Origin of the sequence: Shimia litoralis (assembly GCF_005518135.1) — a bacterium.
In the GTDB taxonomy this organism is placed as follows: Bacteria; Pseudomonadota; Alphaproteobacteria; order Rhodobacterales; family Rhodobacteraceae; genus Shimia_E; species Shimia_E litoralis.
The window spans coordinates 111305-226647 of the sequence record NZ_SULI01000002.1 but is presented as its reverse complement, the minus strand read 5'-3'; the positions used below and the strand labels follow the sequence as shown (position 1 = coordinate 226647).

The 115343-nt window shown below is 54.8% G+C and carries 114 protein-coding genes, 1 tRNA gene and 1 other RNA gene (2 of these 116 running past the window's edge); 54 read left to right on the top strand and 62 right to left on the bottom strand.

The genetic code is table 11. The features are described 5' to 3' along the window. Together FAP39_RS03115 and FAP39_RS03110 are read right to left on the bottom strand one after the other, a co-directional pair. Positions 1-641 carry the 5' portion of an RluA family pseudouridine synthase gene (locus tag FAP39_RS03115; protein ID WP_138014917.1) on the bottom strand. It extends 13 nt beyond the left edge of the window, so the window shows 641 of its 654 coding nt (coding positions 1-641); the start codon lies at positions 639-641; its stop codon lies off the left edge, out of view. Positions 642-690: 49 nt separating this feature from the next. After that, the gene (locus FAP39_RS03110) at positions 691-2973 is read right to left on the bottom strand and encodes an adenosylcobalamin-dependent ribonucleoside-diphosphate reductase (protein ID WP_138014916.1); all 2283 of its coding nucleotides are present in this window, start codon (positions 2971-2973) and stop codon (positions 691-693) included. 200 nt (positions 2974-3173) lie between these two features. On the opposite strand from FAP39_RS03110, the gene FAP39_RS03105 reads away from it, so the two are divergent. After that, positions 3174-3608 (top strand): DUF1489 family protein, encoded by a 435-nt coding sequence (locus FAP39_RS03105; protein WP_138014915.1) that lies wholly within the window; start codon positions 3174-3176, stop codon positions 3606-3608. On the opposite strand, the gene hisG is transcribed toward FAP39_RS03105, so the two are convergent. The 5 genes from hisG to FAP39_RS03080 form a co-directional block, all read right to left on the bottom strand. After that, the gene (gene hisG / locus FAP39_RS03100) at positions 3605-4303 is read right to left on the bottom strand and encodes an ATP phosphoribosyltransferase (protein ID WP_138014914.1); all 699 of its coding nucleotides are present in this window, start codon (positions 4301-4303) and stop codon (positions 3605-3607) included. The two genes, FAP39_RS03105 and hisG, sit on opposite strands and share 4 nt — an antisense overlap. Beyond that, a complete protein-coding gene (locus tag FAP39_RS03095) occupies positions 4300-5385 on the bottom strand; it encodes an ATP phosphoribosyltransferase regulatory subunit (protein WP_138014913.1) in 1086 nt (361 codons plus the stop codon). Before FAP39_RS03095 ends, hisG begins: the two co-directional genes overlap by 4 nt. Further along, positions 5385-6875 (bottom strand): histidine--tRNA ligase, encoded by a 1491-nt coding sequence (gene hisS / locus FAP39_RS03090; RefSeq protein ID WP_138014912.1) that lies wholly within the window; start codon positions 6873-6875, stop codon positions 5385-5387. The genes FAP39_RS03095 and hisS overlap by 1 nt, the downstream gene beginning before the upstream one ends. An 88-nt stretch (positions 6876-6963) precedes the next feature. Further along, positions 6964-7281 carry a hypothetical protein gene (locus FAP39_RS03085; RefSeq protein ID WP_138014911.1) on the bottom strand — a complete coding sequence of 106 codons (318 nt, stop codon included), beginning with the start codon at positions 7279-7281 and terminating at the stop codon, positions 6964-6966. Between the two features lie 65 nt (positions 7282-7346). Further along, on the bottom strand, positions 7347-8150 hold the full coding sequence (locus FAP39_RS03080) for a crotonase/enoyl-CoA hydratase family protein (RefSeq protein ID WP_138014910.1): 804 nt from the start codon (positions 8148-8150) through the stop codon (positions 7347-7349). 103 nt (positions 8151-8253) lie between these two features. On the opposite strand from FAP39_RS03080, the gene FAP39_RS03075 reads away from it, so the two are divergent. After that, positions 8254-8448 (top strand): SlyX family protein, encoded by a 195-nt coding sequence (locus FAP39_RS03075; RefSeq protein WP_138014909.1) that lies wholly within the window; start codon positions 8254-8256, stop codon positions 8446-8448. Positions 8449-8517: 69 nt separating this feature from the next. Here the strand turns inward: FAP39_RS03075 and dnaE are convergent, their stop codons facing one another. After that, positions 8518-12036 (bottom strand): DNA polymerase III subunit alpha, encoded by a 3519-nt coding sequence (dnaE, locus tag FAP39_RS03070; protein ID WP_138014908.1) that lies wholly within the window; start codon positions 12034-12036, stop codon positions 8518-8520. Positions 12037-12395: 359 nt separating this feature from the next. On the opposite strand from dnaE, the gene FAP39_RS03065 reads away from it, so the two are divergent. The 10 genes from FAP39_RS03065 (at position 12396) to FAP39_RS03020 (ending at position 21328) form a co-directional block, all read left to right on the top strand. After that, complete coding sequence (locus FAP39_RS03065) at positions 12396-13940, top strand: ABC transporter ATP-binding protein (protein ID WP_138014907.1); 1545 nt, start codon at positions 12396-12398, stop codon at positions 13938-13940. After that, a complete protein-coding gene (locus FAP39_RS03060) occupies positions 13937-15019 on the top strand; it encodes an ABC transporter permease (RefSeq protein ID WP_138014906.1) in 1083 nt (360 codons plus the stop codon). The genes FAP39_RS03065 and FAP39_RS03060 overlap by 4 nt, the downstream gene beginning before the upstream one ends. Continuing rightward, positions 15019-15939, top strand: coding sequence for an ABC transporter permease (locus FAP39_RS03055; protein WP_138014905.1), 921 nt, complete (start codon positions 15019-15021; stop codon positions 15937-15939). Before FAP39_RS03060 ends, FAP39_RS03055 begins: the two co-directional genes overlap by 1 nt. Before the next feature lie 40 nt (positions 15940-15979). Next, positions 15980-17053: a BMP family ABC transporter substrate-binding protein gene (locus FAP39_RS03050; protein WP_138014904.1), complete on the top strand. Its 1074-nt coding sequence runs from the start codon at positions 15980-15982 to the stop codon at positions 17051-17053. 187 nt (positions 17054-17240) lie between these two features. Continuing rightward, the gene (locus FAP39_RS03045; protein ID WP_171006769.1) at positions 17241-17879 is read left to right on the top strand and encodes a DUF502 domain-containing protein; all 639 of its coding nucleotides are present in this window, start codon (positions 17241-17243) and stop codon (positions 17877-17879) included. 82 nt (positions 17880-17961) lie between these two features. Then, positions 17962-18543: a VOC family protein gene (locus FAP39_RS03040; protein ID WP_138014902.1), complete on the top strand. Its 582-nt coding sequence runs from the start codon at positions 17962-17964 to the stop codon at positions 18541-18543. Positions 18544-18664: 121 nt separating this feature from the next. Next, positions 18665-19741, top strand: coding sequence for an NAD(P)/FAD-dependent oxidoreductase (locus FAP39_RS03035; RefSeq protein ID WP_138014901.1), 1077 nt, complete (start codon positions 18665-18667; stop codon positions 19739-19741). 1 nt (position 19742) lies between these two features. Beyond that, the gene (locus tag FAP39_RS03030) at positions 19743-20399 is read left to right on the top strand and encodes a DUF938 domain-containing protein (RefSeq protein WP_138014900.1); all 657 of its coding nucleotides are present in this window, start codon (positions 19743-19745) and stop codon (positions 20397-20399) included. Positions 20400-20520: 121 nt separating this feature from the next. Continuing rightward, the gene (locus FAP39_RS03025) at positions 20521-20859 is read left to right on the top strand and encodes a carboxymuconolactone decarboxylase family protein (RefSeq protein WP_138014899.1); all 339 of its coding nucleotides are present in this window, start codon (positions 20521-20523) and stop codon (positions 20857-20859) included. Between the two features lie 64 nt (positions 20860-20923). Next, positions 20924-21328, top strand: coding sequence for an EF-hand domain-containing protein (locus tag FAP39_RS03020; protein WP_138014898.1), 405 nt, complete (start codon positions 20924-20926; stop codon positions 21326-21328). A gap of 48 nt (positions 21329-21376) precedes the next feature. On the opposite strand, the gene FAP39_RS03015 is transcribed toward FAP39_RS03020, so the two are convergent. The 3 genes from FAP39_RS03015 to FAP39_RS03005 form a co-directional block, all read right to left on the bottom strand. Then, positions 21377-21700: a hypothetical protein gene (locus FAP39_RS03015; RefSeq protein WP_138014897.1), complete on the bottom strand. Its 324-nt coding sequence runs from the start codon at positions 21698-21700 to the stop codon at positions 21377-21379. A 123-nt stretch (positions 21701-21823) separates the two neighbouring features. After that, a complete protein-coding gene (locus FAP39_RS03010; protein WP_138014896.1) occupies positions 21824-24331 on the bottom strand; it encodes a GcvT family protein in 2508 nt (835 codons plus the stop codon). 148 nt (positions 24332-24479) lie between these two features. Continuing rightward, positions 24480-24674, bottom strand: a complete 195-nt coding sequence (locus FAP39_RS03005; protein ID WP_138014895.1) for a hypothetical protein — start codon at positions 24672-24674, stop codon at positions 24480-24482. Between the two features lie 171 nt (positions 24675-24845). Here FAP39_RS03005 and panC point away from each other — a divergent pair, with 171 nt between their 5' ends. Next, positions 24846-25691: a pantoate--beta-alanine ligase gene (gene panC / locus FAP39_RS03000; RefSeq protein ID WP_138014894.1), complete on the top strand. Its 846-nt coding sequence runs from the start codon at positions 24846-24848 to the stop codon at positions 25689-25691. Further along, positions 25688-26497, top strand: a complete 810-nt coding sequence (gene panB / locus FAP39_RS02995) for a 3-methyl-2-oxobutanoate hydroxymethyltransferase (protein WP_138014893.1) — start codon at positions 25688-25690, stop codon at positions 26495-26497. The genes panC and panB overlap by 4 nt, the downstream gene beginning before the upstream one ends. Before the next feature lie 59 nt (positions 26498-26556). Here the strand turns inward: panB and FAP39_RS02990 are convergent, their stop codons facing one another. From FAP39_RS02990 to FAP39_RS02975, 4 genes are all read right to left on the bottom strand, one after another. Beyond that, entirely contained in the window at positions 26557-26991 is a 435-nt protein-coding gene (locus FAP39_RS02990; RefSeq protein WP_138014892.1) for a CBS domain-containing protein, read from the bottom strand. Positions 26992-27116: 125 nt separating this feature from the next. Beyond that, the gene (locus tag FAP39_RS02985) at positions 27117-28523 is read right to left on the bottom strand and encodes an FAD-binding oxidoreductase (RefSeq protein ID WP_138014891.1); all 1407 of its coding nucleotides are present in this window, start codon (positions 28521-28523) and stop codon (positions 27117-27119) included. A 93-nt stretch (positions 28524-28616) separates the two neighbouring features. Next, positions 28617-30392, bottom strand: coding sequence for a gamma-glutamyltransferase (ggt, locus tag FAP39_RS02980; protein WP_138014890.1), 1776 nt, complete (start codon positions 30390-30392; stop codon positions 28617-28619). 141 nt (positions 30393-30533) lie between these two features. Continuing rightward, a complete protein-coding gene (locus FAP39_RS02975; protein WP_138014889.1) occupies positions 30534-31520 on the bottom strand; it encodes a 2-hydroxyacid dehydrogenase in 987 nt (328 codons plus the stop codon). A gap of 107 nt (positions 31521-31627) precedes the next feature. On the opposite strand from FAP39_RS02975, the gene FAP39_RS02970 reads away from it, so the two are divergent. Further along, positions 31628-32140, top strand: a complete 513-nt coding sequence (locus FAP39_RS02970) for an SH3 domain-containing protein (protein ID WP_138014888.1) — start codon at positions 31628-31630, stop codon at positions 32138-32140. Between the two features lie 3 nt (positions 32141-32143). On the opposite strand, the gene rpe is transcribed toward FAP39_RS02970, so the two are convergent. Then, complete coding sequence (gene rpe / locus FAP39_RS02965) at positions 32144-32833, bottom strand: ribulose-phosphate 3-epimerase (protein WP_138014887.1); 690 nt, start codon at positions 32831-32833, stop codon at positions 32144-32146. A 268-nt stretch (positions 32834-33101) separates the two neighbouring features. Here rpe and FAP39_RS02960 point away from each other — a divergent pair, with 268 nt between their 5' ends. The 9 genes from FAP39_RS02960 (at position 33102) to FAP39_RS02920 (ending at position 41381) form a co-directional block, all read left to right on the top strand. Then, positions 33102-33320 carry a DUF1127 domain-containing protein gene (locus FAP39_RS02960; RefSeq protein ID WP_138014886.1) on the top strand — a complete coding sequence of 73 codons (219 nt, stop codon included), beginning with the start codon at positions 33102-33104 and terminating at the stop codon, positions 33318-33320. Positions 33321-33563: 243 nt separating this feature from the next. Beyond that, positions 33564-34574 (top strand): C4-dicarboxylate TRAP transporter substrate-binding protein, encoded by a 1011-nt coding sequence (locus FAP39_RS02955; RefSeq protein ID WP_138014885.1) that lies wholly within the window; start codon positions 33564-33566, stop codon positions 34572-34574. Between the two features lie 72 nt (positions 34575-34646). After that, positions 34647-35267 carry a TRAP transporter small permease subunit gene (locus FAP39_RS02950; protein WP_138014884.1) on the top strand — a complete coding sequence of 207 codons (621 nt, stop codon included), beginning with the start codon at positions 34647-34649 and terminating at the stop codon, positions 35265-35267. 19 nt (positions 35268-35286) lie between these two features. Beyond that, positions 35287-36687, top strand: coding sequence for a TRAP transporter large permease (locus tag FAP39_RS02945; protein WP_138014883.1), 1401 nt, complete (start codon positions 35287-35289; stop codon positions 36685-36687). A gap of 114 nt (positions 36688-36801) precedes the next feature. Next, positions 36802-37476, top strand: a complete 675-nt coding sequence (locus tag FAP39_RS02940) for an energy-coupling factor ABC transporter ATP-binding protein (RefSeq protein WP_138014882.1) — start codon at positions 36802-36804, stop codon at positions 37474-37476. A 2-nt stretch (positions 37477-37478) separates the two neighbouring features. Next, positions 37479-38075, top strand: a complete 597-nt coding sequence (locus FAP39_RS02935) for an energy-coupling factor transporter transmembrane component T family protein (protein ID WP_138014881.1) — start codon at positions 37479-37481, stop codon at positions 38073-38075. A 97-nt stretch (positions 38076-38172) separates the two neighbouring features. Beyond that, the gene (locus FAP39_RS02930; protein WP_138014880.1) at positions 38173-38709 is read left to right on the top strand and encodes a biotin transporter BioY; all 537 of its coding nucleotides are present in this window, start codon (positions 38173-38175) and stop codon (positions 38707-38709) included. Position 38710: 1 nt separating this feature from the next. Beyond that, a complete protein-coding gene (locus FAP39_RS02925; protein WP_138014879.1) occupies positions 38711-40231 on the top strand; it encodes an AMP-binding protein in 1521 nt (506 codons plus the stop codon). Continuing rightward, positions 40206-41381, top strand: coding sequence for a thiolase family protein (locus FAP39_RS02920; protein WP_212743399.1), 1176 nt, complete (start codon positions 40206-40208; stop codon positions 41379-41381). Before FAP39_RS02925 ends, FAP39_RS02920 begins: the two co-directional genes overlap by 26 nt. Positions 41382-41467: 86 nt before the next feature. Here the strand turns inward: FAP39_RS02920 and ilvD are convergent, their stop codons facing one another. Next, complete coding sequence (gene ilvD, locus FAP39_RS02915; RefSeq protein WP_138014878.1) at positions 41468-43318, bottom strand: dihydroxy-acid dehydratase; 1851 nt, start codon at positions 43316-43318, stop codon at positions 41468-41470. Positions 43319-43581: 263 nt separating this feature from the next. Between ilvD and FAP39_RS02910 the strand changes: the two genes are divergently transcribed. From FAP39_RS02910 to FAP39_RS02895, 4 genes are read left to right on the top strand one after another with little or no spacing between them, the layout of a single operon-like run. After that, on the top strand, positions 43582-44685 hold the full coding sequence (locus tag FAP39_RS02910; protein WP_138014877.1) for an NAD(P)/FAD-dependent oxidoreductase: 1104 nt from the start codon (positions 43582-43584) through the stop codon (positions 44683-44685). Next, positions 44669-44992 (top strand): (2Fe-2S)-binding protein, encoded by a 324-nt coding sequence (locus FAP39_RS02905; protein ID WP_212743398.1) that lies wholly within the window; start codon positions 44669-44671, stop codon positions 44990-44992. Before FAP39_RS02910 ends, FAP39_RS02905 begins: the two co-directional genes overlap by 17 nt. Continuing rightward, positions 44982-46361, top strand: a complete 1380-nt coding sequence (locus FAP39_RS02900; protein WP_246058911.1) for an FAD/NAD(P)-dependent oxidoreductase — start codon at positions 44982-44984, stop codon at positions 46359-46361. Before FAP39_RS02905 ends, FAP39_RS02900 begins: the two co-directional genes overlap by 11 nt. A 56-nt stretch (positions 46362-46417) precedes the next feature. After that, the gene (locus FAP39_RS02895; RefSeq protein WP_138014874.1) at positions 46418-48193 is read left to right on the top strand and encodes a Na/Pi cotransporter family protein; all 1776 of its coding nucleotides are present in this window, start codon (positions 46418-46420) and stop codon (positions 48191-48193) included. Here FAP39_RS02895 and FAP39_RS02890 read toward each other — a convergent pair. Continuing rightward, complete coding sequence (locus FAP39_RS02890; RefSeq protein ID WP_138014873.1) at positions 48190-49335, bottom strand: alpha-D-ribose 1-methylphosphonate 5-triphosphate diphosphatase; 1146 nt, start codon at positions 49333-49335, stop codon at positions 48190-48192. The two genes, FAP39_RS02895 and FAP39_RS02890, sit on opposite strands and share 4 nt — an antisense overlap. Positions 49336-49387: 52 nt before the next feature. On the opposite strand from FAP39_RS02890, the gene FAP39_RS02885 reads away from it, so the two are divergent. Then, a complete protein-coding gene (locus FAP39_RS02885; protein WP_246058908.1) occupies positions 49388-50074 on the top strand; it encodes a DUF1045 domain-containing protein in 687 nt (228 codons plus the stop codon). On the opposite strand, the gene phnN is transcribed toward FAP39_RS02885, so the two are convergent. From phnN to phnG, 7 genes are all read right to left on the bottom strand, one after another. After that, positions 50056-50598, bottom strand: coding sequence for a phosphonate metabolism protein/1,5-bisphosphokinase (PRPP-forming) PhnN (gene phnN / locus FAP39_RS02880; RefSeq protein ID WP_138014872.1), 543 nt, complete (start codon positions 50596-50598; stop codon positions 50056-50058). The two genes, FAP39_RS02885 and phnN, sit on opposite strands and share 19 nt — an antisense overlap. Next, entirely contained in the window at positions 50598-51281 is a 684-nt protein-coding gene (gene phnL / locus FAP39_RS02875; protein WP_138014871.1) for a phosphonate C-P lyase system protein PhnL, read from the bottom strand. The genes phnN and phnL overlap by 1 nt, the downstream gene beginning before the upstream one ends. 81 nt (positions 51282-51362) lie before the next feature. Continuing rightward, entirely contained in the window at positions 51363-52133 is a 771-nt protein-coding gene (gene phnK, locus FAP39_RS02870) for a phosphonate C-P lyase system protein PhnK (protein WP_138014870.1), read from the bottom strand. Beyond that, positions 52130-52999: an alpha-D-ribose 1-methylphosphonate 5-phosphate C-P-lyase PhnJ gene (locus FAP39_RS02865; RefSeq protein ID WP_138014991.1), complete on the bottom strand. Its 870-nt coding sequence runs from the start codon at positions 52997-52999 to the stop codon at positions 52130-52132. Before FAP39_RS02865 ends, phnK begins: the two co-directional genes overlap by 4 nt. A 29-nt stretch (positions 53000-53028) precedes the next feature. Continuing rightward, positions 53029-54135 carry a carbon-phosphorus lyase complex subunit gene (locus tag FAP39_RS02860; protein WP_138014869.1) on the bottom strand — a complete coding sequence of 369 codons (1107 nt, stop codon included), beginning with the start codon at positions 54133-54135 and terminating at the stop codon, positions 53029-53031. Continuing rightward, positions 54135-54704 carry a phosphonate C-P lyase system protein PhnH gene (gene phnH / locus FAP39_RS02855; RefSeq protein WP_138014868.1) on the bottom strand — a complete coding sequence of 190 codons (570 nt, stop codon included), beginning with the start codon at positions 54702-54704 and terminating at the stop codon, positions 54135-54137. The genes FAP39_RS02860 and phnH overlap by 1 nt, the downstream gene beginning before the upstream one ends. After that, a complete protein-coding gene (gene phnG, locus FAP39_RS02850; protein ID WP_138014867.1) occupies positions 54704-55147 on the bottom strand; it encodes a phosphonate C-P lyase system protein PhnG in 444 nt (147 codons plus the stop codon). The genes phnH and phnG overlap by 1 nt, the downstream gene beginning before the upstream one ends. Positions 55148-55249: 102 nt before the next feature. Between phnG and phnF the strand changes: the two genes are divergently transcribed. The 3 genes from phnF to FAP39_RS02835 all read left to right on the top strand — a co-directional run bounded on the left by phnF (position 55250) and on the right by FAP39_RS02835 (position 58626). Then, complete coding sequence (gene phnF, locus FAP39_RS02845) at positions 55250-55975, top strand: phosphonate metabolism transcriptional regulator PhnF (RefSeq protein WP_138014866.1); 726 nt, start codon at positions 55250-55252, stop codon at positions 55973-55975. A 111-nt stretch (positions 55976-56086) separates the two neighbouring features. Beyond that, entirely contained in the window at positions 56087-57268 is a 1182-nt protein-coding gene (locus FAP39_RS02840) for an alpha-D-ribose 1-methylphosphonate 5-triphosphate diphosphatase (RefSeq protein ID WP_138014865.1), read from the top strand. A 143-nt stretch (positions 57269-57411) separates the two neighbouring features. Continuing rightward, entirely contained in the window at positions 57412-58626 is a 1215-nt protein-coding gene (locus tag FAP39_RS02835) for a glycerophosphodiester phosphodiesterase family protein (protein WP_138014864.1), read from the top strand. A gap of 97 nt (positions 58627-58723) precedes the next feature. Here FAP39_RS02835 and FAP39_RS02830 read toward each other — a convergent pair whose 3' ends face one another. The 9 genes from FAP39_RS02830 to FAP39_RS02790 form a co-directional block, all read right to left on the bottom strand. Further along, positions 58724-59338 carry an LbetaH domain-containing protein gene (locus FAP39_RS02830; protein WP_138014863.1) on the bottom strand — a complete coding sequence of 205 codons (615 nt, stop codon included), beginning with the start codon at positions 59336-59338 and terminating at the stop codon, positions 58724-58726. A 44-nt stretch (positions 59339-59382) separates the two neighbouring features. Continuing rightward, on the bottom strand, positions 59383-60693 hold the full coding sequence (gene phnE, locus FAP39_RS02825; protein WP_138014990.1) for a phosphonate ABC transporter, permease protein PhnE: 1311 nt from the start codon (positions 60691-60693) through the stop codon (positions 59383-59385). Positions 60694-60695: 2 nt separating this feature from the next. Next, a complete protein-coding gene (gene phnE, locus FAP39_RS02820) occupies positions 60696-61568 on the bottom strand; it encodes a phosphonate ABC transporter, permease protein PhnE (protein WP_138014862.1) in 873 nt (290 codons plus the stop codon). 64 nt (positions 61569-61632) lie between these two features. After that, positions 61633-62535, bottom strand: a complete 903-nt coding sequence (phnD, locus tag FAP39_RS02815) for a phosphonate ABC transporter substrate-binding protein (RefSeq protein ID WP_138014861.1) — start codon at positions 62533-62535, stop codon at positions 61633-61635. Between the two features lie 54 nt (positions 62536-62589). Further along, a complete protein-coding gene (phnC, locus tag FAP39_RS02810) occupies positions 62590-63384 on the bottom strand; it encodes a phosphonate ABC transporter ATP-binding protein (protein WP_138014860.1) in 795 nt (264 codons plus the stop codon). A gap of 106 nt (positions 63385-63490) precedes the next feature. Further along, entirely contained in the window at positions 63491-64411 is a 921-nt protein-coding gene (locus FAP39_RS02805) for a PHP domain-containing protein (protein WP_138014859.1), read from the bottom strand. Positions 64412-64653: 242 nt separating this feature from the next. After that, positions 64654-64730: transfer RNA gene (locus FAP39_RS02800), tRNA-Met, on the bottom strand. A gap of 104 nt (positions 64731-64834) precedes the next feature. Beyond that, positions 64835-65836, bottom strand: a complete 1002-nt coding sequence (locus tag FAP39_RS02795; protein WP_246058907.1) for a GlxA family transcriptional regulator — start codon at positions 65834-65836, stop codon at positions 64835-64837. 76 nt (positions 65837-65912) lie between these two features. Beyond that, entirely contained in the window at positions 65913-66836 is a 924-nt protein-coding gene (locus FAP39_RS02790; RefSeq protein ID WP_171006768.1) for a LysR family transcriptional regulator, read from the bottom strand. Positions 66837-66935: 99 nt separating this feature from the next. On the opposite strand from FAP39_RS02790, the gene FAP39_RS02785 reads away from it, so the two are divergent. From FAP39_RS02785 to FAP39_RS02760, 6 genes are read left to right on the top strand one after another with little or no spacing between them, the layout of a single operon-like run. Further along, entirely contained in the window at positions 66936-68123 is a 1188-nt protein-coding gene (locus FAP39_RS02785; RefSeq protein WP_138014856.1) for a lipid-transfer protein, read from the top strand. A gap of 3 nt (positions 68124-68126) precedes the next feature. Continuing rightward, positions 68127-68594, top strand: coding sequence for an FAS1-like dehydratase domain-containing protein (locus tag FAP39_RS02780; RefSeq protein WP_138014855.1), 468 nt, complete (start codon positions 68127-68129; stop codon positions 68592-68594). Between the two features lie 10 nt (positions 68595-68604). Further along, positions 68605-69021 (top strand): MaoC family dehydratase, encoded by a 417-nt coding sequence (locus FAP39_RS02775; RefSeq protein WP_138014854.1) that lies wholly within the window; start codon positions 68605-68607, stop codon positions 69019-69021. 18 nt (positions 69022-69039) lie between these two features. Further along, entirely contained in the window at positions 69040-70188 is a 1149-nt protein-coding gene (locus FAP39_RS02770) for an acyl-CoA dehydrogenase family protein (protein ID WP_138014853.1), read from the top strand. A 15-nt stretch (positions 70189-70203) separates the two neighbouring features. Continuing rightward, positions 70204-71028, top strand: coding sequence for an SDR family NAD(P)-dependent oxidoreductase (locus tag FAP39_RS02765; RefSeq protein WP_138014852.1), 825 nt, complete (start codon positions 70204-70206; stop codon positions 71026-71028). Between the two features lie 14 nt (positions 71029-71042). Next, positions 71043-72125: a CaiB/BaiF CoA transferase family protein gene (locus FAP39_RS02760; protein ID WP_138014851.1), complete on the top strand. Its 1083-nt coding sequence runs from the start codon at positions 71043-71045 to the stop codon at positions 72123-72125. 6 nt (positions 72126-72131) lie between these two features. Here the strand turns inward: FAP39_RS02760 and FAP39_RS02755 are convergent, their stop codons facing one another. From FAP39_RS02755 to hemE, 4 genes are all read right to left on the bottom strand, one after another. After that, a complete protein-coding gene (locus FAP39_RS02755) occupies positions 72132-72908 on the bottom strand; it encodes a L,D-transpeptidase (protein WP_138014850.1) in 777 nt (258 codons plus the stop codon). Between the two features lie 278 nt (positions 72909-73186). Beyond that, on the bottom strand, positions 73187-73669 hold the full coding sequence (locus FAP39_RS02750) for a hypothetical protein (protein WP_138014849.1): 483 nt from the start codon (positions 73667-73669) through the stop codon (positions 73187-73189). Further along, complete coding sequence (locus FAP39_RS02745; RefSeq protein WP_138014848.1) at positions 73669-74118, bottom strand: hypothetical protein; 450 nt, start codon at positions 74116-74118, stop codon at positions 73669-73671. The genes FAP39_RS02750 and FAP39_RS02745 overlap by 1 nt, the downstream gene beginning before the upstream one ends. Before the next feature lie 304 nt (positions 74119-74422). Beyond that, on the bottom strand, positions 74423-75457 hold the full coding sequence (hemE, locus tag FAP39_RS02740) for a uroporphyrinogen decarboxylase (protein ID WP_138014847.1): 1035 nt from the start codon (positions 75455-75457) through the stop codon (positions 74423-74425). A gap of 202 nt (positions 75458-75659) precedes the next feature. On the opposite strand from hemE, the gene hemC reads away from it, so the two are divergent. Both hemC and FAP39_RS02730 read left to right on the top strand, forming a co-directional pair. Then, entirely contained in the window at positions 75660-76607 is a 948-nt protein-coding gene (hemC, locus tag FAP39_RS02735; protein WP_138014846.1) for a hydroxymethylbilane synthase, read from the top strand. Between the two features lie 195 nt (positions 76608-76802). Further along, complete coding sequence (locus tag FAP39_RS02730; protein ID WP_138014845.1) at positions 76803-77366, top strand: hypothetical protein; 564 nt, start codon at positions 76803-76805, stop codon at positions 77364-77366. 64 nt (positions 77367-77430) lie between these two features. On the opposite strand, the gene hemF is transcribed toward FAP39_RS02730, so the two are convergent. The 4 genes from hemF to clpS form a co-directional block, all read right to left on the bottom strand. Continuing rightward, positions 77431-78324, bottom strand: coding sequence for an oxygen-dependent coproporphyrinogen oxidase (gene hemF, locus FAP39_RS02725; RefSeq protein ID WP_138014844.1), 894 nt, complete (start codon positions 78322-78324; stop codon positions 77431-77433). 77 nt (positions 78325-78401) lie between these two features. Next, positions 78402-79202 carry an SDR family NAD(P)-dependent oxidoreductase gene (locus tag FAP39_RS02720; protein WP_138014843.1) on the bottom strand — a complete coding sequence of 267 codons (801 nt, stop codon included), beginning with the start codon at positions 79200-79202 and terminating at the stop codon, positions 78402-78404. A gap of 37 nt (positions 79203-79239) precedes the next feature. Further along, positions 79240-80223 carry a class I SAM-dependent methyltransferase gene (locus FAP39_RS02715; protein ID WP_138014842.1) on the bottom strand — a complete coding sequence of 328 codons (984 nt, stop codon included), beginning with the start codon at positions 80221-80223 and terminating at the stop codon, positions 79240-79242. A gap of 28 nt (positions 80224-80251) precedes the next feature. Then, positions 80252-80590 carry an ATP-dependent Clp protease adapter ClpS gene (gene clpS, locus FAP39_RS02710; protein ID WP_138014841.1) on the bottom strand — a complete coding sequence of 113 codons (339 nt, stop codon included), beginning with the start codon at positions 80588-80590 and terminating at the stop codon, positions 80252-80254. 93 nt (positions 80591-80683) lie between these two features. Here clpS and FAP39_RS02705 point away from each other — a divergent pair, with 93 nt between their 5' ends. The 3 genes from FAP39_RS02705 (at position 80684) to FAP39_RS02695 (ending at position 83691) form a co-directional block, all read left to right on the top strand. Beyond that, a complete protein-coding gene (locus FAP39_RS02705; protein WP_138014840.1) occupies positions 80684-81385 on the top strand; it encodes an HAD family hydrolase in 702 nt (233 codons plus the stop codon). Between the two features lie 263 nt (positions 81386-81648). Beyond that, positions 81649-82962 (top strand): D-alanyl-D-alanine carboxypeptidase family protein, encoded by a 1314-nt coding sequence (locus tag FAP39_RS02700; protein ID WP_138014989.1) that lies wholly within the window; start codon positions 81649-81651, stop codon positions 82960-82962. A gap of 39 nt (positions 82963-83001) precedes the next feature. Then, positions 83002-83691 carry a fumarylacetoacetate hydrolase family protein gene (locus FAP39_RS02695; protein WP_138014839.1) on the top strand — a complete coding sequence of 230 codons (690 nt, stop codon included), beginning with the start codon at positions 83002-83004 and terminating at the stop codon, positions 83689-83691. Between the two features lie 34 nt (positions 83692-83725). Here the strand turns inward: FAP39_RS02695 and ccoS are convergent, their stop codons facing one another. From ccoS to ccoG, 4 genes are read right to left on the bottom strand one after another with little or no spacing between them, the layout of a single operon-like run. Further along, positions 83726-83884 carry a cbb3-type cytochrome oxidase assembly protein CcoS gene (ccoS, locus tag FAP39_RS02690; protein WP_138014838.1) on the bottom strand — a complete coding sequence of 53 codons (159 nt, stop codon included), beginning with the start codon at positions 83882-83884 and terminating at the stop codon, positions 83726-83728. A gap of 7 nt (positions 83885-83891) precedes the next feature. Beyond that, positions 83892-86078 (bottom strand): heavy metal translocating P-type ATPase, encoded by a 2187-nt coding sequence (locus tag FAP39_RS02685; protein WP_138014837.1) that lies wholly within the window; start codon positions 86076-86078, stop codon positions 83892-83894. Between the two features lie 4 nt (positions 86079-86082). Further along, positions 86083-86541, bottom strand: coding sequence for a FixH family protein (locus tag FAP39_RS02680; RefSeq protein WP_138014836.1), 459 nt, complete (start codon positions 86539-86541; stop codon positions 86083-86085). Then, on the bottom strand, positions 86541-87968 hold the full coding sequence (gene ccoG, locus FAP39_RS02675) for a cytochrome c oxidase accessory protein CcoG (RefSeq protein WP_138014835.1): 1428 nt from the start codon (positions 87966-87968) through the stop codon (positions 86541-86543). The genes FAP39_RS02680 and ccoG overlap by 1 nt, the downstream gene beginning before the upstream one ends. Before the next feature lie 503 nt (positions 87969-88471). On the opposite strand from ccoG, the gene FAP39_RS02670 reads away from it, so the two are divergent. Beyond that, positions 88472-89170 (top strand): DUF2270 domain-containing protein, encoded by a 699-nt coding sequence (locus FAP39_RS02670; RefSeq protein WP_138014834.1) that lies wholly within the window; start codon positions 88472-88474, stop codon positions 89168-89170. A gap of 102 nt (positions 89171-89272) precedes the next feature. Here FAP39_RS02670 and ccoP read toward each other — a convergent pair whose 3' ends face one another. Genes ccoP through ccoN form a run of 4 tightly spaced genes read right to left on the bottom strand, consistent with a single transcriptional unit; the run spans position 89273 to position 92671 of the window. After that, on the bottom strand, positions 89273-90136 hold the full coding sequence (gene ccoP, locus FAP39_RS02665) for a cytochrome-c oxidase, cbb3-type subunit III (RefSeq protein ID WP_138014833.1): 864 nt from the start codon (positions 90134-90136) through the stop codon (positions 89273-89275). Beyond that, entirely contained in the window at positions 90133-90318 is a 186-nt protein-coding gene (locus FAP39_RS02660) for a cbb3-type cytochrome c oxidase subunit 3 (protein ID WP_138014832.1), read from the bottom strand. The genes ccoP and FAP39_RS02660 overlap by 4 nt, the downstream gene beginning before the upstream one ends. Positions 90319-90329: 11 nt before the next feature. Beyond that, positions 90330-91058, bottom strand: a complete 729-nt coding sequence (ccoO, locus tag FAP39_RS02655; RefSeq protein WP_138014831.1) for a cytochrome-c oxidase, cbb3-type subunit II — start codon at positions 91056-91058, stop codon at positions 90330-90332. Positions 91059-91072: 14 nt separating this feature from the next. Further along, the gene (gene ccoN / locus FAP39_RS02650; protein WP_138014830.1) at positions 91073-92671 is read right to left on the bottom strand and encodes a cytochrome-c oxidase, cbb3-type subunit I; all 1599 of its coding nucleotides are present in this window, start codon (positions 92669-92671) and stop codon (positions 91073-91075) included. Positions 92672-92878: 207 nt separating this feature from the next. On the opposite strand from ccoN, the gene FAP39_RS02645 reads away from it, so the two are divergent. Next, complete coding sequence (locus FAP39_RS02645; RefSeq protein WP_138014829.1) at positions 92879-93718, top strand: universal stress protein; 840 nt, start codon at positions 92879-92881, stop codon at positions 93716-93718. A gap of 61 nt (positions 93719-93779) precedes the next feature. Here FAP39_RS02645 and fnrL read toward each other — a convergent pair whose 3' ends face one another. Beyond that, entirely contained in the window at positions 93780-94526 is a 747-nt protein-coding gene (gene fnrL / locus FAP39_RS02640; RefSeq protein WP_138014828.1) for a transcriptional regulator FnrL, read from the bottom strand. A gap of 64 nt (positions 94527-94590) precedes the next feature. On the opposite strand from fnrL, the gene hemN reads away from it, so the two are divergent. After that, a complete protein-coding gene (gene hemN, locus FAP39_RS02635; RefSeq protein WP_138014827.1) occupies positions 94591-95946 on the top strand; it encodes an oxygen-independent coproporphyrinogen III oxidase in 1356 nt (451 codons plus the stop codon). 60 nt (positions 95947-96006) lie between these two features. Here the strand turns inward: hemN and FAP39_RS02630 are convergent, their stop codons facing one another. From FAP39_RS02630 to FAP39_RS02610, 5 genes are all read right to left on the bottom strand, one after another. Beyond that, a complete protein-coding gene (locus tag FAP39_RS02630) occupies positions 96007-97590 on the bottom strand; it encodes an ABC transporter ATP-binding protein (RefSeq protein ID WP_138014826.1) in 1584 nt (527 codons plus the stop codon). Continuing rightward, positions 97587-98693, bottom strand: a complete 1107-nt coding sequence (locus FAP39_RS02625) for an ABC transporter permease (protein ID WP_138014825.1) — start codon at positions 98691-98693, stop codon at positions 97587-97589. The genes FAP39_RS02630 and FAP39_RS02625 overlap by 4 nt, the downstream gene beginning before the upstream one ends. 3 nt (positions 98694-98696) lie before the next feature. After that, the gene (locus FAP39_RS02620; protein ID WP_138014824.1) at positions 98697-99800 is read right to left on the bottom strand and encodes a microcin C ABC transporter permease YejB; all 1104 of its coding nucleotides are present in this window, start codon (positions 99798-99800) and stop codon (positions 98697-98699) included. A 7-nt stretch (positions 99801-99807) separates the two neighbouring features. Further along, positions 99808-101745 (bottom strand): extracellular solute-binding protein, encoded by a 1938-nt coding sequence (locus tag FAP39_RS02615; protein WP_138014823.1) that lies wholly within the window; start codon positions 101743-101745, stop codon positions 99808-99810. Positions 101746-102004: 259 nt separating this feature from the next. Then, positions 102005-102532: a c-type cytochrome gene (locus FAP39_RS02610; RefSeq protein ID WP_138014822.1), complete on the bottom strand. Its 528-nt coding sequence runs from the start codon at positions 102530-102532 to the stop codon at positions 102005-102007. A gap of 118 nt (positions 102533-102650) precedes the next feature. Between FAP39_RS02610 and FAP39_RS02605 the strand changes: the two genes are divergently transcribed. After that, positions 102651-103487, top strand: coding sequence for a prephenate dehydratase (locus FAP39_RS02605; RefSeq protein WP_138014821.1), 837 nt, complete (start codon positions 102651-102653; stop codon positions 103485-103487). A 9-nt stretch (positions 103488-103496) separates the two neighbouring features. On the opposite strand, the gene FAP39_RS02600 is transcribed toward FAP39_RS02605, so the two are convergent. Both FAP39_RS02600 and nudC read right to left on the bottom strand, forming a co-directional pair. After that, positions 103497-103964: an SRPBCC family protein gene (locus FAP39_RS02600; protein WP_138014820.1), complete on the bottom strand. Its 468-nt coding sequence runs from the start codon at positions 103962-103964 to the stop codon at positions 103497-103499. Between the two features lie 39 nt (positions 103965-104003). After that, on the bottom strand, positions 104004-104972 hold the full coding sequence (nudC, locus tag FAP39_RS02595; RefSeq protein WP_138014819.1) for an NAD(+) diphosphatase: 969 nt from the start codon (positions 104970-104972) through the stop codon (positions 104004-104006). Positions 104973-105191: 219 nt separating this feature from the next. Here nudC and FAP39_RS02590 point away from each other — a divergent pair, with 219 nt between their 5' ends. The 3 genes from FAP39_RS02590 to rsgA all read left to right on the top strand — a co-directional run bounded on the left by FAP39_RS02590 (position 105192) and on the right by rsgA (position 108448). After that, a complete protein-coding gene (locus FAP39_RS02590) occupies positions 105192-107084 on the top strand; it encodes a bifunctional 2',3'-cyclic-nucleotide 2'-phosphodiesterase/3'-nucleotidase (RefSeq protein WP_171006767.1) in 1893 nt (630 codons plus the stop codon). 55 nt (positions 107085-107139) lie between these two features. After that, positions 107140-107238: signal recognition particle sRNA small type (gene ffs, locus FAP39_RS02585), an RNA gene on the top strand. A gap of 181 nt (positions 107239-107419) precedes the next feature. After that, positions 107420-108448: a ribosome small subunit-dependent GTPase A gene (rsgA, locus tag FAP39_RS02580; RefSeq protein ID WP_138014817.1), complete on the top strand. Its 1029-nt coding sequence runs from the start codon at positions 107420-107422 to the stop codon at positions 108446-108448. Positions 108449-108478: 30 nt separating this feature from the next. On the opposite strand, the gene FAP39_RS02575 is transcribed toward rsgA, so the two are convergent. Together FAP39_RS02575 and ypfJ are read right to left on the bottom strand one after the other, a co-directional pair. Beyond that, the gene (locus FAP39_RS02575; protein ID WP_138014816.1) at positions 108479-108982 is read right to left on the bottom strand and encodes a phosphatase domain-containing putative toxin; all 504 of its coding nucleotides are present in this window, start codon (positions 108980-108982) and stop codon (positions 108479-108481) included. Then, on the bottom strand, positions 108979-109812 hold the full coding sequence (ypfJ, locus tag FAP39_RS02570; RefSeq protein ID WP_138014815.1) for a KPN_02809 family neutral zinc metallopeptidase: 834 nt from the start codon (positions 109810-109812) through the stop codon (positions 108979-108981). The genes FAP39_RS02575 and ypfJ overlap by 4 nt, the downstream gene beginning before the upstream one ends. 264 nt (positions 109813-110076) lie before the next feature. Between ypfJ and FAP39_RS02565 the strand changes: the two genes are divergently transcribed. The 3 genes from FAP39_RS02565 to recR all read left to right on the top strand — a co-directional run bounded on the left by FAP39_RS02565 (position 110077) and on the right by recR (position 113015). Next, a complete protein-coding gene (locus FAP39_RS02565) occupies positions 110077-111864 on the top strand; it encodes a DNA polymerase III subunit gamma/tau (RefSeq protein WP_138014814.1) in 1788 nt (595 codons plus the stop codon). A gap of 139 nt (positions 111865-112003) precedes the next feature. Beyond that, entirely contained in the window at positions 112004-112348 is a 345-nt protein-coding gene (locus FAP39_RS02560; RefSeq protein ID WP_138014813.1) for a YbaB/EbfC family nucleoid-associated protein, read from the top strand. A 73-nt stretch (positions 112349-112421) separates the two neighbouring features. Further along, a complete protein-coding gene (gene recR, locus FAP39_RS02555) occupies positions 112422-113015 on the top strand; it encodes a recombination mediator RecR (protein WP_138014812.1) in 594 nt (197 codons plus the stop codon). A gap of 153 nt (positions 113016-113168) precedes the next feature. On the opposite strand, the gene FAP39_RS02550 is transcribed toward recR, so the two are convergent. Next, positions 113169-113927, bottom strand: coding sequence for a DUF1013 domain-containing protein (locus tag FAP39_RS02550; RefSeq protein ID WP_138014811.1), 759 nt, complete (start codon positions 113925-113927; stop codon positions 113169-113171). Between the two features lie 130 nt (positions 113928-114057). On the opposite strand from FAP39_RS02550, the gene FAP39_RS02545 reads away from it, so the two are divergent. Next, positions 114058-114696, top strand: a complete 639-nt coding sequence (locus FAP39_RS02545; RefSeq protein ID WP_138014810.1) for a ribonuclease T2 family protein — start codon at positions 114058-114060, stop codon at positions 114694-114696. Positions 114697-114797: 101 nt separating this feature from the next. Here the strand turns inward: FAP39_RS02545 and FAP39_RS02540 are convergent, their stop codons facing one another. Beyond that, positions 114798-115343, bottom strand: the 3' portion of a protein-coding gene (locus tag FAP39_RS02540) for a F0F1 ATP synthase subunit B (protein WP_138014809.1). Its footprint extends 12 nt past the window's final position; only the last 546 of its 558 coding nucleotides appear in the window; its start codon lies off the right edge, out of view; its stop codon occupies positions 114798-114800.

Here is a 115343-nt window from a genome sequence, read left to right as displayed (position 1 = left end):
TTGGCGCGAAACGTCATACCATGACCGTTTTCCGGATGACCAATCCGCAGCTCTTCTGCATGCAGCATCATCCGGTCAAAATCTGCATCCGCTCCCGTGGCATACAATGGGTCCCCCAAAATTGGGTGCCCCAACGCCAGCATATGCACCCGCAACTGATGGGTTCGACCGGTTTTCGGAGACAACCGCACACGGCTTTCACCATCTTTTTTCTTTAGGACACGCCAATCGGTGACCGCCGATTTTCCGGTGTCACGACATACCATTTGGCGTGGCCGGTTGGGCCAATCCACGATTAACGGCAAATCCACGGTACCCGTCTTTTCTTCGAAATTTCCGGCAACACGCGCTACGTACGTTTTTTTCGTGGTGCGCTTTTCAAATTGCATCGACAGATTACGCTGCGCATGTGGGGTAAGGCCGAACACCATCACACCGGATGTATCCCGATCCAGCCGGTGCACCAAAAGCGCCGTCGGAAACCCAATCAAGAGTCTCTCGAGCAGGCAATCCTTGAGGTGGTCACCACGCCCCGGAACCGAAAGCAATCCCTCAGGCTTGTTGACGACCACGATCTCGTGGTCCTCATGCAAGATATCAAGAGGACCATCGGGGGGCGTGTACTCGGATGAAACGGTCATGTGCGTTCCAGAGGATATGTTGGCAGCCCCCCAAGCAATAGCTTGCTGGCTAGCCGCATTTTGAATGGCCACAGCTCGCGCATGTCATACAGCCTTCAACCATCCGCATATCGAATTGGCCGCAGCTCGGGCAAGCCTTACCTCTGGGAGCTTCTCCCACAGCCATCGCTTCGGCTTTTGGGTCTGTCTTAAGCCCCATGCCCTCGCCTTCGATAAAATCGATAGAAATAAGATGGCGTTCAATCACGCCCCCAATCGCTGCAAGGATGGACGGGATGTATTTGCCCTGCATCCATGCACCACCGCGTGGATCAAACACCGCTTTCAACTCTTCTACCACAAAAGATACGTCGCCCCCGCGACGGAACACCGCCGAGATCATACGCGTCAAAGCCAATGTCCACGCGTAATGCTCCATATTTTTTGAGTTGATAAACACTTCGAACGGACGGCGGTGGCCATTGATCACCACATCATTCACCGTCAGGTAAATCGCATGTTCGCTGTCTGGCCACTTAAGCTTGTAAGTGGCCCCCTCGAGGGATTGAGGCCGCTCAAGCGGTTCAGACATATAGATGACCTCGCCACTATCTGACACATGATCTGCGGGGTCCTCTCCCGGTGCATTTTCTGCTGCTTCGGAAACAGTCAATACGGACCCAGTGACATCATTCGGACGATACGTGGTGCATCCTTTGCACCCTGTATCCCATGCTTGCATATAAACATCTTTGAAGGCGTCGAAATCAATGTCTTCCGGACAGTTGATCGTCTTGGAAATCGAGCTGTCGATCCATTTTTGCGCAGCAGCCTGCATACGCACATGCGCCGCTGGTTCAAGCGTTTGAGCATTCACAAAATAATCCGGCAACGCAGTGTCGCCAAACTTGTCCCGCCAAAGCTGTACCGCGTAATCAACGACTTCTTCTTCGGTGCGGCTGCCATCTTTTTGCAGAACTTTGCGCGTATAGGCGTAAGCAAAAACAGGCTCGATCCCGCTGCTGACGTTGCCAGCATACAGTGAAATTGTCCCTGTGGGGGCGATGGATGTCAGCAGGGCATTACGAATCCCATGCTCGGAGATTGCCGCTTTCACATCGTCGTCCATGTGCTGGACCAGTCCGCCATTCACATACGCGTCTTTGTCCATCAAAGGGAACGCGCCCTTTTCTTTCGCCAAATCAACCGATGCCAGATACGCGGCGCGGGCGATGGCTTTCAGCCAATGTTCAGTTTGACGCGCCGCCTCTTCGGTTCCGTACTTCTGTCCAACCATCAACAAGGCATCTGCCAAACCGGTCACACCCAGCCCGATCCGGCGTTTGGCTTGAGCTTCGCGGGCCTGTGCCTCAAGCGGGAAGTTGGACGCATCCACGACATTGTCCATCATGCGCACAGCAGTGGCGACGAGATCAGCCAACGCCTCTTCGTTCAACGCAGCCGCATCTCCAAACGGATCACTCACCATCCGCGCAAGATTGATCGATCCAAGCAGGCACGCGCCATACGGAGGCAGCGGTTGCTCGCCACATGGGTTCGTCGCCGCAATGGTCTCGCAATAGCTCAGGTTATTGGCCTGATTGATCCGATCAATAAAGATTACGCCAGGCTCTGCATGGTCATACGTGTTTTGCATGATCTTGTTCCAAAGATCGCGCGCCTCAACAGTATGATAGACTTTGCCCCCGAACTTTAGCTCCCACGATCCGTTCGCCTTGACCGCTTCCATAAAGTCATCCGTGACAAGCACAGACATGTTGAACATCCGCAGCCGCGCGGGATCGCCTTTGGCCGTGATAAATTGTTCGATGTCCGGGTGGTCACACCGCATCGTCGCCATCATCGCGCCGCGACGCGATCCGGCTGACATGATCGTACGGCACATCGCATCCCACACATCCATAAAGGACAGCGGTCCAGATGCATCAGCCGCAACCCCCATCACATCCGCCCCTTTGGGACGAATGGTCGAGAAATCATAGCCAATTCCGCCGCCTTGCTGCATCGTCAACGCGGCCTCTTTTAACATGTCAAAGATGCCTGCCATGCTGTCCGGCACCGTGCCCATAACAAAGCAGTTAAACAGTGTCACAGAACGCGCTGTACCGGCCCCCGCTGTGATGCGGCCCGCTGGCAGAAATTTGAAATCTTCCAGAGCTTCGTAAAACTTGTCTTCCCAAAGCTCGGGTTTGGCTTCTACTTTCGCAAGGTCCTGTGCGATCCGTCTCCAGCTGTCCTCGACCGTCAGATCAATCGGTTGTCCTCCCGCCTCTTTAAAGCGGTATTTCATATCCCAGATCTGTTCGGCGATGGGGGCAGCAAAGCGAGTCATATGGCGAATCCTGTTTGGTCTTTTGGCAGAAGATTGGCGACTTCGATACAACACGAACAAAGAACTTAACAACTTCGAAAACGTGTCACGGGTCGATTTTTCTGAAATTGAGACCGAATGATACCACAACACCTTGTCGATACCAAAGAGAAGGCTACAATATACAGCTCGACAACTTGAGGCGACGCTATGAGGACGCTGTGGGAAATCACGTAAATCTGGTAAAATTATCTGTCGGCACAGAGACCGTGGAAACGCTCGCCCAATGGCAAAAAACCGTTGCATCCCAGACCTCTGACGGGTTTCCACGCCATGTCACCCGAATGTGGCCAAAACGCGGGACAGAAATCTTGAATGGCGGGTCAATCTATTGGGTCATCAAAGGTGTGGTTCAAGCCCGCCAAACGATCCTGCGTCTGGATGAGGTGATCGGTGACGATGGCATCCGCAGATGCGCTATTGTCCTCGATCCGAATCTTATCAAAACCGAAACCGCCTTGCGCCGCCCCTTTCAGGGCTGGCGCTATTTGAAACCAGAAGACAGCCCTGCGGATTTGCGCGCCGGTGCGTCACAGGATGACCAAGAGCTCCCTGCCGAACTGGCCGCCGCTCTGGCGGCCATTGGCGTACGTTAGGCAGCGATACCCAATTTGGTGACCAGCGCCTTAAGGGCCAGACGATCTTGCGCAGTCATAGGAGCTTTGCGTGCCCGAAACAGTGTTGCTTGAGACGCCAAGGCCATGCCATCTGCCAGCAATTTGAGGTGGTTCGCCCGCAGGGTTTCACCTGTGGACGTGATATCGGCAACGGCTTCGGCGGTCAGATTTTTCACGGTGCCCTCGGTGGCCCCCTGACTGTCCACCAGTTGATAATCCGCCACGCCATTGTCCCGAAGGAATTCGCGCACCAGTCTGTGATATTTCGTGGCAATCCGCAGACGGAACCCGTGCTTGGCGCGAAACGCCGATGCAGCGGCGTCGAGATCGTCCAATGTATCCACATCAACCCAGCAGTTAGGGACAGCAATAATCAAATCCGCCTGCCCGAAACCTAATAGAGCAAGTTCTTCAACCTGCTGTTCCCACTGACCCAATTTTTCGCGGATCAAGTCCGTCCCAGTGACGCCCAGATGGATACGCCCAGCCGAAAGTTCGCGCGGAATTTCGCCCGCAGAAAGCAGCACAAGCTCAACGCCTTCAACGCCCTCTACCGCGCCTGCATATTCTCTGTCCGATCCGCTGCGCGACAACGACACGCCGCGCGCACCAAACCAATCAAAGGTCTTTTCCATAAGCCGCCCTTTGGACGGAACACCCAGTTTAATGGTCATAGCGCACCCTCCACCTCAAGCATCAGCCCCGGGCGGATAACCCCACCGACAGCAGGAATCGAACGCCCCTGCCCCAAGACCCGCGTCAGAGCATCGTACCGACCACCTGTCGCAACCGGAGGTAGGTCTGGACGGTCAGCGGCATAAAATCCAAAGACAAACCCGTCATAATATTCCATTTGGGTGCGTCCGTAATTTGCCTCGAAATCGAGAGCCTCGACATCAACACCCAATGCCGCCAACGCATCCATCCGGTCCTTAAGACGAAACACGGCCTCGGTGATGGCAGGCATATCCACAGCAATATCGCGCAGATGCTCAAGCGCAAACGGCATCGCTTCGCGCACACCAAGCAGTGCGTCAATCAAGGCGACCTGACCCTCTGCCAGAGGAGCGGCGGCCGCGTCGTCTTTCAAGGCATCGATACGCGCGCTGATTTCTTCCGTGGTACGCATGCCGATGACCGGAAACTCGTGCGCCATGGGGGTGTCTTGCGCCAACAATGCGGCACGGCTGGGCGGCACGGGTGTGACGCCGGAAAACCGATCCATCAGTGCCCGGAAACGCCGAGGTCGCCAGATATGGCGCAGCAGGGCGCGTTTGCGTGCATCTGTGGTTTCCAGCCCCAATACGGCGGCTTTGAGCACACCAATATCACCAGTCGCAGCCCGTAGATTAAGCGGAGTTAGCGTTTTTTGGAACAAGGCAAAGACTTCGGCATCCGCAGCGGCGGGGTTTTCGCGATCAAACACCTCGTAGCCAACTTGGGTATATTCATTCGCACGATCGCTATCGTCTTCTTGCCGACGAAACACTTCACCAGAATACGTGTAACGCGCGGGTTCCGCACCATGATCCATATGCATCTGTACGACGGGAACCGTAAAATCAGGACGCAACATTTGCTCGCCCCGCAACGAGTCGGACGTCACATAGGCACGCGCACGGATGTCTTCACCGTACAAGTCCAACAGCACTTCTGCAGGCAACAAAACCGATGTTTCCACGGGATGCGCGCCAGCAGTTTCAAACGCTGCACGCAATTGCGAGGCGCGCGCACGAATTTCAGCCTTGTGTGGCATCAGCTGTCCTGCCCTGCTAGAATTTCGCGCACTTTTGCCACCAATTGATCGCGGGGCACTTCGAACTGGCTCGGGCGTTCTTTCCACTCTTCCAAGGTGGCATTCTGGGCAATTTTCGCACCCAAAATCAGATCCTTGATCTGAATAACACCGCGTTCTTTTTCGTCACCACCTTCGATCACCGCCACAGGCGAATTGCGCTTGTCAGCATATTTCAACTGATTGCCGAAATTCTTGGGGTTGCCCAGATAGACCTCGGCGCGGATGCCCGCATTGCGCAGGTCGGCCACCATAGTTTGATAATCCGCCATACGATCGCGATCCATCACCGTGACCACGACAGGCCCCGCAGATACACCGCCCATGCGGCCTTTGGCATGCAATGCCGCCAACAAGCGGTCAACACCGATAGAGACACCGGTTGCCGGCACGGCTTGACCCGTAAACCGTTTCACCAAATCATCATACCGACCACCGCCTGCAACCGATCCGAACTGGCGCTTGCGGCCTTTTTCGTCAAAAATCTCGAAGGTCAGTTCCGCTTCAAAAACAGGCCCTGTGTAGTACCCGAGGCCACGCACAACCGACGGGTCAATCTCGATCCGATCCGCGCCATAGCCACCAGCAGCCAACAGGTCACCGATCTGCTCTAACTCGGCAATACCTTCGGCCCCCACGACAGACCCACCAACTGCTCCGCGCAAGTTCTCAAAGGTCGTAGCAACATCCGTGGCTTTTGACGTCAGGAAGGCAATCACGGGCTCGGCCTGATCTTCGCTCAGACCCACCCCGTCGATATAGGCCCCAGACGCATCCAGACGCCCCTTGCCCAGCAACTCGCGCACCCCCTGTTCACCGACTTTGTCAAACTTGTCGATGGTCCGCAAAACGTTGTCCCGCGCGGCTTGGTCATCGCCAAGCCCCATGGCCTCAAGCACACCATTCAAGACCTTGCGGTTGTTCACACGCACAAGATAGTCGCCGCGGGGAATACCAACCGTTTCAAGGGTATCGGACAACATCGCGCAGATCTCAGCATCCGCCGCCATGCTAGCGGTTCCGACGGTATCCGCATCACATTGATAGAACTGACGGAACCGACCCGGCCCCGGTTTTTCATTGCGCCACACCGGCCCCATGGCATACCGCCGATATGGCGTCGGCAGGTCATTGCGGTGCTGCGCATAAACGCGAGCCAACGGCGCGGTCAGATCATACCGCAACGCCATCCAGTCGCCTTTGTCGTTTTCATCAAACTCTTGCCATGCGAACACGCCTTCGTTCGGGCGGTCGACATCTGGCAAAAACTTGCCCAGCGCCTCGACGGTTTCCACGCCGCTGCTCTCCAGAGCCTCGAAACCATAGCGATGATAGACCCCCGCAATCTGATGCAGCATCTCTGCGCGCTCGGTAACTTCGGCGCCGAAATAATCTTGGAAACCCTTTGGCGCTTCGGCCTTGGGGCGTGGGGCTTTCTTTTGCTTGGCCATGAGTCATGGTCCCTTTTGGGATTTCAGTCGAAGCAGGCTTTACCCAATGGGCGTCACGGGGGCAAGCAAACCCTCGGAATTGAGCGCCTTAATACTCAATTCGGCAGATATATTTATCATAAACCCAGCCGACAGTGCCGCGATAGCTCTCATCCTGAAGGCCATATTTGATCATCACCTGCCTCCAGCCTTTTTCTGAAGACGGCTCTAGTGAAGACAAAAAGGTGTCAGGCCCCAGCCTCTCGATCATGCGACATTTGGAAGAGCCGCAGGTTCGCAACGCCAGAAAGTTGTCTCCGGCAGGATCAAGTTTGCAGACAACAAAATCTTCGCCGGAATACGCAAATACCGCGCTTGCCATCGCTCCGGACGCGGCCAACACGGCCAGTATCTTAATAGCTGTCATTAGACTCTCCCAAAATTGCTTGAGACAAGTTTAATTCGAATGCGCCAAGTGCCCCATGATCCCCATCAAATATCGTCGAAATCACCGCCCCGCCCTTTGCCAGCGGCAAATCTGGCAGCCCCGTCCACACCATTCGACAAAAAGCTTGCATAAGACTGCCATTCCCGCGTCAACGCTTGGGCCAGCGCTTCACCTGTCTGACGCGCAGACAAGAAGTCTGCACGCATGCAATCCTGCGGAAAGGCACCAAGACTTTGAGCAAGGTCCAACGCCGCACCTAATGCCCGCCCTTTTGCGACGACACGGTCCGCCATACCGATGGCCAACGCCTCTGCGCTCTCAACTGGCCGTCCTGTCAAAATAAGGTCATTCGCCCGCCCTTGCCCAAGAAGTTTTGGCAATCGCACGGTTCCGCCATCGATCAGCGGCACACCCCAGCGTCGACAAAACACGCCAAACGTGGCGCCTTCGCCGACGACGCGCATATCGCACCATGCGGCCAATTCCATACCTCCCGCGACGGCATACCCCTCGATCGCTGCAATCACAGGTTTGGACAACATCAGACGCGACGGCCCCATTGGCCCGGGAATGGGCGATTTGCGCGCATCCTGCCAACCCGCAGGGATCTGCACCGCGTCAATCCAGTGTGTGCCGCTGGCACCCGCGGCGGCTTTCAAATCAAAACCGGCACAAAACGTGTTCCCGGCTCCTGTTAAGATGGCAATGTCTACATCTTGGTCCGTCTCAAACGCCAAAAATGCCTCGTATAGAGCTTTGGCGGTATCCGGGTCGACAGCGTTTCGCGCCGCCAGCCGGTCAATGGTGACAATACGTATGCGCCCTTGGGTTTCGATCTGAATACTCATCACCACTCCTATGCTGGTGCGGTCCAGTTTTCACCAACCCCAATCAGCTTGCAACCGGCTCCCTTGCTTGACCTGCACCTGCCGACCATTGTAGCGACACATCATGGAAAAACTTGAAGAACAAATTGCACATCTCACGAAGACACTCGAAGAGCTGTCCGATGTGATCGCGCGGCAAGACACCGAGATTTCGACCCTGACCCGTCGCGTACATATGTTGATGGAGCGAGAAGCCCACCGCGATGCGGCAGGCGGTGGCGGCGTCATCATTGGCGACGAACGCCCACCACATTACTGATACAGCGTTCTCACAGTGAGGCGAGAGCGCGCAATTGCGCTTTCGCACGCCATCCAGCAGGACGATAGATCAGTATTCTTCGATCGCCATGACACCGTCCTGAGATTTGATAGCACCCTTAACTTGTGGATTAACTGGGAATTCGACACCAAGGTTCATTTCGACTTCACCGGGCAAGTCGGGACTCATCAAGCAGAATATGACAGGTCCACGCGCCCCCCGCTTCACAGCTTCTTCGGCCTGATGCAAGACATTCGCAACCAGCCCTATCGCCTCCACATCATCTAGGAAGATTTTCAGTCCGGCGCTGCCCGCGTCCGCAATCACCACATCAATCGGTGCAATCGAGCGCGCCAACAATTTGAGTTGATCCGCTTCCAGCGTAGCCTCGACGGTTACGACCACCTTGGATCCGGTTTCCAAATGCTCGCGGCATTTCTCGAGCGTATCCGAGAAAATCGTGACCTCATACGCCCCAGTAGGATCGCTGAGCTGCGCGAACGCAAATCGATTGCCACGCGCCGACTTACGCTCTTGCCGACCAGACACACGCCCCGCAATCTTCACCAAGCACGGGCCTCCGCGCGCTTCTTCAGCGGCTTCATCAAGGGTCAGCACCTTTTTGCGTCGCAACGCAGGCATGTAATCTTCCAACGGGTGACCGGACAGGAAAAACCCGATGGCACGCGCCTCTTCATCAAGGCGTTCCGCCGGAAGCCAATCGCCCACCGGTGACATGCGTGGCTCAGGCAAATCTTCGCCTGCCTCTCCAAAAAGAGAGACCTGATTAGAGGACTTCTGTTCAAATATCGCTGCTGAATACCCCACAAGCGCGTCCAGACTTTCCAAGACGCGCCGACGGTTGCCATCCAATTGGTCAAACGCACCTGAGCGCGCCAGCATTTCAAGCGGGCGCTTACCCACGCGCTTAAGATCAACACGGCGGGCAAAATCATAAAGCGTGGCAAACGGCCGTTCGACACCGTCCACTTGACGCCCCTGCGTGACAAGCTTCATGGCTTCGACACCTACGTTTTTCAACGCCCCCAGCGCATACACCAACGCGCCCTCACGCACCGTAAAGGTGGCTTCTGATCGATTTACACACGGCGGGATATACGGCAGCTTCAGCGCCTTTTTGACCTCTTCGAAATAGATCGCCAGCTTATCCGTAAGATGAATATCGCAATTCATCACGCCGCCCATGAATTCGACAGGGTGGTTCGCCTTGAGCCACGCGGTTTGATAGCTCACAACCGCATAGGCCGCCGCGTGGGACTTGTTAAAGCCATAGTTGGCAAACTTTTCAAGAAGGTCAAAAACCTCAGATGCCTTCTTGGCTGGCACACCGTTTTCCGCGGCCCCTTTTTCAAATTTTGGGCGTTCGGCATCCATGGCCTCTTTGATCTTTTTACCCATGGCGCGGCGCAGCAAATCTGCCCCGCCAAGGCTATAGCCCGCCATGACCTGCGCGATCTGCATCACCTGTTCCTGATAAACGATAATGCCCTGTGTCTCGGCCAAGATGTGATCGATCAGCGGATGCACTGACTCGATCTCTTTCAGACCGTTTTTGACCTCGCAATAGGTTGGGATGTTTTCCATGGGGCCAGGACGATACAACGCCACCAAGGCCACGATGTCTTCGATACAGGTTGGCTTCATGCGCTTGAGCGCATCCATCATACCGGTAGATTCCACCTGAAACACGGCAACCGTTTTTGCAGCTGCATACAACTCATAGGACGGCGCGTCGTCCAGAGGAATGGCGTTGATCTCGTTTACGGCACCCTCTGGCGGTTCATACAATTGCGTGCCATCAGCGGCCGTGTGCAAATCGCGCCCCGAAAGCTTGATCAAATCCACCGCGTTTTGAATGACAGTCAGGGTCTTAAGACCCAAAAAGTCAAACTTGACCAATCCGGCCTGTTCAACCCACTTCATATTAAACTGGGTGGCAGGCATATCCGATCGCGGATCCTGGTACAGCGGCACCAGCGCATCCAAAGGCCGGTCTCCGATCACCACACCCGCCGCGTGGGTCGATGCGTTGCGCAACAATCCCTCGACTTGCTGACCATAATTCAACAGCCGCTCTACAACTTCTTCGTTGCGGGCTTCTTCGCGCAACCGCGGCTCTTCGCGCAATGAGTCTGCAATAGACATCGGCTTGACGCCTTCAACCGGAATCAGCTTTGACAGTCGGTCGACCTGCCCATAAGGCATTTGCAGAACCCGCCCGATGTCGCGCACGGCGGCCTTGGACAAGAGCGCACCAAACGTGATGATCTGTCCGACTTTGTCCCGTCCGTATTTCTGCTGCACATACCGGATCACTTCTTCTCGGCGATCCATACAAAAATCGATATCAAAGTCGGGCATAGACACACGTTCGGGGTTCAAAAACCGCTCAAACAGCAATGAGTACCGTAGTGGATCAAGGTCGGTCACCGTCAAGGCGTAGGCCACCAAAGACCCCGCACCCGATCCACGCCCAGGTCCGACCGGGATGCCGTTGTCTTTGCTCCACTTGATAAAGTCGGCCACGATCAGGAAATAGCCGGGGAACCCCATGCCCTCGATGATATCAAGTTCAAAATCCAGACGCTTTTGATAGTCCTCAACTGACACAGCATGTGGAATAACGGCCAAGCGATCCTGAAGCCCTGCGTTGGCTTGCCGCCGCAGCTCGACCACTTCGTCATCAGCAAACTTTGGCAAAATGGGATCACGCCGATATGTTTGAAAGGCGCAGCGACGCGCAATCTCGACCGTATTCTCGATCGCTTCGGGAAGGTCCGCGAAAAGCGTGATCATCTCTTGCTGGGTTTTGAAATAGTGCTGCGCCGTCAAACGTCGACGGCCTTCTTGCTGATCCACATAGGCCCCGTCAGAAATGCAGATCAGCGCATCATGCGCTTCGTACATCTCTGTGTTTGGGAAATACACGTCATTGGTCGCCACCAGCGGAATGTCCATGGCATAGGCCATTTCGATAAATCCGCGTTCAGACAGCTTCTCGGCTTCCGGTTGACCGTCCTCTCCGGGATGGCGCTGCAGCTCGACATACAGCCGGTCGGAAAATATCTCTTTGAAACGTTGCATCAGACCTTGGGCCTGATCACGATGCCCCGCACGCAACATCCGGCCGATTGGGCCATCAGGGCCACCCGTCAAACAGATGATGCCCGCGGAGTACTTCTCCAACTCGTCCAAGGTCACCTGAGGCAACTGCCCGCCCTTGTCCACATACAGACAAGAGTTCAGCTTCATGAGATTCTCATATCCCTCTTCGCGTTGTGCCAACAAAACAATGGGCGCTGGGACGGGCGGAAGCGAGAGGCCTGATTGATCCGCTTGAGGCATTGCTAGGTCGACCTGACAGCCAACAATTGGCTGGATACCTGCCCCGCTTGCGGTCACAGAAAACTCAAGAGCTGCAAACATATTGTTGCTATCGGTCATAGCCACGGCGGGCATACCTGCCTCTTGGCACATGCCAGCAAGTTTCTTGACGCGAACAGCCCCTTCCAGAAGAGAATATTCCGTGTGAACACGCAGGTGAATGAATCGAGGAGAATTGGTCATTATGCCAAGCTATCCCAGCCTTGCGCCAAGGGGAATGGGCCATTGATGGGCTGAGAGAAATGAATTTCAAACTCCAGATTGCTTAAAGATTAACCGTCTTTTTGAGGTAATTCTTGGGGGACCTTCAAATAGGCATTGATAATCGCCATCCCGACAAGATAGAAAATCCCTGAAAATTCAAATTGTTGCGTCACCAAAGAAAAATGCCGCACGGGGTGTTATGCGACATCCCGTCCCAAGTTTCGCTTGCGTGAAAGCGCTCGGCATTCCTACTGTGTGACGGCTAAACATAAGGGCCGACCGCAAACGTGATGTAACTCCCGTTGGCGAACACAGAGCCCAAAAAGGAAGAACGCTGTATGACAGGGACATTGCTAAGTATTTCGGGTCTGACCAAGGCCTATCCCGGCGTGGTCGCCAACGACACGGTGTCCTTTGACATTCAAGAAGGCGAAGTTCACGCCCTTTTGGGAGAAAACGGCGCGGGAAAATCCACCTTGGTGAAAATGATCTATGGTTTGGTCAAACCAGACAGCGGCACCATGACGTGGCGCGGGGCCGCTTTCGCCCCCCCTGAGCCCAGAGCAGCGCGCGCGTCTGGCGTCGCGATGGTGTTTCAGCACTTCTCTCTTTTTGATGCCCTAACTGTCGCTGAAAATGTCGCACTCGGGATGGAAAACCCACCCGCGATGCGCGATTTGGCCGCAAAAATTCGCGATGTTTCTGAAAATTACGGCCTTCCTTTGGACCCCGATCGCACAGTGGGGGATTTGTCGGCAGGTGAACGTCAGCGCGTCGAAATCATCCGCTGCCTGTTGCAGGATCCAAAGCTGTTGATCATGGACGAGCCGACGTCTGTTTTGACGCCACAAGAAGTAGAAATTCTGTTCAAAACGCTGAACAAGCTCAAGGCCGAAGGCACCTCCATTCTGTATATCTCGCACAAGCTCGAGGAAATTCGCACCTTGTGTGACCATGCCACGATTTTGCGCCTTGGTAAAAATGTGGGTACGTGTATTCCCGCCGAGACCACCGCACGTGATATGGCCGAATTAATGGTAGGCGATACGCTGCACACACCGACCCGTACCATCACCGAGGGTGGCGAAGTTGTGCTTGATGTCAAAAATCTGTCGCTGGATCCGTCAAACCCATTCGGCACAAAACTAAAAGACATCTCGTTTCAGGTTGAAGCTGGCGAAATTCTTGGGTTGGGCGGAGTTGCGGGCAATGGGCAAGATGAACTTCTTGCCGCGCTCTCTGGAGAAGCGTTGACCGACGCGGCGACGATTACAGTGAAGGGCGACCCAGTGGGTGATCTCGGCCCGAACGAGCGCCGAAATCTTGGTATTCTCGCCGCTCCGGAAGAGCGCCTTGGGCATGCCGCAGCGCCTGACATGAGTCTGACCGCGAATGCGCTCCTCACAGGGGCCATTCGCGAAAACCTTACCCACAAAGGATTTGTGGACTGGGCCAGCACCACCGCATTTGCGGAAAAGATTATCTCGGCCTTTGATGTCCGCACACCCGGACCGCACACGGCGGCTCGGGCCTTGTCCGGCGGCAATCTGCAAAAATTTGTGATTGGTCGAGAGATTCTCCAAAACCCTCAAGTGCTTGTTGTGAACCAGCCCACTTGGGGCGTGGACGCCGCCGCCGCAGCCTCAATTCGCCAAGCATTGCTTGATCTTGCGGGCGCAGGCGCTGCCATCGTGTGTATTTCACAGGACCTCGACGAGCTTATGGAAATTTCGGACCACTTTGGTGCCCTGAACGAAGGGCGTCTGTCCGAAATCCGCCAAGCCGTCGGACTAACTGTTGAAGAAATTGGCCTGATGATGGGAGGCGCCCATGATTTGGATGCCCCCGAAATCGACGCGCCCGCTCAGGAGCAATCGGCATGATCAGACTTGAAAAACGCCCCCAGCCGTCGAAGACGCTGTCGCTGGCAACGCCACTTATCGCTGTGGTGGTAACGATGATCGCTGGCGGCTTGCTGTTTGCCACACTCGGAAAAAACCCGTTCGAGGCCATTCGCACAATTTTCTGGGACCCGTTGTTTGGCGAATATGCCTTTTATTACCGGCCTCAGTTATTGGTCAAAGGTGCGCCACTTGTGTTGATTGCCATTGGTCTGTCGCTGGGGTTTCGCGCCGGCATCTGGAATATTGGGGCAGAAGGCCAATACATTGTTGGCGCGATTTGTGGCGCGGGCGTCGGCCTTGCCTTTTACCCGATGGAAAGCTTCCTGATCTTTCCGCTCATGGTGCTTGCTGGGGCATTGGGCGGATGGGCATGGGCCATGATTCCGGCCTTGCTTAAGGTCAAATTCGGCACCAACGAAATTCTTGTGTCCCTCATGCTGGTGTATGTGGCAGAGCAATTGCTCGCCTCTATGTCGCTTGGCCTCTTGAAAAACCCGCAAGGCTTCGGCTTTCCCGGTTCTCGCAACCTCCAAGACTATGCCTCTGCGCATAACGCAGAACTGATCACCGGCAGCGGCATGCATTGGGGTGTCGTTGCGGCATTCATCGCCGTGATCTTGGCCTATGTTCTTTTGAACAAGCATATCTTGGGCTTTAATATCCGGCTCAGCGGCGAAGCCCCGCGCGCCGCACGCTTTGCGGGTGTGAACCCAACGCGCCTTATTCTGTTTTGCCTTGGGGCGTCGGGCGCGCTGGCAGGGCTTGCGGGGTTGTTCGAGGTCTCTGGCCCATCCGGTCAGGTGAGCATCGACTTTAATGCTGGCTATGGCTTTACCGCGATCATCGTGGCCTTTCTTGGGCGCTTGCATCCAGTTGGCATTATGCTGGCAGGGCTATTGATGGCGTTGACATATATTGGTGGCGATATCGCAGAATCCAATTTGCAACTGCCAGCTGCTGCCATTCAAGTGTTCCAGGGCATGCTGCTCTTCTTCCTGCTCGCGCTGGATCTTCTCACAAACTACCGTCTTAAATTTGCTTCAAAAGGGGTTGCATAATGGATCTTTCAGCCATCAATCCTGTCCTGTTGATTGCCTCTCTTATGGTCGCGGCCACACCTTTGCTGCTCGCGGCAATTGGCGAACTGGTTGTCGAAAAATCCGGTGTCTTGAACCTTGGCGTAGAGGGCATGATGATTGTCGGTGCTATCGCTGGCTTTGCGTTTTCGGTTGAAACAGGCTCGCCTTTGCTGGGGGTCATTGGTGCGGCGATCTGTGGGGCACTTCTGTCACTGCTGTTTGCATTTCTGACCCAATTCGCCTTGGCAAACCAAGTGGCGTCGGGCCTTGCCCTGACATTGTTCGGGCTCGGTCTGTCGGCTCTGATGGGCCAAAGCTATGTGGGTGTCCGCCCTCCTGCCATGCCACGTCTGGACCTGCCGGTCCTATCTGACTTGCCTGTTGTCGGGCCGATCCTATTTAGCCACGATCCCATTCTGTATTTTGGCATCGCGTTGACGGCTGTTGTCTGGGCCGTTCTCAAGTTCAGCCGCATTGGCTTGATCCTGCGCGCGGTCGGGGAAAATCACGATGCGGCCCATGCTCTGGGGTATCATGTGGTACGTGTGCGCATCCTTGCCATCATGTTTGGGGGCGCTTGTGCCGGCCTTGGCGGCGCATACATCAGTCTGATCCGTGTGCCACAATGGACCGAAGGCATGACGGCAGGAATCGGCTGGATCGCCCTTGCCCTAGTCGTTTTCGCCAGCTGGAAACCTTGGCGCGTGCTTCTTGGCGCGTATCTTTTTGGCGGAATCAACGTCTTACAACTAAATTTGCAAGCCGCAGGTGTCGCAATTCCAGTCGAGTACTTGGCAATGTCGCCATATCTGATAACCATTCTTGTGCTTGTTATCATGTCGGCAGACAAAAGCGGTGCACCTGCTTCGCTCGGCCGGATATTTCACGCCTCGCAATGAGGCCAATAGAAGATCAACACCAAAGGGGGGAATTTCCCGCATGAAACTGACCAAACTTCTGACAAGCGCCGCTGTGGCGCTGGGTCTGGCAACAACCGCCATGGCCGAAGACAAAACCAAAGTGGGCTTCGTCTTTGTCGGCCCCGTGGGCGATGGCGGCTGGACATACGAGCACAACAAAGGCCGTCTTGCGGTCGAAGAAAAATACGGCGACAAGGTCGAAACCGTCTTTGTTGAATCTGTCCCAGAAGGCCCGGATGCAGAACGCGTGATGACCCAAATGGCACTTGATGGTGCTGACCTGATCTTCACCACATCTTTTGGCTATATGGACCCGACGATCAACGTTGCCAAGAAATTCCCAAAAGTGAAATTCGAGCACGCTACAGGCTATAAGCAAGCTGATAACGTTTCGGTATACTCGGCTCGTTTTTATGAAGGCCGCGCCGTACAAGGGCACATCGCTGGCTCTATGACCAAATCCAACGTGATTGGCTATATCGGCTCGTATCCGATCCCCGAAGTTATCCGTGGCATCAACTCTGCATATATCCATGCCAAGAAAGTAAACCCGGACGTACAATTCAAAATCGTGTGGGCCTATACATGGTTTGATCCCGCAAAAGAAGCCGACGCCGCCAAAGTTCTTATTGAACAAGGTGCCGACGTAATTCTGCAGCACACTGACTCGACCGCCCCGCAAGCCGCTGCCCAAGCTGCTGGGAACGTCATCACGTTTGGCCAAGCATCCGACATGTCGGAATACGGACCGCTGCCACGCGTGTCTTCGATCATTGATGATTGGGCACCCTACTATATCGCACGTGTTGGTGCGGTCATGGATGGCACATGGACAAGCACAAGCACCTGGGATGGTATTGGCGCTGGCATGGTTGGAATTGGCGAAATTTCAGATGCCGTTCCTGCCGACATCAAAGAGCAAGCATTGGCTCTGAAAGCGTCTCTGGCGTCTGGTGAGTATCACGCCTTTACGGGCCCTGTGAACAAACAGGATGGCTCTGCTTGGTTGGCAGATGGCGAAACCGCTGATGATGGTACACTGGCTGGTATGAACTTCTATGTCGAAGGCATCGAAGGCGACGTACCAAACTAAGCTGGATTGCACAGTTACCCTTCTAAGGCCCGCCTGATCGGCGGGCCTTTTCAGTTGCCGGACCCAAAAATCCTCTCATCCGTCTGACAGTGGCGCGTCATGGCATGTGGACGTGTTTTAGTTGCGATCCACAACAGCCCACCCTAGGCTGATTTTGCGTCGTCCTCCAAATATCCGATTGGGCCCAATGATGAAGACCTTCCTCACCAAGACCTTTGTCACCGGCATATTGCTTGTCGTACCGGTATTCTTCCTAGTTTTCACACTGATGAAAGCATTCCACGCAGTGCGCGGTGTGATGGGTCCTATTGTCGACACGCTCGAGATTGAACGCTTTGCAGGAATCTTGTTGTTGAACGTTCTGGCAGTGATTGCGCTCATCCTGACGATCTTTGTATTGGGGTTGTTTGCGTACATCCCAGCGGTCAAGAAAAAGGTGGATCAACTTGATCTGTTTCTGCGCGACCGCGTGCCCGGTTACTCTATTATCAAAGGGATCGTATCGGGCACCCTGAAGGCAGACACATCCGTGAATGATCTGAAAACCGTGCTGGTACGCCAAGGCGATACCGCTCGTATTGGATTTGAAGTCGAACGCATTGATGCTCGAAACGTGATGGTGTTTCTTCCGAATGTTCCCAACCCACAGACAGGTGTGGCCGCTGCTTTTCGGCCGGAAAACGTGCACCCCATCGATTTGCCGCCACATAAAGTTCTTGAAATGTTGAACTTTTTCGGAAGAGGCGTCGGAACATGGGTTGGGCAGATTCAAGATCAGAACGAATTCAAGGACAAACCCGCACCCGATCCGAACGATCCTCTCTAGAACCGACGGGCCCTTAGGAAACTGCAAAAATTGCCACAAACCTCTGGAGCGCGTAATCTTTCTCGCAGCAGGAGGTCATACGATGCGCAAACTTCAATCTCAGGGTGTTCACCATATCACCCTAACGGGTGCTGATCGCCAGACATCCATTGATTTTTGGGAGGGCACCCTCGGGATGCCCTTTGTGTTCGATCAACCCAATCTGGACAACCCACGCGAAGGGCATTTGTATTTTGATCCCGGCGACGGGCGACTTATCACCGTGTTCACGGATGAAGACCGTGTGCCGAATGCCCGACGTACACCAACCGACCCCGGATGCGTGCACCACCTTGCATTTAACCTGTCTCGCGCGACGTTTCTCCAAGCTGTAGACAGGCTGAACGAGCGCGGCATATCCCACTCTGGCCCAAAAGATCGCGGTTTCATGGACTCGATCTATTTCAAAGACCCAATGGGGCTTTTGATCGAATTAGCATGCTACAAGTTCGAGCCCCCCAGCGGGTGTACCCACGCAGACGTGATGATCCGGGCCCACCAAATTCGCGTTCACGCAGGAGACTATAACATAACTGAAATTCATCTGGCCGACGCGATTGAAAGCTTGGTTTCAGATCGCCAGAATTCTCTGTCCGTGGATCGCTCGGCGCGCAATCCATACTAATTCCATCCAAATTTCCGCTGACCCATTGCTTGGCTAGATCGAGACGCTATAGACATCAAAAAGGCCAACTCGGCTGGACAGTCTTATGCGTGCCAACGGCATGATTTTGTAAGGAATAGATATGTTTGATTTTCTCGTTATTGGGGGGGGAATTGCCGGTACGTCTGCCGCTGCTCGCCTTGCGCCACATGGCAAGACACTGGTTCTCGAGCGCGAAACCTCTTTGGGATATCATGCGTCAGGCCGCTCGGCAGCGCTCTATGAGTCAAACTATGGGTTGGCATCTACGGTCGCTCTGTCCAAAGCCAGCAACGATTTCTTCACAAATGCAGATGTCGGCCTGATCAGCCCCCGAGGCCTACTGATGGTCGCTAAATCTGATGAACGCGCTGAATTTGAGGTCACCTGCGCAAAAATGGACATGACCGAAATACCGCGCGATGACGCCATTGGAATGGTCCCTATTCTCGACCCCGAAACCGTCGAATTTACGGCCTATCATAAGGCTGCTTATGATATCGACACTGACCGCATGATCCAGTTCTTCGCCAAAGGCGTCCGCGCATATGATGGTGACGTTCTGACAGGCCAGACTGTGACACAAATCACCCGATCCGAAGCGGGCTGGACCGTCACCGCAAATGGCACGGATTACTCGGCAAAGATGATTTTTAACGCGGCTGGTGCGTGGGTTGACCAGATTGCACAACTCGCTGGAATCACGCCTTTGGGCTTTACACCACTACGGCGATCCATGGCACGTATTCCTGCACCGGGTGGGCACGACATATCAAACTGGCCAATGATTTTGGATATTCGCGAGACATGGTATGCCAAACCCGATGCGGGCAAACTGTTGGTCTCACCTGCCGAAGAGGATTTGCAAGAACCGCATGATGCATGGGCCGACGACATGGTTCTGGCTGAAGGGTTGGCGCGCTACGAAGAGAACGTCACCGAACCAGTCACACGTTTAGAAAGCAGCTGGGCAGGCCTGCGCACGTTTTCGCCAGATCGAAACTTGGTTCTGGGCCCATCTGCGGATGATGCCACGTTTTTCTGGGTTGCCGGGCAAGGCGGATATGGGTTCCAATCGGCACCTGCGGCCTCGCAACTGGTCGCCGATCTTGTGACGGGCACACCTTCCGTGATCGATGCACAAACCCTCGCTGCTCTTGATCCGCAAAGGTTCAAATAACATGCCACGCCGTCTTGTTCAGCCGACACCACCGGCCCTGTCCGAAAATGATGCGCGACTTGTGGCACCCTCTGCCACGCGAAATGTCGACCATATTGTCGCCGTGGCACAGGATTTTGCACCGGACCATGAAGGCACCGCACTCGAGCTTGCCAGCGGCACGGGTCAGCACATCATACATCTGGCCCAAGCCATCCCACATCTGCAATGGCAGCCAAGCGAGATCGATCCAGACAGACGCAGCAGCATTAACGCCTATGTGCAGACATCACCCCTGCCCAACATTTCACCTGCCGTTCCTTTGGACGCAACGACTTCGGGTTGGGCCACGCGGCATTTGGGGCAATCATTCATTTTGCTGGTGAACCTCCTGCATCTCATCTCTGAAGCCGAGGCGCGTATTCTTATTTCCGAAGCTGCCGCCGCCCTCGCGCCCGGGGGTGTTTTGATGGTGTACGGACCGTTTATGCGCGCCGGAGACCTCACCAGCCAAGGCGACATCGACTTTCACACATCCCTGCGCAATCAAGATCCCGAAATCGGTTACAAGGACGACTTTGACGTTCTTGAGTGGGGACAAGACGCATGGCTCGACTATGTTGATCTGATCGAAATGCCCGCAAATAACCTTGCTCTGATCTGGCGCAAACCAACGTAACGCGTCTGAACAATCCAGATCGGCTCGACACAGTAAAATCACTACTCGATCTGATCTCAATCAAAGAATCGCTTGGCAATTCATGGTCTGGACGGCTCAAACAACATTCTAGGAGCTGAATATGAGCTGGACTGACAAACTGAATGGCACACGTAACCAATTGCGCGGCCTGAACAAAGCTATCCCTGACACCACACGTGCATTCGGTGCGTTGGGCAAAGCCGTAAAAGAAGGCGGCACCCTTGAATTCAAAACCAAAGAGTTCATTGCGTTGGGAATTGCGGTGTCGCAACGGTGCGAAGCCTGTATTGTGCTGCATGTCGAGGCTCTCATCAAAGCGGGTGCCACACGCGAAGAAGTCGGCGACGTGCTAGCGATGGCTATTCAGATGGGCGGCGGACCTTCGATGATGTACGCGGCCAAAGCCATGGAATGCTATGACGAGTTCACAGCGGGCTGACAATTGATTGGGAATTCCGTTATGGTTCCTGCGATACACTGAAACCCGACACGGAGCTCCCGTCATGAAATCACCACTTATTGCATCGGCATTGCTTTTCTTGCTTGCCACACAAGCGGGCGCCGCCGATGCAAGCTTCCTCGAAGATTGGGATCTGGACTCGGATGGGGCCATCACGCTTGAGGAGCTTGAGAAATTTCGCGGCAAGGTGTTTCAGACATTCGACACCAATCAAGATGGTGTCTTAGACAGCGCCGAATACACTGTATTTGACCAAGCGCGTGCCGATGCTGCGGAAAAGAATCCGTCTGCGCTCTTGCAACGTGCGGTGCACGGGTTGTCGCGAACATCTACCGATTTGAATCTCGATGGACAGGTGACACGAGAAGAGTTTGCGCAAGCTTTGCTGGCGTGGTTCCGCACCCATGACAGAGATAACGATGGCGTTCTAAGCCCTGGCGACTTTTGAGCGAACGTAAAAAGGGCCCTCAGTCCTTAGAGGGCCCCGATTGAATGCCTAGCGTGCGCACGTGTTAGGCTTAGACGGCTCATAGCAATACGGCACACGGCCACCCGCTGTGTCCACGGTGCAGATCGACCATCCTCGATTACAGATCATCCCGTCGGCACAAAAGGCATACACCCCACTATAGCACCCACCCGGCCCAAGAGACCCTGCGCTGCAATACGAATTTCCAGAGCCGCAATTCTGCGCAATTTGATATGCGCCATCCGTCCCAAGACGCTCAAGCCGCTCTTTTGGAGTGACTTCTGTACCGGCTGTTGCTGATCCCGCCACCAACACCGTGGCAGCGATTGCAAGAATTAGCTTATGTGTCATTTCTTTTCCTCCTCTTCACACGCCAATTATTGCATATGTCAGAGAAGCGCGCTTTGACGGGTATCAAAAATGCACAACGGCGACCAAAGGGCCGCCGTCGAGTAAGTGTATGGTGATCGGATATTAGCCGTTCATGCGAATTGTCACGTTGGTTGGGTCATACGGGCTGTCACAAGTCACGACCGCATCCCAGAGCTTGTCTAGGATTTTGACTTTCAACTTGGTGCCTTCAACTGCCATCTCTGGTTTGACATATCCCATGCCAATGGATTTCTCGAACGCCACGGAATACCCGCCTGATGTCAGACGGCCCACGCGCTCGCCTTCTGGCGTGTACAGAACCTCGCGGCCCCACGGATCGGCATCTTCTGGTCCATCGATCAACAAGGTACAGCATTTTACCCGCACCCCAGTTTCGACCATCGCAGCCTTGCCGTTGAACTCTTTGTCCAGATCAACAAAGCGTGGCAGATCTGCCTCAAGCGGGTTCGCATCGCGGCCAAGCTCGTTGCCAAAGGCACGATAAGACTTTTCTTGACGCAGCCAGTTTTGAGCGCGTGCCCCAACCAGCTTCATACCATGCTTTTCACCGGCTTTTTCCAACAGGTCGAACAAATAGTTCTGCATCTCGATCGGGTGGTGCAGTTCCCAGCCAAGTTCACCCGTATAGGCCACACGGATTGCATTCACCGGACACATGCCCAATTCGATCTGCTTGGCGGACAACCATGGAAAGGCCTTGTTGGTCAGCGCATTGGCGGGATCCGGATCGTTGATGACCTCTTTGAGAACATCACGCGACTTGGGTCCTGCGATGGCGAAAACGCCCCACTGAGTGGTCACATCTTGAATTTCGATATAGCCGAACTCTTCCATTTTATCTTCGGCGGCCTTGCGCAAGAAGTCCGCGTCGTACTCTGTCCAAGCGCCTGCCGAAACCAGATAGTAATTGTTCTCGCCGTTGCGCACGATGGTGTATTCGGTACGAGTCGTGCCTGCAGATGTCAGCGCATAAGTCAGGTTGATCCGCCCAACACGTGGCAGCTTGTTACATGTGAACCAGTCAAGGAACGCGGTCGCGCCGGGGCCTTTGACGACATGTTTGGTAAATGCAGATGCATCAACCAAGCCGACACCTTCGCGGATTGCCTTGGCTTCCTCAACAGCGTGCTTCCACCAGCCGCCACGACGGAACGAACGTGCATCGTGGTCAAAGTTTTCTGGCGCGTCGACGGGACCGAAGTAGTTCGGACGTTCCCAGCCGTTGACCCAGCCAAATTGTGCGCCACGCGCTTTCTGACGGTCGAATGCGGGTACGGTGCGCAGCGGACGCGCAGCCGGGCGTTCTTCGTCCGGATGGTGAAGAATATAAACATGCTCGTAGCACTCTTCGTTTTTGCGAGCAGCAAATTCTGTGGTCATCCAGTTGGACGAGTACCGTTTCGGATCAAGCGATGCCATGTCGATTTCAGCTTCGCCGTCGACCATCATCTGCGCGAGGTAATAGCCCGTGCCACCTGCTGCAGTGATCCCGAACGAAAACCCTTCGGCGAGCCACATATTACGCAGGCCGGGGGCTGGACCCACCAGCGGGTTACCATCCGGTGTATAGCAGATTGGGCCGTTGAAATCGTCCTTAAGGCCAGATTCAGCACAGGATGGGACGCGTTCCGTCATCGCCATGTACTGTTCAGCGATCCGATCCAGATCAAGCGGGAACAAGTCCGCGCGGAAGCTATCAGGGACACCGTGCTCAAAGCGCGCGGGCGCATCCTTTTCATAGATGCCAAGGATCCAACCGCCGCGCTCTTCGCGCGCATAGGATTCATTGTCTGCATCCCGCACAACAGGGTGCTCTGGGTTACCTGCCTCACGCCATTTGACCAACTCGGGGTCTTGATCCATCACGATGAAAGTGTGCTCGACAGGAATCGCCGGCATCTTGATGCCCAGCATCTTAGCGGTACGCTGTGCGTGGTTTCCGGACGCGGTCACGACATGCTCGGCTGTGATAACGATCTGCTCGTCACCAGGCACAAGGTTACCACCCTTTTCCACCATCTTGGTGCAGGTGACTTCCCAATGGGTACCAGTCCAGTGGAATGAATCCGCCTGCATCTTGCGCACGATATCAACGCCGCGCTGGCGCGCCCCCTTGGCCATCGCCATGGTCACGTCGGCTGGGTTAATATACCCGTCTTCGGTATGATAGATCGCGCCTTTCAGATCGGACGTCTCGATCAGGGGCCAACGTTCCTTGATTTGATCAGGGGTCAGCCATTCATAGGCCACATCGCAGGTTTCCGCAGTCGAGGCATAGAGCATGTATTCATCCATGCGGGCATCCGTTTGCGCCATGCGCAGGTTGCCGACCACAGCGAACCCGGCGTTCAGTCCGGTTTCTTCCTCAAGCTGTTTATAGAAATCCACCGAGTATTTGTGGATATGGGTTGTCGCATAGGACATATTGAAGAGCGGCAACAAACCGGCGGCATGCCACGTCGAGCCGGATGTCAGTTCATCCCGCTCAATCAGCATAACATCATCCCAACCTGCCTTGGCCAGATGGTAAGCAATCGAGGTTCCGACGGCACCGCCACCTACGACTAGTGCTTTGACTTGCGTTTTCATGTCCCTATGACTCCATGAAGATGAACTTGCCACAAACTGACAAATCCATATCAGTTTCGGCGGGTCCAGCCGACATATAAACGCGCAAAACCGACCACAGACCTAAAAACGTCGGTGTATATGGCGAAAAATGAAATCGCTTTAAGCCCTAGTGCATGTTGGCCAATACAGTTTTGGCGACCGGTACCGCAGGTTGATAGCTTGCCGGAAGAACCTCGGTCTGGATCGATTCGACGTTTGCCCAGTCTGCAGTCTGGGGGATGCGAGCATTTGACTGGGCCTGTGCGACGGCAAGTCCTACAACAGACAAGGCCGCAATCGCGAATGGTGCAACTTTGTTCATCGTCTTCTCCCGTTCCCAATCTATTCCTAGATGCTGACACAACTTCGCGCCAGCATTACGAAAGGATTGCGACAAGATTCCGACATTTTCCGCAACTCTAGCCAAATTGCTTGCCGCAGCGCAGCGCAAACTGTTATAAAAACGGTCAATATCTCAAGGAACTGCGCTATTATGAAAATCTGCCGCACAGTCGCCGAGTGCCGCGCTGCCGTCGCCACGTTTCGCAGGTCTGGGGAAACCGTTGGTCTTGTCCCGACGATGGGCTTTTTGCATGATGGCCATATTTCACTAGTGGCCGCAGCGAAAACACACACGGATCGCGTGGTGGTGACGATTTTTGTCAATCCCACACAATTCGGCGACGCGGCCGACCTAGACGCCTATCCACGCGATGAAACACGTGACTTGGATATGCTGTCTGCGGCGGGCGTCGATGTCGTATTGATCCCTGACGTCTCGGATGTGTACCCGAATGGGGATGAGACCATCGTCGAAACCACACGAATGGCCAACATGTTACACGGCCTTGTGCGCCCCGGGCATTTTCGCGGGGTGACCACGGTCGTCGCGCGATTGTTTAACTTTGTACAGCCCGACGTCGCATGCTTTGGTGAAAAAGATTACCAGCAACTTCAGGTTATCAAGCGCATGGCGCGCGATCTGGCCTTTCCGATTGATATTCGGGGTGTGCCCACAGTGCGCGAAGCGGATGGGTTGGCGATGTCGTCACGCAATGTCCGGCTGTCGGCACAGGATCGCATGGCTGCCGTCGTGTTATCGCAATCTCTGGATGCCGCCGAACAGCAGGCTGGAGCAGGGTCCACAATTGAGGACCTGCGCGCCCTTATTCAAACCACGATTGCATCCGAACCCCGCGCGACTTTGCGTGGTCTAGATATTGTAGGCGCCACAGATCTGTCAGATTTGTCCGGTGCTCTCATCACCCCCGCCGCCATCATGATTTCGGTCGAATTTGGCGGCATCCTTCTGATTGATCAAAGGGTCGTCACACCATGAGCAAACAAACACCAATCCGCCGCACCACAGTGCCCCAGATTGCCTCCCGGAAAGGGGGCGTGCCCATTGTCTCGCTGACCTCTTATCACGCCCACACGGCGGCGATTGTCGACAAATATGCGGATTTCATCCTTGTCGGCGACAGCCTTGGCATGGTCATGCATGGCATGGACAGCACAATTGGCGTGCCGCTCGATCTGATGATCATGCACGGCAAAGCCGTTGTGAAGGGCACGAATAAGGCACTGATCGTTGTCGACATGCCTTTCGGGACTTACGAAGAAAGTCCTGCCATCGCCTTTCGCAATGCTGCACAGATCATGAAAGAAACTGGTTGTGGCGCGGTGAAACTAGAGGGTGGTGCACGTATGGCGGAAACTATCACATTTCTGGTCGAACGCGGCATCCCGGTGATGGCGCATATCGGTCTCACTCCGCAATCCAGCCACGTTATGGGCGGCTTCAAAACCCAAGGTCGCGAAGAAGAAAGCTGGGCCGCGCATGAAGCGGATGCCAAAGCGGTTTCCGAAGCAGGCGCGTTTTCCGTTGTTCTGGAAGGGATGGTCGAGCCGCTGGCCGCCAAAATCACCAAACAGATCGATATTCCAACCATCGGGATCGGTGCCAGTTCGGAGTGCGACGGTCAGATCCTTGTCCTCGAGGATATGCTGGGTCTGAACGAATGGACGCCGAAGTTTGTCAAAGTCTATGGTGATCTGGGCCCTGCCATTGAACGCGCTGTTCAACAATATGCCGACGAGGTCAAAGACCGCTCATTCCCCAGCGAAGACGAAGTCTATCGCTGATTGGTAGCACGGATTTAACTGGGGCCTGAATTGTCTTTAGGCCCCAGATGTTTGATGTATCAGGCGCCCTCATCTGCGCGGGATGTCGTCATCTCTCGAAAACGTTCGAACATCATGACGTATTCCGCAGGAATGTCGCGATACGACAGCACACCAACGACAATGCCATTCTCTGTCACGGGCAAGTGCCGAAACGCATCGCCAAGTTTGGCCGCCAGTGCATCCGAAATAGCATCATCGATATCTACGGTCACAGGCTCGACAGTCATCACATCGGATGCACAAGCCTGATCGACCACAAGTCCGGCCCCGACTCCGCGAAACACGATATCGCGTTCGGTCAAAATGCCGACAAACCGCTCTTGGTCAAGAACAGCCACCGCACCAATCTTATGCGTTGCCATCACAGTGGCCACCTCGCGCAACTTGGTTTCGGGTGTGACCGAATGGAGAGGCCGCGCGCCAAGCAGGTCACGAAGGGTTTTCACGCTCATCAAAGGCTCCTGTGGAAGGGGTTACGCATTTCTGCGAATGGAATATGCGCCTTTCGCAGATAACTCACAAGTCGAACGTGAGGGCATAATTGTCGCAAAACCTCGCCCGCCGGACTTGGTCTGATTTACTCGGACGGCAAGATTTTTCCCGGGTTCATGATGTTGTCAGGATCAATCGCTGTTTTGATCGCCACCATCATATCCACAGCTCCGCCGAGTTCCTTTTTCAGATAGGGTCGTTTGCCTTGGCCGATGCCATGCTCGCCAGTGCAGGTGCCGCCCATCGAAATCGCCAGATCATTCAGCCAGCCCACAAATTCATCGGCCTTGGACACCTCATCCGGGTCGTCCATGTCAACCAAAGGCAGCGTGTGGAAATTGCCGTCTCCGACGTGGCCAACGATCGGCGCAATAAACCCAAGCGCATCCAGTTTTTCTTGGGCGGCAGTCACGCATTCAGCGAGCCGCGAAATTGGCACGCAAACGTCAGTAGAGATGCCGCGAGCCTCGGGACGTAAGGCACATGAGGCCCAATAGGCATCATGACGCGCCTGCCACAGCTTGTTGCGTTCTTCGGCACTGCTGGTCCATTCAAAACCGGTTCCACCGAATTCTTCGGCGATACCCCCAAACAATTCGGCCTGCTCGGCGGTACTTGTTTCCGAGCCGTGAAATTCCAGCAACAACAGGGGCGCAACAGGCAGATCCAGCTTCGAATACGCATTCACTGCCTGCACCGTCAGGCTGTCCAACAACTCAATTCGGGCCACTGGAATGCCATACTGAATGGTCATCATGACGGCCTGACAGGCTGCGTCCACGCTGTCGAATGACACACGCGCCGATGACATTGCTTCGGGAATACCCTGAAGCTTGAGCGTGATTTCCGTGATCAGACCAAGCGTGCCTTCGGCCCCGACCATCAGCCGCGTCAAATCATAACCGGCGCTGGATTTTTTGGCGCGACTGGCCGTTCGGATCACCTCGCCCTGCGGGGTGACCACCTCTAGGGCAAGTACATTGTCCTTCATCGTGCCATACCGCACCGCATTCGTGCCACTTGCCCGTGTCGCCGTCATCCCCCCAAGCGAGGCATTGGCCCCAGGATCAATCGGAAAGAATAGCCCTTGGTCACGCAGATATGTGTTCAACTGCTCGCGCGTCACACCGGGTTGCACCACACAGTCCAAGTCCTCGGAGTGCACGGCGAGGATTTGGTTCATCTCCATCATGTCAACACAGATGCCGCCCGCAGGCGCGTTAACATGCCCCTCTAGTGACGTGCCGGTGCCAAAGCCGATGACCGGCACCTTGTGGGCGGCGCAGGTTTTGACGATCTCGGCCACCTCGTCGGTGTTTTGGGGATAGACCACCGCATCAGGCGCTTGATTTTTGATCCATGTCGTCGTGTGCCCATGCTGTTCACGAATGGATTGTCCCGTCTGGAATTTTTCTCCGAACCGCTGCTTCAATACACCAATAACAGCGGCAATTCCGTCTTCGTTACGTGGCAAATCACTGGCCTGAACCATGGTTTTCTCTCCCGTCATTCCATTAACAAATTAATGGTATCGAACGTAACTCTATAGACAACATTTCGCCCTGAACATCCCAAGTTCTGGGTATCAGTCTCCCAAAGCGAGCCCCTCGCGTCGAGGATCTGCCCCGCCTCTCAAGCCGCCCTCAAAAGATATCGCATGCAGCCCCGAGTTCAGATCACGTTTGTTGATCACAAACCCCATCGCCTCCAAGCCGTTAATCATGACATCATCTTCGACGTCATATACCCCGAACCGATTAACCCGATGCGGCAGCGACACAGCCTGTTGAATGTCCAATCCCCAATCAAGATAGGCAATGATTGCATTCGCCACATAAGGAATGATCCGACTGCCCCCCGGAGAACCGATCGCCAAAACAGGCTTGTCATCCAGCAACACAATTGTGGGTGCCATCGATGATCTCGGGCGCTTGCCCGGTTCGACACGATTGGCGATGGGCACGCCGTTCTTGTGCGATCGAAATGAGAAATCGGTAAGCTCGTTGTTCAGTAGGAAACCTGCCGCCATGACACGGCTTCCAAAGGCATTTTCAATCGTCGTCGTCATCGACAACACATTGCCATACGCGTCGGCAATCGTGATATGAGACGTGGAAGGTCGTGCGAAATCTGCATCACTTGCCAAATTCAAAGTGTGCTCGAACTCGGGGTTTCCGGCACTGACGTCAGCAAGCGCATCCGACCGCCGCAAAAGCTCTGCACGGTCGGTCAGATATGTGCGATCCAACAACCCTTTCACCGGCACAGGGACATAGTCGCTGTCGGCAAGATATCGGCCACGATCTGCGAACGCCAGCCGTGTGGCATCCCCGATCAGCCGCCATGTTTCCGGATTGTTCGGCCCCAACCCGGTCATATCAAACGGCGACAAGAGCCCCAAAATTTGTCCCACAGCCACGCCACCAGAAGACGGCGGTCCCATTCCGCACACATCATAGCCACGGTAGTTTGCGCAAACCGCTTCCCGCTCCTTGATTTGATAAATAGCCAAATCTTCGGCGCCCAACTGGCCCGGGCGCGCTGCACCCTGCACGGCGGACACAATCGCATTCGCAATATCCCCTGTGTAAAACGGGGCAGCCCCCTGTGTGGCCAAAGTTTTCACGGAATGCGCATAGGCCGGATTCTTCAGCACCTGCCCCGCGACCACGGGTGTGTTGTCAGGCAAAAAATATGCCGCTGTGTCTGGATGCTGCGCAAGGCGCAGCGCGTCGCGTTGTACCGATTGCGCCATCCTAGGCGATACTGCAAAGCCATTTTCGGCCAAATCAACCGCTTCTGTGAACAGCTCAGGCCAAGGTGATTTACCCCACCGCTTGTGCGCCTGTTCAAGTAACTTTGGCGTTCCCGGCACACCCACCGAGAGCCCCCCGACCACAGCATCAAAGAAACCAAGTGGCTGACCGTGATCATCCTGCAAAAGTTGCGGCGTCGCGGACAATGGCGCAGTTTCACGCCCATCAAGCGTGGTCACCGTGCCACTGGCGCGATCGAACCATACCAAAAATGCACCGCCCCCCAAGCCAGAGCTCTGCGGTTCCACCAATCCAAGCACGGCCTGTACGGCGACCATGGCATCGGCGGCGGTGCCACCCTCTTGCAATACGCGCGCACCCGCATCAACTGCCAACGGATGCGCCGCAACCACCATCCAGTTATCGGCCTCAACCGGTTTGCCCGCATCTTTGGCTGCTTGGGATCTCGCCAGCTCAGGCGTTGCGGTACTATACCCTAATGCGGTGCTCGTTTCAGGCGCGACAGAGTCCGCAACATCTTGCGAAAATGCTGCGCTGGCAACCATCGCCAGCCCCAGCACACAACTTTGCATCAATATTTTCATAAGGCCTCCGCAACAGGAACAAATTCTTTTCGTCACCTTGCACCACCCGGGGGCCAACTGCCAAGCTGGCCGACCACACGGTTCACGATGACGTATGCTCATTCCCTCTGTGCGGCGCCTGAAACTGCGCGCTCACAAGGCTCAGAGCATTGCAGGCACGACCAAATCTGGTGGACGATGCCCATCGGCAAACGTCTTGATATTGATGATCACCTTTTCACCCATTTCCAAACGCCCTTCGACGGTTGCCGAGCTCATATGTGGTAGCATCACGACGTTTTCCAAACGCGGCAAATCCGGATTGATCTCAGTGCCGTTTTCATAGACGTCAAGCGCGGCACCCGCGATATCACCGGCCTTGAGCATGCGCACCAAGGCATTTTCATCGACAACTTCACCCCGAGACGTGTTCACCACATAGGCGTCAGGCTTGAGCAACTTTAGACGCCGAGCATTCATCAAATGGAACGTGTTCGGCGTATGCGGGCAGTGAATCGTCAATACATCCATGCGCGCGACCATCTGGTCCAGATTTTCCCAATACGTGGCGTCCAGCTTTTCTTCGACTTCGGGACGCACGCGACGGCGGTTATGATAATGGACCTGCATACCAAAAGCGCGGGCGCGCTGTGCAACCGCTTGGCCGATGCGCCCCATTCCCAAAATACCAAGCCGACAACCGCTCAGGCGGCGGCCCAGCATTGCATTCGGGGCCCAACCGACCCATTCACCTTTGGAAATCGTGCGGAGCCCCTCTGGGATGCGGCGCGCTGCGCCGATAATCATCGCCATGGTCATATCGGCAGTATCATCCGTGACAACACCCGGTGTACTGGACACCAGCACGCCTCTGCGGCGCGCGCTTTCGACGTCAATGTGATCCACGCCAGCGCCGTAATTCGCGATCAGCTTAAGGCGCTCACCTGCCCCAGCCAGCAAGGCCGCATCGATCTTGTCAGTCAGCGTGGACACCAAGACGTCCGCGTCTTTGAGCGCATCAATAAGTTCTAGCCGCGTCATCTGAGTGTCATCTTCACGCAGGCGGACATCAAATAATTCAGACAGCCGTGTTTCTACGGCTTCAGGTAGGCGTCGCGTTACAACAACACTTAGACGTTCCTTTGGCATAGGGACCTCCCAATCCTTTTCAATTCAATATGTTGGTGTCACAGTGCAACACAGTCCGACGGGGCACAAGAACCCGCGCAGCAATCACGAGCAGAAAATACGGGAAAATGTCGAAAAGACTAAAAAGTTACCTATTCCAATTGCTTTGCATTGGCGCCTTATTTTTGGGATCCTCGACGCTTGCCCAAGACGTGCGGGGCCCTGTGACAAACTTGCCCATGCCGCGTTTCGTCTCACTCAAAGCGAGTAAGGCAAATGTCAGGCGCGGCCCCTCTCTGACACACCGAATCGACTGGGTCTTCACCCGAAGAGACATGCCGTTAGAGATCACAGCAGAGCACGGCCATTGGCGACGCGTGCAAGATCGGGAAGGCCAAGGCGGCTGGGTGCATTATTCGTTGCTGTCAGGTGTGCGCACCGTATTAATTGAACAAGACATGCTGCCTATTCTGGTCCGCCCAGAAGAAAACACCGCCACAGCGGCGCATCTGGAATTGGGTGTTGTCGCGCGGTTGGGGGAATGCAGCCCCACATGGTGCAAAGTGAGCTCGGGCGGGTACAAAGGCTGGGCCCCAAAAACATCGCTTTGGGGCGTTAAGCCAGAGGAAATCCGAGAGTAACCCTTACAATACTGCGTTTGCGGCGTCGCGGATTGCGCGGATATTTTCGCCATATGGCGCTGGGTTCGACACACTACCACCTTTGAACACTGCCGACCCTGCGACCAGAACATCAGCACCAGCCGCCGCCATCAATGGCGCTGTCTCAGGTGTAATACCACCGTCGATCTCGATATGAATGGGCCGATCGCCAATCATGGCGCGCAGTTTTTTGACCTTCTCGATCTGACTGTGAATGAACTTCTGACCGCCAAAACCGGGGTTGACCGTCATAACGCACACGAGGTCCACCATATCCAATAGATAATCAATATCCTCGATGCCGGTACCGGGATTAAGAGCGAGACCCGCCTTGGCGCCATTCGCCCGAATTGCCTGAAGCGTGCGATGAGTATGCGCGCCAGCCTCAAGGTGGGCTGTGAGCACATCTGCCCCAGCATCGATGAAGGCTTCGATATAGGGATCAACGGGCGAAATCATCAAATGCACATCCATCACCGTCTTGATGTGAGGACGAATTGCCGCACAAAGAGGCGGGCCAAATGTCAGGTTCGGGACAAAATGGCCATCCATCACGTCGACATGCACCCAATCGCACCCTTGCGCTTCGATCGCTTGAATTTCCTGTCCAAAATTCGCGAAATCCGCCGACAATATGGACGGAGCAATTTTGATAGAGCGGTCAAAACTCATGGCTAGCCTCTTGCTGTGGTGCGCCAACGGCGCCGATTCGAGTGGTGGCGTGAAAATGGGGGCAAAGCCACCAAGTTGCAATCACCAGCAATAGTCTCGGTGCACCCGTTGCACATTTTGCTGACAACGGCATCACAATTGTTTGCGTTGAGCCAACTTTCTGCACTGCAGCAAACGCAACCCCGCCATGCAGAATGAGCTCTCGTACCTTTGGATCAGGAGGCCTATGTGGGCCTCAAGGGAGACATTTTTTGTAAGGTAAGACATCATGGCATACACAGTACCCCGCGCTCGCTTTCTGGAAACCATTCTTAATACCGCGCAACGCGTCGCAGTTGGCTTTTTCGACACTCTGATCAATCTTGCTGAGTCGAATTCGCGCCTGCGCCGGATCGAAACCCTAAAGGCGATGTCAGACAAAGAGCTGTCTGAACTCGGCCTGAAACGCGAAGACATCGTCCCACATGTATTCGGCTATGCCTTTTAATCGTAGCTAGCCAATTGCGGTCAACTTCGGTCATGACCCCATCAGTTCCTAAGCGCGCGGCACAAAATGTGGTCGCGCGTTTTTTGGTGGCCCCCTCCACTGACGCAGTCCTAACATGACGACACAACCCGCCTCGGACACCTCAAAAACGTCTACCTAAAAATACGGATACCCAATGCCAAACCTCTGGGCTAGGCTGTGGCGAACACGCGGCAAAAGACCGTGTGTATTGGGAGGAAAATTATGAACCGATTTTTAGGTCGCGCCGCAGTTGCGGCGCTCGCCGTGAGCTTTGCTGCCGAAGCTTCTGCTACAGAATGGAATGTATCTGTTTGGGGCAAACGCCGCGCCTTTACAGAACATGTTGAAAAACTGGCCGAATTGGTAAGCGCAAAAACCGACGGCGCATTCACCATGAACATCAGCTATGGCGGGTTATCCAAGAACAAGGAAAACCTTGACGGCATCTCGATTGGTGCGTTTGAAATGGCGCAGTTCTGCGCGGGATACCACCGCGACAAAAACCCGTCGATTACCGTGCTGGAATTGCCTTTTCTTGGCGTGAACACGCTTGAGGAAGAAGTGGCTGTATCCCACGCCGTCTATGGGCACCCTGCCGTTCAGGCTGATCTTGCCCGCTGGAATGCCAAACTTTTGATGACGTCGCCAATGCCACAGTACAACATTGTCGGCACCGGTGAGCCACGTGATACCTTGGCAAAAATGGATGGGATGCGCGTACGCGCCACAGGCGGCATCGGCAAAGCGTTTTCCGCAGTCGGCGCTGTTCCGACATCCGTGACCGCAACCGAAGCCTATAATGCAATGGAAAGCGGCGTCGTCGACACGGTTGCCTTTGCCCAACACGCGCACCTTGCGTTCCGCACCATCGACCAAGCCGAGTGGTGGACCGCCAACCTGAACCCTGGCACCGTGAACTGCCCGGTGGTTGTCAACACAGACGCCTATGATGCCTTGTCCGACAGCGAGCGCGCAGCACTGGATAGCTCGGTCGATGAAGCCATTGCCCATTATCTTGCAAACTATGGTGCATTGCTGAACAAATGGGACGGCATCCTTGCCGAGAAAAATGTGACCGTCGTGACCCTGTCTGATGACGAATTGGCAGCTTTCCGTGCCAAAGCCGCAGACCCCATTCGCGAAGCTTGGATCAAAGACATGACTGACATCGGTCTTCCAGCTCAAGAGCTGTATGATCTGGTCATGGACACCCTTAAAAAGCAGCGCATGTAAAATTGTGCCATGACGTGCTGCCTGTTGTGAAATAGGCAGCACGCGTTCCGTGGACATTCAGGGGAGAGACCGATGGCAAGCAGTTCTTCGGTGCTGGAAGATGACAGCATTCTAAGCAAACTGGATCAGACACTTCATCGGCTTGAGAGGGGGCTTGCGCTCATCTCTGGTCTTGCCGTGTTTGCAATCATGCTTTTTGCAGTGGTCTCGGTATCGGGTCGAAATCTTATCAACATGCCAGTTCCCGGATATGTCGATTGGATTGAACAGTTGATGCCGCTTATCGCATTTATGGGCATTGCCTATACCCAGCGGGACGGCACCCATATCCGTATGGACATCCTGATAAGCCGCTTGAACGGCCGCGCCCTGTGGGCTGCGGAGTTCATTACAACGCTTGCTGCTCTGATCCTTATGCTTCTATTGCTCTGGGGATCTTGGGAACATTTCTTACGAAGCTTTGATTTTGGTCGCCCGCTGTGGAGCAACGATAGCTCTATTGATATCGCCTTACCAATTTGGCCCGCCAAACTTTTGGCCCCCGTCGCATTCTTTGTGCTGTGTCTGCGCTTTACCATTCAGCTTTGGGGCTATGGTCGCGCGTTTGTTCTAAATCTGAGCGAGCCCGTCGCAATTCCAATGATCAAATCTGCCGCGCAGCAAGCTGCTGACGAAGCGGCCGCGCTCGAATAAACCTAGAGGGGTTACACAGATGGATCCAATCCAGATTGGCCTGGTCGTTTCGGGCATCATGTTGCTCTTTGTGGTGCTTGGCATGCGCGTCGCGTTTGCAGCAGGAACTGCAGGTTTACTTGGGCTTGTGTGGATTTTCTGGGCCAAGTTTGGCTATGCGCCGGATAAGCTCGGTAAGGCCGTGGTTGTCTCAGTCAAGATTGCAGGTCAGGTGCCCCACTCCAAGGTGTCATCACAAGCCCTCTCGTTGATCCCCACATTTATCCTGATTGGATATCTGGCCTATTACGCAGGTTTAACCAAAGCCCTGTTTGAAGCCGCAAAACGTTGGGTCGGCTGGCTTCCGGGGGGCATGGCCGTCGCCACGGTTTTTGCGACCGCGGGTTTTGCCGCTGTGTCGGGCGCATCGGTGGCCACCTCGGCCGTATTTGCACGCATCGCTATTCCTGAAATGCTTCGGGTTGGGTACGACAAGCGATTTGCGGCAGGTGTCGTCGCCGCAGGCGGCACGCTTGCATCGTTGATACCGCCGTCGGCAATTCTGGTGATCTATGCCATTATCGTAGAGCAGGATGTGGGCAAACTCTTGCTGGCTGGCTTTATTCCCGGCGCATTTTCCGCGCTGATCTACGGGCTGTTGATCGTCATCATGGCATTGACCATCCCTAATTTTGGTCCACCTGTTGGCGGCTTTACGTGGGGCGAACGTTTCAAATCGCTGCCCCCCGCGATGCCGATCTTTTTCGTTGTCTTCATCATTATCTTTTTCATCTACAACCCATTCGGGGGCGATGCATGGGGCACCCCCACCGAGGGTGGCGCGCTTGGTGCGTTTGTTGTGTTCCTGATGGCCGTCTACAAAGGCATGCGATGGGGGCAGTTTCGCGAGGCACTTTTGGAAACTGCCAAGCTGGCCGTGATGATTTTCACGATCATTTGGGGCGTGCTGATTTACGTCCGGTTCCTGGGGTTTGCCAATCTTCCCGGTGCGTTCAGCGATTTCATCACCAGCCTTGACCAGTCACCAATGATTACATTGGTCATGATCCTTTTGGCCTATGCTGTGTTGGGGATGTTTATGGATGCCATTGGCATGCTGCTGCTGACCTTGCCCGTCGTATATCCTGCGGTCATGGCATTGAATGGTGGCGAAATGGTCACGGCTGCCGACAGCGCCTTTGGTATGTCGGGACCGATGTGCGCCATATGGTTCGGCATTCTCGTGGTCAAGATGGCCGAGTTTTGCCTGATCACGCCTCCAATCGGGCTGAATTGTTTTGTGGTCGCCGGGGTGCGCGATGACCTGAGCGTTCAAGACGTCTTCAAAGGTGTGACGCCATTTTTCATTGCGGATGCAATCACCATTGCGCTCTTGGTGGCCTTTCCGTGGATCGTGCTTTGGTTGCCATCTCAAGTTTAACCCCACAACACAGCCCCCGATCACGTACTCAAGCGTGGTCGGGGTGCACGCGCAGCTCTTCAACCCATCCCGCAATTGCGGTAAGAGCAGCCAAGTAATCACTTGGGTCCGCGCATGATCGACATTCAAAACGTCACTCTCGCCTATGCAGATCGCGTCATTTTACGCGACATTTCGCTCGAACTATCCGAACGGCGGATTGCGATTATCGGTGCGAACGGCTCTGGTAAATCCAGTTTTGCGCGCTTGCTGAACGGCTTGGTCATGCCAACCAAAGGCGATGTGTTGGTCGATGGGCTGAACACACGCACACACGGAAAGGATGTCCGTCAAAAGGTCGGATTTGTATTTCAAAACCCTGACAATCAGATTGTCTTTCCCGTGGTCGAAGAAGACCTTGCTTTTGGCATGAAAAATCTGAAATTCTCCAAGGAGGATATTGCCCAAAAGACGACTGACATCCTCTCGCGCTACAACATGCTGGACATGCGCGAACACCCTGCCCATTTGTTGTCAGGTGGTCAAAAACAGTTGTTGGCGATCTCCGGTGTGCTGGTGATGGAGCCAACTTATGTTGTGTTGGATGAACCCACCACACTCTTGGACCTGCGCAACAAGCGTCGCATTACGCACGCCATAAACGCGTTGGAACAAACTGTCATTCTGGCAAGCCACGACTTGGATTTGTTGACCGATTTTGACCGTGTGATTGTATTTGACGATGGACGCATCGCGATTGATGACGTCCCTTCGGTCGCAATCCCGCACTATATCAAATTGATGTCTTAGCCATGCTGGATCTGTATTCTCCGGGGCATTCCCCCATCCATAAGCTTTCGCCGGGTGTGAAAATTCTGGCGATGATGGTTGGTGGAACTGGATTGTTCCTTGTCGAAAATCTCGGCATCGTCGCCGTTGCGCTGGCCGCCGTAATCGCTTTGTACAAAATCGCCGGGCTGTCAGCGACCCAAGTATGGAACCAAATCCGGCCCGTTCTATGGATACTGATATTCTTCTTGGGCTTACAATGGTGGCTTGCAGGCGCATCGGTCGCGGTCTTTGTGGTCTTGCGACTTGCAACTCTGTTGCTATTGGCGGGCCTTGTGACATTGACAACACGTGCTTCGGACATGATCGAGAGTCTGACATCGGGGCTACGTTTTTTGCGCCCGTTGGGTGTAAATCCAGCCAAAGTCGGGCTCGCAATATCGTTGGCCTTGCGGTTTATTCCGGTGCTGGCCCAAATCACCACCGAAGTACGCGAAGCCCAAAAGGCGCGCGGGATGGAGCATTCGATTGTCGCAGTCGCGATGCCCGTTGCCATTCGAATGCTCAAAATGGCGGATGACATTTCGGATGCGATTGATGCACGAGGATATCGTCCTTGATCTTGGCGGCCTGCCTTGTCTTCGGGGCATGTGCACGATACCACGCATCAAATCCTCCAAGTTGTCACCACGCGAACGTTCATAAGGAATACGCAACATGGATACCAAAAGCATCGTCTACATCGCGCTTTTTGCGGCACTGACCGCAGCGCTTGCTCTGTTTCCCCCAATCAGCTTTGCAGGCTTGGCCTTGCCTCCGATCACTGCACAATCACTTGGTGTCATGCTTGCAGGCGCACTTGCCGGATCCAAACGTGGCGGCTTGGCACTGTTGCTCTTTGTCGTTTTGGTGGCCGTTGGCCTGCCTTTGCTGTCCGGTGGCCGTGGCGGCTTTGGCATCTTCGCCGGGGCTTCTGGCGGGTTCGTATTGGCATGGCCGATCTCGGCGTTTGTGATTGGCTGGCTTCTCGAACGCGCGCCGCAGGCAGGCTTTGTGAAAATGGCCGCAATCATTGCCTTTGGCGGAATCGTGGTGATGTATGCGATTGGTATTCCATGGATGGCACTGGTCGCCAATTTGCCTTTGACAAAAGCCGTAACAATTATGTTGGCATACGTTCCCGGAGATTTGGTCAAGGTCGTTTTGGCGACGTTTATCGCCCGAGGCGTGCGCCGGGCCTATCCGACCCTCTAAGATGCCCCTAGGCACCCAATTATTCCACCATGCCCGTCAGCGCCCGACCGCGCTGGCGGTTTCATTGTCGGGCCAGCAATGGTCTTATCGCGGTTTGGCCGACCAAATAGGCCGCATTGATCATGCTCTGCGTGATCTGCCTGCCAAACGCCACCACACTGATATTCAGCTGCCATCGCATGGGCGCATCATGGCGCTGGCGATTGGCAATCACAGCGCGGCTGCGCCGCTCTTGGCAACAGCTCTTGGCACCGGCCACGCGGTCATGTTGATGGATGCCCAATGGCCCGAACAGCAGATGATTACCCTGCTTGATGCCTATCCGCCTGACATCCTGTTTGCGCTCAGCACGCAACAATCGCTTGTGGCCCACGCCAAATCGCAAAACATTCCCACTGTCCTTGTTGATAAAAGCGACGCCCTATTCGACGACATCCCTCCGATTTCCCCCCTCCCATCATCTGAGACAGATACCTTTCTGATTGGGTTTACCTCGGGCACCACCTCGACGCCCAAAGCATTTGCGCGCAACCGCAAATCTTGGCGGGCCAGCCTTGACGCCAGCAGAACAGTTTTCGCGCTATCGTCGGACAGCCACACCCTTGCACCGGGGCCTTTGTCGCATGGCGTGACCCTCTATGCATTCGCAGAGACGCTTGATGCGGGGGCGACCTTTCATGGCCTCGCCCGGTTTTCCGTGCCTACCTGCCGCAGGCTTCTTAAATCAGGGGATGTCCGCCGATTGGTGGCAGTTCCGACAATGCTTGACGCCCTAAGCACATCGTCGCCTTTTCGGGCGGTTGACGCGGTGACCACCGCGGGCGCCAAACTTGCCCCTGCTTCGTTGAGCAAAGCTCGAGACACCTTTCCCTGTGCCACGATTTGCGAATACTACGGCGCATCCGAATTGGGGTTTGTCTCCGTGAGCCGCCATACCCAAACCGCGTCCGACGCCCCGTCAGACTCCGTTGGGCGTCCGTTTGCCCATGTCACCCTCCAGCTGCGTGAGAATGGGCAAACCGTCCCACAAGGAAAGGTCGGCACCATCTTTGTGCGTGGTGATCTGGCCATCGACAAGTATCTGTCTGGCGCCACATCTCATGGATTTCGACGCGAAGGCCCTTGGGCCACCGTAGGTGATCTTGGGCGCATCCTTCCTGAGGGCAGTCTTGCCCTCATCGGGCGCGAAGGTGGCATGGTTTTGACGGGAGGATACAATGTTTACCCGCAAGAGGTCGCTGACACTCTCCTGCGATCTGAACAGATTTCCGCCGCTCAGGTTTTGGGGCAAGAAGATGCCCTTTTAGGCCAACGCCTTGTGGCGATTTTGGAAGGGCGCATAGATTATTTCGCCCTAAAGGCCCACTGCGCACAGCATTTACCAAATTACAAAACGCCGCGTGCCTTCTATCGTGTCGAAGCGTGGCCACTGACCAGCAGTGGCAAAATTGCACGAGCCACGCTAGAGTCGTGGCTTGACCAGAAGGACCCGCGCCTTGTCCCGATCTCTCCTGCCAGCTGACCGCCGACCTGTGATCGTCGCTGCGCGCCGAAGCGCCATCGGCCGCGCCGGAGGCATGTTTCGCGATGTTGATCTGGAAAATATCGCCGCCCCTGTCTTGCGCGCTGCGCTGGCAGACACGCCTTTTGTCGTCTCGCAAATTGATGATGTCATCCTTGGAAATGCGGCAGGACCGGGCGGGAACATCGCGCGCTTGTCGGCGTTGGTCGCGTGGCAGGATATATCGGTTCCCGGCGTCACGACAGACCGACAATGCGGCGCGGGACTAGAAGCCGTTATTCACGCCTGTCGACTGATTCAAGCGGGTGCTGGCGACGTCTACGTGGCGGGTGGCGCCGAAAGCCACAGCCGGAAACCCTTGCGCGCATTGCCCGGCCAAAAGGGTAAAGCACCCAATTTTTACGATCGCGCCCGTTTTTCGCCAGACACGATTGGCGATCCTGAAATGGGGGCTGCCGCAGACGTCGTCGCGCAGGCCCACAACATCACACGCGAAAGGCAAGATGCGTTTGCCCTACGCTCGCATTCCCGCGCAATCCACGCACAAACCAACGGTGCCTTTGACACAGAAATCGTCTCTATTGAGGGGCAACACCAAGACGAATGCCCACGCGATACGCTTTCACCAGAGCGTTTGGCCCGCCTGCGTCCGGCCTTTGGCAAAAACGGCACGGTCACTGTTGGCAATGCCTGTCCACTGAATGATGGTGCCGCAGCTTTGGTGGTGACATCAGCGGGTTTTGCCAAAGCCCATGGGATCACCCACGCACTCGAATTTCTTGACGCCGCCAGCGCAGGCGTTGACCCGAATCTTTTGGGCATTGGACCTGTCGCCTCGACACGCAAGCTCTTGGACAGAAACCCCGAGGTGTCGCTTGGCGCGGTGACACATCTTGAGTTCAACGAAGCGTTTGCGGCTCAGGTTCTGGCATCTCTCGACCTATTGGCGGTTTCAGAAGATCTTGCCAACGCTCAAGGTGGTGCCATCGCCTTGGGCCATCCGTTTGGGGCGTCCGGTGCCATCCTTGTAACGCGGCTGTTTGCACAGCTTGTCACACTCCCTCAGCCAGAGACTGCACTGGCCATGGCGATGATCGGCATTGGCGGCGGACAGGGATTAACGGCTATGTTTCGTCCTGCCCATCTCTGATGCACCTGCGTGCGGCTTATCAAACCTGACCAAATGAAAAGGGCCGCCAAAATGGCGACCCAAATTTCGTCTTAAACAAACTCTGTTTATTCGTCTTCGTCGAGAACCCGCACCGCCCCGAGCGACGCGTTCGACACATGCGCCGCATATGCCTTAAGAGCTTTGGACACGGCACGTGGACGACCCACGGCCTTCCACGCCTTTTTATCAGCCTGCGGATGGGCCGCGCGACGTTGCTCCAACACCTCTTCAGAGACATTCAACTCAATAGAGCGATCCGGCACAGAAATGGTGATTGTGTCGCCATCTTCGACCAGCGCGATCACGCCTTTTTCCGCAGCCTCTGGTGACGCGTGCCCAATCGACAGACCCGCTGTGCCACCCGAGAAACGCCCGTCGGTGACCAACGCGCAGGTTGTATCCAGCTTCATCGATTTGAGATACGCCGTCGGGTACAGCATTTCCTGCATTCCGGGGCCGCCCTTTGGACCCTCATAGCGGATCACGACAACCGAGCCCGGTTGGACCTTACCCCCCAGAATGCCTGCGACTGCATCGTCCTGAGATTCGAAAACCACTGCGGTGCCTTCGAATTTATACATCTGCTTGATGACACCTGCGGTTTTCAGGATGCATCCCTGTTCGGCCAAGTTGCCAAAGAGCACACACAGGCCGCCCTCTTCACTGTACGCATTTGCAAAATCGCGCACGCAGCCGTCTTCAATATCCACGTCCAGTTCAGTGTACATACGTGATTGGCTAAAGGCTTGAGTTGTGCGCACACCACCGGGGGCTGCAATGAACAAATCATGTGCCTCGTTGCCGGCTGTTTCACGACGGACATCCCATTTGTCGATGAACGCCCCAACGTTTTTCTCGTGCACCGTGGCGCAATCACGATGAATTTTACCTTCGCGATCCAACTCACCCAGAATCCGTGCGATGCCGCCTGCGCGGTGCACATCCTCCATGTGATACTTGGGCGTTGAAGGCGCCACCTTACACAGGTGTGGAATTTGACGGCTCATCCGGTCCATGTCAGCCATGGTAAAGTCGACCTCGCCTTCGTGGGCAATCGCCAACAGGTGCAACACGGTATTGGTCGAGCCACCCATCGCGATATCCAGCGCCATCGCGTTTTCAAAGGCGTCAAAGGTTGCGATCCCGCGGGGCAGCGCAGTTTCGTCGCCATTTTTGTACCAGCGTTCACACAGTTCAACGATCTTGTGACCGGCCTCTTCGAACAGACCGCGACGTTTGGAGTGTGTCGCCAAAAGCGATCCGTTGCCCGGCAATGCAAGGCCCAGCGCCTCGGCCAGACAGTTCATCGAGTTCGCAGTGAACATGCCCGAGCACGATCCACACGTGGGGCAAGCAGACCGCTCAAGCTTATCAACATCTTCTTGCGAGCGGTCTTGATCCGTTGCGCCAACAATAGCCGTGACAAGGTCGGCCTTATGCTCGCCATCTTGCAACAGAACCTTGCCTGCTTCCATCGGTCCACCCGACACAAAAATCGCGGGGATGTTCAGGCGCATCGCAGCCATTAACATACCGGGGGTGATCTTGTCACAGTTCGAGATACACACCAGCGCATCCGCACAATGCGCATTGGCCATATACTCGACACTGTCGGCGATCACTTCGCGCGATGGCAGAGAATACAGCATGCCGTCATGGCCCATGGCAATGCCATCATCCACCGCAATCGTATTCATCTCTTTGGCAACGCCACCAGCCTTTTCGATCTCGGCGGCGACAAGCCCCCCCATATCCTTGAGGTGCACGTGACCCGGAACAAACTGAGTATAGGAGTTCACGACCGCAATAATAGGTTTGCCAAAGTCACCGTCCTGCATGCCAGTGGCACGCCACAATGAACGGGCAGCGGCCATACGGCGGCCAAAAGTGGACGTCTTGGAACGAAGATCAGGCATAACGGCACTCCTTAAAACGGGCGATCCCCAAATGGGGAATTGGCAAGTCTGGCCCAAGCGCGTGCCACTTGAGCGCCCATTTTGCAAGAGCCTCACGCGAATTTATTGGTCAAACACCCAATCCTGCCACGTGCCCTGACGTCCGCCGCGATTTGTTCATCCGCAGAACGCCCCCGAGTTCGGAGCGATGCGCGCGGGGCCAAGCATCCAAAACCGCCCCCTTGGACCATTGACGCTGTGGCCTGTTCTGTCAGGGTGGCCGAATGGAACAAGGCAACACAGACACGACAATTATCGGCGGCGGCGTGGTCGGCTTGTCGGTGGCATTTGGCTTGCTCAAGGCGGGTCAAAGCGTCACCGTGCTTGATGGTGAAAACGCCGATTTACGCGCCAGTCAGGGCAATTTTGGCCTAACTTGGCTGCAGGGGAAAGGCGCACATTTTGCACCCTACGCGCGCTGGACCAAGCACGCGATTAACCTGTGGCCTGCCTTTGCACAAGAGTTGCAGGATATGACCGGCATTGATCTCGCCTTCCAAGCCACTGGCGGGTACGAGTTCTTTACCGACAACGCTGAATTCGATGCTTTTACGGCAGATTTGGCCGCCCAAGCCAAAACACTCGGGGATGACTTTCGATATCAAACTTTGACAGGGGATGCCTTGCGCGCCGCCCTGCCCGGCATCGGAGAACAGATTGTCGGGGCCACGTTTTGTCCACACGACGGCCATGTAAACCCGCTGCGTGTGCTACAGGCCCTTCGTGTCGCTGTGCAAAGGCTGGGCGGGGTCATCATTCCCAACTGGAAAGTTCACAGCATTTCCCCGCATGCATCCGGATTTAAGGTGCACCACGCCACACACGCACCGCGCCTGACCCCGCATCTGATATTATGTGCGGGCCTTGGCTCTGCTGATCTTGCGCCAATGCTTGGGTTTCGCACCGCCATTCGCCCTCAAAAGGGCGAGTTAATGATCACGGAACGGATACAGGATCGGCTTCCATTTGTATCCTCGACCGTGCGACAGGTGGACGAAGGCGGCATTCAGATTGGCGGCACCAAAGCCGATGTGGGGCCGGATGATCGGGAAACGACATCCAAGATGAAATCCCTTGCACAACATGCCATTGCCGTTTGGCCCACGCTAAAAGACGTCAACGTCGTGCGCAGCTGGGGTGCCTTGCGCGTCATGACGCCTGATGGATATCCCGTGTATGCCCGCGCGCCTGAAATGCCAGCCGCACAAATGATCACCTGCCACAGTGGTATCACTCTGGCGCCAGCGCATGCCAGCACCTTGGTCGACTGGATATTAAACACCCAGAATGCCCCTGATCTAAAGGCCTTTGATGATGACAGATTCTAGATTTTTCAGGCGTGAAAATGGAACATACGATACCGTATGTCTGCAAATCGATGGCGTTCAAACACACGCGCGCGCGACAGATACGGTTGCCGCCGCACTCTTGGCGTTTGGGCCTGCACCAACACGCACCACAGGAATAAGCCAATCGCCACGCACACCATTTTGTATGATGGGAGCTTGCTTTGACTGTCTTGTGACGATTGACGGCCGCCCAAACCAGCAGGCCTGTATGATCACAGTGCAAGACGGCATGTGTATCACACATCAGGCGGGCTTCCGGCCCCTAGAGGAGCCCCATGATGGCTAAGCCCGACCTGATCATTATTGGTGCCGGACCGGCGGGTATGGCCGCCGCAGCCACGGCGGCAAACGGGGGGCTTAAGGTTCACCTCTTGGACGACCAACCTGCGGCCGGCGGACAGGTTTATCGCAATATCACGCGCAACCAAGATCGTCTGACACATCTGGGGCCCGAGTACACCAAAGGCATCCCTCTAGCCGACGCGCTGGACCATCCGAATATCACCCATGTGGCGGGGGCTGCGGTATGGCGCATAGATGACACACCCACCGTGTGGTATTCATTGCACGGGAAAAGCCATGCGATCCACGCCGATCACGTGCTGATCGCCACAGGTGCCCAAGAACGCCCTGTGCCCTTCGCAGGCTGGACCTTGCCTGGCGTCATGCCAGCCGGTGCCGCGCAAATTTTGATGAAGTCATCTGATTTGTTGCCAAAGGATGCGGTCCTCGCCGGAAGCGGCCCCTTGTTATACTTGATCGCCGTCCAGATGATTGAGGCGGGGCAGCCTCCGGTGGCGATGGTCGAAACACAAACACCTCAGATGATGATGCGGGCGGTGCGCCACCTGCCGCGCGCCCTGCTGGATCGGCAACAAATTTTCAAGGGCCTCGCAATGCTGCGCAAAATTCGCGCGGCCCGCATTCCTCGGTACACAGCCGCGCACAGCTTCAAGGCCCAGATCCAAGACGATCTGCTGGATTTTGAATTCACGTCAAAGGGCGAAACCCACCATCTGAAATGCGCGCTGGTTCTATCACACCAAGGCATTATTCCCGCAACCCACCTGACACGATCTGCGGGGATTCCGCATAAATGGCACAAAGCCCAGCAATGTTGGCACCCCGACCACGACACTGAAGGGCGCACCGCACGTCCGGGTCTATGGGTTGCGGGGGACAGCGCGGGAATATTGGGCGCTGATGCCGCCCGCGCACAAGGCGTGATTACCGCAAATGCGATCATTTGTGCCGTACGTGGCCTGCGTCCGTCCATAGCATCACATGTCAACGCACACGCCATAAATCATCGCAACCGGGCACAGGCCATCCGCGCGTTCTTGGATGCCGCCTATGCAGTGCCACCCGAAATCAACACCCCGCCGGATGACACCATTCTCTGCAGATGTGAAGAGATCACAGCCGGCACAATACGTCAGGCCATTCACGACGGCGCCACAGAATTGCGACACCTCAAGACTGCAACGCGTATTGGCATGGGGCCTTGCCAAGGCCGTCAGTGTGACCTGTCGCTGACACACATGTTAGCCGCACAAACACAGCGCCCCATTGCGACAGTGGGCATGCCACGTGCCCGCAGCCCGGTGCGCCCGGTATCCCTTGGAGAAATTGCGGCCCTCGAACAGACGGATTGAACCTTTGGGCGACTTAGGTCAATAAATGACCGAGGCAATGCGCATAAGGGGAACGTATGCGAAGAAATGTTGGTACGGGCGTCTTTCTTGTCATTCTGGTCATTTGCTTTTGGGCTGTCCCGGATCTTCAGGAAGTTGTCGCTGGTATCGCCATTTTCCTATTTGGCATGGCCATGCTCGAAGATGGGTTCAAGCTTTTTAGCGGTGGCCTCTTGGAAACGATTTTAGAGCGCGCGACCGCCTCTCTGCCGCGCGCGCTTGGGTTTGGGTTTGTCACCACCACGCTCATGCAATCAAGTTCCCTTGTCACGCTTGTGACAATCTCTTTTCTAAGCGCGGGCCTGATTACACTGACGGCAGGTGTCGGCATCATCTTCGGCGCAAACATCGGTACGACCACAGGGGCGTGGCTGGTGGCTGGCTTCGGCCTTAAGGTCAATCTCTCGGCCTATGCGATGCCAATGCTTGCCTTAGCAGTGGTGCCTGCTTTCCAATCTTCGAAATACATGCGCGGTTTTGGGTTGGTTTTGGCGGGAATGGGGTTCCTGTTTCTGGGTATCCATTACATGAAAATCGGTTTCGATGCATTTCAGAGCTACTTCGATCTTACCGAATACGCGCTCACTGGATTTTCCGGCTTGATCCTGTTCTCGGGTATCGGGGCCATCATGACCGTGATCATGCAAAGCTCTGGCGCAACAATGGTTTTGGTGATTACGGCACTGGCCGCCTCACAGATCACATATGAAAACGCGTTGGCTTTGGCGATTGGGTCAAACATCGGGACAACCATTACCGCCGCAATTGGGGCCATCTCTGCGAACTATCAAGGCAAACGTCTGGCGCTTGCACATTTGATCTTCAACGTGGCGACGGCGTCTGTGGCGCTCGTTCTCATTGGCCCAATCATTTCGTTGGTCAACGTCGCGAGCAGCGCCATTGGCATTTCGCCTGATGACTACACGCTCAAACTGGCGGTGTTTCACACGCTATTCAACCTGATGGGCGTTGCACTTATGCTACCCCTTCTCAACAAGTTGATTTCGTTTTTAGAACATCGCATTCCCACGCCAACGCCCATGTTGGCCCATCCCCAGTTTATTTCCGAAGCCACCGACGACTTTCCGGAAACCATCAACATCGCACTTCAAAAAGAACTCAGCCACCTGCTGGATAGTGCGCTTCCTCTGATCGCGGGTGGCCTAAATCTGCAGTGGGATCGTTTGACTCAGTCGAAAAACATCCCCGGCCAAGTCATGCAAAGCCGCACAGATATGGAGTTCGCACTGGGTACGAAATATATCGAACAGATCAAGCCGATATATTCCGCGATCATTAGTTTTAGCGCACGCGCCTCTGGAATCAATGACATGACCGAAGCCGAAGTCTCGCGTCTTCATGACCTTCGAGATACGGCAAGCCACATCAGCCGTGCCGTGAAATCGACAAATCGCCTGCATCGGAATACGCTTGGATACACAGTAAGAAACCAAGGCATGATTACCCAGCTCTATGATCAGCTACGGATCGAATTGGCCGATTTGATGGTGCAACTTGACCTGTTGAACACCGCAAATGCAGACAAGAGTTGGCTTGAACAAGCGCAGGTTCAAGCCCAACTCACGCGTAAAAACGCCATTAGCCAAGCAGAGAAATACATCCGAAATACGCAGATCGAAGCCCCCATGGCGACATCATTTATCAACGATACACAATATGCCTATGACGTCGCGCACAACCTGATATCGGCGGCACAAACCCTTTATCTCGAGCCAATCAGCATCGATCACGCTGCATCTGATGCACCACAACCAACGGTCCACACGTCCTAGGCCACCTGACGCCCCTTTCTCCAAACTGCGCGCAACGCCGGTACGCCCTCGGTCAATCTAAAGCGTATCAAATCGCCCGTTAGCCCCTGCTCCAGACGCCCACGATCCGTCAAACCCGTCATTTTGGCCGGGGTTGCCGTGACCGTAGCGATGCCTTTGGCCATATCACCCCAGTGCTGACCCAAGCGAACGGCCCCCATGAGCAATGACGCGGGCACATAATCGGATGAAATAATATCCAAGATATCCGCATCCGCCAATTCGATCGCCGCGACATTTCCGGAATGGGATCCACCCCGCACAAGGTTTGGCCCGCCCATGATCGTTGCAATTTGGTGCGCGCGGCATGCCTGAGCGGCCTCAACGGTGGTCGGGAACTCTGCCAAGTGAATGCCATGCGCCGACGAAACCGCGACTTGCGCCGCGGTGGTGTCATCGTGGCTGGCCAAGACCGCGCCATATCGCTTGGCGGCACCTACTGCTGCAGCCTCGTGCGCCGCCCCAAGCCGATCCCGCAGACCATACAAAAAGTCCACGTAATCGGAAAATCCGTCTCCGGAGATGGCATATTTTCCACGTACATAGGCTTCAAATTTGGTAATATCTGTGAACTGACGCTGACCCGGCGTATGATCCATGATGCTCACGATGCCAATACGATCTTGTGGACCAAATTCAGCCAGTTCATCGATCAGCGTTTCGGAACACGTTTCAGCACGCAGATGCAAGTGGTGGCTAATCTTTAGGCTGTCGTTGTCACGCATCGAAAGAATTTCGGTCGCAATTCGGCGAGCGTATTTCCCATAATTTTTGCCTGGGTCCGAAATAATTGACCCGACGCGGATGGCATCAAAAACCGTTGTGATCCCGACGCTTGCCAGTTCTGCATCATGCGCCACAATCGCGGCTTGGTGCGGCCACTCAACGTGCGGTCTCGGGTGCAAGTGGCGCTCAAGGTTGTCGGTGTGCAATTCAATCAGGCCAGGCGCGACATAGTCCCCCTCGCAGTCTTCTGCACCGGCAGGAACCGATGCGCCTTTCTCAATGGCGTGGATCACGCCATCTTTTACAACAATACTGCCACGAACGGTTTCGTTCGGCAGAACCAACATGGCATTGGCGAGGATCATATCTTGTGTCATCAAAATGTTACGCTGATTTGGCAGTGGCTGTGAAAAATTGAAAGGCCGCATCGTGCAATTTACCAGATACGCCATTTATTACACCCCACCCAAAGGTGCGCTTGCCACTTTTGGCGCACATTGGTTGGGATGGGACATAGAAGCCGGACAACATGTGGCGCATCCAGACATTCCGGATCTGCCTTGTCCCGTGGAAAATATCACGCGGACACCGCGTAAATATGGTTTGCATGGCACAATCAAGCCACCATTTCACTTGGCTCAAGGCACCAGTGTCACTGAACTGCAGGATGCCTGTGCTGTTCTGGCAGCGAAATTGCCCGCAATCACCTTGCCAAGCCTGCAACTGAGCCGCTTGGGTGGTTTTCTTGCTGTGACGATTGCTGGGGAGCAAACACCCCTTGCGGAGCTTGCCAGCACGGTCGTGCGTGACCTCGATCCATTTCGGGCACCCGCGAGCGATCGCGAGATCAAGCGCCGTCAACAAGCCAACCTCAGCCCACGTCAAACCGCGTTGTTGCAGAAATGGGGGTACCCTTATGTCATGGACGAGTTTCGTTTTCATATCACGTTGACGGGTCCACAAAGCGAGCATGATGCCAGCCGTGTGCATGCCGCCCTCGCGCCCATTTTGGTTCCGATCCTGCCAAGCCCCTTTCAGGTGTCTGACCTCACGCTTGTGGGCGAGGGTCCCGATGGCATGTTTCACGAAATTCATCGCTATGCGCTTTCCGGATAGAGCGCCGCCCAAATTGCGCCAAGAGTGTCATTCAGATCGCCGTCATTGCTGATCTCGATCACATCGGATCCCGTGGGGCGGGTGTACCCAGCACGTTCAAGCCGCGCGGAAATATCGGCCGCATCTTCTCTGCCCCGCGCGCCCAAGCGAGCCGCCAAGACATCATTGGGTGCGACAAGAGACAGAACTCGAAAACCTTCAAACCGCGCGCGTGCCGTATCCAGTACGGCGCGCGACAGGTTCACCAACGCCACACCATCGGAGCCAATCGCCTCGAATTGCGCGCGTGGAATGCCATAGGACAACCCATGAGCTTGCCAGCAAAGAATAAAATGGCCAGCCGTTTCCATCGCGCGAAATTCAGCTTCAGAGACACCATCAAATGCCTCGCCCCCCGCAGAGCTTGGTCGCGTAATCACCCGTCGGATCAACACGACCTCCGGATTGCGCGCCGCCATTTCCTGCATCACAGTATCTTTGCCAACGCCAGACGGGCCGACGACCCCTATCACCGCGGCCGCCATTATGCCGCTGCCTCTGGTGTGAAATCAGACACATTGATCTGACGATCACAGACCCGATCACGCGCGGCCTCGTCATGGAATATGCCAATAATCGCCGCGCCACGCGCTTTGGCCTCTTCAATCAGTGACAAAACCGTTTCACGATTGCCGGCATCAAGACTTGCCGTGGGTTCGTCCAGCAACATTGCGGGGTACTCATGCGCGAACCCGCGCGCGATGTTCACGCGCTGCTGCTCACCGCCTGAAAATGATGTTGGGCTCAGCGACCAGAGCCGCTCGGGAATGTTCAACCGCGACAACAGTGTTCGTGCGCGAATGCGGGCTGTTTCTGGGTCGACGCCAACAGACAACAACGGCTCTGCCACCACATCCAGGGTGGGCACCCGTGGCACAACACGCAAGAATTGGCTCACATACCCCAGACGATCCCTGCGCAATGCCAGAATTTCGCGCGGCTCGGCTTGGGTGACGTCCAAACCATCGACCAAAATTTGTCCGCCTGCGGCAAGATAGTTCCCATACACCAAACGCATCAAGGTTGATTTCCCCGCACCAGAGGCCCCAATCAGCCCGACGCATTCGCCCGCCCCGACCGACACATTGGCCCCTTGCATCACAGGTATCACCACGCCACCCTGATTGTGCAGCGTGAATGTCTTGCTGAGATTGGTAATTTCGATCATGAGACCGTCCTCTTGTCTTTTCCATGTCCAAGGCGTGAAGCCCCGTGAGAATTCTATGCAGTACGCCGATATCTGGGGTCGCTAGACCTGCAAAACAGAGCTTACCAAAAGCTGTGTATAGGCGTGCTGGGGGTCATCAAGCACCTGATCGGTCAGGCCGGTTTCCACCACATGCCCGTCTTTCATGACCATAAGCCGATCTGCCAACAATCTGACAACCGCCAAATCATGCGTCACGATAATCGCGCTCAGGCCCATTTTCCGAACCAGACCACGCAACAAGTCCAGCAAGCGAGCCTGAACCGACACATCCAGCCCCCCCGTGGGCTCGTCCATGAACACCAGCCGAGGGCCTGTGACCAGATTTCTAGCGATCTGTAGCCTTTGCTGCATGCCGCCGGAAAATGCCGTTGGGCGATCGTCTATTCGGGTTTCGTGAATCTCGACCCGATCCAGCCAATCGATGGCTTGTGATCTGATTTCGCCATAATGCCGCGCGCCGACGGCCATCAGGCGCTCGCCCACATTCCCGCCTGCGCTAACGTTCATGCGTAACCCGTCGCGGGCGTGTTGATGTACAAACGCCCAATCAGTACGCGACAACATCCGTCGTTCAGGCTCTGACATGGTCACCGTGTCCTGCATGCCTGCACTGCGCGTATCAAACAAGACTTGGCCCGCATCGGGTTCCAGATGCCCGGCAAGACAGTTCAGCAGCGTCGATTTGCCCGATCCACTTTCGCCGACGATACCCATCACTTCGCCTGGATAAAGATCAAAGCTGACCGCCGTGCACCCGATACGGGCACCATAGGTTTTCGCGATATCTTTGACTTGTAGCAACGGTGTCATATCACGCTCTCCTTCTCGGGAATTCCCTGTGCGCCCACGTGTCCTGCGTGCCGCCGCGCCGCACAATAATCGGTGTCAGAACACACAAACATGCGCGTGCCTTTGTCATCCATAATGACTTCGTCAAGATAGCTGTCGTCCGCCCCGCACAGATCACATGCGTGATCGGCTTTGCTGGCCTCAAACGGAAAATCATCGAAATCAAGGCTCACCACTTGGGTGTATGGCGGGATCGCGTAAATGCGCTGCTCGCGCCCAGCGCCAAACAGTTGGATCGCCGCCATCTCCATCTTGGGGTTGTCAAACTTGGGGATCGGAGATGGGTCCATAACATACCGCTCCTCAACCTTGACCGGATACGCATAGGCCGTCGCAATGGCACCATGGCGGCTAATGTCTTCATAGAGCTTCACATGCATCAAGCCGTATTCTTCGAGGCTGTGCATCTTGCGGGTTTCGACCTCGGACGGTTCCAGAAACCGAAGCGGCTCAGGAATTGGAACCTGATAGACAAGAATTTGCCCCTCAGACAATGCGGCCTCGGGTATCCGGTGGCGTGTCTGGATGACCGACGCTTTGGTTGTCTGTTCCGTGGTGGCGATGCCCGCAGTTTTTTCGAAAAACTTGCGGATCGACACGGCATTTGTGGTGTCATCAGCCCCTTGGTCAATCACCTTAAGCGTATCCTCAGGCATCAACACAGCTGCGCTGACCTGCACGCCGCCGGTGCCCCACCCATACGGCATCGGCATTTCGCGGCTCGCAAAAGGGACTTGGTACCCCGGGATGGCAAGCCCCTTAAGGATTGCCCGCCGGATCATACGTTTGGTCTGTTCATCAAGATAGGCAAAATTATACGCGTTCATTTCCGCCTCGGGGGTTGTGTAAAGATGCGTCATTCTGCGGCCTCGGCAACATTTGGCACCTGCCCTGCGACAGTCTCCAGCGCTTCGCGTCGCAGCTTGCGGATCAGTTCCAGTTCGGATTGGAAATCCACATAATGGGGCAGCTTGATATGCTCTAGGAAGCCGGTCGCCTGAATATTGTCGCAGTGATACAGCACAAATTCCTCGTCTTGTGCTGGCGCTCCAAGATTGTCTTCGCCCAATTCTTTCCAACGCAGAGCACGATCGACCAACGCCATAGAGATTGATTTGCGCTCGGATTGGCCAAACACCAACCCATATCCTCGGGTGAATTGCGGTGGTTCTGTTTTGGAGCCCGTGAACTGGTTGACCGTTTCACATTCGGTCACCTCGATCTCGCCAATATCGATGGCGAACCCAAGTTCAGGGATGTCCATTTCGACATCCACTGTCCCTATGCGCAGCTCACCTACAAAGGCGTGGTTGCGGGCATACCCACGTTGTGTGGAATAGGCCATGCCCAACACGAACCCTTCATCCCCGCGCGTTAGCGACTGCAACCTCAGCGCCCTGTCCGCAGGAAGCTCAAGCGGCTCGCGTGTTAAATCCGGTGGCACAGCTTCGCTTGGGGTTTCGGTTTGAATAAGCCCCTCTTGATTAAGGAACTCGGCCACATGCGGAATACGTTCGCTTGCTGCCGTAACTGTCGGCGCTTCGGGAACTTCTCCTTCGGCCGCCAACGCAAAATCCAAAAGCCGGTGAGTATAGTCAAACGTCGGACCCAATATTTGTCCGCCGGGCACATCTTTGAAGGTTGCCGAAACGCGTCGATCACACGCCATATTGGCCGTCTCGATCGGACGCGAATATCCAAATCTTGGCAATGTGGTCCGATATGCGCGCATCAGGAAAATGGCTTCGATCATATCCCCGCGCGACTGCTTGATGGCCAGTGCAGCAAGATCGGGATCAAACAACGACCCCTCTGCCATAACCCTGTTCACGGCCAACGTAAGCTGGTTGCGAATTTGTTCAATCGACAGCTCTGACACGGCTTGATCGCCGCGGCGCTCCTCGGCCAACCATGCATGTGCATTGTCGATTGCACGCTCGCCACCCTTTACTGCAACATACATCAGGTTGCCTCCACTTTGGTTGTGCGAGGCAGACCCGCGATGGATGTGCCCGAAGTAAACAGGAAATCCAGCCCCAACGGGAAAAGCGTCGCATTCGCCTGAAATGTCTCGACATCCGGCAAAGACAGCGTCGTGTGTGTCTTGATACCGGGCCCCCGCAAGGCAGGTCCGTCAGTGCTGAGGGTTTCAAGCTCGACAATCAGAGTCGCGGATCGGTCGGGATATTGGGGTGTGCCAATTGCAAAGTCGGTCACTGGCCCAAAGTCTTTCCAAGACCCCACCGCAAAATGGGCCTGTGCGCGGGGAACAATGGGGGCCCCGATATGAAACGCAATCCATTTGCGTACCTCGGGACAGTCCCATGCACCCGCCAAAAACAACGGTGTTTCGGGATCACACAAGGTTATCAGAGTGACACCTGCCGCAACTGACAAAGGTGCAGGTGGCATCGCTCCTTGAACACCCAAGATCTCGCCAGGTCGCGCGAGCAATGTCATGATTGCCCTGAATGCCTGTGCAGACTGAACCGGCGCATTGGAAAATCCGCCTTTCAACACGTCAGTATCCATCAATCTTCCCCCCGCACCATCGTAAAGAAATCTACTTTTGTGGCGGCCGCTTTGGTCGCACGGCGCGTCTTGGCCTTGTCGCGTTCAGCGACGAGCGGCATGATGACCGCAGCTTGTACTGCCTCTGCCTGTGGCCCTTGCAGCAACGCGTCGACCAACGCTGCAACACGCGCCTTATCCTTGTCGCGCCCCTGAACGTATCCGTGGCCGACTTCGCCCGTCGCCAATTGCACAGAGCACCGCGTCAATGTCATTTCTCCAAGGTTGAATGGCGCACCAGTTCCCCCCATGCGGCCTCGCACCATGGCGGCCCCAATTTCAGGGGCACGCAGCCATGTGAAATCAGGTGAAAGCTGGGTCGCCTCCCAAAGCCACGCCAGCGACTTCGCTGGGGCTTTGGCCAGCAAGGACATCCAGTCCTTTCGGGTAAGTTCTGTGCTCATCTAGACACCTTGTCGATTTGTCTGTACATCTATACAACTAGACAAATACTTACCGATCACCCCTGAGTCACACAATCCCACATACAGTGAAACTTTCATGACATGAGTAGATTTCAAAAGAAGACCCCCGTTTGGGAAGGCATCTCTCGGGCGCTGACCGCCGACATTGCGGAAGGGCGTTATACCCCCGGTGACAAGCTGCCAACCGAGGCGGAACTCTCGGCACGCTTTGGCGTCAACCGTCACACCGTGCGCCACGCGCTCAAGGATATGGCGGAAACCGGTCTTGTGCATGCTCGGCGTGGCTCGGGGGTGTATGTCGCGCAACGCCCGACAGATTATCCAATCGGCAAACGCGTGCGATTTCACCGGAACCTTCAACAGGCCGGACGTCTGCCCGCCAAGGAAACCCTGTCAATCGAAACGCGCGCCGCCGATCAACGAGAAGCCGAAGCCTTGCATCTGAATAAGGGTGACCCTGTGCACGTGTATGAAGGGCTTTCTTTGGCAGATGGGCAACCCATCGTCATGTTCCGCAGCGCCTTTCCTGCCGAGCGGTATCCAGATCTGTTAGAGCACCTGACATTTTCCAAATCGGTCACCGCCGCGCTCAAGGCGTGTGGCGTAGAAGACTATACGCGCGCCTCGACCCGCTTGACGGCAAAACGGGCGACAACCACGCAGGCCTTGCATCTGCGTATTCGCGAAGGAGATCCGATTCTGAGAAGTGTTGGCATCAATGTCGATGCCAACCGCGTGCCAACCGAATACGGTGTGTCGTGGTTCGCCGGAGATCGCGTCACGTTGACGTTATCCGACCCAGAATAGGGACCGCCCCCACACTTGATGTGCCAATTCCCCTGTATAATTGGCAAGCTGTCACGCACGCGACACACAAACACCCTAGGGTGGAGTGTAAATCTTACAACGAGCAAAGCAATGTCGCGCACACCTCTCTCACTTCGTTTTACTGGTGCCTCTGTTCTTCGCGATGGCGAGATGCAAAACCGCTCGCTTGTGATCCGAAACGGGTATATTTCCAAAGGCCCGCTTCCCGAGGTCAACCTTGCCGGATACTATCTGTTACCTGGCATTGTTGATTTGCACGGGGACGCGTTTGAACGCCATATTGCCCCGCGCCCATCAGCACCTTTTCCGATGGAAACAGGCCTACGAGCCACAGATCGCGATGCGGCGGCAAATGGCGTGACCACCGCATATCTTGCCCAAAGCTGGAGCTGGGAAGGCGGCCCGAGAGGCCCTCAAACCGCCGAAGCATTGCTGGCTGCGCTTGACCTGTATCGCACCCATGCACTGAGTGATCTGAAAATCCAAATCCGGTGCGAAACCCATACCGTCGACACAGCCAATCGCCTGCTCGATGCCGTGAAGCGTCACAATGTCGACTATGTCATCTTTAACAACCATCTGGACGAGGCGCTGCATATGGCGCGCCTACATCCCGAACAAATTACGCTCTGGGCCAACAAGGCAGGGCGGTCCGCCCAAGAGCATATGGCGATTGTACACAAAGCGCTGGAACAAACCCCGCGTGTGCCACGTCATCTGTGCACTCTGGCCGAAGAATTTGACCGCTGCGGGGTCCGATATGGATCGCATGATGATCCAGACGGGGACACGCGCGAACGATTCTCAATGATTGGGGCCAAAATTTGCGAGTTTCCAACGGCACATTCTGCGGCGGCGCTGGCCCGTGCGGTCGGTGACCATGTTCTGATGGGCGCGCCAAACGTGGTGCGCGGTGGTTCGCAATCCGGCAACATCGCGGCCGAAACGCTGATCCGTGCCGGGCTGTGTGATGCGCTGGTGTCTGATTACTATTATCCCGCCTTGTCCCAAGCCGCCTTTCATCTGGTCGAGATGGGTATCAAGACGCTTCCCGAGGCTTGGAAAATGATATCGCAAACCCCTGCAGAAATCATGGGGTTTGCAGATCGTGGGCACCTTGGCTTTGGTCGGCGCGCAGACATTGCGATCGTGAACGCGCAAACCCATGGCGTCGAAGGCACCATCACAGGGGGCCGGATTACACATCTGGTTGGTCAAGCGGCGCATCGGTTCTGTGACGCCGCGTCTGGCATGCCGATGGCAGCCGAATAGAACGCGCGACACGGTCTGGAGTTGTGGTCGAATCGACCAATTTTGCGCGACCGGACAAAAGTTTACCAACTCTTCAAAAACCCGTCATCTCTTCGTGTCCTTTGTTTGCGATCCGTGCGACACATTCCAACTCGGAGAAAGACATGTACGTACGTAAATCATTGCTGATGACAGCAGCCATGGTCACACTTTCAGGTGTTGCCTTTGCCGCTGAAGTCGAAGTGGGACCGCGTCCCTATTACCTGATCGACCGCATGCCAGAAGGCCCGCTCAAGACCAAGCTCAAGGCGTGTGAGAATACACCCCTTAAACGCACAGCCTTTTCAATTGGGCACCGTGGTGCCCCGATGCAATTCCCTGAACACACTGCGGAATCCTATCGTGCAGCAGGCCGCATGGGCGCAGGCATCATCGAATGTGATGTCACGTTCACCAAGGACAAAGAGCTGGTGTGTCGTCATGCCCAAAACGATCTGGCGACCACAACAAACATTCTGGGCTCTGAGCTTGCAGACACCTGTGTGACACCCTTTGCCGCTGCCACCGCTGACGACAAAGCGCGCGCAGAATGCCGCACTTCCGAAATCACGCTGGCCGAGTTCAAGTCACTGACTGGTAAAATGGATGCGGCAGACAAGACCGCGACCACTGCCGAAGGCTTTATGGATGGGACAGCAGGCTGGCGCACTGATCTCTATTCCGCTGAAACTGGTACATTGATGACCCACGCGGAATCGATCGAGCTGTTCAAAACTCTGGGCGTTAAGTTCACACCTGAACTCAAGTCCCCGTCTGTTGAAATGCCATTTGAAGGCTTTACGCAAGAAATGTACGCACAAAAGATGATTGACGAATACAAAGCTGCCGGCATTCCTGCCAGCGACGTATTCGCCCAATCGTTCAATCTGGATGATGTGCGCTATTGGATCGAACACGAGCCTGAATTCGGCAAACAAGCCGTATATCTGGACGGACGTTATGATGTGGAAGGATTTGACTATCTGAACACCGATACGTTTGAGCCATCGATGCAAGATCTTGCTGACATGGGTGTGAACTATATTGCCCCGCCAATGTGGATGCTGGTGACAACCGACGGCGATGACATTGTCGCATCTCCTTACGCCAAATCGGCCAAGGACGCGGGCCTTAAGATCATCACATGGACGCTGGAACGCTCGGGTCCGCTCGCAACTGGCGGCGGCTGGTACTACCAATCGGTGAAAGACACCATCGATACTGATGCAGATACCTTTACCATGCTGCATGCGCTGAATGAAAAAGTCGGCATCGAGGGCATCTTTAGCGATTGGCCAGCCACGGTGACATATTACGCAAGCTGTATGGATCTGAACTGATCCTGTTCAAAACGCAACGCTGTGCGGGTCAATCTGATCCGCACAGGTATTTCCAGTTCGTAAAATTCTGTGGCCAGATCTCTAGAGATCAGCTCGGCTATTCATATTTTTCAAGAAAAGCCTCGGCCTCGAAACTCCGAAAATCCTGTAGCGCGTCGCGCAGCCTGTTGTGGTCCCAATCCCACCACGCCAAGGCTTGCAACCTGTCGGAAATCTGTTCAGAAAACCGCGCGCGCAAAGGCACTGCGGGCACGCCGGCCACGATCATATATGGCGCGACATCTTTGGTGACCACGGCACCCGATGCCACGATGGCACCATGCCCCACCACAACGTCTGGCTTGACCATGGCACCGTGTCCAATCCACGTATCATGCCCGATGTGGGCAACCCGCGCCCGCCGATGCGCAAACCAAGCATCGTCCATCTCTGCCGTGTCCCAATAGTCTTTGGAGCGGTACAGAAAATGATGCAGGCTGGCCTTCTCCATCGGATGATCAGGCGCACCAATGCGAACGTGGGCGGCAATATTTGCAAATTTGCCAATGTTGGCATTCGCCATATCCGCACCACGGTCGCAATAGGAATAATCCCCGAACCGGCTATCGACAACGCGGCTGCCTTTACCAATTTCCACGAACCGGCCAAAGGTGCTTTGGACAATCACACAGTCCGGGTGAATGTACGGATTTTCCGCTGTCAAACGGGCCATAGCACCCTCGCATTTTGTTTCGTGTGAGACATTTCAAGCGGCATCTACGAGTCGGCCGATCCACCCGAGATCAACCGGCGTCGCAACCAACCGGATGCCCAATCCATGGCCATCACCATAAGAATGATCAGCACGATGTAATACGACACTTCTTCCCAGTCCTTTTGGGTGATCATTGCCTGCGTCAGCAACAAGCCAATCCCGCCCCCTGTGATCGCCCCAATAATCGTCGCGCTGCGCGTATTGGATTCAAGATAGTAAAGGATCTGACTTAGCAACACAGGCGTGATTTGCGGGATCACCCCAAAACGATACCGCTGAAGAGGTTTCGCGCCCGTGGATTGAATACCTTCAATCTGCTTTTGATCCACATTCTCGAGAGCTTCGGAAAACATCTTGCCGAAGCTGCCCGTGTCGGTGATCAAAATCGCCAACGCACCGGTCAGCGGGCCAGGTCCAAATGCTCTGGCCAAAACAATCGTCCAGATCAAGGCATCAACACCTCGGAAAAAGTCAAACAGGCGACGCGTGGCCTGACGCACGATCATGAGCGGTGTAAAATTCTTGGCGGCCAGAAATGCCATGGGCAATGCCACAATTGCAGCCCCCATGGTGCCCAAAAACGCCATTAGGATCGTTTCAAAAATCGCCCATGCCACGTCTGCATGGCGCCACATTTTGTTGGTCCAGAAATCATGCCAAATCGCGGTGGCTTCTCCGTTCATGGCGTGACCTGCCAGCTCGAAAAAACCCATACCGTGATAAGGGCTGTCCAAGGTGAAAAAGAACAGCTCCCACCCCATGAAATAGCGAAACACCTCGGTGCGGTTGCGCGTCACAGTCAGGCGCCCTTCATCCGTCGTCACGGTCAGGCGGTTTTTCGACGCGTTGATCCATGATGGAACATCACCGGACGGAAGCTGGGCCCGAACGCCGCCTGCGCCTGGCTGGGCCAAAATAACACCATAATCCGGGATGCTATAGCTGACCAGATTGTCTTGACCAAAGGTCACAACGTGCCCCCCGCCCAGATCAATCACAGTGCCCGAATTGGCCAGAGACACCCAGTCGGGCGATACTCCTGCCTCGTATGTGCCTTTGCGCTCGCCTTCGATGGCAATTGTCACCTCGCCCGACCGGTTATCCCGCGTCACATGGGTCTTGTAGCTATAACTGTCCGCAACCAACGCCCGTGCATTGTCGATATCAAAGCGCGTCGACAGGCCAAGAACGTCAAAGCTAAAGAAAATATATGTCAGATACGCCATAACAACGACGGGAAGCCCGAACGACATCATACGCTTGCGCGAAAACAGGGCGTTGGCTTCGATTTTGAGGGTATCGGTTGCAGTCATGGTCATGCCGTCACCTTTTCCTTTTTGCCGTGTGTCAGGCGGTCGCGATAATAGCTTGAAATTTGATCCACAAAGATGATTGCGAAGAACAACAACAGAAAGATCGCAGCGGCTTCGTCATATTGCCCTTGGCCCCACGACATTGCATTTTTCAGCTCGTAGCCAATGCCACCAGCACCGACGAACCCCAAGATTGCAGAGGCGCGAATGTTGATTTCAAAGCGCAACAACGCATAGCTCAGGTAATTTGGTGCGACCTGTGGAATGACGCCAAGCCACATCCGCTGAGCCCAACTTGCCCCAACCGACTCGAGGCCTTCGAGCGGCTTGAGTGACGCGTTTTCATTTACTTCGGAAAACAGCTTGCCCAGCGCACCTGCGGTATGAAATGCAATCGCGACCATGGCAGGCAACGGGCCACCGCCCATGACAAAAATCAGCACCAAGGCAATCACGATTTCCGGGACTGCGCGCATGATATCCATCACACGCCGGAACACCGGTATCAGGCGTGGCCACGGCGCAAGGCCATGCGTTGCCAGCAACGAAAGCACCATCGCAAGCATGGCCCCGATCAATGTTGACGCACCCGCGATGTTGATCGTTTCAATCAAAGACGGCAGGAAATTGACAAGGTGTGACGGCAAATCCGAAGCTTTCTCAGCAGCCTCGGAAAGCACCTCTTTTGGGAAATCAAACAAGCGATGCAAGCCGGACCAAAACCCACCGGCATTGCGATCATCCGCAATCATAAAGCCAGAGACCATCAAGGCCACGAACAATATGAGAAGAATGCCATTCAGCATTCGTTTGTGCCGCGTCTGGGCAAGATAATCAGCACGCAATTCAGATACAGTGCCCGTCAGTTCGGCCATGAGATACCTCTTCAAAAATCAGGCCCCGCAAAACGCAGGGCCTGTATCGTGTGATCAAACCGGTTTAGTTTGATTTGAGCTTTCGTGCTTCGATGATGACCTGATAGGCGTCATGCGTGATCGGCATAAAGCCTTTCGCATCACCCTGCAGAACGCCATAGGCGCAATCTGGGTCCATGGACTTCAACGAAGCCAACAGGCCAGTCATTTTGACTTTGACATCAGCAGGCAGAGACTTGCGAACCACAAACGGACCCTCTGGGATCGGCTTGGATTGCCAGATTTGCACCAGATCGTTCATGTCGATCAGGCCAGCATCAACAGCTTTACGCAATGCGCCAGAGTTGTATCCGTCTTCCCAGTTCCCAAGGCCGTCTGCCCAAGTCACACCGGCATCCACATCACCATTGCTCACGGCGACGATGGTTTGCTCGTGACCACCTGTGAATTTGACTTCGCCAAAGTAATCGCCCGACGTCATTGTCGCGCCAGTGGCTTCTGGAATTTCAATGGAAGGGATCAGGAAGCCAGATGTAGAATTCGGATCGCCAAACCCAAAGACTTTGCCCTTCATGTCATCCAATGAAGCAACACCGCTGTCTTTGCGCGCAAAGCCAACAGAATAATAGCCGTAGCCGCCATCATTGTTCACCTTGACCAAAATTGGCTCAACCGCTTCGGGATCAGACAGGAAGGTTTTCGCATACCCAGATGCACCCAACCATGCGATGTCAATTGTGCCGCCCAACAGGCCTTGGATCACGCCGTTATAGTCAGCTGGTGCAAACAATTTTGTTTCCACACCCAACAGATCTTCTGTTTTTTGACGCAAGCATTCGTTGCTTGTCATCCGGTCTTGGGCGTTTTCGCCACCCAGAATGCCAATACGGAATTCTTTGATGTCTTCGGCCATAACCGGGGCCGTTAGGGCTGTGGTTGCCAATACGGCAGCGATCAGTTTTTTCATCTTCATTTTCTCCAATTGAATAGGCCCTGACCGTCGCGGCAAGGCAGATGAAACTCAGGCTGAGACGCGATCAAGCGTCTGGATTTCGGTGGATGTATAAGCTTCGTTAAAGCTGTCATCGGCGCCATAGATGTCGCGCGCGGCACCAGTCGTGAGTTGGTCAGGACGCCCATCAAACACGATACGTCCGTCACGCATGCCGATCACCCGATCACAGTACCTGCGCGCTGTGTCCAACGTGTGCAGGTTGGCAATCACGGTGCGGCCGTCTTCTTCATGAATACTGCGCAAGGATTGCATCACAACTTGGGCGTTCATAGGGTCCAAAGACGCAATGGGCTCGTCCGCCAAAATGATATGGGGGTCTTGCATCAACGCCCGCGCAATCGCGACACGCTGTTGCTGCCCGCCAGAGAGAGCTTCGGCCCGTTTTGCGCCGTGCGCAGCAATGCCCAAGCGGTCAAGAATGTCGATTGCGCGATGAATATCTTCGGATGGAAACAGGTTGAACATCGTCGCCAGCGTCGAGCGCCGGTTGAGCGTGCCATGCAAGACATTGCTGACCACATCCATGCGCGGAACCAGATTGAACTGTTGAAAGATCATCGCGCATTCAGATTGCCAGCGCCGCTTGTCCGCTCCTGACAATGTGGTGATATCGCGACCGTCAAACACGATACGACCCGAACTTGGGTCGCTCAGACGGTTGATCATCCGCAACAAGGTCGACTTGCCCGCACCCGAACGCCCGATGATACCGATCATCGCAGGTTCAGGGACGCTGATCGTTGCAGAGTCGACCGCAATATTCGGGCCAAATTTCTTAGTGAGCTGGTCTATTTGAAGCACGGTATTCCCTCGGATATCTCAGAGGCGAGATACGTGCGTTCAAAGACGGTCTCTTGTCAGTTCAGTGAATGTTTTATGAAGGGCACGAGGCCCCCGCTTTGGGACCTCACAACCAGATTGGATTTGACCACGCGCGCTTTGCGTCGGCATCAATTACCGAAACACGCAGCCATTCCCCCTTGCGAAAGCGCTCCAGAGGAATCCGTGCTGTGGTTATTGAATCGCCATGTTGCACGCGGGCAGCAGCCCCATGGCCTTGCACGATCACGCTGGCGACAGCAGAGCACTCGACAATGATTTCTGTGTCCGTCACTTCGACATGATGCAGTTCCGGACCCTGAGTAGAATAATAGGCCCCCGACTTGAGCGCTGCCAGCAACATGTCCGGCTCATTGGCTTGGGACTTTACCATAACCCAGCCGCCAAAATGGTCTGGCTCTGAAAAATGAGCATCATCGGTCGCGATAAGGTTCACCCTGCGCCCAGCCGACAACATCAATTCCATCGTGTGAAACCCATCAGGCCGATCACATCCGATGGCACATCCGTGATTGTAGGTCTCAACCGCGTGTGCCGCAGTGACCGACATCGCATCCTCGAGCGTCAATCCAGACCATTGCGGGTGGGCTACGGTCACAAAGGCACCCACATCACGCGCGCGTTGGGCAATCTCGGGGCCTGTTTCCTGTCCGGGTTCCGGCGAAAAACTCGGAGAGTGCGAGGGCGCAAAATCCAGCGGCAACCCCACCGCCAAAATATGCCAAAGTTCTCCATTTTTCATCATGCCCGAGTGCAGCTCGGCACCAAGGATCGTCGTGAATGCATCATCCCGAAACCCGCGTGTATCCGCGACCGGATACCCAAACGTTCCGATAAAATGATCCGTCAGGCTGATGAAATCATACCCCTCTGCTTTGTAGCGTCGACAGACTTCGGAGGGATCCAGAACACCATCCGAAAGGGTCGAATGGGTGTGCAGGTTTCCGCGATAGAACTGTCCTGCGGCGGTGAATGCCGTGGGTATCATGAAACGAAGACTCCGTCTTTTGCCTGTGCATGTATTTATAATCTACATCTTATTATGACAGTCGTATTGCGCTTGATGCCTTCGACAAAGCAAAATCCCTCATACGTGTCCACATGAGCACCTTTGTGGTGACATCTCGGCAAAAGTGGGCAATTCGCGTCGGCCAAGCAACAAGAGGTAACGCCACGCGGTCTCGGAAAATAAAAAGGCCCGATCCGATAGGATCGAGCCTTGGAATTCTGTGGTGGCGTGGGGGAGACTTGAACTCCCGACCTATCGATTATGAGTCGATCGCTCTAACCAACTGAGCTACCGCGCCACGGTGGGACGCGATGTAGAAGAGTCGCGGCACGGGGTCAAGGGCGAAAACTGCGAATTCCTAAATTCGGTGACGGAATGCGTATCTATCTGACGTATCACTCATTAACTCTTGGCGACTGAAAACGAATATGGCGACATCCCGAACTGTTCGCGGAACCGTTTCGAGAAATGTGACACGGTTTCAAATCCACAAGCGGCCGCCACCTCGCTGACCGGCAAATCCGTTTCAGCCATCAGGGCCCGCGCACGCTGCAAGCGCAGATCAACCAGATACCGTTTCGGGGTCTTTCCGATATGACGCACAAAAAGCCGTTCTAGCTGGCGACGTGAAATCCCGACCTTATAGGCCAATTCATCCAAATCAATCTGCTGATCCAACAAGTCATCGAACATGGTGATAATCTGGATCAACTTTTCATTCCGTATCCCCAGCGCCGCAGATTTTGACGACTGCTGACTGTCGGCATCGGATCGGTGCACAAAATGCAAACACATATTTAGAACGGCCTGAGACAGCATCGGCCCATGACGTTCGTAAATCAGTTTCAGAAACAAATCGGTTGCGGCGGCCCCGCCCCCGCTGGTCATGATCCGATCATCAATCACATACAATTGCTCGCTGACCTCAAGATCTGGATAGGTTTCGCGAAACGGGATTTGGTTTTCCCAATGCAGAGTGAAAGATTTCCCCTTAAGAATCCCCGCGCGGGCAAGCGTATAAGCGCCTGTACACAACCCCCCAACGGTCCGTCCCGAACGCCATTGAAACCGCACCCAATCCGCAACCTTTTGGGATGTCGCCAGCTCTGGTTGCACACCCGAGCACACAAAAATGTGGCTTCCTGCCGGGGTGTCGCCCAGCGCACAGTCGGCCCCTAATTCGACGCCGTTGGAGCACCGCACACTTGCGCCATCTTCGGACATCATCGTCCAGCGATATAACACCTTACCGGTCAATTGATTTGCCACACGTAAAGGTTCAATTGCGGCACTAAATGCGAGCATCGACATGTTTGGAACAAGCAGGAATACAAAGTGCTCGGGCTCAGGAGTGTCCTCCATCTCCACACGAGCGACACCTTTCGGAATCAGTCCATCGCTCACCGTTGTTCCTCCACATTTTGGCTGGGGCAAGCATCTATCAATTTCATCCCTCAGTCCACAAACAATACCGTGCGCTCTAACCAGCATGAGACGAGCTTTGCCCGCTCAGAGACGTCGGTGGATGAGCCCTGAGAGCTGCCCGCAACCATGTCATCGCCCGAGACGGTTGCCATTCGGACCGATAGGCCAGAACCATTGGCAGCGGGTCGCCCATATCATAGTCCAATACCTCGAAACGGGTGCGAAATGACTGGCTTTGAACATAGGTGTGCCCCACCACGCCAACCGCATCAGATCGTTCGATGATTCCCGACGCCATCGCAAAGTTCTCGAGAATATGCAGATTTCGTTGAGGGTCGCTGTCCAAAAAGCTTAGGACCTCCATCAATGGCTCCACGACTGGGCCAGACAAATCCGGCGAAATGATAGGGTATTTTGCGACGTCCCCGGCTTTCAATCGCCGGCCAGCAAGCGGATGGCCTTTTCTAGCGAACATCAGCGACCGCAACGGCGGCAAGGGTTCGACGACAAAATCGCCTGCGGTGCTCAGGGGTTTACTGGGCGTGACAAGCGTATCCAGATCCCCTTGGCGCAAGAGCTGAACGCCGGTTTCAAACGGGGTGCCACGCAATTGCACACGCACCTCGGGATGTGACAGAATAAGATGTCGGATCGACCGGTTCATCAAGCCTTCCAAGGACGGCGGCGCCACCCCGATACGCAGCACCCGGTCACGCGTGTCCCGGCTGCTTTTGGTATCAGAGACCAATTGGTTCATATCCGATAAGATTCGCGCGGCACGGTCGATAAATTCGCGCCCTGCGGCTGTGGCCACAACACCGCGCGCACGCCGATCAAACACCGCAAATCCTAAATCTGCTTCTACGTCAGCCACCGCCTTGGTCACAGCCGACTGTGTGATGTGCAAAACCTTGGCTGCGGCAGAGATTGCCCCAGCCCGATCAACAGTCACCAGATATCGAAGCTTGGTCAGGTTCACACCCATTCTCCTTTGGAATACCACGAGAGAATATTGAATTTGATTTATGCCTGCAGTCAATCCCATACTCTGCTCAAACCAGATTGAACGGAGAGACAAATGACCACATCTTCTGTGATTGTTGCCGGCGTCGGCATGATTAAATTTGCCAAACCCGGTGCGTCAGACAGCTATGACAAAATGGGTGCGGACGCGATCCGTGGCGCGCTGACCGACGCGGGCCTGTCTTACGACGATGTCCAGCAGGCTTATGCAGGCTATGTGTACGGCGATTCAACCTGTGGGCAAAAGGCTCTGTATCATGTGGGCATGACCGGCATTCCGGTGGTAAATGTGAACAACAATTGCTCCACCGGTTCCACCGCGCTGTTTCTGGCCCGTCAGGCGATTGAACATGGTGTTGCGGACTGTGTCCTCGCCGTGGGTTTCGAGCAGATGCAACCCGGCGCACTGACCAGTCACTTCACCGACCGCCCGACGCCATTTGATGACTTTGACAAAGAAACAGATGATCTTGTCGGCAATGGTCAAATCCCTTTGGCGTTGCGGTACTTTGGCGGCGCAGGCAAATCGCATATGGAAAAATTCGGCACCACGCTGAATGACTTTGCCAAGATTCGCGCCAAGGCAAGCCGCCACGCGGTAAACAACCCGCTGGCGCTATTCAACAAAGAGGTGAGCGAACAGCAGGTCATGGAAGCCCCCATGATGTGGGACGGCGTGATGACCCGCTTGATGGCCTGCCCGCCAACATGTGGCGGTGCCGCAGCAATCCTGTGCAGCGAAGCGTTCGCCAAAAAACACAACATCCCCACCACCGTGTCGATCAAGGCGCAGGCGATGACCACCGACTATGCCAGCACGTTTGAAGCCCACGACATGATGCAGCTGGTCGGCTATGACATGACCGCACAAGCCGCCAAGCAGGTGCAAGATCAATCCGGCATCGACATCAATGACGTGGATGTGGTCGAACTACACGATTGTTTCGCCCATAACGAATTGATCACCTACGAAGGTCTGGGCCTTTGCCCCGAAGGCGGCGCGCAACAGTTTATTGCCGATGGAGACAACACCTATGGCGGCAAATATGTGACCAACCCGTCGGGTGGGTTGCTGTCCAAAGGCCACCCATTGGGCGCGACAGGTCTGGCGCAATGTTACGAATTGACCCATCAGTTGCGCGGTACCGCAGACGCCCGTCAGGTCGACGGCGCCAAAACCGCGCTCCAACACAATTTGGGTCTGGGTGGCGCATGCGTCGTAACCCTGTATCAGGCGGCCTGATCCATGGGTATTTTTGATCGCTCCAGCGCGGGGCATGAATCCCCGCCTATCGACGTCATTGTGGAACGCGGAGCCGTTGCCTTCTTTGCCGAGACCATCGGCGAAACCAACCCGATCCATTCGGACGCCGAGGCCGCCCGCGCCGCTGGCCATCCAGACGTGATGGCCCCTGTGACCTATCCAGTTGTGATCGACATGGCCGCTGCCAAAGAAAGCGAGCGCAAAAGCATGCCCGCCCTGCTCGAGGTGATCAAGGCGGACATGCGGTATCTGCTGCACGGCAATGAAAATTACGACTATCACGGGCCCATTTTTGCAGGCGACACCGTGCAGGTCATCAGCCGCGTCAAAGGGTTCAGCGACGCCAAAGGCGGCAAGCTGGAAATTGCCCATCTCGAGATGGAAATTCGCCATCCCGGGCGTGGCACATTGACCGTGGCGCGCCGCGATCTGATCCATCGTCTGGGCTGAGGGGAACACCATGACCATCACACCACACACCGCAACCGCGGGCGATACTCTGCCCAGCGTCACATTTGGCCCGATCACACGCACCACACTGGCGCTGTATGCGGGGGCCTCTGGCGATCACAACCCGATCCACATCGATCTGGACTTCGCCAAACAGGCGGGCCTGCAAGACGTTTTTGCCCATGGCATGTTGTCCATGGCGCAATTGGGGCGCGTGGCCACCAACTGGGCAGGCACCGACCGTTTGCGTGGGCTGTCCAGCCGCTTTACCGCTCTTACCCCTGTTGGGGCCACTGTCACATGTACCGGCCGCGTGGTCGAACGGTTCGAAAAGGACGGCGCGCCTATGCTGCGCATCGCACTGACGGCCACCATCGACGACGGAACCCAAACCCTGCGTGGCGAAGCGCTGATCAGCGCCGCCTAAGCCCTAAGGAATACAGATATGCCCAACCATCTTTGGATGAATGAAGAACACACTGCCTATGGCGACTCTGTCCGTCGTTTTCTCGAGGACGAATTCCAACCCAACCGCGACCAGTGGAAAACCGATGGCTTGGTGCCAAAAGAATTTTGGACCAAAGCTGGCGAGATCGGCATTCTGGGTGCGACCATCCCAGAAGAATTCGGCGGGTTGGGATTATCGCGCCACTTTGACGCCGTAACCTATTTGGAACAGGCCAAAATCGGCGACAGCGGATGGGGCTTTTCGGTCCACAATATCTCTACCCACTACATCACCGCCTTTGGCACCGAACAGCAAAAGGCAAAATGGCTGCCACAGCTGGCCAGCGGCGACATGGTGGCCGCAATCGCCATGACCGAACCCGGCACTGGGTCAGATTTGCAAGCTGTAAAGACCACTGCCGTGAAAGACGGTAATGAATATCTGATCAATGGTTCCAAGACGTTCATCACCAATGGCGGCAGCGCGGATTTGATTATCCTCGTGGCCAAAACAGACCCGACATCGCGCTCCAAAGGGGTCTCGTTGATCGTGTTGGAAACCAAAGATCTGGATGGTTTCAAGGTTGGTCGCAAGCTCGACAAGCTGGGTATGAAACGCAACGATACAGCCGAGTTGTTCTTTGAAGACGTGCGCGTGCCGCAGACCCATCTGTTGGGTAAGGACGAAGGTCAGGGGTTTTATCAATTGATGAAACAACTGCCTTGGGAACGTCTGATCCTTGGGTTTGGAGCACTGGGAAATGCTCAATGTGCGCTGCGTGTCACGCTCGAATATGTGAAAGAACGCAAGGCCTTTGGCCAGCGCGTGATGGATTTTCAAAACACCCGCTTTCAACTGGCAGAAGCCGCCACCAAGATCGAACTTTTGGCTGCGTTTCTGGACCAATGTCTGGCCGAACTTGAAATGGGACAACTGACCCCGGAAAAGGCCGCGATGGCCAAGTGGTGGGGCAGCCAGATGCAGTGCGACATCGTCGATGAATGCCTGCAGCTGCATGGCGGTTACGGCTACATGAACGAATATCTGATCTCAGAATTGTATGCCGATGCCCGTGTCCAGAAAATCTATGGCGGGACCAATGAAATTATGAAGGAACTGATCGCCCGCGGGCTGGATCAGGACTAGGGAAAGGTTGAAAAGATGAGCAAACTTGAAGGCAAAACCGCCTATGTCACAGGTGCAGGCAACGGGATTGGTCGCGCGGTCGCGCTAAAGCTGGCCTCGGAAGGGGCCAACATCGTTGTGAACGACCTTGAGGTTGATCCGGCGGTTGATGTGGTAAATGAAATCAAGGCAATGGGCGTCGATGCCGTCGCCGTACCAGGAAGCGTCACCGAAGATGGTTTTGCGGAACGCTTCATTGGCACAGGAATCGAAACCTTTGGCGGTGTGGACATTATCGTCAACAACGCTGGCTATACTTGGGACAGCCTGATCGGGCACATGACAGACCAACAGTTTGACGCCATGATGGACGTGCACCTCAAGGCACCGTTCCGGATTTTGCGCGCAGCCAGCGGCTTTATCAAAGGGGCCGCCAAACAAGAGGCCGAAGAAGGCCGCGAGGTATTTCGCAAGGTGGTCAATATTTCTTCTGTCGCAGGTACGGGCGGCAACGTCGGCCAAGCCAACTATTCCTCTGCCAAGGCGGGCGTGATTGGCCTGACCAAAACCTTGTCCAAGGAATGGGGCCGCTACAAGGTCGGTGTGAACTGTGTAGCTTTTGGTTATATCGAAACCCGCCTGACCGAAGCCACGGATGAGAAGAAAACCATCAATGTGGACGGTAACGAGGTGTCGATCGGCATTCCATCCAAAGTGGCTGGCGGGTTCGCCCAGATGGTTCCGATGGGCCGCCCCGGCACAGCCGAAGAGGCCGCAGGCGGCGTCTATCTGTTCTGCGTCCCCGAATCCAACTATGTCTCGGGGCAGGTCATGGTCGTCGGCGGCGGCTGGCAGCTTTAATAAAGGACATCCACATGTTGAACGGCATTCGCGTCATTGAAATCGAAGGTCTTGGGCCGGGCCCGTTTGCAGCCATGTTGCTGGCGGATCTGGGCGCGGATGTCATCACCATTCATCGCAAAGGCAAAGGCGGTCAGGTCACCTCTGATGGCAGTGTTCTGGATCGCGGGAAACGGTCGATTGCACTTGACCTAAAGGATGCGAATGACATCGCCACAGCCAAGCAGCTGATCGCCAGCGCCGATGCCTTGATCGAAGGGTTTCGCCCCGGCGTGATGGAACGTCTGGGCCTTGGCCCCGAAGCATGTCATGTGGACAATCCGGCGCTGGTCTTTGGCCGCATGACGGGCTGGGGGCAAACCGGCCCGCGCGCTGAAACGGCCGGGCATGACCTAAACTATATCGCCACATCCGGCGCGCTGCATTATGCGTCGGAACCGGGCTCGCCCCCCATCACCCCCGCCACATTGGTCGGAGATATCGGAGGCGGCGCCCTGTATCTGGTTGTGGGTATCCTGTCCGGAATTCTCAATGCCAAAGCCACCGGCAAAGGCACCGTGGTGGACGCGGCCATTGTCGACGGATCAGCCCATATGATGACATTGCTCATGGCCATTCGCCAGACAGGCATGTTGTCCATGGATCGCGGTCAAAGCTTGCTAGACGGCCCACATTGGAGTCGCAGCTATGTGTGTGCCGATGGCGGCTATGTCAGCGTACAATGTCTGGAGCCACAGTTTTACGCAATCTTCCTTGAAAAACTGGGTCTCAGTGACGACCCCGAATTCCAGAAACAACACGACGCAGCACTTTGGACCAAGTTGACGGCCCGCCTAGAAGACATGTTCATATCGCAACATCGCCTGCATTGGGCTGACCTGTTTGACGGCTCTGACGCGTGCGTGGCGGTGGTTCTGTCCCCCGAAGAAGCCAGCAAAGCGCCGCATATGCAGGCGCGCGGCGTTTGGCATGCGCCTGACGGCGTGCTTCAGGCGGCGCCCGCCCCGCGTTTTGACGGGAAAACGCCCAAACCTGCCACGCCCTGCTTGCGCGGTCAGCACACCGATGAAATTCTTGCGGAACTCAATAGGGGCTAAGGGTCGTTACTCGGTTGCAGCCTCGAGAGCTTTGCGACGCTCTTTATCGGCTTCGACCGCGGCATATACCACCTCTGGGTCCACGATTTTTGGCGGCAGCTCGACACCACGATTGGCCATCTCTTCGCCCTCTGCCATCACAGATTCGTCGTAGGTTCGCACAAACACCTGTGTCTCTAGCGGTGTGCGTTCAGCAAGGTCAATCACGTCTTGGTTGAACATCCGAATACACCCTGCGGAATTGGCATTCCCGATGGATTCGACGTCATTGGTCCCGTGGATACGGTAATAAGTGTCTCTGCCGCCGCGATACAGATACAGCGCGCGCGCGCCCAAGGGGCTTGCCACACCACCCGGGATACCTTTGGCAAACGGGCCATAGACTTCGGGTTCTGATCTCAGCATGTTCTTGGTCGGGGTCCAGCCCGGCCACTCGGCTTTACGACGAATGGTTGCTTGGCCCTTGAACCCGCGTCCTTCGCGACCGACCGCAACAGGATAGCGCGTCGCCTGACCACCTTCCTCAACGAAATACAGAAACTTTGCGTAAGGATCGACCACAATCGTGCCCGGCTCTTCGGTGCCAAAGTACGACACAACTTCACGGCGGTTGGGCACGTCCAAATACTGCGGGTCCACAGCGGGGATTGTGATGTCATTGTCCACAACAGCACCATACCCATCCTGCTCTGCGGCCTTCTCAACGCGATGCGATCCAGAGCACGCAGCAAGCACGCTTAGGCTTGTGATAAGAAAAAGGGCACGGAACGGAATAGTGGTCATCAGGCGAATCCAGAAATCAGAGCAGAATAAATCAAAGGCACCAAAATCTTGGACCTTAAAGCAACGTATGCGCTGCAGGCAGGGTGACGCAAGGAAATGAGGCCCCAAGGTCAAAAATTATCTCAATGTATGTCATCTTTTGCGGGTAATCTTAGAAAACACACGATCATTCTCTGCGATTAACGGGAAAAGGCGCACCCGATATGGATGCGCCTTTGGGCGAGCCGTCAAAAACGGTTTGGTCAAAAGTACACACAATACCCAAGTATGCGCGACACCTAGTTCGTTGGAATAACGAGATGCCCTTCTTGGTCGTTAAAAACCTGAATCTCAAACAGCGTCGAACGCAACGATCTATTGACCAAGTTTTCGACCCGCGGCGAATTTGACAAAAGTTCACAACCACCTCGTTGACATGTCATCGCAAAATAGCGCGGTGACGCGTCACGGATCAAAATGAGACGCGGCTCGTGGGCACGTAACGCACGATCTCGCCATGCGCATGTTCCGGACTCAGGAATACGCTCGTTTGCCCCAACGGGGGCCGGGCGAAACCCAACGGTGGCCTCTACTCTGGCGCGTTCTTCGCCATAGATTGTGACAAACATGTCCGGCCCACCGCGGCATACAAGAGTGTATGTCTGCATATTTTCGGCCATTGCTGGCGCTCCAAAAATAGCACCCATCGCAAAAACAGCCCCGACCAAAACAGTTGCAAGGAATGAGGGTGACTTTGATGTCATATGTGTTCGCGTTTCCATCAGTACATCACCTCAATAACTTGCATCGTTCCTTCGCGGTTGCGAACTAACATTCCCCAGGTTGCATTAGATTGTGCCAGCGACATCAATTTGACCACTTTGGGATCGGCGTATCTGAACTCGCAGAGCATCTGCGAACAGGCAAGATTCACCTTGTGGGCATCCTCGATGACCAAAGAAAGCGCCAAAGGCTCACCTTCTCGGAGGGCTCGGTCAACCCATGCACACGTTCCAGGGGTCAGCGGCGCTTGCGATGATCCCCGAGCAGCCCTGTCATATCGAATCTCGATCTTTAAATCACCGATCGCAGCAACCCATTCGGCCCCTAGCACCATGTTGCCGCCACCCTTGCAATCAAGCCGATAAGCGTCATCCGCCAACGATGGGGTGCCCAGCCCGCTCGCGACGATTATTGCCGCGCAGATTCTGGTCCAGTTAAATGACTTCATCCAAAGTCCTCCTAAGATAAAAAGGTCAATTTCAAAGCCGCACACATTCAATTTGTGTGCCCCAATAACGCGGGTACTGGCCCCAAAATTCTCCACCCTATGTGTTCAAGTTTATCCACCAAAAATCACCGTGCAATGATCCGGATCATTATCTCATTCAAAATTTCAGATGTTTTCAAGAACAGTCAGCGTGCAACTGGATGCACATCGAAAAACAGGGAACAAACATGTAATGCGCGCCCCAAAAACAAAAACGGCGCGCCCCATGGGACACGCCGCCTACATTCCACACCAATCGCGCGCTCTATTTTCCGCGCACAGTGTCAATCATCAGTTGGACATTTGCAGGGTCTGCGTCCGGCGTAATCCCGTGACCCAGATTAAAGATATGTGGTCCCTTGCCAAATGCGGCGACAATCTTGCGGGTTTCATCCACCAAATCTTGTCCGCCCGTCACCATATGAGACGACTTCAGGTTCCCCTGGACGCAGCTGTCGTTTTGAACGTTTTTCGCGGCCCACTCTGGTGTCACACCATCGTCCAATGCCACGCAATCCGCACCCGTGGCCTTGGCAAAGCCGACATACCGCTCGCCTGCGCCGCGTGGGAATGCGATGATAGGGGTGTCAGGATGGCGCGCCTTAAGACCTGCAATGATTTTCTTGGCTGGCTCCACCGCGTATTTGTCGAAATCGGCCCCTTTCAAAGAGCCGGCCCAACTATCAAACAGCTTGACCACTTCGGCACCTGCTTCGATTTGCTTGGACAAATATTCAATTGTCCCTGCGGTCAAGAGATCAATAATCTGGTCAAACAGTTCAGGATTTTCATCCTTAAGTGCATGTGCTGGCCCCTGATCCGGCGTCCCGCGTCCTGCAACCATATAGGTCGCGACGGTCCAAGGCATACCGGCAAAGCCGATCAGTGTCGTTTCTTTTGGCAGCTCTCGTGAAAGGATTTTGACGGTTTCGTATACAGGCGACAATGTCTCGTCGATTTCAGACACGGGTTTGAGTTTATCAAAATCGGCCTGTGATTGAATCGTTGACAACCGAGGGCCCTCGCCAGTGACAAACCAAAGGTCTGCGCCCAAGGCTTGTGGCAGCAAAAGGATGTCGGCAAACAGGATCGCCGCATCAAACCCATAACGGCGGATGGGTTGTAATGTCACTTCCGCCGCAAGTTCTGGCGAATAGCAGAGCGACAGAAAATCACCTGCTTGGCCACGAGTCGCCATATATTCGGGCAAGTACCGGCCAGCTTGGCGCATCATCCAGATCGGCGGCGTCTCAAGGGTTTCGCCTGCCAGTGCTCGCAGAATTGTCTTTGTCTGTGTCATACTCACCCTCATAACTTTGGCCAAAATGCCCTGCGTTGACATGCGTCAAGGAATTCACCCGGCAAACCCTGCCATTTGACGCAAAACACGCGGCCTCTGCCCCTTTGGAACGAAGCCATTGGATAGCTAGGTCACGTGCAAGCGACAGGATGTCAACCCTTCTATGCTTGTCAGACCACGCAGTCAGGATTAGACCACGCCTATGACACTTATTCTGCCCTCCCCCGACTCGCCTCTCAAGATTGGCACACGCGGCTCGCCGCTCGCCTTGGCGCAAGCTTATGAAACGCGCCGCAGACTGATGACAGCGTTTGATCTGCCCGAAGACGCCTTTGCGATTAAGGTGATCAAAACCACAGGGGATCGCATCATTGACCGCCCCCTGAAGGAAATCGGCGGCAAGGGCCTGTTTACCAAAGAAATCGAAGAAGACATGCTGTCTGGCGCAATTGATATCGCCGTGCACTCAATGAAAGACATGCCGACCCTACAACCTGACGGCTTGTTGCTTGATACCTATCTGCCCCGAGAAGACACGCGAGATGCGTTTGTCTCGCAAGGTGTTCAGAAACTTGCCGACTTGGAAACAGGCGCTGTTGTGGGCACGTCTTCTCTGCGACGCAAGGCTCAACTATTAAATTACCGCAAGGACCTGAATGTGGTCGAATTTCGCGGCAATGTTCAAACACGGTTGAAAAAACTCGCGGATGGTGTCGCCGAATGTACCTTCTTGGCCATGGCCGGGCTAAATCGTCTGGATATGGCACATGTGGCCGCGTCCGCCATCGAACCCGAAGAGATGCTTCCGGCCGTGGCGCAAGGCGCTATTGGCATCGAACGTCGATCGAGCGATATGAATACCGCAGAAATGCTGTCTGCTATCCACGACAAGGAAACAGGTCAAAGACTGGCCGCCGAGCGCGCATTTCTGGCTGCCTTGGATGGATCATGCGAAACACCCCTTGCGGGACTGGCAGATCTTGACGGCGGGACCCTTAGGTTGCGCGGAGAAGTTTTGCGCCCTGACGGATCAGAGAGCATTTCGGAAGACCGTACCGCTCCAATCGAAGATGGCGCAGCCCTTGGACAGGAAATTGCGGCAAGCCTTCTCGCTCAGGCAGGGCCAGGGTTCTTTGACTGGCGCACGTGAGCCTTGGGAACGGTGCTAGACCAACATAGAACCGCCCCACCCGCACTGTTCCGAAAAAAGAAACAATCGAGCAATCCACACCCCAGCGTTGCATATCTGTATTCAAAATTCCCCATTTAGGTAGTTTACCTTCCCCATTTCAGCCACTTTTGGTTGTCTTAATGGCTCTAAACCAGACTATCGGAGGGATAGGACATGAACGCAGTAGTTGGACAGAATGTCATGGGCGCTGCCGCTTGGGAAACTCTAACACCATCAGCGGTTGATGATGGCTTTTCCGTACGCGAAGCGCACGGCCATTTTCGACACACCTCTCGCAACGAGGCCGTGGTACGGTTTGCTGGCATCGTCATTGTTCTTGGGGCTTTCGTGCAATGGCTGGCCCCGAACGCCAGCTTTGCTGGCGATCCAATGGTCACCAAAGTTCTCTTGTCTGTGGCTTTTTCTACGGTGGGAATTGCCGTGTACGGGTTTGCGATGCGCGGTCATCGCAGCGAGATCGCCTTGGACCCTGCGCGACAAACTATCTGTATTTCACATCTTTCACGTCAGAACACCGTTCGCTCGACCAAGCGCATTCCACTTAAGGACATCACCAGCATCTATGTACGCAAGGCCGAAACACCGGGTGGCCCTGCGAAAATGCGTATCAAGCTTCGGAACAAAACCGCGGAAATTACTGCGATCCGTGGGCAATACGAAGAAGTCGAAATGATGCACCGCCAGCTATGCCGCAACATTCGGATGCTGCAGGGGTAAGCTGACGGGCGTGTGGAAAATCTAGGCATCTGGCGGGAAGGCCCCGCCAGTCTTGATTTCGTGGTTACACCCACTTCGCCATCGGCGGCAGGCTCATCAATACCGCGTTCGCATCGTGACCCGTTTCCAGACCAAACTTGGTTCCACGATCATAAACCAGATTATATTCAGCATAGAGCCCGCGATGTACCAGCTGTACGTCTTTTTCAGGCTCGCCGAAGTCCACCTCGCGGCGCTTTTCAATCAACGGAACGAATGCTGGCAGAAAAGCGCGGCCAACATCTTGGATAAATCCAAAATCCTGCTCCCAGTCGCCACTGTTGTGGTCATCCAAAAAGATTCCGCCAACACCGCGCGCACGTCCGCGATGAGGCACATAGAAATACTCATCCGCCCACGCCTTAAGACGTGGGTAATGTGCGGGATCGTGGCGATCACAATGCTCTTTTTGAACATCATGGAAATGCTGCGTGTCTTCGTCGTATTCCAAACACGGGTTCAGATCAGAGCCACCGCCGAACCACCATGCGTGCGGCGTCCAGAACATGCGGGTGTTCATATGCACAGCAGGGCATTGCGGATTTTGCATGTGGGCCACAAGGCTGATGCCCGACGCCCAAAACCGCGGATCATCCTTCATTCCCGGAATGCCCTTACGGGCGGCCATCGCGGCCTGCGCACGCGTGCCCAATTCGCCATAAACCGTCGAAATGTTCACACCGACCTTTTCAAACACCCGACCACCACGCATCACCGACATCAAGCCGCCGCCAGCATCTGATCCGTCCGCGCTGGCACGTTTGGTTTTGGTCACCTCAAATCGGCCAGCAGGCTGATCTGAAAATGGGCCCTTGGTGTGGCTGTCTTCCAAGCCCTCGAACGCGTCCACGATCTGGTTGCGCAGCTCGTGAAACCAAGCAGCAGCGCGTTGTTTTTGTGTTTCCATTTGATCGGACATGACATCCCCCCCTATTCGTCAGAACGAACTATCAGGGTGCGCCCGCAACCGCCAGTGCCACAACGGCGCAGCGGGTCCTAGTGCGCGGGGGCTTCGACAGGATCAAGCAAGGTGCGTCCACCATCGAGCGTCATAATTTGTCCGGTCATGAAACCAGACCCTTCCGACGCCAAATACTGTACGGCATCCGCCAACTCACCGGGGCCGGCGATGCGGCCCAAAGGCGTATGATCTTCGATATCATCGCGATAATCGATATTGTCCTTGAGCGTATTCTTTAGGCTCGTTGACATAACCGACCCAAAAGAGACCGCGTTCACCCGAATCCGATGGGGGGCGCATGCCACAGCCAAAGACCGTGTCATTTGATCCAAAGCCGCCGAGGATACCGAATACCCAAGCAAGTCGGGGTGTGTTCTACGTGCCGCAATCGAGGACAGATTCACAATCGACCCGACCTGACCTTCGGTCTTGCCCTCGGCCTGTTTCATCATCCGCTTAATCACAACCTGCGACAGGCGCAGCGACGTCAGCATATTCTGCTGTAACAGAACCTCGACGGTTTCATCGTCTGGGTCCAAGGGATCAGACGGCATCACCTGACGACATCCATTCACCAATATGTCCACAGTATCAAATGCGTCAATCGTCGCTGACAGCAAGTTGGCAATGGTCAGTTTCTCGCGCAAATCACCGGCAAAATATCGGATATTTCCATCTTCGGACTTGTCGCCGACCTCTTTCAAAAGACGTTCTTCGTCCATATCAGCGAACATAACATTCGCACCGTGATCCGCAAAGTGGCGCGCCACAGCCAAACCAATACCGTTGGCGGCCCCGGTGACGATGGCTGTTTTTCCCGCTATCGAAAATGACATGAATTATCCCCGTGATTCTGAGACAGATTACGTTGTTTTAGCGCCGCGCGCGAGACGGGCGCTGCGCATGCAGAATTTTGAACCGATTATCGCCACCGACCTCTTGGACCTGACCAAAAAGACCATCAAGCGCGGCCTCGTATGGCAAGTGACGATTGGCGACCATCCACAATTGCCCCGACGGGGCCAACATGCGCGCTGCGGCGCCGATGAAGCCTACGCCCAAGGCCGGATCAGCACTGCGCGAGGTGTGGAACGGCGGGTTCATGACCACGGTATCCATGCGCGCCCGCGCCACCCAAGTGGTCGCGTCTGCCCAATGAAATTCTGCGCGCGGATCACTGACGTTTTGTTTGGCACACTCAAGCGCAACATGATCTGCTTCGATCAAATAGAGGGTTTCCACATCTGGGCGCTGCAAAATATCGCGAGACAAATATCCCCAGCCGGCCCCAAGATCCGCCACATTCCGCCCAAGTTTCTCGGGTAAAGCAGCCGCGAGAACCTGAGACGCCGGATCAATGCCATCGGCAGAAAACACGCCTGCACGGGTCACAAAACCGCCGTCAATTTCTTTGGCCTCAGGTGCAAGCCAATCGGCAAAGTCACCACCTTCAAACCAGAACAGCTTGCCGTGTGCCTTAGACACAACCCCAAGCACATCGGCCCGCTTGCGGCATTCCTTGAGCAGGCTGTCTGCGCCTTCGGTCTTTTGGCCATCCACGATCACGCGATCCGCACAAGCAGCCGCGCGGGCAATCAGGTCTTTTGCCTGTGCCTTGGCACGCGGCAGACACACCAACGCAGCCTCATAGGCACCATCTTCGACGAGCGCGCAGGCATACCCTGCCCGCTCAAAGGCTTCGAAATCGGGGCGCATAGGCTGAATGATGCGACAGCGTCCAAACGGGAGATCGGACAAATCCATCCCCTGACGTGGTGCAAAAATGGCAATTGGGCCATCGGCCGAAAATTCCAGCGCGCCTTGGTCGGCGGCCAGTGTCAATCTGGGATGTGTCATTTGAATTGGTGATCCGCGTCTGGCGCGATCACTCCTTTTCCATAGTGCATTGCAACGGATGTTGGTGGCGGCGCGCAAAATCCATAACCTGTGTCACCTTTGTCTCGGCGATTTCATGGCTAAAGACGCCGACAACGGCCAATCCCTTTTTGTGAACTGTCAGCATAATTTCAAATGACTCCGCATGAGTCATTCCAAAAAACCGTTCAAGGATATGAACCACGAACTCCATCGGAGTATAGTCGTCGTTCAATAACATCACCTTGTACATCGGAGGACGTTTGGTCCGCGTGCGCGTTTGCAGAGCGACCCCAAGGTCACCGTCATCTCCGTCATCAGAGGACATATGCAAAGGCGTTACGTACATTGTATTATCCGGTATCGGTTCACGCATTGAACGGGTTATATAACCTGTCTCAACATTTAGAAAAGAGCTTCAGGCTAATTTTGGGTGTACCTCATGACCAAGACCCTCACAACACTCGGTTTCGACGCAGATGATACGCTTTGGCACAACGAGCGGTTCTTTCGCATAACTCAAGAACGATTCGCCGATCTATTGTCGGACTTCACCCCGCAAGATCATCTCGAGGCGCGGCTGCTGGAGGCCGAGAAGCGCAACAATGGGCACTATGGGTTCGGGGTCAAAGGGTTTGTTTTGTCCATGATCGAAACCGCCATCGAAGTCACCCAAGGTCGTGTCCCCGCCTGTGTCATTTCAGAACTCATGGCTGCAGGGCGTGATATGTTGGAGCATCCGATCGAACTCTTGCCAGGTGTCGAGGACACAATACGAGAGCTTTCCAAGAGCCATTCTCTCATTTTGGTGACCAAGGGGGACCTGTTAGATCAAGAACGCAAGCTCGCGCAGTCTGGCCTGGGAGAGATGTTTAATTGGGTCGAAATCGTGTCGCATAAAACGCCGGATATTTACACGCGTGTGTTCTCCCAACACGGAGACGGCGCAGCGCGCGCGTTGATGGTGGGCAACTCCTTGCGATCAGATGTGCTGCCTGCACTTGCAGCCGGAAGTTGGGGCGTGCATGTCCCCCACGGGATGACATGGGCCCTTGAACATGCCGAGCCCCCCGTCGGAGCCGCACGATTTGCCGAAATTGAGTCGCTGGATTTTCTGCCAGATCTTGTACGTAACATTGGCTAGGGGTGCCCCAATTTTGCCGCAATCGCTCCCCTAGCGCATGCAGGGCACTGACCCCCAACATCTTGGTTGTTTTTCACGTCACGTCGTTGGAATAAGTCTAAACGAATGGCTTTATTCAAAATTAGAGCTGTGCTAGCGTGCTGTCATAAATAATAGCCAGACCGGAAAACCGGCGGCATGAGGCAGAAAAAGGCAGTATTCAAGTGAAGGATCGGCAACTCACGCCGGCCCGTTTCGGGCTTGCTATTCTTGCGACCATTTGGATGATGGTTGTGATCCCGCTGTCAGCAGCTGCGGCGCCTTATGCAGCGATGGTGATTGATGCGCGCTCTGGCGAAGTCCTGCACGCACGCAACGCAGACACCCGACTACATCCGGCCTCTCTCACAAAAATGATGACCCTCTATATCGCTTTCGAGGCGGTGCGGACGGGCGAAATATCTTTGGACACCAAAGTAAAGATTTCTCAGAATGCGGCTAACGAACCTCCCTCCAAGCTAGGCTTGCGAGCCGGGCAACGTATTGCCTTTCGGTATTTGATCCGTGGTGCTGCGGTGAAATCGGCAAATGACGCGGCAACAGCGATTGGCGAAGCCATTTCAGGATCCGAGGCCAAGTTTGCCCGGCGCATGAACCGTACGGCCAAGGCCCTTGGCATGTCTAACACCACCTTTAAGAACGCGCATGGATTGACCGAAAGCGGTCATATGTCGACCGCACGGGACATGACCACATTGGGGCGGCACCTGCTGTATGACTATCCAGATTACTATAACCTGTTTTCTCGGCGCTCTACCGACGCTGGTATTAAGCAGGTGAACAACACCAACCGCAAGCTTTTGGCCGCCTATCGCGGCGCAGATGGCATCAAAACCGGATACACACGCGCCGCCGGATTTAACCTTGTGGCCTCTGCCGAACGCGGAAACGAGCGCGTCATCGCGACAGTATTTGGCGGACGCTCAAGCGCATCTCGAAATGCCAAAGTCGCAGAATTGCTGGATCTTGGTTTCCGCCGATCTCCTTCCAATGTGGCGCTTCGCAAACCAAGTGCCCCCAAGTATGGCGCAAATCCACAGGTTGCAGGCAAAACAATTCGGGTGACAACAGCCGTAAAAACCAGCCTACGCCCCAAAATGCGCCCCCGCTCTGCCGAACCGCAAAATCAGGCCGTCGTCGTCGCGACCGCCAAGACCATCGAATATGACATTCAATCTGCGCTTATCGAAGCACAGGCCGAAAAACCCGCGACAAGCGACACCAGCATCACGTTGACCAGCACATCGCAAACCATTCCGACGCCCGAGCCACAGGTTGTCACCCGTCTGTCCACCTCTGGGGGGCGTTCATGGGGGATCAATGTGGGGCGCTATCCCAGCCGATACGCCGCCGAGAAGGTACTGCTCAAAACGGCCTTGGCCGAGATGAGCACCTTGGACGGGAGCTTGCGCAAAGTTGTCAAAGGCAGTCGCGGGTATGAAGCCAATTTTCTGGGTATGACACGCGAGACGGCTGACTTGGCCTGTCGACGCCTTCAGGCCCGTCAAATCGCATGCTACACATTGGGGCCGTCCTAAGCCTTGAACTGAATCGTGTCTTGGCGCAGAACTTGTGGCATGACCAAAACAGTTCTCCCTCTCCCGCACCCTGTCCTGTTGCCCATTTCTGACAGCGATGACACATTCCCGGTCCGGCGCATTTTTTGTGTTGGCCGCAACTATGCAGAACACGCACGTGAAATGGGAAACGATCCTGATCGCGAGCCGCCCTTTTTCTTCACCAAACCAGCAGATGCAGCGGTGCGGTCGGGTCTTACCCTGCCGTTCCCAATGGCAACCGAAAATCTGCATCACGAGGCAGAACTTGTCATCGCAATTGGACGCGGCGGTGCTCATATTCCAGCCGACCAAGCCACAGATTACATATGGGGTTATGCGACAGGCAATGACCTGACGCGTCGCGACATGCAGGCCGAGGCAAAGTCAAAACGACGCCCTTGGGACATGGCAAAAGGCTTTGACTGCTCTGCCATCATAGGCCCCCTGCACCCTGCCTCGGAGGTCGGCACGATGACACACGGAGCAATCTCGGCGACGGTGGATGGCGATCCACGCCAATCCGGAGATTTATCCGAAATGATATGGCCCTCGGATCAAGTAATTGCGTTCCTGTCTGATCTTGTCACGTTGGCCCCAGGCGATTTGATCATGACTGGTACACCTGCTGGCGTTGGCCCCATCGAGCGTGGCCAAACCTGCGAAGTCCACATCCAAGGCCTATCACCCGCGATTGTGAGCTTTGACTGACATACGGCGCAGGTATCCGCGCGTGCTTGATGCCTTAAGGTTTGGGGTGCTCGTCCCACTCGCTTGACAGAATGCGCTGCGCATCTCCGTCAGGATCATCGTATTGATTTGATCGCACCGTGTACAAAAATGCACCCAACCCGATGCCGCCAAGCACGAGTGAGATCGGGATCAAATATGTCAGGACTTCCATCAGGCAATTACCTTAGCCGCAAAGCATTCAGGGACACTGTAATCGAAGATGATGACATGGCCAATGCGGCAATCAAGGGGGTGGCCAAACCAGCCACAGCCAAGGGCACCGCGATAATGTTATAGATCGTGGCGATCCGGAAGTTCTCGCGAATCCGCTTGGTCGCAGAGCGCGCAATTGTCAGCGCATCGGCGATCGGGCTTAGATCCCCGCCAAGCAACACAATATCAGACGCAACACGTGCCGCATCCAGCGCAGACGCCGGAGAGATCGAGACATGTGCCGCAGCCAAAGCCGCTGTATCATTCAGGCCGTCGCCCACCATGAGGACATGCTTTCCTTCAGCTGACAACGCCTGCACGCGCGCAGCCTTGTCTTGCGGCAACGCTTCGGCGACCCATTTGCTAATGCCCAACCGATCCGCCAGCGCCTCGACCGCGCCGGCGCTATCACCAGAGATCAACAAGACGTCTTTGCCATTTTCCTGCAGGGCCTTTACGGCGTCTTCAGCCCCCTCACGCAGCGTGTCTTTGAAGGTAAAAGCGCGAGATTTCCCGTCTTCCAAAGATAGAAATGCCGATGTTTGCGCCAAGGGCTGCGCCCCAATCCACGCGGCGCGCCCCAAACGCACCAATTTGCCATTCAATGTGCCTTGGGTGCCATAGCCGGGGACTTCTTGAAGATCGCCAAGCGGCACAGGCTTGATGCCGGCATCCTGTGCGGCATGTACCAGCGCCTGTGACAACGGGTGTGATGATCCAGCCGCCAACGCGAGCGCAATCTCGAGTTCGCGGCGCGTAAAGTCACCCAGATTGGTGAGCTCGGGGGTGCCAGCGGTCAACGTCCCCGTCTTGTCAAACACCACCGTGTCGACCTGAGCCAAGCGTTCAAGTGCCGTGGAATGTTTGATCAGCATACCTTTGCGAAACAAACGCCCAGACGCCGCGGTTGTCACCGCAGGTACGGCCAGCCCAAGTGCACATGGGCAGGTGATGATCAGCACCGCAGCAGCAATATTTAGCGCGGTGCGCACATCAAACGTATACAAATACCAACCAACAAAGGCCAGCGCCGATAGAATGTGCACGCCGGGCGCATAAAGCTGTGCGGCCTTGTCCGCGAGCGACGTATATCGCGAGCGACCTGATTCAGCGATAGCCACCAGATCCGCCATGCGATGCAGGCTTGTTTCTTCACCCACAGCGGTTGCGCGTACGACCAAGGGTCCTGTCAGGTTCACTTCTCCCGCACTGACCGCCATACCAGGTTCGGCAAACACCGGAACGGTTTCCCCAGTAAGCAATGACCGGTCCAACTCGGACTGGCCCTCGACGATTTCACCATCAACAGGCAAGCGTCCGCCGGGCCGAACAAGAACCCTGTCGTCGACACGCAAAGTGCTGACTTGGACCGTCTCTTCTTCCCCATCGTGAATACGAATGGCGCGCGGCACTTCCAACGCGGCAAGCTCTTCCGCTGCGGAACGTGCAACTGCGCGTGTACGATGATCCAGATACCGCCCTGCCAAAAGGAAAAACACCAAAGTCAGCGCGGCATCAAAATAGGCGTGATCACCCGATAGCGTGGTTTCCCAAAGAGATGTTGCGACGGCCAAAACAATCGCCAGCACAATGGGAACATCCATGTTCAAACGCTTGTGCTTGAGCGCCCCCCAAGCGCTTGTGAAGAAGGGTTTTCCCGAGAACACAATTGTCGGCAACGCGATCGCAGCAGACAGCCAATGGAACAAATCTCTTGTGGCGTCTTCGGCACCGGACCACACCGACACCGAAAGCAGCATAACATTCATTGACGCAAAGCCCGCCACCGCAAGCCGCATCAGCAAATCACGCCCGGCCTTGTCTGTCGCAGTTGCAGATAATGTGCCAGCGTCCAGTTCGTGGGCCTCATATCCAATACGGTCCAACACCCGTACAAGATCATCCGCCGTCACATCGTGCTCTGCCTCGATGGTCGCCCTCTTAAGTGTGAGGTTCACCCGAGCAGTTTTCACCCCGGGCTCTGCCACCAAGGCGCGCTCCACCGCAGAAATACAGGCCGCGCAATGAATAGTCGGAAGCGACAGCGCCAAACGGGCCTCTTTCTGGGCCTCTTGTTCTGCCAGTGCCTCGGCTGCTGGGGCCGCAGAACAGGCAGGACATGCAGAAACATTTGGGCGCATGGCGGCTGTCATTTTCTTATCCCTTAACGTGCAGGATCACGCGTTGCGTAAACTCTGTTCCATCCACGGACGTTGCTGTCATACGGATGTTCCAGTTTCCATCTGCCAATTCGACCGGCGCGACATAAGCTTGGCCGTCAAATTTGAAATCGGGCTTGATATCGTCTTTTACATGTGTGGCACGCCCCAAGACGGCATTGAGGTTTTCAACCTGGATCGGCATCCCGGCATCATCCGTAATCGCCAGAATGACTAAGCCCCCAGTAGCACGGGCGTTCACATGCCACCCCAAAGCCTCTTGAGCGTCCCTGCGAATATCGAACTCTTGGCTCGCCACATAAGAGTTTTTCACCTCTAGTCCCGGAAACGTTTTCACAGCGGAAAACGCCAGCACCAGATTCACAAGGATAATCACCCCGAAGGCGCCGACAAACAGCATTGCTGCATGTCGGCCGGTGAATTCACGTTCTGCCATTACTTGCCTCTTCCGTTGAACACGGTGTCTTTATACACGCGATCACCATTTGACACATCTTCGACCCAAAAACGGAACTCAGTTGCGGGTGACTCTGCAGGTACGGACCCTTTTGGAGCCAACACGTACACGCGCTGCAGCTGCATTTCATCCGCGGCCACAGTGACCGTTTCATAAGGTGTCCCTTCAAGTTGAACACGCAAAGACGAGTCACCCTTGACCGAAATGCGGAACGGACGGTCGTCGCCATGCTTGTTGCGCAAACGCACTTCGTATGTATTCCGGATCGTGCCATCTGACAGGGTTACAAAGGTCGGGTTCCGAACTGGTGCAACGGTCAGATCAATGTCAGACCGGATGAACAAAGCCACAACCAGACCGACACCAACCAACGACCACAACGTCGTGTACATGATGGTCCGAGGACGCAGAATGTGTTTCCAAACATTGCGTGGCGGTTTGCCCGCGCGTTCGTTCACTTCATCCGACTGAGCCATGTAATCAATCAGACCACGCGGCTTACCGACTTTGGTCATGATGTCATCGCATGCATCAATACACAGCGCGCAGGTGATGCATTCAAGTTGTTGACCATCGCGAATATCGATGCCCACAGGGCAAACGTTCACACATGCCATACAATCGATACAATCACCCAACTCGGTGTCATTGGTACGCTTACCTTTGCCACGTGGCTCGCCGCGCCATTCGCGGTAACCGACGGTCAAAGTGTCTTCGTCCATCATTGCGGCCTGAATACGTGGCCAAGGACAGGCGTAGATACAGATTTGTTCGCGTGCAATCGCACCAAAGAATACCGTCGTCGCCGTCATCACAGCAATGGTTGTATAGGCAACCGGGTGGGCCGTGCCGTGAATCAAATCAACCATCAACGTGGGGGCATCCGTAAAGTAGAACACCCAAGCCCCACCTGTGGCTGCACCAATGACAATCCACGAGGTATATTTTATGAGCCGCAAACGAACCTTGCGCAAATCCCATTTCTTTTGGTTATGAAGGCGAACCCGCGCGTTTCTGTCCCCTTCGATCCATCGTTCCACAAGGATGAATAGATCGGTCCAAACAGTCTGCGGACATGCATAACCACACCAGACGCGCCCCAACGCTGATGTGAACAAGAACAACCCAAGCCCGGCCATGATCAAGAGGCCGGCAATGAAATAGAATTCGTGTGGCCAAATCTCGATCATAAAGAAAAAGAACCGGCGATTAGCCAAATCAAGAAGAACGGCTTGATCTGGCAAACTTGGGCCACGATCCCAGCGGATCAGCGGCGTCAAATAGTAGATACCCAGCGTAAACGCCATAAGGAACCATTTCAGGTTCCGGAATTTGCCATAAACCTTTTTGGGGAAAACCGGCTCGCGGGCGGCATAAAGGCCCGGTTCTTGATCGGTAGTGCTCACAGGAATCACTCGCGCATTGGGAATTGTCTATGTTTCTTTTGACCCTGTAAGATCACAAAGACTTTGATATGGGTCAAATTCTACATCCTAAATGTAGGTTTTAACATATCACGACGATAGGCAGCCAGACGACAAACGCAGCGTTCAGCGGCGAATTCAGGCGTTTTTACGTGCAAATCTCACTTCAACGCCGCGTAGCGCCAAACGATCACGACAATGTGACATCCGAGAAATTTATCGAAGTCAGAGAAGCTTGAGAAACAATTCGTATCTGATATCAAGAAAGATAGGCGGTGTCGGCGTTCCAGGAAACGCGCGAACAGGACGGAAAGCCGACACCTACATGCCATTAAGACAATCTGTCTTTAGGCAACTCTGTTTCAAGCAACACCAAATTGACTCGGCACGCTTGAACTTGCCCAACTCTCTCTGATTTACGCCGTTCTACCTTTGACCCAGATCAAACTCTGTGCATTATCCTTAGTCAGGGAGCGGAAATTTTGATGTTGGAAACGGGAGGCCACTCAATTTCCGAACAATATGAAGAGCGCAAAGCGCTGAATGCCGCTGAAATTGGCGCCATGGCACACCTTTATCGAGGTGAAGTCTATCGCAGCACCATCTGGCGGACACGTCTTGACACAACCACCAACTGGGCCGTTGTGACACTGGGTGTGGCGTTGTCCATATCTTTTGCATCTCCGGACGCATCACCTCTGCCGTTGGTGTTGGTCGGCGTCTTGATCATCTTTTTCCTCATGCTCGAAGCACGACGGTACAGGTATTTCAATGTCTGGCGTGCCCGCGCCCGATGGATGGAAACCCATTTTTATGCGCCGATGCTCTATGACGGGAATCTGCACCTTGAAGAAAATTGGCAAAAGGTACTCGCCAATGACTATCTCCATCCAAAATACCACGTCGATTATCTGACCGCGATCGGCCGACGTATTCGTCGGAATTACTTGTGGATCTTGTTGATTCAATCTTTGGCTTTTGCTGGAAAAATTGCCGTGCACCCGACACCTGTCCAAAGCTGGGACGAAGCTTTTCGCCGCGCAGATGTCGGCCCGGTGCCCGGCGAGGTGATTGTCGGGCTCGGTGCGCTCTACATGGTCGTTTGGGTGATCATGGCAATCTGGAGTGACCAAAACGACATCAGTCGCGCAAAATATCGACAAACAGACAGCTCTATGGGCTGAATAGAAAACACCGGCGCTCTGGAAATCCTGCAAGCAGGTCAGAACGCCGGTGTGAAAAACCAAGGGCAGTCGCCCGCCCTTGGAAAACTTTCATGATATCAGTTACTCACCGCCACCAAGCTGGTGAACATATGTGGCCACGGCACGAATTTGTGCATCGGTCAGACGTGTGTTCCAGTTCGGCATCACACCATAGCGGCTGTTGGTCACGGTTTCGGTTACAGCAGCATAGTCGCCACCATAGAGCCAGATCGCGTCAGTCAGGTTCGGTGCACCTTGATCGCGATCACCCGTACCGTCTTCCATGTGGCACGAAGAACAGTTGTCTTCGAACACAACAGCGCCTGCAGCAACTTTGGAAGCATCCATCGCATCGCCAGACAGCGACATCACAAAGTTCACAACTTGCTCGATCTCTTCGCCTTCCAGCATTTCACCGAATGCTGGCATTTCCGAGTAACGTGCATCATCGTCTTCTTCGTTCCGGATACCGTGATTGATGGTGGTATAGATGGCTTCGATATCGCCACCCCACAGCCAATCATTGTCCAGAAGGTTGGGGTATCCCACCGCACCAGCAGCACCAGAACCGTGGCACTGAGCACACCAGGTCTTAAAGACCGCCGAGCCCGCTGAAACAGCATAGCCGTTCAACTCTGGATCGCCAGAAATGGCTGTCAGCTCTGCAGCTTCAAGCTTGGCATTGATAGGTGCCAATTTGGCAGCCGCCACATCAATGTCTTTCTGAACATCACCGCGGGTAGAGAACCCGAGCATCCCAGCCGTCGCGCTTTTGACGCCGGGCCATGCAGGATACGCAATCGAGTAGCCGATCGCCCAGACGATACACGCGTAGAATACATAGACCCACCAACGTGGCAGCGGATTGTTATACTCTTCGATACCATCCCAGCTATGGCCGGTTGTTTCGACTTGATGGCCTTTTTTTACAGGTTTTTTACTCATGTCCTCGCCTCCTCATCCGTGGCGGGTTTGTCTTCGTGCCGGAACGGGATGTCCGCGGTATCGCGGTACTCCTTGCCACTTCCCGGACGGAACACCCAAAGGATGACCGCCGCGAAGAAAGCAAACAAGAACAATAGCATCCAGCTGTCGGCGAACTCTCGCAGTAGGGAATATGTTTCCATTTCCCTGCCCCTTACCGCGATGCGTCGGGAGTGAAGGTCGAGAAGTCAACCAACGTACCCAACATTTGCAGATAGGCGACCAAAGCGTCCATTTCAGAGATACCTTCGGCACCATCGAAATTGCGAACGTTTACCTTTTCACCATAGCGCTCGAGCAAACCGTCATAGTCGCTGTCGGGGTCTGCTTGGGCCGCAAAGTCAGCCTGCGCATTTTCCAACATCTCGTCGGTGTAAGGAACACCGACCATACGGTTCGTCGCCAACAGATCACCGATATACTTACCATCAATCATCTTGCGCTCGAGGAAGCCATATTTCGGCATCACTGATTCAGGCACAACAGACTGTGGGTTGCGTAGGTGATCGACTTGCCAATCATCCGAATAACGACCGCCGACACGTGCCAGATCAGGACCTGTCCGCTTGGAACCCCATTGGAAGGGGTGGTCATACTTGGATTCCGCTGCGAGCGAATAGTGGCCATAACGTTCGACCTCATCACGCATTGGGCGGATCATCTGCGAGTGGCAGACATAGCAGCCTTCGCGGACATAGACATCACGACCTGCCAACTCCAGCGGGGTGTAGGGGCGCATGCCCTCTACTTCCTCGATGGTGTTTTCCAGCCAGAAAAGGGGTGCGATCTGAACGATCCCACCGATGGTCACGACCAAGAAGCTGAAAATCAGCAGGAGGGTCGCGTTGGTCTCGAGGATTTTATGTTTATCGAGAATAGCCATTGCTCCGGCCCTCCTTATTCAGCCGGGACTGCAGTAGCGAGCGCTTCTTTGGCAGGCGCTTTCTTCACAGTCATCCAGAGATTGTAGCACATGATGATGGCACCAGAGAGGAACATAAGCCCACCCAGACCACGCACAACGTACATCGGGAATTTCGCAGCCACAGTGTCCGCAAACGAGTTCACAAGGAAACCGTTGGCATCAACTTCGCGCCACATCAGGCCTTCCATGATACCGGTAACCCACATCGACGCGGCATACAGAACGATACCGATCGTGGCCAACCAGAAGTGCCAAGAGACTAGCGACAGCGAATACAGGCGCTCACGCTTCCACAGAACCGGAACCAGATAGTACAGAGCACCAAAGGTGATCATACCGTTCCAACCCAAGGCACCAGAGTGCACGTGGCCAATTGTCCAGTCAGTGTAGTGCGACAGCGAGTTCACAGCGCGGATCGACATCATCGGACCTTCAAAGGTCGACATGCCGTAAAAGCCGATCGAGATAACCATCATACGGATGATCGGATCGGTGCGCAGTTTGTCCCAAGCACCCGACAGCGTCATCAGGCCGTTGATCATGCCACCCCAAGACGGCATCCACAGAACAATCGAGAACACCATGCCCAAGGTCGAAGCCCAGTCAGGCAGCGCAGTATAGTGCAAGTGGTGGGGACCAGCCCAGATGTACAGGAAGATCAGAGCCCAAAAGTGGATGATCGACAGCTTGTACGAGAACACAGGACGTTCGGCCTGTTTCGGTACAAAGTAGTACATCATGCCCAAGAAGCCCGCGGTCAGGAAGAACCCAACGGCGTTGTGACCATACCACCACTGAACCATCGCATCCTGAACACCCGAGAATACCTGAACAGATTTAGATCCAAAGATCGAAACCGGCATGGACAGGTTGTTGACGAGGTGCAGCATCGCAACGGTGACGATGAACGACAGATAGAACCAGTTTGCCACATAAATGTGTGGTTCTTTGCGTTTGATGATCGTTCCCAAGAAAACGGCCAGATATGCAACCCAGACTACAGTGAGCCAGATATCGATATACCATTCTGGTTCTGCATATTCTTTTGATTGCGTGACACCCAACAGGTATCCAGTCGCGGCCAGCACGATAAACAGCTGATAACCCCAGAAAACAAACCATGCCAAGTTGCCACCCCAAAGGCGGGCTGCCGATGTACGCTGAACCACAAAGAACGAGGTCGCGATCAAGGCATTCCCACCAAAGGCGAAAATAACAGCAGATGTGTGCAACGGACGAAGACGACCAAAGTTGGCGTAGCCTTCTGCCCATTCAAAATTCAATCCCGGAAATGCCAGTTGGAAAGCGATAAATACGCCTGCCAGAAAGCCGACAACACCCCAAAAGGCGGTGGCGATGACACCGGCGCGGACAACGCCATCAAGATATTCGTTCTGCGGAGTGGTTTTTACGTCACCGGTTCCCCGCAATGTCCAGATAAATAGGCCACCTGATACAACAGCCACAATAATGGCGTGCACCTGATAAGCCATATCGCGCGCGTAATTGGCTGCGATCATCGCGAATAGCGTGACCAAGCCAAGCGCGATCAGCTTGATATAATTCAACATTTTGCGTCCCTTCGTCTTACTAGGCACGATTCGAATGCACCCAGCTCATTTTAGACTAACTGTCTTTTGCTGCCGCGGTCATATCTACGCCTTGATCTGTGTCAAAGCATAATACTTCAAAAATGTCCCCAATCACCAAGAACCTTACGGCGTTTCGGCTTTCTGGCACCTACGCCTATGCATTACCCGCCGCCATGGAGACAAAAAATGGCTTACAAAACACTTCTTGCGGTACTAACGGACGCAAAACTTGCGGGCATGACTGTCGCGCAAGGCATTGAACTTGCTCGAAGTTTGGACGCGCACCTGGATGTCCTCTGCCTAGGCGTCGACCGAAGCCAGACCGGATATTATTATGCTGGCGCAAACGCCATGCTGCTTCAGGAAACCTTGAATCGTGCACAAGCCGAGTCAGAGGCATTAGAGCAACAGGCCACGGAAATGCTGCGCGCAAGCGATATTCGTTGGGGAACCGAGTCTGGAGTCGCACAAATCTCTGATCTTGGTCGCCATGTTGCGGCACGTGCCCGGTTCTCCGATTTGGTCATCCTCCCCAAACCTTACGGCAAAGAACATGGCGCAGAGATAGAGCCCACGATCGAAGCGGCGTTGTTCGAAGGACAAGCCCCCGTATTCATGCTTCCGGATCAAAGCGTGCCGTTGAGCGCCCCAAAAAATATTTGCATTGGCTGGAACGAGAGCAGCGAGGCGCTCGTCGCCGTGCGTGCGGCACTTCCGTTCTTGATCCAAGCAGATAACGTACATGTTGTTGTGATTGACCCACCGACCCACGGCCCAAACAGATCGGACCCCGGCGGGTTGTTGTCACAGTATCTGTCGCGCCACGGGGTACGTGTAGAAATTGACGTGCTCTCCAAGACCTTGCCGCGCGTCAGCGATGTGTTGATGCGTCACGCCAAAGACTGCGAAAGCGATATGGTTGTGATGGGCGCATATGGCCACTCCAGATTCCGCGAGGCCATTTTGGGTGGTGCCACAAGAAGCATGTTGGAAAAAGCAGAAGTGCCGGTTTTCCTAGCGCACTAAGCGGCACTGGAAATACCGCGCGAAGCGCACACAAAAGGCAGACACCGTTCTGCCTTTTGAATTAGACCATCATACCGCCATCGCTGTCATCGCCGGCCTCTTCCAGCAGGCGTGACAAATCCGGAATGGTGACATGGCGTTTGCCCTCAAGCAAAATCACCCCGTCACGCTTGAGCGCTGACATCTGGCGGCTTACGGTTTCCAACGTCAGACCCAAATAGTCTGCCATGGCTTCACGCGTGAGCGGCAGATCAAACACGAGTGTGCCCTGTGCCCCGCTTAATTTCAAAGACGCGTCGCGACGGGCAATAATAGACAATAGGCTGGCAATCTTTTCACGCGCAGTTTTGCGGCCAAGCACAAGCATCCACTCGCGTGCTGCATCTAGTTCGTCCAAAGTCATTTCAAGCAGGCGCTGCGCAATATGGGGCGTCTCAAGCATCATGCGCTCAAATGGCTTTTTCCGGAAACAACACATCACCAAATCAGTTGTGGCGACGACATCATATGCCGCCCCATCCCGACCAGGACGCCCGACAAAATCAGACGGCAGCAACAGCCCAACCATTTGGGTGCGTCCGTCCTCCATCGTCTGCGTCAGGGATGCGATTCCCGACACAACAGACCCGACAAAGTCCATTTTGTCGCCAGACCACACCACAGTTTGCCCCGCCTCAAAACTCCGATAATATTTGATCTCTTCCAAGACCTCGAGTTCGTCTGTTTCACAGCGCGCGCAAACAGCCCTATGGCGAATAGGACAATTCCCGCAATCCTGCGAGTGTTGGAGGGTCGGTTCATTTAGCATTTTTCGTGTTCGCGCTTGATCTGGGTCAAGGAGAGTCCTGACCGGATACCGCAAGCGTAATTCTATGGAGACGAAAACACAATTGGCAAAGCTAGGTCTATTTGACGCGAAAGTGCCGCGTTACACTAGCTATCCCACGGCGCCCCACTTCTCGAACGACGTGACGCCCGAACTTTTTGGCGCGTGGATCAATGCGATTCCGGCCGATTCTCAGATATCGCTGTACATCCACGTCCCGTTTTGTCGGCGGCTTTGCTGGTTTTGCGCATGTCGCACCCAAGGTACCGCAAGCGCATCGCCCGTCGCGGCCTATGTGGAAACGCTCAAGCAGGAGCTCAAGATTCTCAAGGCCCAACTGCCTGATGGAATCACCCTGTCGCGGCTTCACTGGGGCGGTGGAACGCCCACATTGCTTGAACCTGCAATGATGGAAGATTTGGTTGGCGCCATTTTTGACGTTGCGCCAATGGCACCAGAAGGCGAATTTTCCGTAGAAATCGATCCGAACGAAATCGATGATGCGCGACTGACCGTGCTCTCGCGGGCTGGCATGAATCGCGCATCAATTGGTGTTCAAGATTTCGACCCCGACATTCAGGAAACCATTGGTCGCATTCAGGGATATGATGTCACACGCGATGCCGTAGACGCCATTCGCGCGCATGGGGTCAAAAGCCTGAACGCCGATATCTTGTTTGGCCTGCCTCACCAATCCCAAGCACGCATCACCGAAAGCGTCCAAAAGCTGTTGTCACTCTCACCTGATCGGGTTGCGCTGTATGGGTATGCGCACGTCCCTTGGATGGCCAAGCGCCAGCAGATGATTCCATCTGATGCTTTGCCTACGCCGCAAGAGCGACTTGCGTTGTTTGAAACAGCCCGCAAATTGTTCCTTTGGGATAATTATGCCGAAATCGGCATCGACCATTTCGCGACAAAAGAAGACGGGCTTGCGATCGCTCAGGCCAACGGAACGCTGCGACGTAATTTCCAGGGATACACCGACGACACGTCAGACGTCCTGATTGGGGTCGGCGCGTCATCTATTTCGCGGTTTCCGCAGGGCTATGCTCAAAATGCGCCTGCTACGTCGGCCCACACTGGCAAAATTCGCGACGGCCAGTTTTCGATCAGCCGCGGACATGCCTTTAAAGATGACGACAAGCTACGATCCCGTTTGATCGAAGCATTGATGTGCGATTTCCAAATTAATTCGCAAGAAGTCATCGACACATTCGGAATTTCACAAAGCCAACTGCAAGATGTGTATCGTCCGCTGGTCGAGGGGTTCCCTGATATGCTTGAGGTGACACCCCAAGGTATCTTCATTCCCGAGAAAGCCCGGCCTTTGACACGTATGATGGCACGTGCCCTCGATATCTATGGCCTAGACAAAGCCGGTCATAGCTCGGCGATTTAAGACGCTATCCCTTGCCGCTGTGCTCCGCATTGGTGCACGGCGGCAACGTGATAACACAGTTCATAAATCTGGTGCCGCGGCCAACAAATTCCGTGTGTATTCTGTCTTGGGGTCTTGGAACAAGGATTGGGCCTCGCCTTGCTCAACCACATCGCCCTGTTTCATCACCATGATCTTGTGGCTCATGGCCCGCACCACATGCAAATCGTGACTGATGAACAGATAGGCCAACCCGTATTTGCGTTGCAGATCACGCAACAAATCTACGATCTGCACCTGAACAGTCATATCAAGCGCCGACGTGGGTTCATCCAACACGACCAGCTTCGGCCTCAGGATCATGGCCCGAGCAATGGCAATGCGCTGACGTTGCCCACCTGAAAATTCGTGCGGATACCGATCCATCGAGGCCGGATCCATCCCCACCTCTTGCATCACTTCAGCGACCAAATCACGTTCTGACCGGCCATCCCGCCGCCCGTGCACACCAAGCCCTTCGGCTATGATTTGCTCGCAGGTCATACGCGGAGACAAACTTCCAAACGGGTCTTGAAATACAATCTGCATGTGCTTGCGAAGATCACGCAACGCCTTGGTCGACCATTGACGCACATCCTGTCCATCAAATGTAATGCCCCCCTCGGACGAAATGAGCCGCATAATCGCCAACGCCAACGTGGTCTTGCCCGATCCGCTTTCGCCGACGATCCCCAATGTCTCGCCTGCCCGCACAGAGATTGATGCGTCGTTGACCGCTTTGACATGGCCCACGGTTTTCTTGAAAAACCCGCGTTGAATGGGAAACCACACCTTAAGGGATTCGGTTTCGGCCATAACTGGCGCGTCGGGAGCCACGGGATCGGGAACGCCAACGGTCCGCGCGCTCAGCAATGTCTGGGTGTACGGATGCTGGGGGTTGGCGAAGATTTCATCAACAGGTCCGGATTCTACAATTTCACCATTCTTCATCACACACACTTTGTCGGCAATGCGTTTCACGATCCCTAGATCGTGGGTGATGAACAGCAGCCCCATGCCCTCGGTTTTTTTCAAATCCGCCAAGAGCTCCAAAATTTGCGCCTGAATGGTGACGTCCAGCGCGGTGGTCGGCTCATCCGCGATCAGAACATCAGGCTTGTTGGCCAGTGCCATCGCAATCATCACCCGCTGACGTTGCCCCCCAGAAAGCTGGTGGGGGTAGGCCCCAAGGCGGCTTTGGGCATCACGAATGCCAACTTTTTCCATCAATTCGATAATGCGTGTCCGCGCCTGCTCGCCCACAAGCCCTTGGTGCAACGCCAAGGACTCGGCCAATTGTTTTTCAAGAGTGTGCAGCGGGTTCAAAGATGTCATCGGCTCTTGGAAGATGAACGAAATATCGTTCCCACGGACCTGTCTTAATATCTGTTCCTTTGCCCCGATCATTTCTTGCCCGTCGTATGTGACAGAACCAGAGGTTTCCGCGCTTTGGGGCAACAAGGCGACAGTCGACAGCGCGGTCACGGACTTGCCTGATCCTGATTCACCCACCAGCGCGACGGTCTCTCCGCGATCGACGCTAAACGAAACGCCTTTGACGGCCTCGATCAGCTTGCCGTCCTGGCGAAAGCCAACACGCAAGTCTTTGACTTCAAGAATGCTCATGAGAAGGTCTTTCTTGGGTCAAAGGCATCGCGGACACCTTCAAAGATAAACACCAGCAGCGACAGCATGATCGCGAACGTAAAGAACGCCGTGAACGCCAGCCAAGGTGCCTGAAGGTTTTGTTTGGCTTGCAAGGTTAGCTCTCCTAACGACGGGGCTGTGGATGGCAATCCAAATCCGAGAAAATCCAAACCGGCCAAGGTCGAAATGGTTCCGGTCACAATGAACGGTAACATCGTGACCGTCGCAACCATCGCATTTGGCAACATATGTCGGAACATGATCACGCGGTTCGACACCCCTAAGGCGCGGGCCGCACGGACGTATTCAAGGTTTCGAGCACGTAAAAATTCTGCGCGCACAACACCCACCAGAGCGGTCCAACCAAACAGGACTGTCAAGAAAACCAGCAACCAGAAACTTCGGCCCAAAATCGCGAACAAAATGATAATGATGTACAGGCTTGGCGTAGAGCTCCAGATTTCGATCACTCTTTGGAAAATCAGATCAACCCATCCCCCAAAGAAGCCCTGAATCGCACCGGCAATAATGCCGATCACACTGGCCAGACAGGTCACGATTAATGTGAACACGATCGACAAGCGGAACCCGTACAGAACACGGGCCACGACATCTCGCTTGCGATCATCTGTGCCCAACCAGTTTTGCGCATTCGGCGGCAACGGTGCCGCACCCGGACGATCCACGGGGGTGTCATAGGCATAGGGGATAAGCGGCCAAAGCGTCCAACCCTGCTCAAAGTTTTCGTCTTGGAATGTCGCCGCTGCGACCTCTGCAAGAACCTCTTCTGGGTCATCAAGACACAGATCAACACCACCAGTTTCAATCAGGCATTGCACCACGGGGTCGCGATAATCGGCCTCGGTCTTAAAGTCGCCGCCAAAGGCTGTTTCGGGATAAAACTTGGCCACTGGCGCAAAAATTTCGCCGCGGTAACTTACCAAAATGGGTTTGTCGTTCGCCAAAACTTCGGCAAATAGGCTGATCCCAAAAGCCAGCGTAAAGAGAATGAGCGACCAGAAGGCACGCCGGTTGCGTTTAAAGTTGCGCCAGCGGCGCTGATTGAGAGGAGACAACGCCATGACTTAGCCCTCTCTCTTTTCGAAATCGATCCGAGGATCGACCAACACATACATCAGGTCCGACAATATCCCGACCACCAGACCAATCAGGCCAAAGATAAACAATGTGCCAAAGATAACAGGGTAATCGCGTGCAACTGCAGCTTCGAACCCGAGTCGTCCCAACCCATCCAACGAGAAAATCGTTTCGATGATCAATGATCCCCCAAAAAACACACCGATGAACACGGCAGGAAATCCAGCGATCACAATCAACATCGCATTTCGAAACACATGGCCATACAGCACACTGTTTTCACTAAGACCCTTGGCACGCGCTGTCATCACATAGTGTTTCTTGATCTCATCAAGGAAGCTGTTTTTGGTCAACAAGGTCAACGTCGCGAATGCAGCAATTGTCGAGGCAAAAACAGGTAACGCGATGTGCCAGAGATAATCCAAGATCTTGCCTATGGCGCTAAGGTCATCAAACCCGTCAGAGGTGAGCCCTCGGAGTGGAAAGATCTTCCAGTACGAGCCACCTGCAAACAGCACCAACAACAAGATTGCGAACAAAAATCCAGGTATGGCATAGGCAACGATGATGATCCCCGACGTCCATGTATCAAATGCCGATCCATCTTTCATTGCCTTGCGAATGCCCAATGGAATGGACACCATATATGCGATCAGTGTCGACCAAAGACCCAGCGTGATCGACACTGGCATTTTTTCCAAGACAAGTTCGGTCACACTGATTTTGCGAAAATAACTTTCGCCGAAATCCAGACGCATATAGTTGCCCATCATATTGAAAAACCGCTCTAGCGGGGGTTTGTCAAAACCAAACTCTTTTTCGAGTTGCGCGATAAACTCGGGTGGCAATCCTTGGCCTCCGGCATATTTGCTGGTGCTCGCGCCTCCTGCAAAGTCCTCAGACTGCATATTTCCCGCATCTTGACCGCCGCCGGCAAAGCCTTCGAAGACGTCGCCTTGGCCCTGCATTTGCGCAATCACCTGTTCAACTGGACCGCCCGGCACAAACTGAACAAGCGCAAAGTTAATAATCATGATGCCCAAAAGGGTCGGAATGATCAGCAACAGCCGCCGTAAAATATAGGCTCCCATCTGCGAACTACCTCAATGCGCCGGACGCTTTTAAATCGGCCGCCTTGTCCGCATTGAACCACCAGAAATCCAACTGCCCTAACGCATACCGCGGCAGTGGATCAGGATATTCGTATTGGTCATAGTAAGCGACCCAAGTGCTGTCATTATACCAGACCGGAATCATGAAGCGCTCCCAACGCAGCACACGATCAAGCGCCATCAACGCCACATCGCGATCCTCGCGGGTTTCGGTTTCCAAAGAGATATCGATAATTTTGTCGACCAATGGGCTAGCTAAACCGGCCGGGTTGAACAAACTGATGGCCGCCTCTTTAGACCCATACCGCTGATGTAATCCGGTGCCTGTGTCCAAAAATGCCGCGTATTGGTCAAACACCAGCTCATAATCACGGTCTCTTTCACGCAATGTGTATTGGGCAGGATCGATTTTTTCGTGCGTGGCATCTATCCCCATGCGGCGAAGGTTTTGCACAAACACCTCGACGAATGCCCCCATTGTGGCCGACCCCGAAGACGGCATCGGAAAGTTAAGCTTGAGAGTATCGCCCTTGGCGTTGCGACGCATCCCGTCGTCCCCCACAGCCCATCCGGCCTCGTCAAGCAATGCCATCGCCCTCCGCAAATTACGGCGGTCGACTTCGCGTTTGGGGCTTGAGGCATGTGCCATAATCGCGGGCTCATTTAGAATTTCGTCGGGCACCAAATCCCCTAGGCTTTCCAGCAAGGCGCGTTCTTTGCCCTCTGGCAGCCCCTTTGCCTCAAGGGGGTTTCCTTGGACAAAGGAATGGCGTTGTTTGAACAGGCCGAACTGGAGCGACTCGTTTGTCCATTCAAAATTATAGGCCAGCGACACCGCCTCGCGGACACGTCGGTCTTTTAGAACCTCTTTTCCAAGGTTAAACACCACGCCCGTTGGCGTGGGAGGGGTGCCATCCGGCAGCTCTTTTTTGACGACATCGCCCTTTTGAACTCCGGGAAAGTCATAGCCCGTGGCCCATTGTTTGGAATTGCCCTCTTGGCGAAAGGTATACTCGCCAGCTTTGAATGCTTCGAATGCAGCCGAGTCATCTGCGAAATACTCAATCCGGATACGATCAAAGTTGTGGCGGCCCTTGTTGATGGGCAGATGCCAGCCCCAATAGTCAGGGTTGCGTTTATACACGATCCGCCGATTGATATCATAGCTGTCAATCATATACGGGGCTGATCCCGGTGATGTCTCGAGCCGCGGTTCATCAAGGCGTGCGCCAGTCTCCTCGTACCACGCCTTGGAATACACCGGCACCCCACCGACTTGGTCAATCAAACTGCGTCGGGACATCCCTTGGGCAAAGGTGAATTTGACTGTGTGATCATTCAGGGCTTCGGCGCTCAGAACGCGTTTCTTCACGGCCTGCCCATACGACGGCAACCCCTGCTCGATCAGCAAATTATGGCTAAAGACCACATCATGCGCGGTAACAGGTGTGCCATCAGAGAACCGCGCCTCTGGGCGCATAAAGAACGTGACCCAAGTTTTGCCCTCGTCGTACTCAAGACGTTCGGCCAACAGACCATACGCCTCGCCGTACACATCCGCCGGCATTCCACCGCCACCGGCAGGTGCTTCGCCCAACAATGTTTCGTACATCATCCAGCTATAGCGCCCAGCGCGCCCCTTACGCGCATAGGGGTTCATCGAATCAAATGTTCCGGGCGCCCAGATGGAGATTTCGCCGCCCTTGGGGGCTTCGGGGTTCACATACCCGAAATGGGTGTAATCCGCCGGATAGGTAAGATCCCCAAAGTATGAATACCCGTGGCTCCGAATAATCCCGTCGCCTTCGGCACGGGCAGATTGGGCCGCCATCAAAATGGAAATAGCAGCGGCACCAGCCACCAACCACTTCCCTAAAAGCGGGGCCAAGTGGCTCTCTGCTGTTTTTGCAATGATGCGGGGCATGGCTCTTCCTCTGATATTCGGATGATTTTGGGTCATTCCTGTTTGGCTCAAGCTAAAGTGCCTCCTTGCCCACATTCAAGTCGAGAATGGCTCAACAAGATGTGAATTCGCATTCTCCAGCGACATGCCACTCACTGGTACACTCCGGATTTTGCGAATAAGTGGGCGAATCTCATACGAATGTCACGTTGAACATGCGCATGAAAAAGGCCGCTACTGCGACAGTAGCGGCCCATTCAATTCTTGAGTGTTGTGCAGCTTAGTTGGTCAAGCTGTCCAAATAGGCAATAAGGTTCGCACGATCCGCAGGTTTCTTAAGACCCGAGAAAGACATCTTGGTGCCCGGCGCAAAATCTTTTGGCTTGGTGAGGAACCCGTCAAGGTTTTCAGGGGTCCAGACGTCGGCGACAGCAACAAGCTTGCCCGAGTATCCGAAACCATCAACAGACCCAACAGCGCGGTCTACAACACCATAAAGGTGCGGTCCGGTCGCATTGGCTCCATCTTCCAGCTTGTGGCAAGATTTGCACTTACCATATACCTTTGCACCTTTGGCCAGATCAGCAGATGCGATCAATTCTTCCAAAGTGGGTCCAGCTACTTCTTCTTCGGCGCCAGCATCATCAGCGCTTTCTACTTCGATCACATACGCCTGTTGCGCGTGATCGCCGTGGCCGCTTGGTCCGGTGTGATACAGAATGTCGCCAGCCCATGCGCCCAGCAACAGTATCAATAGCGCCCCGCAAAGCGCACCCAAGGTTTTCGTCATTGTCATCGTGTCAAACATGCTACGTTTCCGTCTCGTGGCGTTTGCGGGGTATCTATCCGCTTCCTCTTGTCAAAGGCAAGGTATAGTTACCGCGACCAAACGCCCAATTTCGGGTTTAGGGATGGAAAAGACGCACATGAGCAACCGTATTGCCTTTCAAGGAGAGCCCGGAGCGTATTCGCATCAAGCTTGCCACGAAGCGAGACCTGATATGGAAGCCCTGCCCTGCAACACGTTCGAAGATGTCATTTCGGCCGTGCGCACAGGTGAGGCAGATCTTGCCATGCTGCCGATCGAAAATTCCACATACGGACGCGTCGCCGATATTCACAGACTGCTTCCAGAAAGCGGGCTTCATATTGTCGACGAAGCCTTTGTCCGTGTGCGCATCAGCCTGTTGGCTCTGCCCGGTGTGAGCGTTGACGACATTTCGTTGGTTCGGGCGCATTTGGTATTGCTCCCTCAGTCAGCGAGCTTTCTTAAGATGAACGGAATTCAGGGGATCGCGGCCGCGGATAGCGCCGGAGCCGCCGCCGAATTGGCAGAGAGCGGTCTTCGCACCGAAGGCGTTCTGGCCTCGCAACTTGCGGCAGATATCTATGGGCTGGATGTGCTCGCCAAAGATATCGAAGACCACGGGCATAACACGACACGATTTGTCATTATGTCACGCGAACCCGATCATTCGCAGCGCGGTGACGGCACCATGATGACCACATTTGTCTTTGAAGTGCGCAACATTCCTGCGGCACTTTACAAAGGCATGGGGGGATTCGCGACCAATGGCGTCAACATGACCAAGCTGGAAAGCTACATGGTGGACGGATCATTTACGGCCACCCGGTTTTATGCGGATATTGAAGGGCACCCAGACGACGCCCCCGTAAAGCGCGCCCTAGAAGAGTTGGAGTATTTCACCAACTCACTGAATATTCTGGGTGTGTATCCTGCGGTCAAAATGCGCCACAAATAGAGCCAGCCATCAGGCCATTTGAGTGTAACGTACTTCCATGTCACGCGCTTGCGCCGCAAGCCGCTTGTTAAAGCGCTTGTTGATGTTGCCACGCGCCAGTTTGAAAGACTGTACAAGCAGACGTGCCGACAGTGTTTTCGGCTTCATTTCGGCAACGACATTCATGCGCGTTTTGGTTCGGGACAGCGCCACCAATTCAACAGATATGGCGGATTCGAGCCCTTGCATAATGGCTTGGAGGCCAAGCCCTTGGGGCGCATCAAAATTCGTGACCTCTAAATCTAGATGTCGTTGCTTACCGCGAAATAGAAAACTGATATCCCATGCCGTGCCAAGCCCCGCCTGGCGCGGGCTATCTTTTCGAGCGATGTCTACGCCACGGCGCATGGCCAGCCGCTCGTGGCGGTCAAAATCAGAAAGCATATCAAACACATCATTTAGAGGGATCTCAAGATCTTGCTTGGATTTGAATTCCATAAACTTTGCCCCTTCATACGCTCATATCAGTTTTAGGCTCTAATCCAGTCGGTCCGCAAGCCAGTTGCGGAGAATGAAATGCGCAATAGCGCCTTTTCGTGCAGGTTTAAGCTTTGGATGCTGTCCGGCAAAAGCTTGCATCATCTCTTCGCGCGCAACCCAAATTGCATCTTCAATCTCAACGGGATCGATTTTGATGTCTTCACCCAATGCTTCGCCGCGACAGCCAAACATCAAGGAGGACGGAAACGCCCAAGGTTGGCTTGCCAAATAACGAACTTCGCCCACAGGCACATTGGCCTCTTCCAACACTTCGCGCCGCACCGCCGCTTCAAGTGTTTCTCCGGGTTCTACAAATCCAGCCAGAAGAGAGTACATTCCGTCCGGCCATCCAGGGGATCGCCCCATCAGCACCTTGTTGCCAGAAGTAATCAACATAATCACCACAGGATCCGTGCGCGGAAAGTGATGCCCCCCACAAGATGGGCAATCACGCTGCCACCCACCCATTGCGCGTGCACTTTCGTGGCCACAAATTGCGCAAAACCGATGTGATCTGTGCCAGCTTTGAATGGCACGCGCCGTTGCTGCCAATTCCGCATCGCGCGCATTAAGTCCTGACATCACTGCGCGCAATTCGCTAAACACGTGATCTTCTGGCACTGTGTCGTGGTGCTGTTCACTTTGGTCAAAGAAGCTCTGCAAGGCCTCCTGGTCGACGGTCTCTGGCTCCCAAGAAGACACATCATGTGCAAAAATCGCCCCGGCCTCTTCTTGGCCCAAGAATAGCGGTGTTTCCACGGCGTGTTTCAGAAGAGGGTGCGCCATCTCAAGCCGTACCAACACATCACGCCGCTCTCCGCACACCAATGGTTTTCCGCGCCACAAGACAATACTTCTACTCGTGGGGTTCGCCTTGAGTTCTGCCAAGGCATCACCATCCGAACGAAGCTCGGCTGCACGGTCTAATCCAGACCCACCAAAGGTGACGGTTTCTGCGTGTCTCATTATTATCTCCTGATCATCCAAGACTTGCCATGCGCGCACATCAAGAGCAAGAATGTCTGGACCTTTATCATCATCAGTGAAAATTGAATTATTATTTTCTTTACACTCAACATGTTACATGACACCCACTCATAGCTGTAAATGGTCTTCTGAAAATAGTGCGGGTGTGTGAATACTGAAGGCCAACCAATCTGGTAACCCGCAACTTAGGCTATTCACGTGCCCGACATTCATTCTGCGAGTATTCGCCCCGCTCGGGTTTCCCTAAGCATTCTGGCGACAACTGATGTGCATGCACATTTGCTTCCGTTCGACTATTTCACCAATAAGCCGGACAACAGTTCCAACCTCAGCAAATTGGCAACCTTGATAAAGGAAATCAGGGCAACCACTCAGAACACACTGCTTTTGGACAACGGGGATTTTCTCCAAGGCACACCGATCACGGACTTGTACGAAACTGACACTGTCCCTCGCGGCCTCGAAAATCCGGCTGTGACGGCCATGAACCATCTGCAATATGACGCTGCGGCCTTGGGAAACCACGAGTTCAACCTGCCCATTCCCCTGTTGGGCTCAGTGCTGTCACAAGCGTCGTTTCCAATTATCTGTAGCAACATCCACGGCATCAGCTCTGAGGCCAAGGGTGTCTGGGAAAATTGCACGATCCTTGAGCGTTCAATGGTCGATCAGTTGGGCAACACACATCGCATTAAAATCGGGTTGTTTGGTGTGATGCCACCCCAGGTGCTGCTTTGGGATCGATCTCGGGTCGAGGGGCACCTTGCCTCGGACGACATTGTCATCGCTGCCACCAAAGCTGTCAGCCAGTTGCGTAAAGACGGTGCAGATATTGTGATCGGTCTGGGGCACACAGGTGTGAGCAATGCCGCGCCGTCCCCCAACATGGAACACGCAGGTATCCCATTGGCCGCAGTTGAGGGGCTGGACGCGCTGGTCCTCGGGCATTCTCATCTCGTGTTCCCTGGACCACAACCCGAACATCCTGCCATAGACCAAACGGCTGGTACGATCCACGGAACGCCGACTGTGATGCCCGGATCTGCAGCCTCGCATCTCGGCAGGATTGATGTGACGCTCGAGCGCTCTGACATAGGGTGGGCACTTGTAGAGCACACGACCACTGCCATTCCCGCCAGCCGTCGCGCGTGCAAAGGCACCCCACACTTGGTGCCAGAAACCGACCCAGATTTTCTGTCAATTCTGACACCTGCACACGAATGGGCCCTTTCGGAAATTCGCAAACACGTCGGCACATTAAGAGCCCCCTTACACAGCTATTTCGGCCTTCTGCCCGAAGACCCAACAGTCAGATTTGTTGCACAAGCCCAGCTCGATTTTGTCTCTAGGCATTTTGAGAACTCTGACTACGCACACTTGCCGGTATTATCTGCCACGGCTCCACAAAAATGCGGAGCCAGAGGCGGGCCCACCCACTACACCGACATTCCTGCGGGCCAAGTGGCGATGTATCACATTTCAGATTTACAGTTTTTTCCAAATGACATTAGCGCCCTCTTGATGACTGGCGCAGAGATCGCGGACTGGCTTGAGATGTCGGCCAGCCAATATTGTCAGATTGCGCCCAATCAAGCAGACCAACCCCTCCGGAACGACCATTTTGCCGGATATAACTGCGACACAATACTTGGGCTGACATATCAGATAGATCTCACTCAACCGGCGAGATACGCCCCATCCGGAGAGGTCATCGCGCCAGAGGCTCAACGTATCAAAGGGTTATCTTGGCGCGGCGAACCGCTGTCCGCCACACAGTCAGTTATTCTGGCGGTTAACAACTATCGCTCTGGCGGAGGTGGCTATTTCCCACATGTGTCGCCCGAAAAAGTGATACTCGAAAGCAAAACCAAAATTCGCGACATTCTGATCGATTTCCTTCGTCAGACAGACAGCGATGCAAAGGATACGCTCCCGATTTGGAGTTTCGTACCGATTGCTGGTGCTTCGGTAACAATTGATACGTCACCCAAGGCCGTGACCTTGTTGCATACCGCACCTCATTTGAGACTTGAGGAATTGGGCCCAACCCAAGATGGGTTTACGCGGTTTCGTCTCGACTTAAGCAACTGATCACCAAGACATCGCTGCGCTTGCATCCGCCGGACAGCCGCACTATATCGTGACTCGAGAGGTTGGCGCGGGCAAGCGCCTCGCCAACCTGGTCAGATCCGGAAGGAAGCAGCCACAACGAGCCCCGCTTGGGTCGATGTCCAGCCTCTCACCTAACCACGCCACAGAGCAATACCGCTCTGAAATCCCAGAGGAGGGCTTTATGATTGTAGAAATGACCCTTCGGGCAGCGTGTATCTAACTGGGTCTCACCCCTTTTGCCTGCCTGAACCCGTACCGAATCCGCCTGCATTCGCGGTGGCTTTGGCGTATTTACGACAAATATAGGCAGAGCAATGACGCTTTCTCTAAATGATCTCGGTTGGGCACCGTTCTTTTCCAATCAGCCCCATACACATTCCACACTCACCCCTTTTCGTATCATCGAAGTCCACCGCGACCGCCTGTTAGGGTTGGGTCAAACAGGGTCCGTCTCACTTGTGACGCCCCATGGTCCCACAGGCAGCTTTGCAGTTGGCGATTGGGTGCTTGCAGACCCTGAGCTGCGCGTTCAGCAATTGTTAGAGCGCCGAACAGAACTTTCACGGCGCGCAGGTGTTGGCGATACACGGTTGCAGCTTATTGCCGCGAATGTGGATGTGATGTTCATCACCAGCTCTTGCAATGCAGACTTCAAGGCCGCGCGACTGGAACGCTATCTGGCACTGGCGCAAGGTGCCCGGTGCTATCCAGTGGTGATCCTAACCAAGGCCGACCGTTGTGACGATCCCGAGAGGTTTCGTAAAACCGCCGAAAAACTCGCCCCTAATCTGGTTGTTTTAACGGTGAACGCTCACGATGCCAGCGATCTGGCAGAGGTCGCAAAATGGTGCCCCAAAGGGCAAACTGGCGTCTTGCTGGGGTCGTCCGGTGTCGGGAAAACCACCTTGATGAATGGTTTGACCGCAGGCACCGAGGCCACGCAAAGCATCCGAGAGGATGATGCCAAGGGACGCCACACAACCACGGCTCGGACCTTGCGGGTGATGACAAACGGCGGACTTCTGGTGGACACCCCCGGCATACGCTCGTTACGGTTGACCGAACCCGAAGACGGCTTGGAAACCGTGTTCTCGGACCTGCAAGATCTCGCCGCGCAGTGCAAGTTCAACAATTGCAGGCACGAGTCAGAGCCGGGATGTGCAGTGCGCGCGGCCTGCGAAGCGGGCACACTTGCGCCGGAACGCGTCGAACGCTGGCGAAAACTGTTGCGTGACGAAGGCCGCGAAGGCGAGTCGACATCGCAGTTCAGGGCACGAGACAAGTCTTTTGGTAAAATGGTGCGCGAAGTCAAACGTATCAAAAAAGGCCGCAAAGGTTACTGACACGCGGTCGCGATACCGTGCCTGAGCACCTTAGCAGGCATCAAAATCTGACAATACACCTTCTGTTGCCCACGATAACTGGGCAACAGTTTCCACAGCGCATGGCCTGGCCGCACGCAAGCGACGAAAGGCGGTCTGCGGGTCTTCTCCCAGTGCCACCATCATCCTAAGCGCTATCATTCCTGATCGCCCACAGCCACCAAAGCAGTGGACCAAGACATGCCCCCCCGCATGCAGCACTGTCACAACTTGGTGTGAGATGTCTGACCAGTCCCCTAAGGCCTGTGCAGAAGGGGTCGCAAAATCCTCTATAGGAATGTGCCTGTACAAGATGCCTGCGGCAGCAAGATCAGCCTGAAATCCTTGCGCTCCAGCAGTTGAAAATTCTTTGGTTTCGGTCAGGCTTAGAACAAGTTGCGCGGACCAGTCACGCACCACCGTCATATCCGCATGATACGTTCCAAACCGACCGGGAATCGGGCAAATCCCCAACATTCCAACGCCCACCTGAATTTCAGAGATGTGAAAGGTCATAAGCGCTTGGCGGCAAATGTGTCACAAGATTGAAGCGCCCCAGTGTCATATCCTCGTGCGAACCAGCTCGCGCGCTGTTTCGATGTCCCATGCGTAAATGTATGCGGTTGCGGCACACGGCCTGCGCGCTTTTGCAAATGGTCATCCCCGATTTTGCGCGCTGCATTCAGGGCCTCGTCGATATCCCCCGCATCAAGCAGCCCATCCACGGCACGCGCCGAAACGCCGGAAAAACAATCTGCCTGAAGCTCCAACCGCACCGTCAACGCATTTGCTTCGCGCGTGCTTGCCTGTTGCCGCGCCTGATGAACCTGCCCCAAGATGCCCAGTTCATTTTGGACATGGTGCGCGACTTCGTGGGCAATCACATACGCCGCCGCAAAATCCCCCCGCGCACCAAGCTGCTGCGAGAGGGTGGCAAAGAATTGTGTATCCAGATAGGCCTTGCGATCAGCTGGACAATAAAACGGACCAGTTGCGCCATTTGCTCCGCCGCAGGGGCTTTGGGTCACGCCGGAAAACAGCACCAAAACGGGCGGCGTATATTGTCGACCCAGTTGTTCGGCAAAAACCGTACTCCAGACCTCTTCGGTCGTGCCCAGAACGGCCGCGCTAAACTCTCCGGCTTTGCGCTCTTCTGCACTCAGCGGGGTATTGGTTTGTGGCTGTGGGTGCGCCACATCATCCAACAACGGTGTGACATCAATGCCTGCAAAGTACCCGATTGCCAACACGATCAACACTCCCACTCCGCCGATACCTGCACTGCGACCGCGCGTATTTCGCCGATCTTCGACGTTCCGGCTATGGCGAACCCCTTTTAAGCGCATTCTGCTCTCCTGTTCATTTCTGACGCATCATACCAGCGGTCAATGCACACGACAGGGGGAAAACCCGTACATTCCTCACAGAAGAATACCTGTTTTCCGCAAAGCGCTCTGAAACCCACCAATAAATTTGCGCTATACCAAACGCCCGACACCTACGCGCGGCTTGCTGTGCAGAAATTTGTGCCCTCAATATCTGCCAATTCTGTGGACCTTGCGCGCCTGCAACATTAGGCTGTGTATGTTCTGCAATCTCGAAAGCGCCCCATGTCCGACACCCCAGAAGCCACGTATCAGGTTCTTGCGCGCAAATACCGCCCAGAGACGTTTGTTGATCTTGTCGGTCAGGACGCCATGGTGCGCACCCTCAAGAACGCGTTTGAGGCAGACCGCATTGCCCAAGCGTTTGTCATGACCGGTATCCGCGGCACGGGGAAAACCACAACCGCACGCATTATTGCCAAAGGCATGAATTGTATCGGGCCTGACGGTCAAGGTGGCCCGACAACGAACCCGTGCGGCGAATGCGAGCACTGTGTGGCGATCATGGAAGGCCGCCATGTGGACGTCATGGAAATGGATGCCGCTTCGCGCACTGGTGTGAATGACATTCGCGAAATCATCGATTCCGTGCATTATCGTGCTGCATCGGCGCGGTATAAAATCTATATCATCGACGAAGTTCACATGCTGTCGACCAGCGCATTCAACGCGCTGCTTAAAACGCTCGAGGAACCCCCCGCGCACGTAAAGTTCATTTTTGCCACAACCGAGATTCGCAAGGTTCCCGTGACTGTGTTGTCGCGGTGTCAGCGTTTTGACTTGCGCCGGATCGAGCCCGAAACCCAAATCGCCCTGTTGCGTAAAATCGCGACGGCAGAAGCTGCTGACATCACGGACGAGGCCCTCGCCCTGATCACGCGCGCTGCCGAAGGCTCGGCGCGCGACGCAACTTCGTTGCTGGACCAAGCGATTAGCCACGGCGCAGGAGAGACCACCGCAGATCAGGTGCGCGCCATGCTGGGGCTGGCCGACCGGGGGCGGGTTCTGGACCTGTACGACATGATCATGCGCGGTGACGCGGGGGCGGCATTGAATGAACTGTCTGCTCAATATGCAGATGGCGCCGATCCAATGGCCGTGCTGCGCGACTTGGCCGAAATCACCCATTGGGTCAGTGTGGTCAAGATTACGCCGGATTCTGCGGATGATCCCACAGTGTCCCCTGATGAACGCGCACGCGGCATCGCCATGGCCGACAAACTGCCAATGCGCGTCATGACCCGTATGTGGCAAATGCTGCTCAAGGCGCTTGACGAGGTCGCCGCCGCACCAAACGCCATGATGGCTGCTGAGATGGCCGTGATCCGGCTGACACATGTCGCCGAACTTCCGAGTCCGGAAGAACTTATTCGCAAGCTGCAAGATACCCCACCGCCCCCAACGCCAACCGGTGGCGGCGCCCCACGACCAGACGGGTCGACACAGGGCGGCGTCGTTTCGCAATCGGCACAGGGCGGCTATGCTTCGGGATCCTCTGCAATGGGGGCCTCACCGACAACCGCATCATCGTCTGGTGGCTCTGTGGTGGCCTTGGCAGATGCGCAAGAACATGCGTTGGCAAGATACCCGACGTTTGACCATGTGATTGAATTGATCCGAACCAACCGGGACGGCAAGCTTTTGATGGATGTCGAAGGTGACCTCAGATTGGTCAGCTATCGCCCGGGCCGGATTGAGTTTGTGCCAACAGCCAAAGCTCCGTCCGACTTGGCACAGCGGCTCGGATCACAGCTTCAGGCGTGGACAGGAAACCGCTGGGCGATCACCGTTGTCAGTGAAGGCGGCACCGAAACCATCGTCGAGAAGCGCAATGCAGCAGATACAGCTCTTCGCGCGCAGGCAATGGAACATCCTTTGGTCCAAGCCGTGATCCAAGCATTTCCCAAAGCAAAGATTTCCGAAATCAAGACGGCACAAGCTCTCGCCGCAGAAGCACAGGCCGAAGCTCTTCCAGAAGTCGAAGACGAGTGGGATCCTTTCGAGGAAGATTAAGTCCGCACCTGTCGCGCTGGATCTACAAATTTTCCTGATGGCATGCCGGAACGGCAAGGGAAACTGGCTCTGCTCTTGTATGGTTGGCTCTGCCCCCGTATCTAGATGCATAACCACAGCATTCCTTATGGAGAGACAAATGATCAAAGGTTTGGGTCAACTTGGCGATATGGCCAAAATGATGAAGCAAGCGCAGGAAATGCAAACCAAAATGACCCAGATGCAAGAAGACCTGCACAGCATCATGGTCACCGGTGAAAGCGGTGCGGGATTGGTGAAAGCCACCGCGACAGCCAAAGGCGAGCTGAAAGGGCTGGATATCGATCCGTCAATTTTCAATGGTGATGACAAAGAAGTCGTCGAAGACCTTATTCTTGCCGCCATCAAAGACGCACAATCCAAAGCCAGCGAGCGTGCCCAACAAGAAATGTCATCAATCACCGAAGGTCTGGGCCTGCCAGCAGATTTCAAGATGCCGTTCTAAGACACCGACCCCTTAAGTGCCTCTTCCCTCGGGGAGGCACTTATACCTCAACCGTTCCCACAGGATACCGGAGATGAGCAGCAGCAAAGATATCGATGATCTGATTGACATCATGGCCAAGCTACCTGGTCTTGGTCCACGATCTGCGCGCCGTGCGGTCCTGCATTTGGTCCGGAAACGCGCTTTGCTACTGACCCCTCTCGCCGATACGCTTCAGACCGTGGCGGCCACAGCCCGCGAGTGCTTGAACTGTGGCAATATCGGCACCTCGGACGTCTGTGATATCTGCACCAGCAACGAGCGTGCCACAGGGGAACTCTGTGTTGTAGAGGATGTCTCTGACCTTTGGGCGATGGAACGCTCAGGTGCCTTCAAAGGCCGCTATCACGTCCTCGGCGGGACGCTGTCTGCACTGGATGGTGTCGGTCCTGACGAGCTATCTATCCCCAAGCTCACGGATCGGATCACAACCGAAGACATTACCGAAGTCATTCTTGCTCTGAATGCCACGGTCGACGGGCAAACCACTGCGCATTACATCGCGGATCACCTTGAATCACGTGTGAAACTATCGACTCTTGCTCAAGGCGTCCCCATCGGTGGTGAACTTGACTATCTGGACGAAGGCACGATTTCGGCGGCCCTTAACGCGCGCAAAACAGTATGATGTCTCTGCGCGGCGGGCGTAGCGGCCCGACCAAATGCGCTCGGGGTCACCCGCCGCTCTAATTCCGATCTCACCGAACATTATTGTGGACATCTGCGTATGCAAAAAGGCCGCCCCAAGGGGCGGCCTCATGCGTTTCAATACCCGTAAATATCAGGGTTGCTCGTCAGAGCTATCCTCGCCGCCTGGCAGGTTAAAGAAGCTATCTGCGTCAGAAAAGTCGCCTTTGTTCAGATCGTCTTCTTCATCATCCGGCGTTTCGTTCAACGAGAAGGTCTCAAGACCTTCGATCGCTGACGGAATCTTGGGTTCAGCTTCCATACCCAATGACTGCTCGGTCGACACCAGCTTACGACGCTCGTCATCGCTCATGACGCCACCTTCAGCCGCTTTCTTGGCCGCAGCCTTTTGTACAGCCAAATCAAGCTCGGACTGCTTGCAAAGCCCCAAAGCAACCGGATCAATCGGTTGAATGTTGGCAATGTTCCAATGCGTCCGCTCACGGATGGCCTGAATGGTTGGCTTGGTTGTACCGACCAGTTTACCAACTTGACCATCAGACAATTCGGGGTGGAATTTCACCAACCACAGAATGGACGCAGGGCGATCCTGACGTTTTGACAATGGCGTGTACCGCGGGCCACGGCGTTTTTCTTCGCCAACAGCAGCCGCGTTGAATTTCAGCTTGAGCTTGTGCAGAGGGCTTTTCTGCGCGGCATCAATTTCTTCTTGAGTCAGCTGGTTGTTTGCGATCGGGTCAAATCCTTTGACGCCCGTCGCGACATCGCCATCAGCGATGCCTTGAATTTCAAGTTCGTGCATCCCGACGAAATCCGCGATCTGCTTGAAGCTGAGCGTGGTGTTGTCCACGAGCCAAACAGCGGTTGCCTTGGCCATAATCGGTTTTGCCATCATCGGTCTCCTTTACACATATCTTCCCCGATGCCTGACCTAGCAGGCGGCACCGGCTCTCGGTGCGGGTTTCCGTTGTCGGGGAACTTGGGGCCTATATAGTAACTTTTGTCAGATAAGGAAAGAGTGAATGCGGTTTCTGAAATCCCTCGCAATTGCGACCCTCATGTCAGCCCCTGTTTATGCAGATGGGAGCAAGGCAGGAGAGTTCGACTACTATGTGCTTTCCCTAAGTTGGTCACCGAATTGGTGTGCCGTCACGGGGGACCAAAAAGGGTCTCCGCAATGCCGGCCAGAGCATGACTTTGGCTGGATCATGCATGGGCTTTGGCCACAATACCATCGGGGCTGGCCGTCTCACTGCTCCACATCCAAGCGTAACCCGCCGCGATCCCTGACTGACTCGATGACCGACATCATGGGCACATCCGGCCTTGCTTGGTATCAATGGAAAAAGCACGGAAAATGCTCCGGACTGTCGGGGGAGGACTATTACGCCCTGTCACGTAAAGCCTATGAAAGCATCACGCGGCCAGAGGTTTTTCGCAATCTCACAGACAGCATCAAGCTCCCTGCGTCAGTCGTCGAAGAGGCCTTTCTCAAGGCCAACCCCCAGCTTGAACCCGACATGCTCACGATCACTTGCATGGATGGCTATATTCAAGAAGCACGTATTTGCCTGTCCAAAGACCTGAACCCGGTGCCCTGCGGACGCGACACCATACGCGATTGCACTCTCAAAGACGCGCTGTTCGATCCGGTGCGATAAGCCAATACCTCAACATACGTGCTTGCGAATACTCACCATTTCAAAACAAAAAACCCGACCTATTCGGCCGGGTTTTTCTAAACGTGTCTTGATTTCTAAGCTTAGTGCAGCTTGCTATCAACATCCGTGATCGCTTCATCAATCAGCTTGTTGCCTTGAGCGGCAGTCATCTGTTTGGTGATCATGTCACTGGCGGCGCCAACGGCGACGACAATGGCTTGATCGCGAACTTCTTTGACAGCAGACGCTTGAGCAGAAGCAATCTGCTCTTCTGCGGCTGCCAAACGGCGTGCAATCGAAATCTTCAACTCTTCCTTAGCCAGTTCAGCTGCGGTTGCAGCTTCGGCCTTGGCGTGCTCGACGATCCGATCAGCCTGTTCCTGAACTTCTTTCTGCTTTCGCTCGAAAGATGCAAGAACTGTCTGGGCTTCTTCCCGCAAGGAACGGGCTTCGTCCAGCTCGGATTGAATACCTTCGGCGCGCTGATCCAGCATACCACCCAGCATGCCCGGGACCTTGAACTTCACCAGAACGGCGATGAACAAGATAAAGGCCATCAGAACAATAAAGTTCGTGTTGTGCAGCGAGAAGAACGGGCCGCTTGCCGCGAATGCGGGGCTGGCGGCGGTCAGAGCGATGAACAGTGC

What these genes read in the sequence shown, in the direction of transcription:
- FAP39_RS03110 (WP_138014916.1), bottom strand. Translation starts at nt 2,973, where the DNA reads ATGACTCGCTTTGCTGCCCCCATCGCCGAACAGATCTGGGATATGAAA.
- hisG (WP_138014914.1), bottom strand. Translation starts at nt 4,303, where the DNA reads ATGACCATTAAACTGGGTGTTCCGTCCAAAGGGCGGCTTATGGAAAAG.
- FAP39_RS03095 (WP_138014913.1), bottom strand. Translation starts at nt 5,385, where the DNA reads ATGCCACACAAGGCTGAAATTCGTGCGCGCGCCTCGCAATTGCGTGCA.
- hisS (WP_138014912.1), bottom strand. Translation starts at nt 6,875, where the DNA reads ATGGCCAAGCAAAAGAAAGCCCCACGCCCCAAGGCCGAAGCGCCAAAG.
- FAP39_RS03085 (WP_138014911.1), bottom strand. Translation starts at nt 7,281, where the DNA reads ATGACAGCTATTAAGATACTGGCCGTGTTGGCCGCGTCCGGAGCGATG.
- FAP39_RS03080 (WP_138014910.1), bottom strand. Translation starts at nt 8,150, where the DNA reads ATGAGTATTCAGATCGAAACCCAAGGGCGCATACGTATTGTCACCATT.
- FAP39_RS03075 (WP_138014909.1), top strand. Translation starts at nt 8,254, where the DNA reads ATGGAAAAACTTGAAGAACAAATTGCACATCTCACGAAGACACTCGAA.
- dnaE (WP_138014908.1), bottom strand. Translation starts at nt 12,036, where the DNA reads ATGACCAATTCTCCTCGATTCATTCACCTGCGTGTTCACACGGAATAT.
- FAP39_RS03065 (WP_138014907.1), top strand. Translation starts at nt 12,396, where the DNA reads ATGACAGGGACATTGCTAAGTATTTCGGGTCTGACCAAGGCCTATCCC.
- FAP39_RS03060 (WP_138014906.1), top strand. Translation starts at nt 13,937, where the DNA reads ATGATCAGACTTGAAAAACGCCCCCAGCCGTCGAAGACGCTGTCGCTG.
- FAP39_RS03055 (WP_138014905.1), top strand. Translation starts at nt 15,019, where the DNA reads ATGGATCTTTCAGCCATCAATCCTGTCCTGTTGATTGCCTCTCTTATG.
- FAP39_RS03050 (WP_138014904.1), top strand. Translation starts at nt 15,980, where the DNA reads ATGAAACTGACCAAACTTCTGACAAGCGCCGCTGTGGCGCTGGGTCTG.
- FAP39_RS03045 (WP_171006769.1), top strand. Translation starts at nt 17,241, where the DNA reads ATGATGAAGACCTTCCTCACCAAGACCTTTGTCACCGGCATATTGCTT.
- FAP39_RS03040 (WP_138014902.1), top strand. Translation starts at nt 17,962, where the DNA reads ATGCGCAAACTTCAATCTCAGGGTGTTCACCATATCACCCTAACGGGT.
- FAP39_RS03035 (WP_138014901.1), top strand. Translation starts at nt 18,665, where the DNA reads ATGTTTGATTTTCTCGTTATTGGGGGGGGAATTGCCGGTACGTCTGCC.
- FAP39_RS03030 (WP_138014900.1), top strand. Translation starts at nt 19,743, where the DNA reads ATGCCACGCCGTCTTGTTCAGCCGACACCACCGGCCCTGTCCGAAAAT.
- FAP39_RS03025 (WP_138014899.1), top strand. Translation starts at nt 20,521, where the DNA reads ATGAGCTGGACTGACAAACTGAATGGCACACGTAACCAATTGCGCGGC.
- FAP39_RS03020 (WP_138014898.1), top strand. Translation starts at nt 20,924, where the DNA reads ATGAAATCACCACTTATTGCATCGGCATTGCTTTTCTTGCTTGCCACA.
- FAP39_RS03015 (WP_138014897.1), bottom strand. Translation starts at nt 21,700, where the DNA reads ATGACACATAAGCTAATTCTTGCAATCGCTGCCACGGTGTTGGTGGCG.
- FAP39_RS03010 (WP_138014896.1), bottom strand. Translation starts at nt 24,331, where the DNA reads ATGAAAACGCAAGTCAAAGCACTAGTCGTAGGTGGCGGTGCCGTCGGA.
- FAP39_RS03005 (WP_138014895.1), bottom strand. Translation starts at nt 24,674, where the DNA reads ATGAACAAAGTTGCACCATTCGCGATTGCGGCCTTGTCTGTTGTAGGA.
- panC (WP_138014894.1), top strand. Translation starts at nt 24,846, where the DNA reads ATGAAAATCTGCCGCACAGTCGCCGAGTGCCGCGCTGCCGTCGCCACG.
- panB (WP_138014893.1), top strand. Translation starts at nt 25,688, where the DNA reads ATGAGCAAACAAACACCAATCCGCCGCACCACAGTGCCCCAGATTGCC.
- FAP39_RS02990 (WP_138014892.1), bottom strand. Translation starts at nt 26,991, where the DNA reads ATGAGCGTGAAAACCCTTCGTGACCTGCTTGGCGCGCGGCCTCTCCAT.
- FAP39_RS02985 (WP_138014891.1), bottom strand. Translation starts at nt 28,523, where the DNA reads ATGGTTCAGGCCAGTGATTTGCCACGTAACGAAGACGGAATTGCCGCT.
- ggt (WP_138014890.1), bottom strand. Translation starts at nt 30,392, where the DNA reads ATGAAAATATTGATGCAAAGTTGTGTGCTGGGGCTGGCGATGGTTGCC.
- FAP39_RS02975 (WP_138014889.1), bottom strand. Translation starts at nt 31,520, where the DNA reads ATGCCAAAGGAACGTCTAAGTGTTGTTGTAACGCGACGCCTACCTGAA.
- FAP39_RS02970 (WP_138014888.1), top strand. Translation starts at nt 31,628, where the DNA reads ATGTCGAAAAGACTAAAAAGTTACCTATTCCAATTGCTTTGCATTGGC.
- rpe (WP_138014887.1), bottom strand. Translation starts at nt 32,833, where the DNA reads ATGAGTTTTGACCGCTCTATCAAAATTGCTCCGTCCATATTGTCGGCG.
- FAP39_RS02960 (WP_138014886.1), top strand. Translation starts at nt 33,102, where the DNA reads ATGGCATACACAGTACCCCGCGCTCGCTTTCTGGAAACCATTCTTAAT.
- FAP39_RS02955 (WP_138014885.1), top strand. Translation starts at nt 33,564, where the DNA reads ATGAACCGATTTTTAGGTCGCGCCGCAGTTGCGGCGCTCGCCGTGAGC.
- FAP39_RS02950 (WP_138014884.1), top strand. Translation starts at nt 34,647, where the DNA reads ATGGCAAGCAGTTCTTCGGTGCTGGAAGATGACAGCATTCTAAGCAAA.
- FAP39_RS02945 (WP_138014883.1), top strand. Translation starts at nt 35,287, where the DNA reads ATGGATCCAATCCAGATTGGCCTGGTCGTTTCGGGCATCATGTTGCTC.
- FAP39_RS02940 (WP_138014882.1), top strand. Translation starts at nt 36,802, where the DNA reads ATGATCGACATTCAAAACGTCACTCTCGCCTATGCAGATCGCGTCATT.
- FAP39_RS02935 (WP_138014881.1), top strand. Translation starts at nt 37,479, where the DNA reads ATGCTGGATCTGTATTCTCCGGGGCATTCCCCCATCCATAAGCTTTCG.
- FAP39_RS02930 (WP_138014880.1), top strand. Translation starts at nt 38,173, where the DNA reads ATGGATACCAAAAGCATCGTCTACATCGCGCTTTTTGCGGCACTGACC.
- FAP39_RS02925 (WP_138014879.1), top strand. Translation starts at nt 38,711, where the DNA reads ATGCCCCTAGGCACCCAATTATTCCACCATGCCCGTCAGCGCCCGACC.
- ilvD (WP_138014878.1), bottom strand. Translation starts at nt 43,318, where the DNA reads ATGCCTGATCTTCGTTCCAAGACGTCCACTTTTGGCCGCCGTATGGCC.
- FAP39_RS02910 (WP_138014877.1), top strand. Translation starts at nt 43,582, where the DNA reads ATGGAACAAGGCAACACAGACACGACAATTATCGGCGGCGGCGTGGTC.
- FAP39_RS02905 (WP_212743398.1), top strand. Translation starts at nt 44,669, where the DNA reads ATGATGACAGATTCTAGATTTTTCAGGCGTGAAAATGGAACATACGAT.
- FAP39_RS02900 (WP_246058911.1), top strand. Translation starts at nt 44,982, where the DNA reads ATGATGGCTAAGCCCGACCTGATCATTATTGGTGCCGGACCGGCGGGT.
- FAP39_RS02895 (WP_138014874.1), top strand. Translation starts at nt 46,418, where the DNA reads ATGCGAAGAAATGTTGGTACGGGCGTCTTTCTTGTCATTCTGGTCATT.
- FAP39_RS02890 (WP_138014873.1), bottom strand. Translation starts at nt 49,335, where the DNA reads ATGACACAAGATATGATCCTCGCCAATGCCATGTTGGTTCTGCCGAAC.
- phnN (WP_138014872.1), bottom strand. Translation starts at nt 50,598, where the DNA reads ATGGCGGCCGCGGTGATAGGGGTCGTCGGCCCGTCTGGCGTTGGCAAA.
- phnL (WP_138014871.1), bottom strand. Translation starts at nt 51,281, where the DNA reads ATGATCGAAATTACCAATCTCAGCAAGACATTCACGCTGCACAATCAG.
- phnK (WP_138014870.1), bottom strand. Translation starts at nt 52,133, where the DNA reads ATGACACCGTTGCTACAAGTCAAAGATATCGCGAAAACCTATGGTGCC.
- FAP39_RS02865 (WP_138014991.1), bottom strand. Translation starts at nt 52,999, where the DNA reads ATGAACGCGTATAATTTTGCCTATCTTGATGAACAGACCAAACGTATG.
- FAP39_RS02860 (WP_138014869.1), bottom strand. Translation starts at nt 54,135, where the DNA reads ATGTATGTTGCAGTAAAGGGTGGCGAGCGTGCAATCGACAATGCACAT.
- phnH (WP_138014868.1), bottom strand. Translation starts at nt 54,704, where the DNA reads ATGGATACTGACGTGTTGAAAGGCGGATTTTCCAATGCGCCGGTTCAG.
- phnG (WP_138014867.1), bottom strand. Translation starts at nt 55,147, where the DNA reads ATGAGCACAGAACTTACCCGAAAGGACTGGATGTCCTTGCTGGCCAAA.
- phnF (WP_138014866.1), top strand. Translation starts at nt 55,250, where the DNA reads ATGAGTAGATTTCAAAAGAAGACCCCCGTTTGGGAAGGCATCTCTCGG.
- FAP39_RS02840 (WP_138014865.1), top strand. Translation starts at nt 56,087, where the DNA reads ATGTCGCGCACACCTCTCTCACTTCGTTTTACTGGTGCCTCTGTTCTT.
- FAP39_RS02835 (WP_138014864.1), top strand. Translation starts at nt 57,412, where the DNA reads ATGTACGTACGTAAATCATTGCTGATGACAGCAGCCATGGTCACACTT.
- FAP39_RS02830 (WP_138014863.1), bottom strand. Translation starts at nt 59,338, where the DNA reads ATGGCCCGTTTGACAGCGGAAAATCCGTACATTCACCCGGACTGTGTG.
- phnE (WP_138014990.1), bottom strand. Translation starts at nt 60,693, where the DNA reads ATGACTGCAACCGATACCCTCAAAATCGAAGCCAACGCCCTGTTTTCG.
- phnE (WP_138014862.1), bottom strand. Translation starts at nt 61,568, where the DNA reads ATGGCCGAACTGACGGGCACTGTATCTGAATTGCGTGCTGATTATCTT.
- phnD (WP_138014861.1), bottom strand. Translation starts at nt 62,535, where the DNA reads ATGAAAAAACTGATCGCTGCCGTATTGGCAACCACAGCCCTAACGGCC.
- FAP39_RS02805 (WP_138014859.1), bottom strand. Translation starts at nt 64,411, where the DNA reads ATGATACCCACGGCATTCACCGCCGCAGGACAGTTCTATCGCGGAAAC.
- FAP39_RS02785 (WP_138014856.1), top strand. Translation starts at nt 66,936, where the DNA reads ATGACCACATCTTCTGTGATTGTTGCCGGCGTCGGCATGATTAAATTT.
- FAP39_RS02780 (WP_138014855.1), top strand. Translation starts at nt 68,127, where the DNA reads ATGGGTATTTTTGATCGCTCCAGCGCGGGGCATGAATCCCCGCCTATC.
- FAP39_RS02775 (WP_138014854.1), top strand. Translation starts at nt 68,605, where the DNA reads ATGACCATCACACCACACACCGCAACCGCGGGCGATACTCTGCCCAGC.
- FAP39_RS02770 (WP_138014853.1), top strand. Translation starts at nt 69,040, where the DNA reads ATGCCCAACCATCTTTGGATGAATGAAGAACACACTGCCTATGGCGAC.
- FAP39_RS02765 (WP_138014852.1), top strand. Translation starts at nt 70,204, where the DNA reads ATGAGCAAACTTGAAGGCAAAACCGCCTATGTCACAGGTGCAGGCAAC.
- FAP39_RS02760 (WP_138014851.1), top strand. Translation starts at nt 71,043, where the DNA reads ATGTTGAACGGCATTCGCGTCATTGAAATCGAAGGTCTTGGGCCGGGC.
- FAP39_RS02755 (WP_138014850.1), bottom strand. Translation starts at nt 72,908, where the DNA reads ATGACCACTATTCCGTTCCGTGCCCTTTTTCTTATCACAAGCCTAAGC.
- FAP39_RS02750 (WP_138014849.1), bottom strand. Translation starts at nt 73,669, where the DNA reads ATGGAAACGCGAACACATATGACATCAAAGTCACCCTCATTCCTTGCA.
- FAP39_RS02745 (WP_138014848.1), bottom strand. Translation starts at nt 74,118, where the DNA reads ATGAAGTCATTTAACTGGACCAGAATCTGCGCGGCAATAATCGTCGCG.
- hemE (WP_138014847.1), bottom strand. Translation starts at nt 75,457, where the DNA reads ATGACACAGACAAAGACAATTCTGCGAGCACTGGCAGGCGAAACCCTT.
- hemC (WP_138014846.1), top strand. Translation starts at nt 75,660, where the DNA reads ATGACACTTATTCTGCCCTCCCCCGACTCGCCTCTCAAGATTGGCACA.
- FAP39_RS02730 (WP_138014845.1), top strand. Translation starts at nt 76,803, where the DNA reads ATGAACGCAGTAGTTGGACAGAATGTCATGGGCGCTGCCGCTTGGGAA.
- hemF (WP_138014844.1), bottom strand. Translation starts at nt 78,324, where the DNA reads ATGTCCGATCAAATGGAAACACAAAAACAACGCGCTGCTGCTTGGTTT.
- FAP39_RS02720 (WP_138014843.1), bottom strand. Translation starts at nt 79,202, where the DNA reads ATGTCATTTTCGATAGCGGGAAAAACAGCCATCGTCACCGGGGCCGCC.
- FAP39_RS02715 (WP_138014842.1), bottom strand. Translation starts at nt 80,223, where the DNA reads ATGACACATCCCAGATTGACACTGGCCGCCGACCAAGGCGCGCTGGAA.
- clpS (WP_138014841.1), bottom strand. Translation starts at nt 80,590, where the DNA reads ATGTACGTAACGCCTTTGCATATGTCCTCTGATGACGGAGATGACGGT.
- FAP39_RS02705 (WP_138014840.1), top strand. Translation starts at nt 80,684, where the DNA reads ATGACCAAGACCCTCACAACACTCGGTTTCGACGCAGATGATACGCTT.
- FAP39_RS02700 (WP_138014989.1), top strand. Translation starts at nt 81,649, where the DNA reads ATGATGGTTGTGATCCCGCTGTCAGCAGCTGCGGCGCCTTATGCAGCG.
- FAP39_RS02695 (WP_138014839.1), top strand. Translation starts at nt 83,002, where the DNA reads ATGACCAAAACAGTTCTCCCTCTCCCGCACCCTGTCCTGTTGCCCATT.
- ccoS (WP_138014838.1), bottom strand. Translation starts at nt 83,884, where the DNA reads ATGGAAGTCCTGACATATTTGATCCCGATCTCACTCGTGCTTGGCGGC.
- FAP39_RS02685 (WP_138014837.1), bottom strand. Translation starts at nt 86,078, where the DNA reads ATGACAGCCGCCATGCGCCCAAATGTTTCTGCATGTCCTGCCTGTTCT.
- FAP39_RS02680 (WP_138014836.1), bottom strand. Translation starts at nt 86,541, where the DNA reads ATGGCAGAACGTGAATTCACCGGCCGACATGCAGCAATGCTGTTTGTC.
- FAP39_RS02670 (WP_138014834.1), top strand. Translation starts at nt 88,472, where the DNA reads ATGTTGGAAACGGGAGGCCACTCAATTTCCGAACAATATGAAGAGCGC.
- ccoP (WP_138014833.1), bottom strand. Translation starts at nt 90,136, where the DNA reads ATGAGTAAAAAACCTGTAAAAAAAGGCCATCAAGTCGAAACAACCGGC.
- FAP39_RS02660 (WP_138014832.1), bottom strand. Translation starts at nt 90,318, where the DNA reads ATGGAAACATATTCCCTACTGCGAGAGTTCGCCGACAGCTGGATGCTA.
- ccoO (WP_138014831.1), bottom strand. Translation starts at nt 91,058, where the DNA reads ATGGCTATTCTCGATAAACATAAAATCCTCGAGACCAACGCGACCCTC.
- ccoN (WP_138014830.1), bottom strand. Translation starts at nt 92,671, where the DNA reads ATGTTGAATTATATCAAGCTGATCGCGCTTGGCTTGGTCACGCTATTC.
- FAP39_RS02645 (WP_138014829.1), top strand. Translation starts at nt 92,879, where the DNA reads ATGGCTTACAAAACACTTCTTGCGGTACTAACGGACGCAAAACTTGCG.
- fnrL (WP_138014828.1), bottom strand. Translation starts at nt 94,526, where the DNA reads ATGCTAAATGAACCGACCCTCCAACACTCGCAGGATTGCGGGAATTGT.
- hemN (WP_138014827.1), top strand. Translation starts at nt 94,591, where the DNA reads ATGGAGACGAAAACACAATTGGCAAAGCTAGGTCTATTTGACGCGAAA.
- FAP39_RS02630 (WP_138014826.1), bottom strand. Translation starts at nt 97,590, where the DNA reads ATGAGCATTCTTGAAGTCAAAGACTTGCGTGTTGGCTTTCGCCAGGAC.
- FAP39_RS02625 (WP_138014825.1), bottom strand. Translation starts at nt 98,693, where the DNA reads ATGGCGTTGTCTCCTCTCAATCAGCGCCGCTGGCGCAACTTTAAACGC.
- FAP39_RS02620 (WP_138014824.1), bottom strand. Translation starts at nt 99,800, where the DNA reads ATGGGAGCCTATATTTTACGGCGGCTGTTGCTGATCATTCCGACCCTT.
- FAP39_RS02615 (WP_138014823.1), bottom strand. Translation starts at nt 101,745, where the DNA reads ATGCCCCGCATCATTGCAAAAACAGCAGAGAGCCACTTGGCCCCGCTT.
- FAP39_RS02610 (WP_138014822.1), bottom strand. Translation starts at nt 102,532, where the DNA reads ATGTTTGACACGATGACAATGACGAAAACCTTGGGTGCGCTTTGCGGG.
- FAP39_RS02605 (WP_138014821.1), top strand. Translation starts at nt 102,651, where the DNA reads ATGAGCAACCGTATTGCCTTTCAAGGAGAGCCCGGAGCGTATTCGCAT.
- FAP39_RS02600 (WP_138014820.1), bottom strand. Translation starts at nt 103,964, where the DNA reads ATGGAATTCAAATCCAAGCAAGATCTTGAGATCCCTCTAAATGATGTG.
- nudC (WP_138014819.1), bottom strand. Translation starts at nt 104,972, where the DNA reads ATGAGACACGCAGAAACCGTCACCTTTGGTGGGTCTGGATTAGACCGT.
- rsgA (WP_138014817.1), top strand. Translation starts at nt 107,420, where the DNA reads ATGACGCTTTCTCTAAATGATCTCGGTTGGGCACCGTTCTTTTCCAAT.
- FAP39_RS02575 (WP_138014816.1), bottom strand. Translation starts at nt 108,982, where the DNA reads ATGACCTTTCACATCTCTGAAATTCAGGTGGGCGTTGGAATGTTGGGG.
- ypfJ (WP_138014815.1), bottom strand. Translation starts at nt 109,812, where the DNA reads ATGCGCTTAAAAGGGGTTCGCCATAGCCGGAACGTCGAAGATCGGCGA.
- FAP39_RS02565 (WP_138014814.1), top strand. Translation starts at nt 110,077, where the DNA reads ATGTCCGACACCCCAGAAGCCACGTATCAGGTTCTTGCGCGCAAATAC.
- FAP39_RS02560 (WP_138014813.1), top strand. Translation starts at nt 112,004, where the DNA reads ATGATCAAAGGTTTGGGTCAACTTGGCGATATGGCCAAAATGATGAAG.
- recR (WP_138014812.1), top strand. Translation starts at nt 112,422, where the DNA reads ATGAGCAGCAGCAAAGATATCGATGATCTGATTGACATCATGGCCAAG.
- FAP39_RS02550 (WP_138014811.1), bottom strand. Translation starts at nt 113,927, where the DNA reads ATGGCAAAACCGATTATGGCCAAGGCAACCGCTGTTTGGCTCGTGGAC.
- FAP39_RS02545 (WP_138014810.1), top strand. Translation starts at nt 114,058, where the DNA reads ATGCGGTTTCTGAAATCCCTCGCAATTGCGACCCTCATGTCAGCCCCT.